The sequence below is a fragment of the Levilactobacillus tangyuanensis genome, from assembly GCF_003946545.1.
GTDB lineage: Bacteria > Bacillota > Bacilli > Lactobacillales > Lactobacillaceae > Levilactobacillus > Levilactobacillus tangyuanensis.
Window position 1 is genome coordinate 115344 of record NZ_RHOA01000002.1, and the last position, 115343, is coordinate 230686.

The window sequence follows — 115343 nt, forward strand, 5'->3', positions numbered from 1 at the left end:
CTCTTAACGATTAATTCCCGGCGCTTGGCGTCCAAGCCCAACAGGTCATCGATATCTTGCGGGTCGACCCCACGAGTTGCTAATTTTTCCTTAATGAAGTCTGGTTCCTGACGAATCAACTTTAAATCTAACATGGTTTATTCCCCTTTCGACTAGTCGGATGGATCCAAAAAAGGCCTCCGTCACATGGGACGAAGACCTTCGCGGTACCACCCAAGTTCGTGCCTGGTTCACCCAGTCACACCCTTGAACATGATAACGGTTTGCACCGTGCGGCATTACCCGCCCACGTTTATTCGTACTGGAATTTTCGACGTCGCGGTTCACAGCTCCCCCGCTTCTCTGTCCGTCTACTTGATTAGGTACGACTCGTGTTTATTAATTGTGCCTATCATACCGCAGTTAACAAATTGTGACAACCGTTAACTAAAGTGTGGCAATTTTTTCATCGATTAAGTGTAGCACTTCTTGACGAGCTACCGGATCCTCGACAAAGTCTAACTTGTCCCCATCGATTTGCATCTTTGGTGACTTATCATATTCGTCATACCACTTAACGTAGCGTTGATCCAACTTTTGGTAGTATTCATACAAACTTGGATCATGGTCGATTTGTTCGTAGGACCGGCCACGTTTCTTAATCCGTTCCAACATGGTATCAAAGGAAATGTTGATGTGAATTAAGAGGTCCGGGTTCTTCTTATGAACGGCATCCGGAAGTTCTTGCATCATGTTGGCCAGGAGAGAGTCGTAGATGTCAACTTCGGTCGAGGTTGCCCGGCCAAGGTCGGCGTTCAAGTGGAAGAGTAAGGAGTCTTCGAAGATTGAACGGTCGAGGACACTTTCGTTATCCGCGTTTGCGGCCTTGATATTGTCCAGTCGTTTGTTCAAAAAGTAGATCTGCAATAAGAAAGCATACTTTTGCGGATTTTTGTAGAAGAGCGGCAGGATTTTGTTATCATCCACCGATTCATAAAAGGCTGGTTTGTGTAAATGGTCGGCCAACAAGTTCGTAAGACTTGTTTTGCCAGCACCAATGGTTCCGGATAGTACAAGCATGCAATCTCTCCTTTATTTACTGAAGCACCGAGATCTTCCCGGTCAAAATTTCAACACCACATATTGTACCAACCTGGCCAGTAAAAGACAATATGTCGTGGGGGATTTCTCCTCAGCAGTTTGTGGCTTCTGGCCATTGCTCGACATAACAAACGGCGACCGGTCAAGTTTCCTCGACTGGTCGCCGCATTATTATTTATTTAAAATCGCCCACACAATTTTAATTTAATCGTTTGACGCATGTTCCTTTAAAGTTCCGTCCTTGTGAACCGGCGAAACATCGACTTCATCTAGAGGAATTAACTTGGTATGCTTCTTGATCTTGTAACCAAAGTAGAGCACCAGAACTAATGGCACACTAATGTAGGTCACCAAGACTTGTTCCCATTGACCGGTGAAGAATGACTGTGGGTCTTGCCCAACAATCACGGCGATACAGAGAACTAAGGCCAAGATTGGGCCAATTGGGAACCACTTTGCGTGATAAGCCAATTCGGATAACTTGTGGCCTTGCTTGATGAATGCCCGACGGAAACGGAAGTGTGACAAAGCAATCCCGAACCATGCAATGAAACCAGTTAAACCACTGGCGGCCACTAACCACATGTAAATCTTAGGACCGGCAATACTGCTGACGAAGGTCAAGGCAGCCACAATGGTCGTTGCAAACAAAGCTGGGTAAGGAATCCCGTTATGGCCCGTCCGTTCGAAGAACTTAGGTGCATAACCTTCCTTAGACAAGGAGTAAAGCATCCGGGTGGAAGCATACATCCCTGAGTTGGCAGCCGAGATAACGGATGTCAGGATAACGGCGTTCATGACACTTGCAGCAGCAGCTAATCCTGCCCGTCTGAAGACCAACGTGAATGGACTGATGGCCACGTCACTGGCAGAGGAACCCAATAAGTCAGGACTGGTATAAGGCAGTACGGCGGCAATCACAAAGATAGCTAAAATGTAGAATAAAATAATCCGCCAGAAGACCTGATTAATAGCCTTGGGAACACTGTGTTGTGGGTCTTTTGACTCACCAGCAGTAATCCCAACCAATTCAGTCCCTTGGAATGAGAACCCAGCAACCACGAAGACACTCAGGATGGCAGGAAATCCGCCAACGAATGGGGCCTTCTTGTAGGTAAAGTTTTCTAACCCAGTGGCATGACCACCCATGATACCCAGAATCGTCATGAGTCCAACCGCCAAGAAGACGAAGATGGTGACAACCTTGATCAGTGACATCCAGAACTCGGTTTCCCCAAAGGCTTGAACGGAGAGCGCGTTAATCGTGAAGACCACGACCAAGGCAATTAAACTCCAAATCCAACCAGGAACGCCGGGTAACCAGAACTTCATGACCAGTGCAGCGGTTGAAATATCAACAGCCACCGTAATGGCCCAGTTAAACCAATAGTTCCATCCCATCGCAAACCCTAAAGCCGGGTCAACGTACTTGGCAGAGTATGCGGCGAAAGAACCTGAAATCGGCATGTTTGTGGCCATTTCACCCAGACTAGTCATCAGGAAGTAGACCATCAGCCCCATGCCGATGTAAGCAACGAGTGCCCCACCAGGCCCGGCGCTTGAAATAGCCGATCCACTAGCAACGAATAATCCAGTCCCGATACAACCACCTAACGCAATCATCGATACGTGTCGCGTCTTGAGTCCCCGCTTAACCTGATCTGAGGCCTCGCTGGTTGTTGCGTTTGACATGCTTTGTTCCATAAAATGTTTCCTCCTTCATATTTAGAAGGACCTTCTCGAAACGACCCAAAGAACTAAAAAATCTCCTCCACAAATTGCTTTGCGAAAGAGATTGGAAAATTCATTATTCCAAGTCAATATCGTTGAAAGCGCCCCGCAACCGTATTTGGCTGCGACAGTCCCTGATTTGTTGAACCAGGGCCCAACCTGGAAGCGAGGTAGTCACTTCCAGGTTTCGGCGGTCGCCCCTTTAACTTTCCCGCTTCGGTGTTACCCACCTTGGGAAAGCGACTGATGTTGACCGCACCTCTTCTATTCGATACCTAGTAGTATACCATCCACCCGAAACATTGCAACATTAAATTGCGATTAGAGTTAATTTTTTTGCTGTTTAGCCAGGTCTAGGCGCAGCAAAGCCTGTTGCACTAGTCCTGAGCTCTCCTCGTTCATCGGCAACAGGTGCTCGTTGACCGTTTTGAAAGCCAATTTTTCTAATACTCGCCGGGATCGATCGTTATCGATTCGACAGGTTGCCCAAAAAGTCGTTGTGCTTTGCTCACCATCATCCGCAATTCGTTGCAGGCTGCCAGCAATCGCCTCCGGCATCAACCCTTGTCCCCAATAGGCCGGGTCCAGCAAGAATCCCAGGTCATACGACGAGACATCGATGGCCTCTGGGTCAAAGTGTTCATAAAAGATTAACGTGCCAATCAGTTGATTGGTCTGTTTAGCCACCAAACCAAAGGCAAACCGATTTTCACGATCCGCCTTGAACCAGTCGGCCGTTCGATCGGCAGACGCCCGCAAGGGTAATCCTGCCGGGACGGCAACCGCCGGGTCCGCCACCAATCGTTGATAGTCGGCCAAGTCTCCCACCGTTAACGGGCGTAGGACCAATCGCTGTGTTTCAATGACAATGTTCATGCCTCATCATCCCTTTCCCACCACAGTCTCATCTGCGGTACAATACCTTATAGGTTCATCATGACTTATTTTGGGAGGTTTCGCAATTGGAAATAATCACAAAGCGTTTAGCCGATGACTCATCAGCCTACCTCAAGGGTTATCTGCGGGCCAACGATAGCGGCAAGGACTACCCGGCCATCATTATTGTCCCCGGGGGGTCATACACGCACATCCCCGAACAACAGGCGGAAGATCTGGCCATGGCCTGGTTTGCCAAGGGCTATCAGGCCTTCTATCTACGCTATAGTTTTGTCGGTGAGACCACCCCACTGCTGCCGACCCCGATCGTTGAGTTGGCCCAAAGTATGGCGTTACTCAAGGCTAACGCTGCCGCTTGGCAACTCGCCGATGACAAGATTGCCGTTGCCGGTTTCTCGGTGGGTGGCCACATCGTCGCCCTGTTCAATGACCTATGGGCCCAACCGGCCTTCAATCGTCGGGCCGGAACCACGCCGGACCAGATTAAACCGCAAGCCGTCATCCTAGGCTACCCGGTCATAACGCCCGCGGCTGGCTTCCCAACAGACAACCAGGTTTTGGCTAGCTGGACAACCGATCCCGCGTCCATCGCCGCCGATAAGTTAGTCACGCCCGACAATGTTCCCACGTTCATTTGGGCCACCAGTTCCGACCCACTGGTCCCCGTTCAAAACGCCTTATCCTATGCTCAAGCCTCGCTTGACCAACATGTCGATACAGACCTCCATTTATTCCATCATGGCCCACACGGCCTAGCATTGGCAAATGACGTCACTGCCTGGAAACCAGGAACTGCCTTGCCACACGTGGCGCACTGGTTGGACCTGGCCCATGAATGGCTGACAGAACTGTCAGATTAAACTTTCAAAATAAAAAACGCCTGACCGCGACTATCGTGGTCAGGCGTTTTGCGTTAAATTTCAGAATGCTTGAGGAGTGGCCAATGTTGCATGGCCGGCGCTAACCGGATATACAGGCCCTCAGCAATTTGTAACCAAAGGTAACCCAGCATCACGGCCCCCAACGTATCGGTTGGGAAGTGGGCATTCAGGTAAACCCGTGAAATCATGACCAGTGCCATCCAGATTAATAGAATAATCCGGAGTAGCCAAGCCTGCCAGGTATGCATCAGCATCGGTACCAGGATGAGCCAGATCATAGCCACCAACAGGAACGTCCCGAAGACGTGGCCACTAGGAAAGCTGTAGCCGTTGTCGATCGCCAGATGGCTGGATGGGCGCGCCCGCTTCACCAGGTGCTTCACCAGGGTGGCAATAACATCCCCACCACCTAAGGTTGCTAGGCACCACAGTGCCGGAATCTTAAACTTAAAGCCCCACAACAGAAAGCCGAGCACTAATGCCCAAATAATGGCCAGCTTAGGCTCCGCTAAGATCGTCACGCCACGATAGAGTAAGGTCTTCCACCCTGGCTGGTTCTTTTGAATCACATCCACAATCGAGGAGTCAATAAACCCCACGAACGCATTCGATGATTTTATGTAAAAAGCGACGATCAAGAAGAGTATGGTCGTCAGACCAAACTTCCACGGTCGGTCCCGATCCCGATTAAATAACATCATTATCTTTTATTTTCCTTTCGTCATACCCGATTCTGGGAAACCCCTAGAAATGAGTATACCATCCTGCCAAAATATTTCTAGAATCCCTGGCAGTATTAATAATTTCATAACCGCTAACCGCGTTGTTGCCAAAACCGTTGTTGGACCCGATTAACCAATTCGGATAATAAAAAGCCAAAGGCAATGGATCCGGAAATCATAATCACCTGAATCAGGTAGCTAAAGGCCACCGTATTTTGCCCCAGGGCAAAGTTCTTAATCATTTGGTAAGCCTGTCCCCCAGGCACCAAGGGCACCAGGGCCGGAATGTTAAACAGAATCATCGGCATCCGTTTCATGCGGGCAAACTGAAGCGAGGCGACACCAATCGCCATGGCCCCCAATAGATTGCCAACTACATAGCCACCGCCGCCTAGCACGGTGAAACGATAGATTAGATAGCCTAGCAAGCCAATCAGTCCACCCGTATTGAGTGCCTTACGGGGAATGTTCACCAAGATCCCAAAGGCAACGGTCGCCGTATAAGTCCCGATCGACTCAATTAAAAATTGCGTAATCGTCATTGTTAGTCCCCTCTCACAAGAATTGCAGGACCATGGCGATCCCGAAACCGATGGCAGCCGCACTTACTAACGCTTCGATCGCCCGCGCAGGACCACTCACCAGATTGCCGGCCAACACATCGCGAACAGAGTTGGTCAGTGGCACCCCGGGAACCAGCGGCATGACCCCACCAATGATGATGTCATCGACACTATTACCCAGGCCATAATGCACCCCAACCAACGCCAGAATGCCAATCGTTGCGGAGGCCGCAAATTCGGATAAGAACCGAATTTGAATAAATTTATTCAAGACATAGTAGACCCACCAGCCAAGCATCCCCACCACACAGGTAATCCAAAAGTCTGGTAGATTATGCCGAAAAACGACCTCTAACGGCCCACTGACTAATGCGGCCGCGAATAATTGGAGCCAGAATGGAAAGTATTTGGTCTCGCTATCAAGGTGATCCAACCGGTTGGAAAACTGTTGTAAGGTAATCTTCTTGACCGCAAATTGCCGGGACAAATCGTTCACAACAGAGACCTTCTCCAGGTCAAAGATTCGCTTCTTGATGGGCTCGATCTGAGCCCCCAGCTCGCCATTAAGGGCCATTAAAATCCCAGTGATGGTGACAAACACCTGGCTACCTTCGACGCCAGCATTCGTGGCAATTCGAATCATGGTATCCTCCACCCGTTCGATTTCGGACCCGTTCTCTAGCATGATCCGGCCAGCCGTTAACGCGGTGTGTAAGATTAGTTGATCATGTTGTTCTCGATTCATCCCGTTATCCCTCGATCTTTCAAAAATTAACCACGACGATCAACGGTCGTGGTACCAAATGGCTATTTAACAAAGATGTAGTGTGCCGCCTTGTAGCTGACAATCAGCTCGGCATCGTCCGTTAAATTCTTAACGGTCACGGGGCCCTCAAACGGGTCGTGCTTTAGGACCTTCAATTGGTCGCCGATGTCTAGCTTCAAGTCGCCCAGGTAGGTGAGCAGGTCATGGTTATCGATGAACCGGTCGACGGTCACCACCGTGCCATCCTTGGCCTCATTCAGAACCGTGTGACTGTCCTCATGATAGTGACCCAGTCGGTCCGGAATCACGCCACCATGGGGACAATGCGTCGGATTCCCCAGCATATCATCCAGAGAGTCAATGAGTCGTGGACTCGTAACGTGCTCCAAGACCTCGGCCTCATCATGGACGTCTGGCAAATCATAGCCAAGCTTTTCCACTAAGAAGTCTTCCCAGATTCGGTGTTTACGCACCAAATCCTCTGCTAGTCGAATGCCCTTGTTGGTTAACGAAATCCCGGCATAGGGCGTGTGTTCCACGAGTCCCTCTGTCGCCATCTTGTTCACCATTTCGGTCACGGAACCCGCGGCGATATTCAAGCTGATAGCAATCTGTTTATTAGAAACTTTTTTCTGCTTGCCACCTAGCTCAAAAATAATTTTTAAATAGTCCTCCTTCATCGGAGTCATGACGCATTCACCTCATTATAAATTCACTGGTCCAATGATACGACCAAAATGTTCTAGTGCCAATCGTTTTGTTGATAAAATAAATCCTCGTCTTCACCACGATGATACTCCGCCTGAATGGTGACGTGGCAAACCCCATATTTTTCGCTCAGGACCTGTTCAATCTCACGGTAAATCGGCTCGATTTCACTCAGCCGTCGATCGTCCATGTTGACATGGACCGAGAAGACCAGATTATGTTCGTCGATTAACCAAGCGTGTAAGTGATGAACCCCATCCACGCCGGGAATCTGGCAAAGATCCTGGACAATTCCCTCATAGTCGAGCTTGGGTGCCGCCTCCATCAAGATGGAGAACGTCTGCCGAACGATGGGTAACGACTCATAACTGATATAGATCGCCACGAGAATGGTAATCACCGGGTCAACCCAGCTAATCTGCCAGACCGTGATTAACACAGCCCCCAGAATAACCCCTAGCGAGGCTAAGGCATCACTCATTAAATGCAGATAAGTTGCCCGAATATTTAAATTATGCTGAGCACCGTGATTCAACAACAGGGTTGAGACCAGGTTGGCCGCGAAACTCACAATGGCGACCACCAACATGATGTCCCCCTTGATGGGTTCCGGATGCAATAGGCGCCAGATAGCCTCAACGACCAGGGCCAGTGAAATCACAATTAACACGCCCGCATTCAATAGGGCCGTGAGAATTTCAATCCGCCGATAGCCATAGGTCTTCGACGCCGTTTGCTGCCGACAACCAATTCGATTGGCCACAAAGCTCAGCACGACCGAACAGGCATCCCCTAAATTATGAAAGGCATCCGAGAGTAGCGACAGACTACCTGAAAGGAGTCCCCCAACCAATTCGAATACCGTAATGACCACGTTCAAAATCGTTACTAAGAAAAAGCGACTGCCCGTTAAACGATCTTGCACCGTCTACGCCCCCTATCAATTCAAGTTCATTATGGCAGAGTTTAGGGAGAATGAAAAGTGTGTTTTAGGCATGGTTAGAAGTTTCGTTAGTCACTTATGGTAACCGTGATGGGGACAACTCACCGTTACACAAAAAAATCGGCTCCCATTGGGAACCGATCGCATGAGTTTAAATGTCGCTGGTTAAATTTATTGGGCAGCCTCAGTCTGCGTCAAATGTTCTGGTTTGATGTTGGCCGTGAGCTTTTCATAAGCAAAGTTCTTAACGCCGTAGACATCAGCCCGCTTCAAAGTGACCTTGCCAGTAGCGGTGAACCCATTCTTCGTAATAATGTGTTGCATAGCCGTATTCTTTTCATTGGTATCGATCCGAATACTTTCGATCGTTGGCATGGTATCTACCCGGTCGAAAATTTCTTGGAAGAGTTTGCTGGTCAAGCCCTTGCCACGATGTGCTCTAGATACGGAAACCCGGTGTACGGCCACATAGGTCGCGTCCTTAGTCAACCATTGTCCATCAATTTCTGCATACGTTGCGTCAGGTCCTGGAATAACTGCACACGTTCCCAGCAGTTCCCCTGTCTCTTCGTCAACATTAATGACTGTCCAACCATTCTTGATATCTTTGATCAGGTCATCTTGATGAGGATAAGTCTTCTGCCACTGATCGATTCCTTGAGCCGCTAAATGATCACGACCATCAGCAATCAATGATTCAATGTGTGGTAAGTCTTCCATAGTAGCTTTACGTAACCGCATATCTAACACCATCCTTTATAGCTAGTAAATCACTCGCTTTTTTTCATCTTAACGTTTTTACAACAAAAAAACAATACTGTTGTGCCTCCTCAAAATTGGAAGGGTTAACCTTCCTTAGGAGCCATGCAGTATTGTCGTCTTTTAAAAACTATTGGTTTGCCTCATTTAGTGACTTGATCACCCTTTAAGGCCCAACTATTTCTTCTATTGAATAGCTTCGGTCTGAACCTTATGTTCAGCTTTGGTGTTGGCCGTCAACCGTTCGTAGGCAAAGTCCTTTACATTGTCGAGGTCCATCCCCAACAGCTTAACCATGCCAGTTTCGGTAAAACCATTCTTCTTGATAATGTGTTGCATCGCCTTGTTGTCCGGATGGGTGTCGATCCGAATGGCCTCGATATCCTTGGCGTGGTCAATCTGCTCGAAGACCCGCTGGAAAAGTTCGCCGGCTAAGCCGCGACCGTGATGGTGGCTAGACACTGCCACACGATGAATGGCCAAGTATGGCGCGTCCTTCGTCAACCACTGACCCTCGATTTGCTGGTAACTAACGTCTTCGCCCGGAATCACCGCAGCGGTCCCCAAGATTTCGTTGTCTTCTTCCAAGACAACCGTGAATCCTTGATGAATATCATCAACGAGGACCGAAGTACCAGGGTAACTCCCCTGCCATTGGTCAATGTTCTGGTCGGCCAATAATTGCCGACCGTCCCGGATAATAGATTCAATTTGTGGCAAATCTGCCATAGTAGCTTGTCGTAACAGCATGTCTAACACCATCCTTTATATTTTCGTTTTAAAACAATTTAGATATCATATCATTTATATTTTAAAAAGCAACAGTTTTTATTCAGCTATTTAAACCAGCGACTCAATCTATTGAACCGTCTCGCCCTGAACCTTATGTTCGGCCTTGGTGTTGGCCGTCAACCGTTCGTAGGCGAAGTCCTTCACATTGTCGAGGTCCATCCCTAACAACTTAACCATGCCGGTTTCGGTGAAACCGTTCTTCTTGATGATGTGTTGCATGGCCTTGTTGTCCGGATGGGTGTCGATCCGAATGGCTTCGATATCTTTTGCGTGGTCAATCTGATCGAAGACCCGTTGGAAAAGTTCACCGGCTAAGCCGCGACCGTGATGGTGGCTAGACACTGCCACACGATGAATGGCCAAATAAGGCGCATCCTTCGTCAACCACTGGCCTTCGATTTGTCTATAGCTAACGTCTTCCCCCGGAATAACTGCAGCGGTCCCCAAGATTTCGTTGTCTTCTTCCAAAACAACCGTGAACCCTTGATGAATATCATCAACGAGGACCGATGTGCCTGGGTACGTCCCTTGCCATTGATCAATGTTCTGATCGGCTAATAGTTGCCGACCGTCCCGGATAATAGATTCAATTTGTGGCAAATCTGCCATAGTAGCTTGTCGTAACAGCATGTCTAACACCATCCTTTATATTTTTAATTTGATGCAATTTAGCAATATTAACACGTCCGCTTCAAAAAGCAACGGATTATGTTCTGAATTTGATTGCTTTTTTGAAAAAAGTTGCGAAAGCCTTGGCGCACATGGGATTCAACGATCACCATTTCTCATCAAACGCTCATAACCGATCCCTTTTTTCATAAAAATATCCGAGTTCATTCCGGGATTTCATGAAAAAAGCGTATAAAAAAAGCACCCACTCAAGAACTTTCTAAACTTGAGTGAGCGCCACGGGAGTAGCCTTGGGCGAGCGAAAAATCAAAAAACTTTAATTTTCCAAAAACACGTCGTTTTAGTTTCACGATCGCTTACGCTGACATTCATCAACGTAGTCCATGCGCAAGAATAAACGCGCTATTACTAATGGTTATTCGCCTGGTTTCACAACACGTCAACAACATGATTGACCACCAATCCAGCCAGAAGATCGATTGGTATCGAAAGTTTTTTCTGCCCAACACACAAAATCTCCCGTGCCTTCAGACTACCATTGTTAAGCCTGATAAACAATGAACTCGGCCTAATTTGTGGCCTCGCCGAGTCGAAATTCCCAGTGTTCGCCGACCTTATTCGCAAATAGGTGTTGATCCGGCGTTGGGTTGAATGGCCCAAGGTCAATCTCGGCCGTATCCTCTTCTATGGTCAACTCTTCAAAGCGGTCCTCAAAGAAAGACCTCAGTGTCTCCAGGTAATTATGACGCCGTTGGGCCAACTTAACGGCACCGACCAACGTATAGCCATCATCTAGGTAGGCTTTAATCTGTTGAACCGTCAGCAATGTCTCATAGCTAAACTTCCGATTGTGGCCATCTGCCAGAGCCTGACTGTGGATATAGCCCTTACGTTCCCAATACCGGATTTGACTCTGTGAAACACCCGTTGCCTCTGCAACGTCCCCGATGCCAAAAATTAAGGTTTCCATCGGAATCTTCTTTAATAGTGTCTTTAAATCTTCATTCATGGTCGCTGTTCCACCATCCTTTTTCCTCCGCCCTTAATCCATCCCCGTCCGGTATCATCATAATGAAAGCGTTGTGATTTTTACCAGATTATTTTAGATCAATGCTCGCTTTTCTCTAATCAGTATAGATAATTTAAAACTCTTGTCAAGGTTGTTGACAAAGTTAGTGAATCTGAGTATAGTTATTCCCAGAAATAATTTTAATGATAAAAGAGGGAAAAATTTTGGGAAATGCAACTGATACCAACGGAAAACCCTACAATCGGAGTTTACTGGTTATTCTTCTATTGATTGGGACTTTCTGTACTGTTTTGAATCAAACCATCTTAAGTACCGCCTATCCAACATTAATGAAGGCTTTTGACGTTTCGACGTCAACGGTTCAATGGTTAACCACCGGTTTCTTACTGGTTAACGGGATCATGATCCCGATTAGTGCCTGGTTACTGACGACGGTCAGCACCAAGTGGCTCTACATTGCCGCAATGTCGACCTTCCTATTAGGAACGGTTCTTTGCTGGACAGCCATTAGCTTCCCAATGTTGCTCATTGGTCGGTTAGTCCAAGCAGTCGGTGTTGGGGTTTCCATGCCCTTACTACAAACGATGATGCTAACGATCTTCCCTGCTAACCAGCGGGGGACCGCCATGGGGCTTGCCGGGATTGTTATCGGACTTGCCCCTGCCATTGGGCCAACCTTATCTGGTTGGGTCATCGACAACTGGACCTGGCGTGACTTATTCGGCATGATCGTGCCAATCGTGGCCATCGTCGTGATTGCAAGCTTCTGGATCATGCGCAGTGTCCTGGAAACACACAAGGAACCTTTGGACTTCATCTCTGTTATCCTGTCCACGATTGGGTTTGGGAGCATGCTCTACGGCTTCTCATCCGTTGGGGACGACGGCTGGGGCAGTGCCATCGTGCTTTCAACCTTAGCCATTGGGGCCGTCTTCGTTGGCCTATTCATCTGGCGTCAATTAGTCATGGACGAACCATTCCTGAACTTCCGGGTTTACAAGTCTCGTGAATTCACGGTTTCAGCCATCTTAAGCTCCGTCGTTAACATGGCCATGGTCGGGGTCGAAATGGTTATTCCCTTATACCTACAAATGGTCAAAGGAATGTCAGCCTTTCACTCTGGCTTAACGCTGTTAGCCGGGGCCTTAATGATGGGGATTATGAGTCCAATCACCGGTCGGGCCTTTGACCGCTTCGGGGCTAAGCGCTTAGCCGTCATGGGGATGTTCCTCTTGACTCTTGGGACCTTACCATTCGTTTGGATTACCAAGGATACCGCAACTATCTACATTGTCTTACTCTACGCCATCCGGATGTTCGGGATTGCCATGGTCATGATGCCAGCCACTACCGCTGGGATGAACGCCTTGCCACTGAACATGATCAGCCATGGGACCGCCGTTAACAACACCCAACGGCAAGTCGCTAGTTCCGTTGGGACGGCCATCTTGATCAGTGTCTTGACTAACGTCACTAAGGGTAGCATGCCAGCCAAGCACGTCTTAACGACGAACCCGCTGAGCTATGCTAACAGTGCCATTAATGCCACTCTTTCCGGTTACCATGCGGCATTCTGGATTGCCATCGGCTTTAGCTTCATCGCTTTGATTATCGCCTTCTTCTTGAAGGGCAAGAACCGCTCCGAGCACCTTGCCGATGAGGACTCTACTCAGGGAGGTGCCGCCTAATGATTATCTTTGCGATTATTATCCTGGTTGTTCTTTCATTTATCTTCTTTGTTTACATTGAAAATAAAGCTGTCAGCAACGCTTTAACAGGATTATCAATTATTGCCCTACTACTCAGCATCTTCTTCATGATGCAAAATGACCGTGAACACCTCGGCATGCACAACGTGACCGAAACGAGCACGCAAAACATTTACTCTGCTTCCCCTTCTAAGCAGATGCCCATGATGATTTACCAATCTGTTGGGACGGCCGACAAGCACCGGGTCTACGTTTACAAGACCAGTGCCAACGCCAAGAAAACCAGTCACACGGCCGCTAAGATTACCACCAAGAACGTGGTTAAGCGGACGACCGGTACGAACCGGATCGTGACGAAGAAGGTTTACCGTGAATACAAGAACAATACCAGCAAGTTCTGGTTTGGGTTGGCCGGTAACGGTCACAAGTATGTCAAGGAAACCAACACCATCTACCTCAACAAGAACTGGACGGTCTTGAGCACGAGTCAGGCCAAGCAACTCCAGAAGATGGCCAGTTCCAAGAGCTTCCAGGCCAAGCAAAAGGCTGCCGCCACTGCCTACGTTAAGCAACAAATGATGGCTGCTATGCAGAAGAATCCATCAATGACGGCTGCTCAACAGAAGCAAGTGACCAAGCAAGCCGCTGCGGCCTTCCAGGCTCAAGCCATGCAAAAACTGATTCAACAAATTAAGAAGTAATTACCCAAAAAGGACGTGCCATTCTACTATCTGTTAGTGGAATGACACGTCCTTTTTAATTGACGGCAAATAAAAACGCCCAGTGCTAATCACTGAGCGTCTGTCATTTAAAATTTACGATTTCGTTACCAACACTAGTTGGCTTGAGTCAGCTGGGATTGCCCACGGCGACACCGTGGCAGCAGCCCTGAGAGGTCAGCTAAAGATGTCCCGTTATCCTGGAAACATTGAATCATGTCAATCCAGTATAAGTCTGAATCGTCGAATTCGGTGGTTGAGTGTTCCTCTCCCAGCAACCCATTGTTCACGTATTCTTCTACGCGATTAGCATCAACATGTGCAACCGCAGATAATTCAGTCAAGTTCATCTTCATCACTGTACCCTCGCTTTCTTTATTGTCAATGAGAGTATCATACAACCCCCTTTAGACAAATGCAACCTTTTTTCTTGCGATTTTTTTCGGGTCAAATTTTGGGTTTACGGAACGCCGCCAGAGGGCTAAACTAAAGATTAAAATCTTCTCATTTTACAAGAAAGGAAACCTGTCTATGAGTCCTTCTTTAACCTTTAGATCCGGGGTGCAAGACGTCTTGCCAACGGTCTTTGGCTATATTGGTGTGGGACTGGCCTTTGGGATTGTTGCCCACACTAGTCACCTGAGTTTACTGGTCGTGGCGGGGCTATCCTTCCTGGTTTATGCCGGATCGGCTCAGTTTATTATCACCAGTATGCTCCTGCTCCATGATCCACTATCCGGAATCTTTCTCTCCACCTTCTTAGTGAACTCCCGGATGATCCTCATGAGTACCAGTCTGGCTCAATACTTCCGCCATGAAAGTTTGGGTAAGAATCTATTTATCGGATCACTCCTAACGGATGAGACCTTTGCCCTTGCCATGAGCAAGCAGAACCTCACTCATGGCCGCCTGAGCTTCGCCTGGCAGACGGCCGCCAACCTGGTCGCCTACCTGGTCTGGGGACTGGCAACGTTGGCTGGTGCGCTACTAGGCGGCCTGATTGCGAACCCCACCCGTTTCGGCTTCGACTTTGCCCTCACGGCCATGTTTATCGGGCTGGTTTACCTCCAACTGATCGGTGACCGCAAATTGGGGATTCCCCTACAATTACAGGTGATGGCCTTTGTCGCCTTGGCCTACTACCTCCTCTTGAGTGTCGTGAGTCAAAACTTTGCCTTATTAATCGCAACTGTTGCCGGTTGCCTATTCGGAATGGAGCTGAGAAAATGGCAATCACGTTAACCGAACTCTGGGCGATTCTTGGTTGTGGTGCCGTGACCCTGTTGTCACGGTCACTGCCCTTCGCCTTCGTGAAACAGATGCGAATGCCAAGCTGGCTCCTCGACTTCTTGACCTTCGTTCCCATTACCATCATGACGGCCCTGACCTGTGAGAGTCTCTTCGTTGGCCACACGGGTCACCTGGCGACTCTGAACGTCGCCAACTTTTTGGCCGCGATTCCTGCGACCATCGCTGGGGTTCTCACCAAGAGTCTCCTGATGGTGGTGGTCGTTGGCATCATGGCCATGGCCATCATTCGCTACTTTACCCTTGGAAGCTAAAAGAGCAGCACCGCTAACCACGGTGACTGCTCTTTTTTAATTTACGCCTTTTTCTCGTAGGGCAAGACCAGGTTCAGAATGATCCCCAGGACAGCGGCCACGGCCAGGCCGGAAAACTCATACTGACCCACCTTCAGGTAGGCGTTCCCAATCCCAATCACTAGAATGGCGGACGCAATCATCAGATTACGTTTCTGATTAAAGTCCACGTGCTTCTCAATGAGGATTCGTAGGCCACTGGAGGCGATCACCCCAAACAATAGGAAGCTAATCCCCCCGATAACCGGATTGGGGATGCTGTCGATTAGGGCGCTGAGTTTACCCACAAAGCTAAAAATAATGGCAAACGTGGCCGCTCCGATTAAGACATACACACTGTGTACCCGGGTAATCGCCAACACGCCCACGTTTTCACCGTATGAGGTCACTGGCGGTCCGCCAACAAAGCTGGCCATGATCGAGGCCAAGCCATCCCCCGCCAGCGTATGGTTAAGCCCCGGGTCCTTGAAGAAGTCCCGATGCGTAATGTCATTCAGGACCGTGATGTGCCCAATGTGTTCGGTCATGGTGACAAAGGCAATTGGTGCCAGACTAATCACCGCTCCCCAATAAAAGTGTAAGGGATAGCTGATTCCAGGAAACTCAAACTTAGGTAACTGGAACCACGCTGCCTCTAAAACGGGTTTGAAATTAACCAACCCCGCGACCACGGCAATCAGGTACCCCCCAACAATTCCCAGCAGGATTGGAATCAACCCAAGAAAGCCCTTTAGATAAAGGTTAAACCCAATGGTCAGCAGTAAGGTCAGCATCGCGACCAGGAAGAACTGCCAATGGTACGTGCCATTGCTGTCAACGGTGGCCTTCTGTGCCGCGCTGCTGGCCAACGACAGACCAATCACCATCACCATTGGGCCAACCACAACCGGTGGTAGAGCCTTGTTAATCCAATCGGACCCGAATTGAGCAACAATCAGGGCAACGATCAGATATACCAGGCCAACGGCCATCGTCCCCTGAGCAATCCCGGGATACCCAGTGGTCTTCATTAAGGCCACCATCGGGACAATGAATGAGAAACTAGACCCCATGTACGCGGGAATCTTACCACGCGTAATTAATATGTACATCAGCGTGCCAACCCCTGAACTGAAGAGAGCAATCCCGGGATTCAGGCCGACCAGGATGGGAACCAGGACCGTGGAACCGAACATCGAGAATAAATGCTGTAGCGATAGGCCAAACCATTGGCCCCAACTGGGACGCTCCCAAATATCGATGAGGGCATCCGGATTGCGATAACGTGACGGTGATTTCATAGTGGTAACCTCCAAGGTAGTTTTGGGACCAAAAAAAAGACGCGTCCGTCCCGTAAGGTAACGTCGCGCCCACTCAGCGTTCACATTTAGCCCAGCATTAGCCAGAGAGTGCACCCTTCATTGCCTCACGGGACAATGTTAAAGGAAACTATTTCTACGAATTATACGGAGTCCCGAAACGACTGTCAAGACTTTCAGACCGACAATCATCTCGACGCCGTTAGCCGTTGATACCACACATTGATTAACCATAAACCAATTAACAAACACCCGCCAATGATAATCAGCGTCCGGTTGGCTAGCCAATCCGTGACAAACCCAAAGATAAAGCTTCCGACCGGTTGAAAAGCATCGATAGCCAGGAAGAGAATCCCAAACATGCGCCCGAGAAACTCCGGCGCCGTGAGATTTTGGGTAATGGTAATTGCCCGAATCTCAAAACAGGAATAGCAGAAACCAAAGACCGCACTGACACCAAATAAAATCCAGTAGTTCGGCCACAGTCCCGCCAGGGCCAAAGCCCCACCGGCGAGAGCCAGATCCAGATAATTATCACGGCGCTGCGGGTCTCTGTGGTCCAGGGTCAAGCGCAGTCCCCCTAGAATCCCACCAACCGCCAACATCACCAACAGATAGCTATAGCGACTCGAATCACCAGCGTATAGGTGCTGAACGTCATACGGCAAAACGAGTCTGACCGCCGCGAACAGGACATTGATCAGGCCGCCCAAAGCGATGGTCTCCACTAACCCCGGCCGCCGCCAGACATATTGCCATCCCGTCACCAGGCTATCCCGGACCCCTAATTGCGATGACTTGCCGGATGGCGCCTGATAACGAATGCTCAGATAGAGGATGAATGACAACACAAAGGACCCGGCATTTAGCAACAAGAACCCCCGCAAGTCTAACCAATGAAGCGTCAACAACAGTCCACCCAGCAATGGGGCACAGATATCTGCCAAATCAATTAGTGTGTTGCTAACCGCATTAAACCGTTGCCGGCCACTCAGCGTAATCAACTCCGGAATCATCGCCTTGGCCGCTGGCAGACTGAACGCGAGGCCAATGTCTAAGAGGATGGTCAGGGTGATTAACGGCGCGGCCGTGATCCGCTGAGGATTGAGCCAAAAGGCACACCCTAGGCAGCCCAAGATGCTCAACAACTCGGCACTCACCACAATCCATTTGCGATTCAAGTTATCAACGACGACCCCGCATAGGAGGTCACCAAAAAACAAAACCACCCCACCGGTGGCCTGAATGATGCCTAGCAAGGACGCATTGTCCGTGGCCTTGACCACGAACCAATTCAACCCGAACAGGTAGAGCGCATCCCCTAATCGAGAAATGAATGGCGCTAATAAAAGTGGATAATTAAAGGACTTGGGGGTCGACTTGACCGTTTGCATAGACCCCACCTCTTTCGTGATTACCGAAATTAATCGACCATCCGCCAGGCCCCTTCATCGGCCTTCGAAATATCATTCAAAAACTTCAGGACCCGTTTGGCCCGGTTTGGCTGTTGCTCGTTAAGCAGATTCAGCCCCGCGCCGGTGACCATTGGTTGGCTCAGCCGGAAGTTACCGTCATCCGTTTCCCCGGTCGCGAAGGCCATCACAGTCTCACCGGACTCAATCTGCGTGGTCAGGAAGAACATGGTGAAGTCATCATCGTCCATCATGTAAGCGGGCATTGCCCAGATACTTGGGGCAATCTCTTGCATTTCACCGGTGCTGGTACCATCGAGAAACTTAAACTCCTTATGGTTGGCCTGGGTAACGGGTTCCTTCAATACCAGCATCATTTGAGCAAACTCGTCGTCGCCCATCTGTAGGTTATCTTTCATCTTAAATTGCCTCCTTGAATAGATTCATGCTAATCATTATACCAGCGTTGTTTGTAAAATTAAATCACGCTGTGCATCGCTGCCCAACTGAAAGACATGATCGCCAATCTGTTGAAAGCCCATCCGTTCGTAAAACTTCCGAGCTGGCTGATTATGTTCCCACACGCCCAACCAGATCGCCGTCTTGTGTAACCGTCGTGCCTGGTCCACCGCGTGCTGATACAACGCCTTGCCCAGGCCCTGCCGTTTGTATGCCGGAAGAATATAGATCCGCTCTATTTCTAGTGACTGCGCCCCGCGATGCTCCGATTGCGATGCGTCCCAATTCAACTTCAGATACCCGGCAACCCGACCCTCGACCAGAATGAAGTCAAACGTCGTGGTTGGCTGAGTCAGCTCCTGCGTCAACTGTTTTGTGCTATAGGCCGTCGCCAAGTAAGCGGCTAAGTCTTCAGGCGTGTTCGCATCCCCAAACGTATCCGTAAATGTCTGTCGACTCACCTGTTGTAAGGCTGCCAGGTCGTCAAGCGTACATGGCACGATCTTCTTTGTCATCATTAATAAACTCCTTAATATTGTCTGGTCTGTCCCTGCTTCACGTGTTCCCAGTCCTCAGCGACGTTGCCCGCCACCTTCTCCAGTAGGGAGGCCAGTGTGGTTGCCTCCTCGGCCGTCAGCCCCTTTAAGGCCATGTCATTCGAATACGCATTCTCGCGTTGGACCAACGGATAAACAACGGCTCCCGCTTGGGTCACATAGAGTCGCCGAATCTTTCGGTTGCTCTCATCCGGCCGCTTCTCAATCAACCCCTGCTGTTCGAGCTTCTTAACCGACCGGGCGACCGTCGTCCGGTCAACCTTCACCATGGCCGCCAAATGGTCCTGAATGATGCCGGGATGCTCGGCAATTCTGGCTAGATAGAGGTATTGGCCCTTGGCCAACTTAGCCTGCTGGAACTCACGGTTGGCAATGGCATCTAGGGCCCGGTAGATCGATCCAATTGGTCGTAAAATTTCCGTCATGCGTGCCGCCTCCCTTGAATAGTCTCTAGTTTATCGCGATTATGTTGTATTTGCAACATAATAAACTGAATAAAAAAAGACCTCCCGTAATCAGGAGGTCCCTTCATTAGTCATTAATTAGCGATGCTGATTGGTTTCCCAATCTCCAGTTGCATGTGGTAGTAATCGTGATCGCCAACCACTTGGGTTCCAACAACTTCATAGCCCATCCGTTCATACAAACGCATAGCGCCAGGATTCTCGAAGTCTACGATCAGTCCAATTACTGACTGTCGGTCACGCCGGGCATAGACGGGTAAGGCCCGCAACAATTGGCGGCCAATTCCCTTTCCCTGCTGAGCAGGGTCTACTGCTAGCGAATCCAAATACCATTCCCCAGCTGCCGTTTCCGGTTCAGATTCCAGCGGTTCATCGAACGCTTCACTCTGAGCCGTAAGGCGTGTAATGACGTCATCCACGATGTCTTGTCGTTCGCCAGGATAACCAAAGGCTACCCCAACAACTTGGCCATCGGCCTCGGCCACCACCGTGGTTGCCGCACCGGACAAGTATGTCCGAGTACGGTACGCCGCCGTGATGACCTTCAATAAATCGGGGCCTGGAACGTCTTCCAGGTCAGTTAACTCCATCTCGTCATAGATCAAGTTCATCAGCGGTGCTATCTGAGGCGCATCCGCTGGTCGAGCTTCACGAATTATCACAAAAAATCCTCCATTTCTAGTTCTCTCACTAGATTACCGGAGGATGTCGTTCTTGTCAATGAATATGATTACCGTGATGCGTGGATTGCAACCCGTTGCCCAAAGTGTAAGCCAACGAGAAACAGGACACTAGCTGTGATCCATGTTCTCATGGTGAGACTCCCTTCGTTTCGTCGAATCGCCGTCGGTGGCCGCTGCCGCCTCCCGTAATTCCACTAATTCTTGTCGAATTTCACCTAAAATTTCTAACTGAAACCGTTCAATTTCCATTGTGTGCGGGACCTGATTCTGAGCCAAGTGATCAACCTTGGCATGGAGCAACCGTAATTCATGCTCCGATTTCAGATTAACATGATAGTCATTTTCAGCCATCATGCGGTCCCGATCCGCGGAGCGGTTCTGGCTCATCATGATGATGGGGGCCTGAATCGCCGCAACACAGCTTAACACTAAGTTTAAGAGAATAAAAGGATAGTTGTCAAAATTAACGCCAAACATATGTAGTCCGTTGACGATCATCCAACTAATCAAAACAAACATGAAGATAAAGATGAATCCCCAAGAGCCCCCAAAACGGGCAACATCATCGGAAACCTTCTGGCCAAATGTCAGGCTCTCGGTCAAGCTCTCGTTGACATCAATGATGTCGTAATCGTCACTCTGTAAGGCCTTGGTTAGCTTATGATTAATCTTACGCGTCTGTTTGAGGTCGGCATTGATCATGGCGTCCACGTGTTCCAAGCGATACTTCAACAGGTGATGCCCACAAATATAATCGGTGGTCCGACTCTGGGGAAACTCGCGCTTGATGCGGTTACGCAAACCGACCTCCAGTTCTGATAACTGTAAACTGGATTCCAATGAGACAGGTTGCCCATCAACGAGACAGGTCAATGATTCTTTTTCAGCCATCTAATATTGCCCCCTAATTGGCTTGAAGTGTTGTCAATAACCGCGAGAGGTCCGCCGGTAATGGACTGACAAATTCACGGGCGGTCTGATCGAACGGATCGGTAAACGTGAGCTTCTGGGCATGTAGGGCCTGTCGAGTCAGCCCGCCCAACTCAGGACCACCGTAAAGCGCATCCCCGATCAACGGATGATCCAACGCGGCAAAATGGGCCCTAATCTGATGCGTTCGCCCGGTATGAAGCTGAACGCGAACAACGGTCGCCGTGGCAAAACGCGCCGTTACCCAATACTCGGTGATGGCCCGCCGACCGTCCGGCGAGACCATTTGATTATAGCCACCGGGGTCACTAGCGAGTGGTAAATCGATGACATCATGGTCCTTATCTAAGGAACCGGCAGCCACGGCCAGGTATGACTTGTGCACCAGATGGTCGGCCTGAAGTTGACTGGCTAAACTGTTGGCCAGTCGATGCCGAGCCACCCACACCACACCACTGGTAAAACGATCCAAGCGCGTCACAATGTGTGGCCGCAGGTCCGTGCTTCCGGCGGCAACCCAGTGGCCTTTAATCCGGTTCACCAGCGTGTCCTCACGATTGGCCGGCCCAGGAACCACATTTAATCCGGCCGGCTTGTCGATAATCAGCCAGTCGCGATTCTCAAACAGCACTTGAATCGGGCCATCGCTAGCGGCAACCGTGGGATCGCTCTCTTCAGCCGGGAGGCCAATGGTCACCTGGTCCCCCACCTGGAGGTCCACCGCGGCTGTCGCTGACTGACCGTTGACGCTGATGGTTCCCGCCGTCTTTAAGTCACTGAATACCCGATGACTAATCCCTTGTTGTGTTAAGAATCGCTTTAAACTTGATACGGGTTTGGTGACCGGCCAAGTTAATTCCATTACCCAATCTCTCCTTTAATCAACGACCAGATCAACCATCCAATCGAGTTGATCATTGTGTTGGTTTAAATATTCCGGATGGGCCGTTAACTCAGGGTTAATAGCCGCGATCTTTCCGGCAAACGGAAAGCGCAGGGTCAAGGACTCCTGCTCACCGGTAATAATCATCAATGGGTCTCCGAGTAAGACACGACCGGCGGGTTTCAACCATTCAATCTTCTTGACTGGTCCCACCATTTCCCGGCCGTCATCGGCAAAGCCGATCCGGACCACATCTTCTGCGTGCGGTGTTAACCAAAGTGCATCTGCACTGGCTTCCAAACGATCAATCATCCTTGTCACCCCTTCAATTAAGTTCTGTTTATCAATCAATGACCATTTTACCATAGGCTCCGAACTCTCGGGATTTATTTTCCCCGCTCACTAACCAAAACCGTTATAATGAGACTATTAAAAGGGGGAGATTGCCATGATGAAACAAGGTTATTTAAACGGGGGACTCATACTCATCGCCGGCATTGCACTGCTAATCTTTTTAGTTGTCAAACTAATCCCAAACGTGACTCACGATAAGGATACCACGACACTACTGGTGATCTTTGCCGTGGTGGCATTGGGGATCATCGGCATGGGTAGCTGGATTTGCTGGAGCTAAACAAATTAAAACGACTCAAGTCGGACGTTTGCCTGGCTTGAGTCGTTTCGATCATATGACTTTGAACAACGGCGGGTGACCATGGTCCCCCGCTTTTTAATTAGTCCGCCTTGTTTGCCCGAATCACGGCCATAAAGGCGGCGCCATACTTGGTAAGCTTACTTAGCCCAACCCCTTTAACCGTCAGGAAGGCGTCGTCATCCGTTGGCATGATTTCACACATTGCCTTCAACGATTGATCGGAGAAAATCACAAACGGTGGCACGTGTTGTTCCTCCGCCAAATCATGCCGCACTGCCCGAAGCTCTTGGAAGAGGCCGTCATCAACCGGTGCCAAGCGTTGCACGCGCTGGGCCATCTTGCGATAGACCGTCACTTCACCCTTCAACACTTGAGCTCCCATTGCCGACACATGGAGCGTGGGATACTGACCCCCGATTGCCTGGAGATACCCCCCAGCCGTTAAGAAATCAATCAGTGTGGTCAGGGTCTTCTGACTGGTCCCCCGCATGATGCCATAGGTGGACAGCTCACTCAGGTGATTATCGCGAATTCGTTGATTGTTCGCCCCAGCCAAGACCTGGGCCACGATGCCCTTGCCAAACCGTGACCGTAACCGCACCACGCACGACAAGATCTTCTGGGCCTCTTCGGTAATGTCCTGGGCCTGTCGATGGTCTTGGCAATTGCTGCAACGACCACATGGTTCGGAGTCCTCCCCAAAGTATTTTAAAATAAATTGTTGCAGACAGTCCTGGGTATTGGCATATTGACTCATCATCTGCAGCTTCATGTACGCCTGTTGCCGGTGTTCATCATCCATTTCCGATTGATCAATGAAGAAGTGTTGTATCTGAAGGTCGGCCGCGTGGAACAGCAAAATCGCCTCGCTGGGTAAGCCATCTCGACCGGCCCGGCCAGCCTCCTGGTAGTAGGCCTCTAACGTTCCAGGCACCTGGGCGTGAATCACGAAGCGCACGTTGCTCTTATCGATTCCCATCCCAAAGGCATTGGTGGCCACCATGACCTGGATTCGATCGTACAGGAAGTCTTCCTGATTCTGTTGGCGAACCTCATCGTCGAGCCCCGCATGATAGGCCGCCGCCTTAATATGGTGACTGGTTAACAGCTTGGTCAGCCGCGTGACCTCTTTACGGGTACTGGCATAAATGATGCCGGTCTCCCCCTGATTGACCTCGAGGTAGTCGAGAATATAGCGGTCCGTGTCCTGATCCTTAACGACCGTCAAGTCGAGGTTATCCCGGGCAAAACCGGTGTTGACCTCATTTTGCGGATCGATTTGGAGTTGCTGGCAGATGTCTCGTGCCACCTGCTCCGTGGCGGTCGCGGTGAGCGCCAGCACCTGTGGATGGGTGGGGAGTTGTTCGATAGCGGTGCTCAGTGCTAGGTAGCTTGGCCGAAAGTCGTGGCCCCACTGTGAAATACAGTGTGCCTCATCGACGGCCAGCAGATCGATCGGCAACTGAGCCAGGGCCTGAATAAAACCGGCCGAGTCCAGTCGTTCCGGAGCCACGTACAACAGACGATAGTCGCCGCGGCGCAGCGCACTCAGGCGTTCTCGAATGTCCGGCCACTCAAGGGAACTGTTGATAAAGGTTGCGGGAATACCGCTATCATTCAGCGCATCCACCTGGTCCTTCATCAAGGATATCAAGGGGGACACCACCACCGTGATCCCCTCGAATAGCATAGCGGGGATCTGGTAACACAGGGATTTTCCGCCCCCGGTCGGCATGATGGCCAAACTATTGTCACCCGCCAAAACGTGTTCCAAGACGGATCGTTGCCCTGGTCGAAAATCATCAAAACCAAAATTTTTCTTCAATACTTGTTGGGCCGCCGTTAGATCCATTTTGTTTACTCCTTAATAGTCAGTGTATCCATTCTAATAGGAAAAGGTGTTCGTGACAACCGAACAGCGCCGACCACCTGCCACAAATCATTGCGGGGGATCAATGATTCCTACCGTATTAGTTCATCCTCATCGTTCTTTAATGCTATAATATTAATCAACAAAAGGAGTGATTGTATTCATGAAAAAAGCTATCAAAGGTTCATGTACCACTATCCTCGTTGGTAAGAAAGCTTCCCTCGACGGATCAACCATTATTTCCCGGAATGATGACGGTCATGAAGCCCTCGACCCAGAACAATTTGTCGTCATTAACCCCGACGATCAACCCCGCGACTATACGGCGGTTATCAGTGGCGTTAATGTTAAATTACCCGATAATCCCATGCGTTACACGTCAATTCCTAACTCTGTCTTAACCAATGGTATCTGGCCCGCCGCCGGTATCAACAGTGCCAACGTGGCCATGTCTGCCACTGAAACGATCACCACGAACCCTCGTGTCTTGGGTATCGACCCATACGTTGTCGGCGGGATTGGTGAAGAAGACCTGGTGACCCTGGTCCTCCCTTACATCCACACCGCTCGTGAAGGGGTTGAACGGATGGGGAGTCTGCTCGAAGAATTCGGGACTTACGAACCTAACGGCATTGGTTTCTCCGACAACGACGAAGTTTGGTGGTTAGAAACCATTGGTGGCCATCACTGGGCCGCCAAGCGGATTCCTGACGACGCCTACGTGGTTGCGCCTAACCGCATGAACATTGACGACTTTGACTTCAACGCCGACGACACCTTAGCTTCCGCCGACTTGGAAGACATGATTGCCAACTATCACTTGAACCCCGACTTCGACCGGGTAAATCTTCGGCACATCTTCGGGAGTGCTTCCGTTAAGGACACGGTCTACAACAACCCCCGTGCCTGGTTCGGTCAAAAGTACTTCAATCCTGAAATCGACCAAGATCCTCAAGGTCAAGACCTACCATTTATTTGCCACGCCAACCGTAAGATCTCCATTGAAGACGTTAAGTTCGTGCTGAGTTCTCACTATGAAAACACCAAGTACGACCCATACGGCCATGGCTCCGAAGACGACAAGAAACTCTTCCGGCCAATTGGGATCAACCGAAATCACGACGTGCACATCCTACAAATCCGGAACGATGTTCCCCAAGCCATCGCCGGGATTCACTGGTTGGCCTTCGGTGCCAACACCTTCAACACGGTCGTTCCTTTCTACGCCAACGTTGATGACACCCCAGCCGTTTACAAGAACGCCACGAGTACCTTCGACCTGAACAACATGTACTGGTTGAGCTGCACCACAGCCCTCTTGGGTGACACGGACTATGACCTCTATGAAGACTTCCGTAACACCTACGAACTGGAAGCCATGAGCGCCTATCGTAAGATTCAAAACGATACCGATGCCGCTATCGTCGCCGGCAAGGATGCCAATTTGGCCCAAGCCAACGAAGACCTAGCTCACGAAGCCTTCACGCGTCAAACCAAGTTACTCGGTGACATGGTCACCTTTGGTTCCGAACACATGAAACTGCGTTACAACCTGAACGACTAATTTTCCATTTAAAAAGCGCTGCGAATTTATTTTCGCAGCGCTTTTTTGGCCTAAAAATGGACGCGACCGTACCGGCCACGTCCATTCATTTTTAAATCAAATTAGTTGACCGCCTTGGCAACCGCAGCATTCACCGCTGATGCTTCTGCCTCGATCAAGGCAACTCGGGTGGCCACAACCTTCGTGTCCATTTGAATTTCCCGCGTCAAGCCGGGGGTATTGATCTTCGGTTCAAAGAAGGCCTTAAATTCGGCCAACCGCGTTGCCGTTCGGAAGACACCGGACGTCACCGTGATGTACGTGGAGAATTCCATATCACCACCAACGGTATCTTCGAGCCATTGCCAGTCGTTACGCAACCAATCCCAAGCCGCTTGTTCGCCGGCATCGTTAGCCAGAACCCCGCGGTACCAAGCCCGTAAGTCTTGTGGCTTGATGGTATCGGCGTCTTCGAACTTCTCGATCAACCGAGCAATCAATGATGGGTCGGTCGTGCTGGTTAAGGCCACCGACAAGTCGGCCTTGTAGCTGGCATCGGCGGACGTCCGGTACGCGTCCAGCAGGTGGTCAAACAGGTCGGCACTCCCGAAGTTTTGGACCTCATTACGGAGCACCAGAACCCGCGTGGCTGCCGGTAAGGCCACCAGATTGTCACGGTTAGCCGTGAACAAGTCATGAGCGGCCTGAATAGCAGCCGCATTCTTGGCGTACAGGGCAGCGTTCAACACCGTTGGCCGAGCCAACTCATCATCATTGGATTCGTCAGCCTTGGCGGTCCAGCCTAATCGGCTAACCGCGGCGGCACTCACCTTGTCGAAGAAGGCCTTCAAAGACTTTTCGTCGGCGGAGTCCGGCGTCACAAACTTCTTCAAGTTACCGGCCACGCTGTACAGTGCCGTATTCACAACGGCTGACTTGCTGTCGGAGAACCGGTCCAGTAATGGCACGATGTCGGCATAGGAAACCTGACGACCATCGGCGAGCAACCGCAGATCTTGGAGCAACTGTAATTTGGTAATTGGATCCAGGTCGTCGGCGTGATCCAAGATATCTGCTAGCAAGGTGTCATCATACTTGACGATAAAATGCGAGCTGTTCCCTTGGTTCAACCGGAAAGGTTCGCCATTGGCTTGCCGTAGGTCGGCATAGTTCCCCACCGTCAGGCTCCAGTCTTTCAACAGGGTTGGCACAGCCTCATAGTTGCTTTCCAATGGTACCTGCCATTGACGGCCAACCTGCTGACCATCCCCGATGAAGAATTGTTCTTGGGTCAACGTCAGGTTACCATCGACAACGGCTGCCGACACAACCGGATAACCGGGTTGTTCCAACCAGTCGTGCATGATGGCCCCAATGTCCATCCCGGAGGCGTCACCCAGGGCGGACCAGAGGTCGGCCCCGGTGGCATTACCATAACGGTGCGCCGTGAAGTAGGCCTTCAGGCCCTTCCGCAAGGCGTCGTCGCCGATAAGGGCCCGAACCATGACCAGCATGCGGGCACCCTTGGCGTAGACGATGGCGCTGTCGAAGACGGAGTCAATTTCTGCCGGCGTTTCCACCTGAACGTGAACGGACTGAACCCCATCCGTGGCATCCCGTTGCAGGGCCATTGGGGCCTCACCGGTCTGGAAGGCTTCCCAGATGTGCCAGTCGGGTTCTAAGGCGTCGACGGCCACGTATTCCATCATGTTGGCAAAGCTTTCATTTAACCAGAGATCATCCCACCATTTCATGGTGACAAGGTCCCCAAACCATTGGTGGGCCAGCTCATGGGTGATGACCGTGGCTACCCGCCCCTTGATATCAAAGGCGGTATTGTCTGGGTCAATCAGCAGGTAAGCTTCCCGGTAAGTGACCAGGCCCCAGTTTTCCATGGCCCCAGCGGAGAAGTCTGGCAAGGCTAACTGCCAAGAGTGTGGCAGTGGATATGGCGTCTGGTAGAAGTCTTCGTAAAATTCAATGGCCCGCTTAGCAATGTCTAGCGCGAAGTCGAGTTCGTTGGCCTTGTGCGCCTTCGTCGCGAACACCCCAACCTTGACCCCACTCTTTGTCGTGGTGATCTTGCTTTGCATGTCCCCAAAGGCTAGGGCGATAAGGTAAGTTGACATCCGCACCGTGGTATCGAAGACGTGCACGCCGTTATCGTTACGAATTTCGGGCATGTTACTGATGATGGTTTCACCCGGCTTCTCATCGAACTTGATGGCCAGGTCAAAGGTGGCCTTGGCCTCTGGTTCGTCGATACATGGGAAGGCCTGTCGAGCGGCCGTCGTTTCAAACTGCGTCCCGATCAGTTCCTTCTTCACCCCATTGACCTCATAGTAGGATGGGTAAATGCCCATCATGGAATCGGTCAGTGGCGCCGTGAAATCGATCTTCAGCGTGGTCACACCCGTCTTAGGCAACGTGATGTGAATGCCTTCGCTCTCGTCGTCAAAGGTAAACGGGACCGCTTGGTCATCGGCCGTAACGGCACTAATGGTCATGAATTTTTGGTGTACGGCAATCGCCGTCTGCTTGGCATCCCCAGTGATGGTGGACGTCCCGGAGATCAGCTTGGCTTGCCGGTTAATATCGAGGTAAACGTTGTAATGCGTTGGTTGAAATAACTCGTAAAAGTGTGTGGATTCTGCCATGATTTTCTCCTTAAATTGTTAGAATAGTTTAATTATACGACAATTAAATACCGGACGCCACGAATCCTATCGGAAGAATCTAAACAGGCCCATCAGTCGATACATCATCGACTGATGGGCCTGTTTGATGAGACTCGTTTAAAATGGTCCAGAGATGGCTTACTTAGCGCGAGTCATGAAAAGGTCTCCGCCATTTTGCCAGCCATAGTTCAGCTTCTTGCCGTGACGACTCAAGAAGTTCCAATGCGTAAAGAGCGTATGACCCGTCAACTGAGTCATGCCATGACTACTCTTGATGGACTTAATAGTATGCACCTTGTGATCGTAGCCAGATGGATCGGTGGTCAAATACCCCTGCATCTGCCACTTAACAGACTTCTTGTAAACTCTGACCTTGAACTTAGGCATCCACATAGTCTTCTTGCTGTGGTGCTTGCTGTTGTACTGTGGTTTAGACACCCAGGTTCCCCGTAGGTTCTTGGGAATGGTCTTCGAGCTCGCACTGGCTGATACCGTGAATAATGGGAGAATCAAGCCCAACACCATGAGTGACAATAAAATCTTTCTGAATTTCATAATCCCACGCTCCAAATATGTATTTTAATACATCCTCAGGATAGCACCCTCACAAAAAAACAGCCAACCTTTAATATGGTTGACTGTCAGAACATTCAATAATTTTTCCACTGCTGCAGGGTAAGGTTTACCACACACACCTAAATAGGCCATTAAGGTGTTTTGTATCGCCATGCTGACAGCCTACTTCACGTGAACGGACTTAACCGCGGTTACTCGTGAAAAATGACCATGTGAATAATAACCAACGCTGGCACTGACTTTCTTGGCCTTAGGCGCGTAAATCTTTTGACTGAAGCTATGTGACCCCTTCAGCTTGGCATAACGGGTGCCCTTGTAGGTCTTGATCTGAGCATAGTTGGCCTTTTTCCCTAACTTTACAGTCCCGCTAACTTTAATGACCTTCTTGGAAGACGTCCTTTTAGCGGTTAACTTGGTCATCGTGCTCTTAACTTTTGGCATCCCAGTGATCTTGGTTGGCCGCAGATCAATCTCAAAATATTGAATAAAGTAGTCGGAAATGTCACTAATACTGTCCGGGTCAACATTATTTTCACTAATCTGTTGATCGGCCGAATCAATTTCGTCATTAACGACGCCTTGGTAATCTGGTTCTAAGCGACCTTTGAACTGATCGTAAACCGCCAGCATTGCCTGATAATCCTGCGTAAATGCCGGTGTTACTTGGCCCTTACGACTTAATTCACTGACCGCGTGTGATGCCAAAATTTCCATAACCTGTGAAAAATAAGCTGAAATGGCATAGCCATACGCATTGACGGGATTTTTCTCCATGCGCTTAAAAAAGGCGGCGTTGAGTTGCATCTTGGCCTTAGGACTGGCCGTTTTAACCGCCTGTTTAACGCCATTTTCGTCATCCTTAAACATTTGATAACTAATTGGGGCATTCTCATTGCTGTCGGCTTGTGCTTGGGTCGTTAACATAGGAACGGTGGTGGTCACGACGCCCCCGATTAAAACACTGCTAAGTAAAATGGTTGTTGCTTTGTTTATCCAGTTAAATTTCATGGTTGGTTCCTCCTAATACGATTGCTGACATCACGTAATGACTTACCACTTGGTCGTCTTATAGTAATAAGGCTTGTGGGCAAAAGACTTGGTCGTCGAAAGCTTTAAACGGTTATGACTGAACGTCTTGATGTAATAGTGAACATGTTTGCCATGCTGGGTAACAGCCTTGATTTCATAAAGGTTCGAACTAAGCTTACGAGAAGGCACCTTCGCCATCAACAGAATGGTCAGTTTACCAGCCCGGTCTTTTGGGGTTTTGGTGTTTCGGTATTCATTAGAAACGAAATTTTTGCCAATGCCGAGTAGATTAAAATGTTTTTTAACCACTTTCGTGACATACATATTCCGAACCTTCTTGGGGGTCCCACTTTGCCACTTGTTCGCAGCCGATGCGGTCACAGGCGACCCAAGCAGGCTAACCCCGACAACGACCAAGGCAATGGCCATAACGATTGCATAAACTCTTTTTTTCATAATTTTCGTCTCCTAAAAATAATTAATCTTTAGTGTCTGAATCACCAACAAATGTCCCATCTTCGCGATAGTTAAATGAGTAATTTTCTGGCTTAAACGTCGCCAAGTACCGGCCCACGCCGATGATGGTGAAAAACAGTGCAAACACCCATAAAATCATGTGTCCAAAGGCCTTAAACATCATCTTCATGCCGGCCGCGTCGCTCTTGATGCCACTTTTGGTTTCGCCAAACGAATGCTCACGACTTTGGAAGTTGGAGTTGACCAATCGGACGGCCCGATACTGAGCCTTTCTATAATCAGCCGCCTGCATCTCAGCATAATTATCAAAGATCCCCTTAGCCTGACGACCGTGCTCCCACTCGTAAAACACTAAAAAACCGTTCGCAATCGGATAAAATATGCCGGCCTGAATACCGATGAAAATGTAATAAATGGGCATCTGTCCACCCATGAAGGCCTGCTTCCCCAAGTAAATCCATGCGATGGCCGTCACGATTGAAATCGCGTAACGCGTCACCCAGAACCGCGCGTTCAATCCGAAAAATAACTGCTTAATAATATCCCATATCTTTTGAATCATGAAACTCCTCCTCATCGATAACTGTCCACTTACTTAAATATAAGCGAAGTCATAGATTAATATACAACAAATAATCATTATTTTCCTTATTATCAGCAAAAAGAAGTCTTTTTTTCCTTGTTAAGGATATAAATACTCTATTATGATTAGTTTTTTTACCCCATGAAGGCAGATAAACCACCCCTGTAAAACGCCATTATTCAATTCCTAAGCCGGAAACAACGAGCATTCGCTTTTACCATTGAAAGCTTTGCCGAACGACCTGGCAATGCCGTTAAGCGCGAAGGCCTTCAAACTATAGGTTGTAGGCGATGGCTTCGGCTCTAAACCTAACTCTAAGCGATGACTTCACAGAAGAATCGCTAACCGGCATCCATCCCCTAGAAATAATTTCCTATTCCAAGTCCCTACCAGAGACGCAACGGGAAGAAGTCTCGGAAAGTGTCTTAAAAATTTTAAAACTAAAGATGATACTTTTGAACGATTAGATTGGCCATTTCTGCCAGCGTGTACTCACCCTCATAGGTCTGATACTCGGACACCAAATCAATCACGCCCGTCGTCAGCCGGATTTCAAAAATACGAAACCGTCTGTAATCAATGCGGTGGTCCGAACCCCGATCAATCAAAAACTTCAAATCTTGCAATAATTGCAAATTGTTCAACAGTGGATCTGCAACCTTTTCCATGCAACTTTCACCCCTAAAAAAATAAGCTAGCCTCAACCAAATTGGTTAAAGCTAGCTTAACGCGCCAAAAAAATAAAAAACAGACTTGTAAAAGTCTGAAAATTAATTGTTTAGGTACAGCTCTTAAATTTATTTATTAAATTAATTTTAACATACGTGTCAAGTCTCGGGTAAATAATTAAAAAGGACAGCCATCAGCGGATTTTTCCGTTTGTGGCTGTCCCTTTTAGGTTCCTTATCAACGGACGTTGATAATAGAGGAACGGTTTCAATTCATTTCTTTTTACGTTATTAAGCATTAAAAATGACCTTTTTATTTACAAGGTCGATCAACGCCGGCTTGGCGAGAACTTATGACCAGCCCTTATGCGGCTTGACCGTCTTCAATTGTTTAGTCGTTGCCTTATTCGTGTTGGCCTTTTTCAATGCGCTACTGCGGACCCAGCCAGTGAACCCAGCTCCGTTTTTAAACTTGTAGTACACGACTTTTTTTCCGTTTTGAGTGACATGTGACGCGTAGGTAACCCACACATACCCACCTTTGTCCTCGTAAGCACCCATCATAAAGATGGTCTTGTGCGTGATCTTACCGTTGGAATAGATATAGGATTTATTGGTCAAGACTTTATATGTATGGTCCTTGATGTTCGTGTAATACCGAAACTTGGTGTTAGCCGAAGCCGTAACGGGATTGGTCGTGGTAATAATGCCGCCAGCGACACCCAGCGTCGCAACAGTCAGGGCGATAAATTTTGTGATTTTTGACATGATAATCTCCTCCTATGAAATTAAGTACCAATTGATGGTGACCACAATCCCTCTCCCGGTTAAATGTTTAGCGAGTTGTTTATTATAGTTACCGAATATATTGTATCACAAGGAAACATTATTATACCTATATTCTTATATAAAAGGTTTTTTAATCCCTAAAACAGTTGGATGACTGTCATAAGTGATTATTAACGCCAAACTAGAATGCCAACAATATAAAAACGGATAGGCAAGAAGCGACGAACATTAGATTGACCACTTGAAAAATTACCGATAAGCATAAAAAAGACAGACGCTAGCTAATAAGTATGCTAGCATCTGTCTTTTGAAGCCCTATCCAAAATCTCTGGGTAGGAAACAATTGATTTTCAACCAAATTCGAGTCGATCTACTTGCTCTAAATGCCGTTTTATCAGCGTTCACAACTCAATTTGTCTTTGGGAATTATTCCCATTCAATTGTCGAAGGCGGCTTGCTCGTAACATCATATAAGATGCGGTTAACGTGCTTGACCTCGTTAACGATTCGCACCGAAATGTCTTGGAGCACATCCCATGGAATGTGGGCGAAGTCCGCCGTCATCCCATCAATGGACGTCACGGCCCGGATACCCACGGCATAGTCGTAGGTCCGGCCATCCCCCATAACCCCAACACTCTTGATGTTTGGTAACACGGTAAAGTATTGCCAAATATCACGGTCGAGACCAGCCTTCTTGATTTCCTCACGGAGAATCAAGTCACTGTCACGGACGATTTGTAACTTCTCGGGGGTAATTTCGCCGAGCACCCGAATCCCTAAGCCGGGACCTGGGAACGGTTGCCGCCAAACGAGATCGCTTGGCATCCCCAGCTTTTCACCCAACTCACGGGCTTCATCCTTGAAGAGTGAGCGGAGCGGTTCGATTAATTGGAAGTGCATGTCTTCTGGTAAGCCACCCACGTTATGATGCGACTTGATCGTCTGCGCGGTGTCGGTCCCACTTTCGATAACGTCCGTATACAGCGTTCCTTGCGCCAGGAAGTCGATGCCATCGAGCTTTTGGGCCTCGTCATTGAAGACTTGGATAAACTCATTCCCGATGATCTTCCGCTTCTTTTCGGGTTCGGTCACCCCGGCAAGCTTGCTCAGGAACCGGTCCTGTGCATCGACCTTCACAATGTTCAGGCCAAACTTACCTTCCAGGCTATCCATAACCTGTTTGGCTTCACCCTTCCGCAACAGGCCATGATCAACGAAGATACTGGTCAGTTGTGAGCCGATGGCCTTGTGTAACAGGACACCAACGACCGAGGAGTCAACCCCACCGGAAAGTCCGAGGAGGACACGCTTGTCGCCAACCGTCTCCCGGATTTGTTCGATTTGCAGGTCGATGAAGTCATCCATCGACCAGTTCGACTTTGCCTGACAAACGTCAAAGGCAAAGTGCTTGAGGATGTCGTTCCCGTAAACCGTGTTCCGCACCTCGGCATGGAATTGAATGCCATAGAACTTGCGGTCAACGTTTTGCATCGCAGAGATTGGGCAATTCTCACTGGTGGCGACCCGTTCGAAACCATCAGGAACGGCGGTGACCAAGTCACCATGACTCATCCAGACCGTTTGCTCCTTAGGGGTGCCCTGAAAAAGGGTTGCGTCATCACTTAAAACGGTGATATCGGCGCGGCCATACTCCCGGTTATCGGCGGATTCCACCTTACCACCAGGAAGGTAATGAGCCATCAATTGCATCCCGTAACAGATTCCGAGAATTGGGATCCCGAGTTCAAAAATTTCTGGATCCACATTAAAAGCGCTGCTGTCGTAGACACTGTTAGGACCGCCGGAGAAAATAATCCCCTTAGGACCCCATGCCTTGATTTCAGCGGCACTCATGGTGTGTGCCTTGAGTTCTGAGTAGACACCCAGGTCGCGAATGCGCCGGGTAATCAACTGGTTGTACTGACTACCAAAGTCTAAGACGATGATCTTGTCAAATTTTGACATATCAACGTTTGCCAAGCCCTTCACCCTTTCTTCATTTTAACGTTGGGTCTATCATACCGATTTCTGAAAGGCCGGTCAATCTAAATTCAACCGACCCACTTAATTTGTCACCCTAAACGATAGCGCAAATGGAGCGTCAATTGCCGGTCCAGCCGTCGTTCGTGATGAACGACAAACCCAAATTGGGCGGCCAAATTCGCCAGGTGCGTCCCGGGCCGAACATCCATCCCCATGACAGGCTGACCACTCAGCCGGGCCTGATGAATCGCATCCCCTAACAACCACTCGTCGAACCACCATTGTTGATAGGTTTTTCCGGCCGACCGGGAACGAACCGTCAACAGGTCGAGATACCATTCGTCTGGCAGCGATCGGGGCGTCACCACCGGCTGTTGCGGTGGGGTAAGCTGTAATCGTTCAAACAAGTCCGTCCACTGATTGTCCAACTCGGCTTCACGGGCGGCCGGATAGCCATACGCCACCCCCACCGCGACCCCTTGGTTCTGATAAACCCGGGCCTGTGGGTAGCCGTAGCGAAAGTCGGGCTGCCGAAATCCCACGAATAGCAACTGGGACAATTGTTCCTTACTGACGCGGCGGAGACGGCGTAATTGGCGTCGTTCCAGCTCGTGCAGGACCAACATGGCAACGGCATCCGCATCAACCAACGTGGCATCTCGCAGCATGGCCTCGCCCCCTAATACTTCCGCAAGAGTAACCGATCGATCCGATGACCAATCGTCTTGTGAATAATCATATCCGCCCGGTTACGCGTTGGCAGGATGTATTCCTCCAGGTTCTTCAGGTCAATATCTTCCCAGACCTTCTTCCCCTTGGCCATCGCCTCATCGCGATCACCGATGGCATAAGGATAGTAATAGTTCTCGGGGTCCTGAAAGGCCGTTTCCAACAGTAACTCAAACCGTTCGAGGAACCAGTCTTCGATCAGATTGGCCTCAGCATCGACATATATCGAAAAATCAGTGAAGTCGCTAACATAAATTTGTTCATTAGTCGGCAATTGTAGGGTATTAATCCCCTCGACAATCAGGATGTCCGGCGCCGTAATGGTTTCAAACTCATCGGGCACAATATCGTAAATCTTATGCGAGTACAACGGGGCCTTGATCGATGGCACGCCCGCCTTCACGTCGTTCAGAAATTGAATCAGGGCCGCCATGTCGTAACTTTCTGGGAAGCCCTTGCGACTCATTAGCTGACGTCGCTTCAGTTCATCGTTGGGATAGAGGAAACCATCGGTCGTAATCAATTGAATGTTCGAATTTTTAAAGTAGTGATTTAATAAGACTTCCAGCAGTCTAGCCGCCGTACTCTTGCCCACGGCCACACTCCCAGCGATCCCAATGATGAAGGGAACCCGGTGGGCCGGTTGTTGTAAGAAGGCTGCCTTGTCCTGTTGAAGCAAGCGATAATGATTGAATTGTAGCCGCAACAGATGGACCAATGGAATATAAATATCCTGGACATCTTGTAACGAGATGCGGTCATTAAACGCCTTAATTTGACGCAGACTCTCCTGGGTCAAGGGCAGCTTGGCATCATCGGAAAATGCCCGCCATTCGGCCCGTGTGAATGCATTGTAGTTAATGGGATCGCTCATGAAGACACCTCAACTTTAATAAAATAATTAAGTCCCATTATACCGCAAACCACCCATTGGCCGGGAAAAAAAGGTCGTTCCTCGATCATTGACCATGCAAAAAGGCAGCGACCGTAGCCGCTGCCTTCATAATTAATATCTTTTACTCGTTAATCGTGTATTCTGCTTCGGGGACGTCACTCAAGAGTGGTGATAATTCACCAACCCCAACGATACTCAGGCGATGCATGGCCCGCGAGCAAATCGTGTAGAGCAATTGACGTTCGTCTTCCGCCGCATAACGGCTGGCAGACGCCTGCCAAACGATGACGGCATCGAATTCCAATCCCTTCGCCAGGAAGGATGGCACCACGATAACGCCGGGTGCTAACCGTTGGTTCTCGGATTGAATCAGGGTCACCGCAACCCCGGCAGCCTTCAGCTCCTCGGTTAAGGCCCGACAATCTGCCAGGTCCTTGCCGATGATGGCGGTCGTCTCATCTTCCGCGTTATTCTGCTTCAGTTGGGCAATCACCCGTTCGCGAGCGGTGGCCTCGTCTGGCGCGACCGTAATCGTTGGCAATTCCCCTTCACGGGCGAACGCCGTTACGGCCTCCCCGTTCTTTAAGATATGCTTGGTAAAGTCCGTCACCTGTTGCGTGGACCGGTAGGACTGGGTCAACTGAACGACCCGCGTCTTGTCGGGGTCAAACATGGTGCTCAACTCCTGCAAGAGGGTCCGACTGTTTTCCTTAGTGAAGATCGCTTGGTTCAGGTCCCCCAACATGGTAAACCGAGCCCGCGGGAAGCTGTACTTCAGAAAGGCCAATTGAAAGGCGTTATAATCTTGGATTTCATCCATGAAGACGTAGCGCATGTCGCGTTCACCGGTCTTCCCGGTCATCTTGTCGTACAGATAGAGATACGGCGTGGTGTCCACCAACTGCATCCGGTGGTCCTTCAACTTCTCAATGCTTTCGTCGACGCTGGCATTCCAGTCGGCCGCCGAAACGTGGCTGTCCTTTAATTCCAAGCGGTTCGGCATGTCGCGCAGCATGTGAACGTATTGATTGTTAATACTCAAGAACCGAGCCCGCACAATGGCCTTACGGATCGGGTCAAAGGCCTTCATGACAATCTTACGCGCCAAGAACTGGAACTCCTTATCGGAGGACTCGAATTCTCTTGGATCGTCGCCATACAGGCTATCCAGTTCCTGTTTGCTCAGGTCCTGAATGGCTTGTTCGACCCATTTGGCCTTCATTTCACTGGAAATCCGGCGGTTCAAAATCCGAATCAGGGATTCCTTCGTGGCCTGAAGTCGATTGGCCAAGTGATAGTTACGGTTGAAGCTATAGTAGATCGACTCAATCTTTTCCTTAGGGATAAAGACATCGCCCTGGAACTTGATGTTGCGGAAAACCATGTCGCTGGCTTCCAAATGGTCGGCATAGGCCGTCACAGCATCGAAGAAGGCCAGACTTCCCTTCAAACGGTTAATCTGCTTTTGTGCCGGCGTGTTGGTTTCCCCAAAACGTTGGGCCAACGTTTCGACCTCGATCTTAGGTAACCGACGCCCAGCGTATTGATAATACGTCATTTGGACCATGTTGTGTTCCCCTAATTCGGGCAGCACTTGGTCAATATAATCATTAAATAATTGGTTAGGTGAGAACAGCATAACCTGTCCCGCGTTTAAATGGCCCCGGTAGCGATACAGGAGGTAAGCTACCCGTTGTAGAATAGCGGCCGTCTTCCCTGACCCAGCCGCCCCTTGAACGAACAGCAGATCAGACTTCGTGTCACGGATGATTTGGTTTTGTTCCTTTTGAATGGTCGTCACGATACTCTTCATCTTGGTATCGGAGTGTTCACTCAATGCCGACAGGAGCATCTGGTCGGTCACGGTCTGATCCGTATCGTAGAGCGTCACGATGGTGCCGTCCTCGATCTGGAATTGCCGTTTCAACTGAACGTCAACCGTCTGTTCGCCATCCGGCGTTTGGTAGCTCACGTTCCCCAATTCGCCATCATAGTAAATGCTGGAAATTGGTGCCCGCCAGTCATAAATCAGGAAGTGATCGGGGGTATCCGAGAATGATCCCAGCCCGATGTAGATCGTTTCTGGCTTCGACTTAGGACCCTCTTGAAAGTCAATCCGGGCAAAGTAAGCCTTCTTCTCCAGCCGTTGCAACGTACTCAGTTCGGTCGTGGCATGTTGCCAACTGTTCTGACGTTCAGCCAGCATTTGTTGTTGTTGGCGAACGGATAAGGCCGTTTCCAATAACCCCTCATAACTATCTGTTTTAATTCGCAGATCGTTAACAAAGTTCTTACGAATTCCAGCCTCATCGTCTTCAGCTGAATCAATTCGCTGCTTGGCCTCCGTCTGTGCCGTCCTAATCTTAGCAACCACAGCATCTAAATGTTCTTGTTCTTGAGCTCTAATTGAATCTGGCAAGCCAATCCCTCCTCGATTAACCGGTCAACATCCCGCTTAATGCTTGATAATTCGACTTTCAACTATACACTTACTTCCCTTATAAGGAAAGCATTCTGTTTACGTTTAACCCGGTTAGTAAGCCCCATCTTTGTTATAATAGTGATGATTTCTGAAGGGGTGACATTATGGATCAAACGTCCTTATTAATTGTCTTAACGGCCGCACTTATCACGCCACTGGCCATGGCCCGTTTCAAACTAACCGTCCTACCTACCGCCGTCGTGGAAATTCTCGTCGGGATTCTCTTGGGCCCTAGCCTGCTGAACATCGTTCACACCAACAGCACGCTATCGTTACTGTCCAATACCGGGGTTATCTTCCTGTTGTTCCTGAGTGGGATGGAAATCGACTTTAGCCTATTCAACCGTCGCAAGTGACCCCAAACACCGCTTGCCGCCAAGGTTGCTGGCCAAGCCTCGAAATATTCACCCGTCTTCCTGGCGGTATCCAGCTACGCGGCAATCATCGTCAGTTCACTGATCCTAGGCTTCCTATGTCAGTGGACCGGGAGCTTCAAGGACCCCTGGCTGGCGGCCATCATCTTCATGACCATTTCCCTAGGTATCGTCATTGCGACCCTGAAGGAAAAGGAACTGCTGAGTAAGCCCTTTGGTCAGACGGTCCTCTTGATCGCGGCATTGGGAGAAATCATCCCCCTGTTTGCCCTGACCATCTACGCCTCGGTCTTTGGTAGCGATAGCCAGTCCCTATGGTTAATCCTACTGGTCTTCGCCGCAGCGGCGGTCTTGTTCCGCCGGTTCAAGCCGTTCTTTAACTTCTTCGATCGGATCAACAAGTCCACCACGCAACTCGACATTCGCCTGGCCTTCTTCCTGATATTTAGCCTCGTCGTCATCGCCGAATCCGTGGGGGCCGAAGGGATTCTGGGGGCCTTCGTTGCCGGGATTGTGATGAAGCTTCTCCAACCCCACGAAGACACCAAGGTTCGTCTCGATGCCATCGGCTACGGCTTCTTCATCCCCATCTTCTTCATGATGAGTGGGATCGAACTGAACCTAAAGACACTGCTCGCCGATCCGGCCACACTCCTCCTGATTCCCATCTTCTTTGGCGCCTATCTAGTCTCAAAGCTAGCCGTCTTCCCAATCCTGAAGCTACGATTCAAGATCAAGAATGCCATGGCCGGGACCGCCATCTCAGCCACGACCATCACCATGGTTCTGGCCGTGTTGCAGGTTGCGAAGACCATGAAGGCCGTCACGAGTCAACAATCCGGAGCCTTTCTGTTGGCCGCCATCCTGACCTGTGTCCTCGGTCCGCTGTTGTTCAATACCAGCTACTCGGCCGAGGCGGAAGATCTCAAACGAACGACCGTCCACTTCATCGGGACCAACCTCTTCACGGTCCCCGTCGCCCAACAGTTGGCAAAGGAATGGTACGACGTCAAGATGTACACGGATAAACCCGAAAACTACAAAACCTACAATTCCGAAATTAATGTTGAACTCTTAGATTCACTAGAGGTCAGTGCCGCCGAAAAGGTCTCGGCCTTCGATGCCGATATCGTAGTCCTCGGTCACTTTAATGCCGACAAGAACTATGAATTGGCCAAGGCGGCCAAGGCCTACGGTGTTCGTCGGGTCATCGCCCGGTTCGAAGACCGTAACGTCCTAAACGAACGCGAGGACGAGTTGACCGACCTGGGAATTGAAGTCTACAACACGCCCAACGTCAATATTGCCATGTTGCGAAGCCTGGTTGAGGCCCCAACGACGCTGAGACTGCTCACTTCATCGACGTCCGTCGTGTACGAAGTGGCCCTGCGCAACCGCCGATATACCGACCAGGAGATTCGCAGTTTACCCTTCATTGCCGATATTACGATCAGTCAAATATTCCGCGCCGGGAAATTTATTCGGCCAACTGGTACCACAGTCTTAAAGATGAATGACCGCATCATTTTCACCAGCAGTCCCGAAACGGCTCGCGAAATCCGGCAGAATCTTGGCATCCTGAATTAAGACTGTTAGACTAGATCCAAATGATTCTAAAGGAGCGACTTACATGGCAACCGTCACACTTTACCTGGTCCGTCACGGCCAAACCTATTTAAACAAGTATCACCGCATCCAAGGGTGGTCCGATTCACCCCTGACCACCAAGGGTGAGGCTGACGCCGCACGGGCCGGCCAACGGCTCGCAGACATCCATTTTGCCGCGGCTTATGCCAGTGACACGGCTCGGGCCCAGAACACGGCTAAGGCCATCTTAGCGGCCAATACCACGCCCGTTACCTTGACGACCGAACCGGCCTTTCGTGAAGTTAACTTCGGTTACTTCGAGGGGTTGGACGCCGGCTTCACGTGGCATACTTTAGGCAGTCCGCTGGGTTATGATGACTTCAACACAATGATTGCCAATATGACCATCGAGAAAACCAAGGACCTGTTCCACGCACAGGACCCCTGGGGTGACGCGGAAGACAACGCCACCTTCTGGGCGCGAGTGCAACCGGGCCTCGACCATGCTGTGGCTACCGCCAAAGACGGCGACAACCTCTTGATCGCGACCCATAGCACAACCATTCGAAGCATTGTCTCCAAGTATTCCGATGTCGACGTGTCGATTCCGGTTAAGAATGGTAGCATCACCCAGTTGGTTGTCACGGACGGTCACTACAGCGTTAGCGATTACAACAACAGCGAGGGTCCCCTCGCCTAGATGAAATGACGAAAAGGCGAGTCGTTAGAAATAACGGCTCGCCTTTTTTGACGCCAATATTGGATAGATAATTTTCTTTGATTGAAGGTCAGCAACCCTAGAACCATGCAGTCATCCACCGCCTAGGCCTCCATGAGAGATATCCCTGCCCAATGAACGATACCATACGGATGATCGATACCATCGTGATTAAACTACCAACCATAGCCGGAGACCGGTAGGAAGGGGCCGGCTATGACGGCACTGTTGGTCGGTGGTCTACCGACTTACTGTGCCGGGCGAGCTTGGAGACCTGCGGGGTTGGCAGGGCTGCAAGTCGAGGTGTAAGCCCGTTCTTTGGCTGGAACCGACCCCATAGCAGGCGCCCTTCCTGGCGGCCGGAGGCGGCCAACATCAATAGAAGAGCAAACAAAAACCCGCCAGGCTCCTCACAGTGAGCTAAGCGGGTTTCGTATTTAGTCTTTGATCAATGACGCTTCATGAGCACGCTTGGTGTACATGTCGATTTCATCATCGGCCGCACGAACCCAGTGCCGTGGTGAGATTTCCACCATGTGACGGGTCTTGCCATCATTTTCTTGGCTACCGTCGTAGGCGATCTCTTGACGAGTCCGTTCGAACTCGGGATCGGGTACTGGCACTGCAGACAACAGACTCTTGGTGTAGTCATGCAGTGGATGTGCATAGATTTCATCGGAATCGGCAATTTCCAACATCCGGCCATAGTGCATAACACCAATCCGGTCAGAGATGTATTTCACCATCGAAAGGTCATGGGCGATGAACAGGTACGTTAAGCCCTGTTCTCGTTGCAGCTTCTTCATCAGGTTAACCACTTGGGCTTGAATCGACACGTCCAATGCGGAGATTGGTTCGTCAGCAATGACGAACTTAGGATCCACAGCTAACGCCCGGGCAATCCCAATCCGTTGCCGTTGTCCACCAGAGAATTCGTGGGGGTACCGACTGGAATGGTCCTTGTTCAACCCAACGGTTTCCAGCAAGTCTTCAACCTTCTTAGAACGATCGGCATCGTCCTTAGCCAAATGGTTGATATCAATGCCTTCAGCCACAATATCCTTAACCTTCATCCGTGGATTCAAGGAAGCATAGGGGTCTTGAAAGATCATTTGCATGTCTTGCCGGAATTCACGGTGATCGGCGGCACTGGTGAAAGTGTCAACATTCTTCCCATTGAATAAGATCTCACCTGCCGTTGGTTCGTAGAGGTGAATGATTGCCCGACCAGTCGTGGTCTTCCCGGAACCAGATTCACCAACCAGCCCAAACGTCTCGCCCCGGTAGATATCAAAGGAAATATCATCGACAGCCCGAACTTCATCGGGTTTGCCCACGTTGAAGTATTGCTTGAGGTGCTTTACTTCGAGGATTTTCTCGGCATTTTCATAGTCCATTATTGCTTTTCCTCCTCTTCTTCAACCGGACCCTGAGTCCGTTGCTGTGCTAACAGTTCCTTGTGCATCGTGGCGTATTGCTTTTGCCGTTCAACGATTTGTTCTGGTGGCGTCACCTTAGGTGCATCCGGATGGAGCAACCAGGTCGCGGCGTAATGCGTATCGGAAACCTTGAAGAATGGCGGCTCTTTCTCCGTATCAATCTTCAACGCATAGGCGTTCCGAGCAGCAAAGGCATCACCCTTTGGTGGGTCCAATAAGTCCGGTGGCGTCCCTGGAATCGATGGCAATTCGTCGCCACCAGTATCCAAGGTTGGCATCGAACTCAGCAAGCCCCACGTGTAGGGATGCTTAGGATTGTAGAAGATCTCGTCGACGGTCCCGTATTCCACGATTTTACCCGCGTACATAACGGCCACCCGGTCGGCCATCCCAGCAACCACCCCTAAGTCATGGGTGATGAAGATGATGGACGTCGAAATCTTATCTTGCAGTTCCTTCATCAGATTCAAGATTTGTGCTTGAATCGTCACATCCAACGCCGTCGTTGGTTCGTCGGCAATCAGAATTTCTGGGTAGTTAATCAGGGCAATGGCGATAACGATCCGTTGCCGCATCCCACCTGAGAACTGGTGAGGATAGTCGTTAATCCGATTTTCGGCATCGGTGATCCCGACCAGCTTCATCATTTCCAAGGCTTGGGCTAACGCCTTTTCCTTCTTCATCCCCTTGTGAATCATGAGGGGTTCGGCAATTTGCCGACCAATCTTCATGGTTGGGTCCAAGGAGGTCATCGGGTCTTGGAAGATTTCGGCAATATCTTGGCCCCGAATCTTTTCCATGTCGGCCTCACTCTTCTTGAGCAAGTCCTCCCCTTTATACTTAATGGTTCCACTAGCAATGTCCGCGTTATTGGCGTTTAAGCCCATGATTGTCCGTGTCGTCACTGACTTACCGGAACCAGACTCCCCAACAATGGCAAGGGTTTCACCCTTACGTAAGTCGAAGCTGACGTTCCGAATAGCCTTAACGTCACCGGCATAAGTCTTAAAGTCAACTTGTAAGTCGCGAACTTCCAAAATGTTCTTGTCGTTATCCATGACGTTTCTTCACCTACTCTTTCGTCCGGGGGTCAAATGCATCCCGCAAGCCATCACCTAACAGGTTAAAGGCTAACATGATAATAGAGAGAACCAGTGCTGGCCACCACATTTGGTAAGGCAGGAACTGGAAGTTCTTTTGCCCATCGTTCAACAACGTCCCTAGTGATGCTTGGGGCGAAGAAATCCCAATCCCGATGTAGGACAAGGTTGCTTCGAAGAAGATCGCGTTAGGAATCGTGAACATGGTGTTAATGATGATGACACTGGAAAGGTTTGGCAATAAATGTTTGAAGGCGATCTTTAATGGGCGTTCACCCAAGGTTCTCGCGGCCAAGATAAATTCTTGTTCCTTTAATTCCAGTGTCTGCGCTCTGACTAGCCGAGCCATGTTGGTCCAGGAGGTCAAGGCAATCGCGATGATAATGGAAAGCATCCCGGGTTTCAGAATCAAAATCAACAGGACAATCACCACTAAGTTAGGGATAGACAGGATGATTTCAATGACCCGTTGCATGAACGTGTCAATTCGACCACCCTTCCAGCCGGAGAACATCCCGTATGCAACCCCAATTGTCAGGTCAAATAACGTGGCAACTAAGGCAATGATGAGGGAAACTCGGGTCCCGTAAAGTACCCGGGAGAAGAGGTCCCGACCTAAGTAGTCGGTCCCCATGATGTAATGGACGTTTGAAGCGCCCGCTTGTTTGTAAGCGTCAATCCGTTGGCCCGCTTGAACCAACGTCCCGTTGAACCCATTGATGTTAATTCCAGGAATCTTTGAAGGTAGGTTCGCATATGAAGGATTAACCGCATTGGGATTGTGGGGAGAAACGAAGATGGACCCAAAGGCCATCAAAAAGATAATTGCCAGAATGATCAGAGATGCCCAGGCACCCTTGTTCTTCTTCAACCGGCGCCATGCATCTTGCGCGAAGGTTAACGAAGGTGCCGCAATCTTTTCACTGTCCAGCGCTGCCCGGTCATCGGCTGAAATTGGCTTAAAGCTATCTTCAGGGAGTTTTACTGTATCTGCCATTTATTTACCTCCTAGTTAGCCTTTCCTGTAAGCCGAATCCGTGGGTCAACGATTCCGTAAAGGATATCGGTGAACAACAGAACGACACATAACATGAATGAGTAAACGATCGTCAATCCCATGATGGTTGGGTAGTCGTTAGTCAAGACTGACTTAACGAATTGTTCCCCAATCCCAGGGATGGAGAAGATGTTTTCAACAACCATGGAACCCGTCATGATGTTAACCGCTAACGGCCCAACGATCGTGATTAGAGGAATCAAACTGTTCCGCAACGCGTGATGGAAGATCACACCAGTCTTGCTCAGCCCTTTGGCCTTCGCTAACTCAATGTAATCCGAACTCAACACGTCGACCATTTCGGTTCGGACGAACCGCGCCGATTCAGCCAGCGGTTGCGCCCCCAGCGCCAATGTTGGCAACACCGTGTAGATGAAGCCACCCCATTCAGCGATTGGGAACCATCCCGCCTTTAACCCCAAGTAGTATTGGAGCAAGACGGCTAAGACGAAGGAAGGAATTGAAATCCCTAAGATTGAAACAACCGTCGTGGTTGAGTCAACCCAGGTATTTTGTTTCATCGCACCGAAGGCCCCGATGATAATCCCAATGATGACACCGACGACCATAGCTTGCAGCCCAATCTGTAAGGAAGGCCCGATCCGACTTGAAATCAAGTAAGAAACAGGTTGATCGCTGAATTGGAATGAGGTCCCGAAGTTCCCCTTAACCGCACCGGCGAGGTACAGAAGGTATTGCTGCCATACGGGTTTGTTCAGGCCATATTGTTCGTAAATTAACGCAATTTGACTCTTGGACAACTTCGCTTGGTTGGTCAGTGGCGTCCCGGGTAACAACTTCATCAGGAAAAACGTCACGGTAATAACAATGAATAAGGTCAGGATCAGATAGAAGATCCGCTTTGCTAGGTACTTTGCCATTTGTTTACCTCTCAATCAGTAGACTTATTCGTTACCGTTAAGTTGTTAAACTTAACAAAAACTCCACGAAAACAACAAGATGATGAATGATTGCAATAATATCGAAAAGTAAGGACCAACTCGCGTCAATCCTTACTCCCCGATAAAGCTTATTATGTCGGCGAACCGACGAGTAATAACAGAATTAATCGTGGCTTACTTAGAAATGTAAGCTTTGCTGAAGTCCCAGTTGGCGCCGGTTGGGAAGTAAATCAATCCCTTAACATTGGACTTAACCAATTGTGCCTTACCTTGTTGGTAAACAGGGATGATCCCTTGGTCGCTTAAGATGGTCTTTTGAGCATTGACCATGTCGTTCCAACGAGCATCGGCATTGTTGGCATCCTTACCGCTTGCGGCCTTAACGTACTTGTCGTAAGCAGATGAGGACCATTTCCCGTTGTTGTAAGAGTTACCTGAGGTGAACAAGGATAAGAAGGAGATTGGGTCAGGGAAGTCGGCACCCCATGCGGAGATAACGGCATCGAATTGACCATTTTGTGAACGACTCAAACGGGTCTTGAATGGTAAGTTACTGTTCGTGACCTTGATGTTGCCTAACTTAGCCCATTGACTTTGAACAAACTCAGCGGAGTTCTTACCAGCTGGCGTGTCGTCAGCAAGCAGGGTCAATGAGTAGCTTGAACGACCAGTTTCCTTCAAGGCTTCTTTCCAAAGCTTCTTGGCCTTGGTTAAGTCTTGCGTGGTTGCTGATGGTACAGCGGCATCATCGTTGAAGTCCTTACCATTCTTAGATGCTAAGCCGGTTGAAACTAAGCCATCGGCAGCAGTTGAGCCGTCTTGTAAGACCTTGTTTACGAATTGCTTCCGGTTGATAGCCAATGATAAGGCTTGACGAGCCTTCTTGTTCTTCATCATTGAATCTTTCTTTTCGTTCATTTCAATGTAGAAGGTCGAAGCACTCTTCCGTTCAACGTATTGTTTGGAGTTCTTGTAGTTCTTAGGTTGTTGACCACTCAGGTACGTTGCATCCAACTTGCCACTCTGGTATTGACTCAAAGCCGTTTGTGGATCCTTAATCGTCTTGACGTTGATCTTCTTAAGTTTAACATTCTTAGCGTTCCAGTAGGAAGGGTTTTTACTCATGGTCCAGTTGTCTGACGTCCCGGTCCAGTAAGTTAGCTTGAATGGGCCGTTGTAGACGTTGTCTTGAGCGTTGGTAGCATACTTCTTACCGTACTTTTCAACAACTGATTGACTTTGTGGGAAGAACATTGGACTAGCAACTAAGGCTGGGAAGTAGCTCGTTGCTTGGGTCAAGGTCACAACCACTTTGTAGTTGCCTTCTGCCTTAATCCCTAAGCTAGAAACAGGCTTCTTCTTGGCGATGATGGCGTTGGCATTCTTAACCTGCGCATACATGTAAGCATATTGAGAAGCGGTCTTAGGATTAACGGTGCGTTGCCAGGCAAAGACGAAATCTTTAGCAGTAACTGGCTTCCCGTTACTCCATTTGGATTTACGAAGATTGAAGGTATAAGTTTTCCCGTCTTTGGACTTGGAATAGCTCTTAGCAACACCAGGAAGCGTCTTGCTGTTCTTACCGAATCGGAGTAAACCTTCGCCAGTGTTGTTCGTGGTTTCCCCTGAAACCACGTCGGTGGCGGTTGATGTATCCATAGAAGGTAATGCTGAGTTTTCCATCCAATTTAACGTCTGTTTGCTTGAATCTGAACTAGATGACGAAGACCCACACGCCGCCAGGAAAACTGCGGAGAACAGAGCCACCGTCCCTAATTTGACTGCCGAATTAATTTTCATTAATATCCAACCCCTCTTAGTTGTTTGAGCAATGAATTGACAACCTCAAATTTGATGTTTCCAATTGTATATTAGAAAACAATTAAAATCAATAACAAAAACTAATTTATTTTAACTTTTCATAAACAAATGCTGCAGTTACAACGTTTCTGCCCAAAAATTAAAATTTGATTTCACATTTTGAATACGTTTATTCGTTACTTTTTGTATAGCATATACAGATTTATGAGAATTTTTTCGTTCAAAACTTTTAATTATTCAACTTTGTTCGAAAATGAGAACGACTAAATGACCACTAGCTGGCAGCTGGCCCACCTTTCACTCCCAATAAAACGGCCTAACAAAAGAGCCTGGGTTTTGGCCCCAGGCTCTTGTGATCTATCTTATTTAGCGATGTAGGCCCGACTGTAATCCCAGTTGGCACCAACTGGGAAGTAGACGACACCCTTGACCTTAGACTTCATTAATTGTGGAATCCCCGTTTGGTAAACCGGAATGATCCCTTGGTCTTTGAGCAGAACCTTCTGCGCATCGACCAGGTTTTGCCACCGAGCAGCGGGCTTGTTGGCATTTGTTACCGAAGCATCCTTCATCAACTTGTCGTAAGACTTGTTAGACCACCGACCGTTGTTGTAACTGGTCCCGGTCGTGAAGAGCGACAGGTCGGTTGATGGATCTGGGTAGTCGGCACTCCAACCACTAACAACGGCTTGGAATTGACCATTTTGTGACCGTGACAACCGTGTCTTGTAAGGAATGTTGGAATTCGTTACCTTGAAGTTTGACAACTTTGTCCACTGACTTTGAATGTATTCCGTGGCACTCTTGCCGGCTGGCGTATCGTCGGCCAACAACGTCAGGGAGTAACTCTTACGCCCTGTTTCCTTCAAGGCCTGCTTCCAGAGTGATTGGGCCTTCTTCAAATTGTAAGACGTTGCGGATGGCACTGTGGCTTCTGACGCGAAGTCCTTGCCGTTGCGAATGGCTAGGCCCTTGGAAACAATCCCCGTTGCGGCCATAGACCCATCTTGCATGACCTTGTTCACGTATTGCTTCCGGTTGATAACCATGGACAAGGCTTGACGCGCCTTCTTGTTCTTAAGCATCGTGTCCTTCCGTTGGTTCAATTCAACGTAAGTAATCCGTGAGCTGGTCCGGGAATGGAAGTCTTTGTTATTTTTGTAATTCTTTGGTTGTTGACCACTCAGTGTGATCGCATCCAGCTTGCCACTCTGGTATTGGCTAAGGGCGGTCTGTGGATCCTTAACGGCACTGTACTTCACGTGTTGGAGCTTAACCACCTTCGCGTTCCAGTACTTCTTGTTCTTGGTTAAGGTCCAGTTATCTGAGGTCCCAGACCATGACGTCAACTTGAAGGGACCATTGTAGACGTTGGTCTTGGCATTGCTAGCGTAATTCTTACCGTACTTGTCAACGGCACCCTTGTTAACCGGGTAGAAACATTGTTGCGCGACTAATGTTGGGAAGTAACTAACTGGGTGTGCCAGTGTGACGACTAACTTGTAGTCCCCCACCTTCTTCACGCCCAGGGTCGATGTAGCCTTCTTCCCGGCCATGACGGCGTTAGCATTCTTAATGTCGCCATACAAGTAGGCGTATTCTGACCCGGTCTTAGGATCGACCGTCCGACGCCATGAGTAGACGAAGTCTTGCGCCGTCAGCTTATCGCCGTTGCTCCAGACCGACTTCCGCAGGTTAAAGGTATAGGTCAACCCGTCCTTGGACTTAGAATAACTCTTCGCCAACCCGGGCAAGGTCTTGCTGTTCTTACCAAACCGTAGCAAACCTTCACCGGTGTTGTTCAACGTTTCCCCGGAAATAATATCCGTGGCTTTCGCATTATCCATTGAGGCTAATGCTGATGTTTCCATCAGGTTCAAGGTCTGATCCTTGGCCTGACTGCTACTGGACGAGTTCCCACACGCGGCAAGAATCACTGCTGCAAACGTGGCAACCGTCCCAAGCTTAATGGCTGATGTACCTTTCATAAACTTCCGACCCCTCTATATGTAATGCTTGCTAACTTGACGTTGAAAACAATACTAAATTAAAAATAGATTAGAATCAATAGTAAATTTTAATTCGATTGGTTTTTCCACCGTTCTAACCCCTATGTAACGGCTTTCTAGCCGATTATAATTTATTTTATATGAGAACACGATGATAAGGAAAGTCTAAGCTTCAATTGCCCCGATCAAAAAAAGAGCGGCTCGCTGGCCGCTCCCCTTGCTTGTCATTCATCATCACATTACTTAGCCATATAAGCATGGCTAAAGTCCCAGTTAGCGCCGACTGGGAAGTAAACAACGCCCTTGACGTTACTCTTAACCAATTGTGGCTTGCCTTGTTGATAGAATGGAATAATCCCTTGATCCTTCAATAAGACCCGTTGGGCCTTAATCAGATCTTGCCAACGCTTGCCAGTCTTATTGGCATCGGCACCGGTAGCGGCATCGATCAGCTTGTCATAGGTCTTGTTCGACCACTTGCCTTCGTTATAAGAGTTCCCGGTGGTGAAGAGTTGTAGGAACGTGATTGGGTCGGCAAAGTCGGCCCCCCAGGCCGTCACAATACTGTCGAAGTCCCCACTGGCACACCGTGCGAGCACCGTCTTGTACGGCACGTTAGCATCGGTGACCTTCAATCCGGGTAACTTGGCCCATTGGCTTTGAATATATTCGGTTGAGCTCTTACCGGCAGCCGTATCATCCGCGGTCAACGTCATCGAGTAACTCTTACGACCGGTTTCCTTTAGGGCTTCCTTCCACAACTTCTTGGCCTTGGTCAGGTCTTGGCTCGTAGCCGATGGCACCTTAGCCGAAGCGGCGAAGTCCTTGCCCTTGTATGAGGCGAGTCCATCTGTCACTAACCCCGTTGGCGCCACGGATCCATCGTCCATAATCTTATTGGTGAATTGTTGCCGGTTGATGGCGAGTGAAAGTGCTTGCCGAGCCTTCTTGTTCTTCATCATGGTGTCCTTACGTTGGTTAACTTCAACGTAGGATGCCCGTGAACTGGTACGAGCAACGTATTCCTTACTGTTCTTGTAGTTCTTAGGTTGTTGGCCACTCAGGTAAATCGCATCCAGCTTGCCACTTTGATATTGGCTCAAAGCCGTTTGGGGGTCCTTGACCGTGTTAAATGCCACCTTGTTGAGCTTAACGTTCTTGGCATTCCAGTAACTGGCGTTCTTCGAAATCGTCCAGTTATCTGAAGTCCCCGACCAGGAGGTTAACTTGAAGGGACCGTTATAGACATTATCCGCAGCGTTGCTGGCATACTTCTTCCCGTAATGGTCCACGACCTTTTGATTCTGGGGGAAGAAGGTCGTTCCAGCAACCAGGTCTGGGAAATAGGAAACCGGGTGTGTCAGCGTGACGACCAGCTTATAGTTGCCTTCCGCCTTGATGCCGAGACTAGAAACCGCCTTCTTGTGCTTCATGATGGCATTGGCATTCTGAACATCGCCGAATAGATAGGCATATTCCGAAGCGGTCTTAGGGTTCACCGTGCGTTGCCAGGAATAGACAAAGTCCTTGGCCGTTACGGCATCCCCATTACTCCACTTAGACTTACGAAGATTAAACGTGTAAGTTTTCCCATCCTTCGATTTGCTGTAGCTCTTGGCTACCCCGGGATGCAGGCTGGTCTTTTTTCCAACCCGCAGTAAGCCTTCACCCGTATTGTTCAACGTTTCCGCAGAAACCGCATCGACGGATTTTGAAATATCCATCGTTGGCAATGCCGAGTTCTCCATCCAGGTTAAGGTTTGATCCTTCGCCTGGGCCTGACTGTTACTGGTACTTGATGTGGTCCCACAGGCAGCTAAAACACCCGCTGCTAAGGTTGCCACAGTTCCTAACTTAACCACTGAACTAATCTTCATCTAAGGTCCGACCCCTCTAAGTTTATAAACTGAATCTCTCTAAAACCGAGGATTATTCTAGATGATAAAACAATTAAAATCAACCTCATTTTTTAATAAACCAGGTAGACCAATCGTCAAAATCATTGCAAGTTGCCGGCCATGTTATACTAGTAACAATAACTTTAAAGGAGGGTGATTCTTTGGAAGAAACCCCACGAACACCAGTCATTACGATTGGTTTAAACTCTGGTCAGGCGACGTTTGACTACGCCATGACTGAACTGAAAAACCTAGTGGAGGCCAACAACATGACGGTCGTTGAAGAGATTCAACAGGCCCTCACCAAGCCCAATCCTGGGACCTACTTCGGTACTGGGAAGGTTGAAGAATTGGCCGCCATTGTGATCGATGACGGTGTCGATACCATCGTCGTCAACGATGAGCTGTCACCCAGTCAGATTCGTAACCTGGAAAAGGTCACCAAGGCCCGGATCATGGACCGCACCGGCCTCATCCTGGAAATCTTTGCTAACCGGGCCCAGTCTCGCGAAGCCAAACTTCAGGTGCAGTTGGCCATGCTGCAATACCAACTACCCCGGCTCCACACCAGTGCTTCGCAACGGTTGGACCAACAAACCGGTAGCGGTGGCGGCGGTGGCTTCACCAACCGTGGTGCCGGTGAATCACAAACGGAAATGAGTCGGCGGACCATTCAACGGTCCATCAACCACGTTAACCATGAATTGAAGGAAATTAATCAAGCGGCAGCGACCCAACGACAACAGCGGGAGCGGAATCAATTACCTTCCGTTGCCCTAGTCGGCTATACCAATGCCGGAAAATCGACTTTAATGAATGCCCTCGTTCGGCAATTTGGGATGAATGAGGAGAAGCAGGTCTTCGTTAAGAACATGCTCTTCGCCACCCTCGACACCAGCGTTCGGCAACTCACCTTCCCCGACCAGAAGAAGATGCTCCTGAGCGATACGGTTGGGTTCGTCAGTCAGTTACCAACGCAATTGGTGAAGGCCTTCCGCTCCACGTTGGCCGAGGCGGCCAATGCGGACCTGTTGATTCAGGTCGTTGACTACGCTGATCCCAACAAGGAAGCCATGATGAACACCACGGAACAAACCTTACGCGATATCGGCGTAACCGATGTCCCAATGATTACGGTCTTCAACAAGGCCGACTTGACCGAAACCAACTTCCCAAGTCGTGCCGGCGACGCGTTAATTCTCTCCGCCAAGGATGCGGACTCCATCGACTTGTTGACGCAGACGATTAAGGAAAAGGTCTTTCACAACTACGTCACGGCCACCTTTCTCGTCCCCTTCGCCAACGGGGAGGTTGTCGCCTACCTGAACGACAATGCCAATGTCCTGAGCACGGCGTATGAAGAGACGGGCACGGCCCTGAAGGTTGAACTTCAGCAGGCCGACTTCGCTCGCTTCAAGCAATACGTGGTGACGCCATCAACCAATGACTAAGCTTTAAATGACAAGACAAAGGTCTCACGGATAATAAATTCCGTGGGACCTTTTTGCTCGTCTCAAGTTCTCGCCTGCCGCCGTTCCAACCAGTGGGCCAGTATCGACAACAGGAAGCAGACCGCGAAGTACAGAGCGGCCACCGCCACAAACATGGGGACGATGTAGTTGCTGTCCTGACCATAAATGATTTGCGAGCGATACAGCATCTCGGGTAAGAGAATAATGGTTGCCAGTGACGTGTCCTTCACCAATGAGATGAATTGACTCACCAGAGCCGGAATCATCTTAACCATCGCCTGGGGTAACACAATGTGCCAGAGGGCCTGCCAATAGCTCAGGCCGTTGGCCCGGGCCCCTTCCATTTGCCCCTTGTCGATCGCCTGAATCCCGGAACGCACAATCTCCGCCAGCATGGCCGACTCGAAGATGGTCATTGCCAGGATTACCGCCACCAGAACCCCTGGCCGAATTCCCAGGTTTGGCAGGCCAAAATACGTAAAGAACAGGATTAGAATCAGTGGCAGATTCCGAATCACATCGATGATGCCACCAACAATCGCGGATAATCCCTTGATGCGGACGTACCTGACAATTCCCATGAACGATCCCAAGACAAAACTCGCTAGAATCGAGACTACGGAAACCAACAGTGTGAGGCCCAGGCCGCCGAAAAGGTAGCGGAGGTTTGCCGGCGTATAGGCCGCGATAAAGTCATGTAACATAGCGCTCCCCTCCTTAGGCCAACCGCTTTTCTAGATAACGCATGTAGGAACTAATAGGCAAGGTAATGGCCAAATACAACAGGCCAATCACGGCGTAGGTCGCCATCGTTGCCATGGAATCCGATGCGATGTTGTTCCCCTGATACATCAGGTCAAAGCCACCAACAAAGGCCAGCGTCGAAGAATTCTTAACCAAGTTCACGAATTGATTTCCCAGTGGCGGAATCACGTACCGAAACGCTTGTGGTAAGACGATGACGCGCATCGCCTGCCAGTAACTCAGGCCGTTCGCTCGGGCGCCTTCCATTTGACCAGGATCGACCGCCCGAATACCGGAACGAATCGTTTCGGCAATGAAAGCCGACGTGTACAGGGACAGCCCGATGGTTCCGGCGACAAAACCATTCAGCTTGATCACATACAGTGGCACTACCACATAGAAGAAGAGCGTGATCACCAACAAGGGAATATTGCGAAAGATTTCGATGTAGGTTCGGGCAATCCCCCGCAGCCAACGTTCTGGCGCCACTTCCAACAGTGCCACAACGGTTCCCAGTAATAGGCTGGCCGCTAACGCAATCAGGCTACAAATCAACGTTTGCCGGAGACCGACGAGCAACAGGCCCCCATAGTCATGGATAATCGCGATCATTGATGAGCCGCCTCCTCATAGTCGAACCCCTTAACATTGTGAAACCACTTATTAATGAGTCGTTGATACTCGCCATCCTGGCGCAGGGTCACCAGGGCCTGGTCTACGGCGCGTTTAAGTGGCTGTTGTTGCTTGGCCATGGCAATCCCGTATGGCTCGGCCACAAATGTTCCCCCCGTGACCACGTATCCGGGATTTTGCAATGACAAGCCATAGAGAATGCCATTATCGGTGGTCAGCGCCTGACCCTGACCGGACTTCAAGGCGGTCATGGCCTGCGCGTAATCCGTCAGCTGCAAGCCCTTCGCCTGCGGGGCAATTGCCAAGGCCTTTTCCACGGAGTTGGCACCGACCACCCCAAGGATGGTCCCGTGCTGGGCATTCAAATCATGAATATTTTTAATTGAACTCCCCTTTTTCACCAACAGCGACTGACCGGCATTGAAGTACGTGCTAGAGAAGGCCACCATCTTGGCTCGCTCAGGCGTCTTGGTGACGGTGGCCATGATGGCATCGACATCCCCATTCTCCAGCATCGGCATCCGGGTGGCACTCGTCACCTGAACAAACTTCGCCCGGCCTTTTGGTCCAAGAATCTGTTTCGTAATGGCCTTAGCCAGGTCGATTTCAAAGCCCTTGATTTGATTATCCCTGGTGTCTAGCAGGCCAAATAACCGAATGTCGGCCCGCACGCCCCAGGTCATGGTCTGAGACTTACGGTCGGCCTGCAAGACATCTTGGGCCGCCAGCGAGGGGTTCCCACATGCGCTGAGTCCGACCGTTAACCCCAATACCGCCAGCAAACTGGCTAGAAATCTTATCGTTCTTCGCATGGGTCTCCCCCCTCTAATGAGTCAAAATCTTACTGAGAAATTGGCGGGCCCGTTCATTAGTGGGTTGGCCGTCAAAGAACGTTTCCTTGGGATCGTCTTCCAGAATTTTCCCATCGGTCATGAAGACGACGCGGTTGGCCACCTCACGAGCAAAGCCCATCTCATGTGTCACCACTAACATGGTCATACTGGAATCGCGGGCAATCCCCTTCATGACCGTCAAAACATCATCAATCATTTCGGGATCGAGCGCACTCGTCGGTTCGTCAAAGAGCAAACACTTGGGATGCATGGCTAACGACCGGGCAATCGCTATGCGTTGTTTTTGGCCGCCCGAGAGTTGGGCTGGTCGTTTGCCCGCCTGATCGACTAAGCCAACCCGGTCGAGCATGGCCATCGCTGTCTTGTGATTATCGGTCTCATCGCGATGCAACACCAGTCGCGGTGCTAACATAATATTTTCGAGCACCGTCTTGTTGGCATACAGGTTGAAGTGTTGAAAGACCATCCCGACATTCTTACGAATCCGGTTAATGTCGGTGCGCTTCTCCGCCAGGTCTTGCCCGTTCACGATCAATTGGCCCTGTTGGATTGACTCCAGGCCATTGATCGTCCGAATCAAGGTCGACTTGCCCGAGCCGGACGGCCCAATCAGGACCACAGTCTCACCGGCCGCAATAGTGAGATTGATATCGGTCAGCGCGTGAAAGTTACCATAGTATTTCTCGACATGATGAAATTCAATCATCGACATCGTTATCCCTCCTCAGCTAAGTCATCACCAGTGATTGCGACGGCGGTCCCGTCACTTGGGGCTATCCTAGTTGCCTAGTCAGCAACGGTCAAAGTTGGTTGCCGCATATGGTTGGTGACCGAACTATTTAAGTTAGCGGTGCCGTCGCCGGGGTACAAAAAAAGAGTGGGACAAAAGACGGTTAGCCGGCGAGCATTAAGGCTGCTAACCGAATAATCCTGGTCTTGGATTGTTTGGTTAGCAGTTTTAAGCGGAACCGGCTGCCTTTTGTCGCACGTTTCAGCCATATAAATGGATAGACAAAAAAGAGTCTGGTTTTTTGTCCCAGACTCTTTCAGCTATTATCGTTAATGATTAATGGTGGTAACGAGAAGTCCGCGTCATCGGTTCGTCATCAGAAGATGACTCCCCAACGCTGGACAATTGATCGTAGCGGGCATGTCGCCCGGTCTCACGTGTCGTTGGCGTCGACTGGTCATCTGGATGTTTGTAGGCCAGTTGCACCGCCACTTCGAAGTCATTGGCTTGCTCAATCAATGAATTCCGCCCTAAGACCTTAAATGGTCCGCCAACCAAGGTAGCATTGGCCAGATACAATTCAAACTGATCACGGACATCGGCAACGGGTTGTAACCCAACCGTGCTGACGGCCCCAACTCGTTGTGCCTCGGCCTGATTAATCCCCGCATAGACCGCCAATTGGCCGCCCTCTTGCTTCATTTCAAAATAGGGAATTAAGACGCCAGGACCCGTGGCATACACGGGCTTCCCATTTTGCTGGGTCTGCGCCATGATCTCACGGTCGCCAAGTCCGGAATAGTCCAGGTCTAACAATTGATGTTGTTGCAGACGCGTGGCTAAATTCTGAATGGTTGCCAGTTCGGCATCGTTTGACTTGAGCTTACCGGGCAAGATCTTCTTTTCATCAAAGTAACCATTGGCCGGAATATTACGACCCCCGCGGGCAATCTGCTTGCCCTCTTCTTCGGCTTCCTTGGGCTTGATGTGTAGCAACTTTTCAATCTTCGGCGAGATATCGAAGGGCGCCTTCTTGTCCGTAAAGTAGTACACCACATTGAGGTAGACAAAGTACAGCAGCAACAAGGCTACCGCCAGGATCAGCAACCCCCAGAATGGGTGCCCATTCTTCAGATAACGAAAGGCGATGTAGAACAAGTAAATGTCCCCCAGGAATCCCAGGATGACGTAAATCCGATTCTTAATCTTAACGTTCACGTTGATATAACCTAAGTAATGGTTAACCATATCTAAGAAACTAAGCATGTGCGATCCCCCTTTCCTGCTTACTGATTAGTCGTTGTATCATTCGTGGTCGTCGTGTCATGACTGTACGTCTGGGCACTCTGCGTGTCATCACTCGTGGACCCCGTCTGATCATCGGTTGTACTGCTGGATTCCGTCGACGTTGCCGGCTTCTTTGACGTTGAATTACCAGTCGTCGACCCCGTGCTGCCGTTGCCATTGGTCTTATCAGCTTCGGAAGTGGAATTAGCAGAAGAACTCTGCGTGTCCGTTGACGAACTGCTTGCCGAAGAATCATCACTGCTACTATCCTTGCTGGAGTCAGAACTCTTCTTTTTACTATCGTCACTCTGTTTCTTGGAGTCATCCGATGAGCGATTGGAAATACTGGTGCTCGTCGTGGAGACCTTGGATGCCCCTTCGTTACTGTGGGTCACCGTGTTCGTCACCACGTTGGTTGCGCCCAGCGCCAATGCCATCGAAACGATTGCAAATGGCGTGATAAACGGCGGTGTTCGATACGCCATGTCACATTCCTCCTAACCTTTTTTCCCTAATTAGTCTTCATTATTACACGACAATCTGAAAGAATCCCCAAAATTCTCTTAATTTTTAACTAAGGATTCTGTGATGCCGGCGGCCTTACAGTCGGCACAAATGCCGTACAACTCAAAGCTGTGGCCGGTGATATCGTATCCGGGCAACTGCTCGGCAAAGAAATCCATCGGGCACATCTGTAACTCGGTGACCTTGCCACAATTTTGACAGATAAAATGATGATGGTGTTGATGATGGAAGTCACACTGATACTTGACCCGGGTCCGCTCTTGCTCGGTGTTCTGTTCAACAATCCCCACCTCTTCGAATTCCTTGAGGTTACGGTAAACCGTGTTGTGACTCATCCCTGGAAATTCTGTTCGCATGTAAGCGTCAACGGCCACGATGTCCGTGTAATGCCCCTGATTCGTCAACAAAAATTCCAATAGGGCGTGGCGTTGTTTCGTTATTTTAAGTTTGTTTTGTTTCAAAATATCTACGGCGGCGATTAATGTTTCTGCCATGGTCAGGATTGACCTCCTTTGCTCTGGTCCAAATTCCTAGTTAGTTTAGCACACTTACCGCAAAACACCACTATCAGCCGTCTCTCCCCGCTGGAGGCTCGTCATCAGGTCATCCAGCTTGAGTTGCGTTTGTTGCCAATGGTCATTGTTTAATTGAATGGCGCGTCCCCGTAAGGCGATGGGCATCGTCAGGTCACGACGGTATTCCGGGCTAGCGAAGCGCTTTTCCATCATATCCTCATCGTCGCCCCGCTTGGTCAACCGACTGGCCAATTGCTCGGTCTCGGAGACCGTCAGAAAGATGATGACCGCCTGATCGCCCAGCTCTTCGGCATAGGTGATGGCCCCCTTGGTATCTAAGACAATGGCGGCAAAGGGCGCTCGCTTGAACCCGGCCGCGATTCCCTCTCGCGAGGAACCATAATGATAACCTGAATAAACCACCGATTCAAGGTAGTGATTTTGCTTAAAGCTGTCGTCGTCTTCGAAATAATAGTCCTGGCCATCAACCTCGCCCTGCCGTGGTGGCCGGGTGGTATGGGTAATAATCTTCGTAACGGGATAATGGCTCACCAAATAATCTTGAACGGTGGTCTTACCGGTCCCCGTTGCCCCGGTGATAACTAAAACTTTAGGATTCATGTGGTGTCGCTCCCGTCAAATAGTGGTTCGCCTGGTCTAACAGGTCCTTTAGGTTATCGTATGTTAGCCGTTCACGAGCCGCCGCGTAATCAAACCAGCCAAACTGACTAATCTCAATCTGTTGCCGTTCAATCGTCACATTGGCCGGAACCTTCGCGGTGTAAAGCACCACGTGTTTGTGATGGCCATTCGCCATGTCATAGTCGACCGTTGCTTGGAAGCTTTCATCCACGGTCACGTTGAGTGCCGTCTCTTCCCGAATTTCCCGTACTGCTGTCTCGACATCGGTCTCGGTGCCTTCCACGTGTCCCTTGGGGAATCCCCAGAAGTCACTGGTGGCGCTCTTTAATAGTAAATACTCCGGCGTGTTCCCATTCAAACGATAAACCACTGCGCCGCTGGCATTCTCGGTAATCATGATTAATGGCCTCCTCTAATAAAACCTACTCGATCTATTTTAAAACGAAATGAGGAGTAAGGGCTAGTCTTTCGCAAACTTTTGGCAAAACACCCCCCAACTCTCATTGACTTTTAATTTAAGTCTAGGGTACACTATCCGAGATATGACCATTTATTAAGGAGGCTTTTTATGGGATTTGCGCGTATTTTCCGTCGCGAACAGTTAACCAATTATTTAAAAAGCGATCAGCACTTTGCAAAAACAATGACGGCCAAGGATCTCATGTCCTTGGGGATTGGCGCGGTCATTGGTACCGGGATCTTCATTCTGCCTGGCACCATTGCCGCCCAATATAGTGGGCCTGGCATTGTGCTCTCCTTTCTGATAGCCGCCATTGTCTGTTCCACGGCGGCCATGTGTTATGCCGAATTTGCTTCGGTCCTACCGATTGCCGGTTCCGCGTATTCTTACGGAAATCTGGTCTTCGGCGAAATTATCGGCTGGGTCCTTGGTTGGGCCCTCATCTTGGAATACGTTTTGGCCGTCGCCGCGGTCGCCAATGCCTTTGGGGCGTACTTCAAATCATTCTTAGCCGGGTTTCATCTCATCATTCCGGCCGCCATCGCGGGGCCCTATGACCCCGCTCACGGCACCTACGGCAACCTGGTCGCGATTGCTGTGGTCATCCTCATCAGCTGGCTTCTCAACCATGGGATGCGAGAATCGATGCGGATTAATAACGCGATTGTTATTGTTAAAATTGCCATTATTATATTATTCGTCGTGGTCGGTATCTTCTATGTCCGACCTAGCAATTGGCAGCCGTTCGCACCCTATGGGGCTCACGGTATTCTCCGCGGGGCTTCCACGGTTTTCTTCGCCTACCTGGGTTTCGACGTCGTGTCGGCCTCGGCAGCCGAGGTTAAGAACCCCCGGCGCAACATGCCCATCGGCATCATTGGCACCCTGATCGTGGCAACAATTCTCTACATGATGGTGGCCATCGTCCTGACCGGGATGGTGCATTACACGCGGTTAAACGTGTCGGACCCCGTTGCCTTTGCCCTCACCCTGGTCCATCAAAATTGGACGTCCGGTATCATTTCCCTTGGCGCCCTTGCCGGTATGTTTACCATGATGGTGACCATGATTTACAGTTCCTCTCGCCTCATCTATTCAATTGGCCGCGATGGCCTGCTCCCTAAATTTTTGGGCCGGATCGACGAAAGGACCCAGACGCCGCGTAACAGCCTGGCCGTGATTACCGTGGTCATCGCCTTACTCGGTGGCTTCGTACCCTTGGCCCAGCTGACCAACCTGGTTAACATCGGGACACTGGTCGCCTTTCTCTTCGTCTCGTTTGGGATTCTACGACTGCGCCACCTACCCGACATGCCCCACAACAGTGGCTTCAAGGTTCCCGGCTATCCCGTCCTCCCCATCATTTCCGGTCTACTCTGCTTCTACATGATGCTGCAGTTGCCTGCCGAAACCTGGATCGCTTCCAGCATCTGGTTTGCCATCGGTCTCGTCATCTACTTCAGCTATGGTCTACGCCACAGCCGGCTCAACGACCAAACCGATTAATTTTTCTGACTCTCAATAAGGAAGGCGTTAATTATGCGTAACCAGCAATTTGCCATCCGTCCCACCACGGCTCCCGAAGCCGTCACGGAACTCAAACGTATTCACTTCTTGGATAACAACAATGTCATCCTTACCAACCCTAACGAACTATTGTTAGACCTGTTCGACCGTAGTTGGCCGGAATACCCGGACCAGCCCGCCATCGAACACCACCTCAAGGCACTCATGGCCACCCCCGACCTTGATGGTTGGACCTACTTACACAGCCAGACCGAAGTCAGCATCGCTGCATTCTACAACCTGGCGCTCCAACGACTGGGATTCGCCGTCGACCTCGACTTCAAGCTCGCCGATCCGCTGGCCGCCATGCAGGCCCTGAACCTGCCGGTCTATCACGTGACAACCACCAACCTGTCCGCCAGTGATCTGACCCAGGCCTGGTACCTGCTACTCACGACACACACCCACGACGGGCAAACGTTCCTCGACCTGCTAACCACCCATGGTTACTTTGAACCCTTGATGGCGGATCCCACGACACCTAAGCCCCTCATCTTCAATGGCAAGGCGCAGGCGGTCTTCGATACCACCAAGTTGATCCGCGACGTGGTCTACGTTGAAAGTTCCTTGGATACGGACGAAGATGGCCAACGTGATCTCCTAAAGGCTGAAATTCTCCGGCCTGCTGAAACGGCCAGTGGCATGACCGTCCCCGTTCTGTACACCGCCAGCCCTTACAACCAAGGTACCAACGATGAGGCCGGCGAGGCCATGACGCACAACGTCAACGTGCCACTGGAAGCCAAGCAACCGCAAACACCCGATCTAGCCGACCTAACCCCGGCCGCGTTACCAACAGCCCCGGATCCTCGTCCGGTCAAGGCCACAACCACCGAGGCCACGGAGACCTTTGCCCGTGAGAGTTCCTACACCCTTAACGACTACTTCTTGGCTCGGGGCTTCGCTGTCCTTTACGCCGCCGGCATCGGCACCAAGGATTCGGATGGTGTCCGCACCTCCGGCGATCCCGCCGAAACGGCGTCCACCACGGCGATCATCGAATGGCTGACGGGCGACCGCGTGGCCTTCACCGACCGCACGGCCACCACCGCCATCACCGCTTACTGGAGTTCCAAGCTGGTAGCCATGACCGGTCGTTCTTACCTAGGGACCATGGCCACGGCGGCCGCCACCACCGGTGTCAAGGGCCTTAAGACCATCATCGGTGAGGCCGCCATCTCGAGTTGGTATGACTACTACCGTGACGGCGGCTTGGTCATCGCACCCGGCGGCTTCCCCGGCGAAGATGCCGACGTCTTGGCGGAGGAAACCTTCAGCCGGCAACTCCAGGCCGGTGACTACCACCGCGTCCAGGAAAAGTGGCAGGCCGACCTGGCCGCTATTACCCACGGTCAAGACCGCACCACCGGGAACTATAACGCCTTTTGGGCCGCCCGGAATTACCTGGTCAACGCCGACAAGATTAAGGCTGACCTCCTATTGGTCCATGGCCTCAACGACTGGAATGTTAAACCGCGCAACGTGAATAATCTTTGGAACGCTGTCCGGGATTTACCAATTACCAAGAAACTGGTCCTGCACCAGGGCCAACACATCTATATCAACGCCTTTCGCTCCATCGACTTCACGGACATGGTTAACCTGTGGCTGACCCACGAACTGTTGGGGATCGACAACGGCGCGGAAACCTTGATTCCCGACGTCACCATCCAGGACAATGCCGAACCAGAAACCTGGCGGGCCTACCCTGACTGGGACGCCCCAACGAATCAACGTCTCACCTATCAACTCCGCCACGACGAGCTCGTCTCGGCCAAAACGGCCGGCCCGGCCGAAGCCACCAGTTTCAATGACCAATTACCGGTCGCCCAATTTAACCATTACACGCAGGCCATCGATGACTGGCAACGCGACCTGCTTGGCGATAAACATAATGATATGTTCCGCCACCGGTTACTCTTCAAGTCGGCCGTTCTCACCGACCCCCTCATCATTGACGGCCGGGTCCAGGTCAAGCTTCGTGTCGCCGTCAACCAACCCGTCGGCATGTTGAGCTTCCAACTCGTTGATTACGGGACCGCTAAACGACTGAACGTCTCGCCAACCAACCTGCGGCAGCCACTAGACGAGGGCTTCCATTGGCGTGAAGACCAACTCCGTGAGTTCCAACTGGCCGATCAACCTTCCCCTTGGAAGATGATCACGAAGGGCCATCGCAACTTGCAAAACCGCCACAATAGCTATCAGGTCGATGAGCTCCTACCAAACGAATTCTACGACTTGACGGTCACTCTGCAACCGACGCATTACAGGCTGTTGGCCGGTCACCAATTAGGCCTAGCGATCTACGCAACCGACTTCGGGATGACGGTACGGGGAAATCAAGACCTACAATATTCCATCCAATTGGGGAACTCCTCAATCACCGTTCCCTGGGTCGTTGATCCCGCCTAGTTATTTTCGTATTTTAATAAACAGTGCTAAACTAATTCAGAAGACTAAATTACTTTAAGAGTGGAGGAATTCTTTATGAAACAAGGCACCACGATTATCACTTTAGACAATGGGTACCACCTCTGGACAAACACTCAAGGAACTGGCGACATTCACCTGCTCGCCCTACATGGTGGCCCTGGTGGCAACCACGAATACTGGGAAGATACTGCCAAGCAATTGGCTAACCAAGGCCTGAACGTCCAAGTTCACATGTACGACCAATTAGGCTCATGGTATTCAGACCAACCCGACTATAGCGACCCCGAAATTGCCAAGAAATACCTGACTTACGACTACTTCTTGGATGAAGTCGAAGAAGTTCGGCAAAAATTAGGCATCGACAAGTTCTACCTCATTGGCCAATCATGGGGCGGTGCCCTGGTTCAAATGTACGCTGCTAAATACGGTGACCATTTGAAGGGTGCGATCATTTCCTCTATGGTTGATAACATCGACGAATACGTTGAAAGCATCAACCATATTCGGGAAACCGTTCTCTCCGCTGACCAAGTTGCGTACATGAAGCAAGTTGAAGCCGACGGCAACTATGACGATCCTAAATACCAAAGCTACGTTGACATCTTAAACGATGGCTACGTGGACCGGAAGAAGCCCGCTGCGATCTCCCACCTGATCAGCACGATGGCAACCGACGTTTACGGTGCCTTCCAAGGCGATAACGAATTCGTTATCAAGGGTAAGCTGAAGGAATGGAACTTCCGTAGCCACCTCAAGGACATCAAGGTCCCAACGCTGTTAACCTTTGGGGAACACGAAACCATGCCCCTTGCCACTGGTAAGAAGATGGCCGAACTCATCCCCCACTCACGCTTCGTAACAACGCCAGAAGGTGGTCACCACCATATGATCGATAACGCTCCCGTCTACTACGATCACTTGGCAACCTTCATTCGCGACGTGGAAAGCGACAACTTTAACGCTTAATCACCGACATCAAAAAAGAGTCATGACAGCAATGTCATGGCTCTTTTTATCATGCTTCTATTTAACTGTCTAGCGGATAACGACCTTCATCCCATAAGGGACATTCTCGTAGACCCACTTGGCATCGGCAACGGAAAGCCGCACACATCCGTGGGATGCCGCGGTCTTCCCGAGTTCTTCGGCCTCACTCTTGATGTAGTGACCATCCTTATCCGTTGGCACACTGTGGAAGAGGTAGATCCCATGGTCCTTCCAAGAAACCCAGTAACGGGCCCCTTCACCAGACGATTGATTATAGAAGAACTTCCCCCGTTCACCCTGAATGGCAAAGGTGCCGTGCGGTGTCTTATTCTCCTTACCGGTACCGGTTGAACAGTACATCGTGTAGAGAATGGTCTGGCCGTCACGCACGTAGACCCGTTGCTTACTGGTATTCACGTCCAGCCAAGCGTTGGGGTGCGCCTTCAGGTCAGGATAAGCCTTGTCTTCAGACGGCTCCCGCCAATTAACCGTGGGGGCCTTTTTCTTCAAGCTTAACTGGCTCAACTTAAAATGCCCCGTCGAATTAACAACGGTCTTCTGATATAGCCGATTAATCCCAATCCCCGCAATCACCAGTAACACGATGACTACGAGTATTTTTCTGAAACGTCTCATGTGCTGCCACCCTTTATTCGTGTATTTTCACTCTCAGGGACAACTGTAACGGTTTTAAATGAAAAAGGGAACGCCTTTTACCAAAATGTAATCTCCCAGCAATGCTTCTTAATTATTCGCGGCCCGTAGACTGAGTTTTTCCACGTTCAGGATCTTATCGACCAATCCCGTGTAGAAGCTCGCCTCATGGCTCACGATGATCGCGTTCCCAGAGAAGTCATTGATGGCATTCTTCAAGGCCTGCTTGGTTTCGTCGTCCAAATGGTTCGTCGGTTCATCCATGATGAGGAAGTTAGCGGGTTCAAATTCCATCATCGCTAACTTGACCTTGGTCTGTTCCCCACCGGAGAGCTCACCGATGGGCTTCATCGCGTTGGCGGAATCCAAGCCACACTTAGACAACTTCGTCCGAATGGCCTTTTGCGGTAACTTTTCGTACTTAGCCTGAATGATTTCTAGCGGCGTCTGGGCATTGTTATCCCAGACCAGGTCTTGGCTAAAGTAGCTAATCTTAGCCGATGGGGAGAAGTGAGCCTCCCCACCCTTGGCCTTGATTAAGCCCAGGATGGACTTGATTAGCGTTGACTTACCAACCCCGTTGAACCCGGTCAACCCCACCTTCTGATTGGTGGTCACGGAGAAGGTCACGGGCTTCAGCAATGGCCGGTCATAACCGACGGACAATTCATCAACCACCAAGGCGTTCTGCGACCCCGTTTCCTGATAAGGAAAGTCGAAGTGTGCCTGAACATTGGTCGAAGGTGGATCGACCCGATCCAACCGATTCAGCATCTTTTCTCGAGACTTGGCCATCGTTGACTTAGAGCCGGCCTTATTCTTACGAATAAACCGTTCGGCCTTTTCGATCACAACCTGCTGCTTATCGAATTCGCGTTGTTGAGCCTTTTCCCGTTCGTCTCGTTGCCGCATGGCCTGCTTGAAGTTCCCCCGGTATTTGGTAATCTGACCGAAGGCAACGTTAATGATACAGTTGGTCACATTTTGCAAGAAATCATAGTCATGGGACACTACTAACACGGCACCCTCAAAGTTGTTGAGGTAGTCTTCCAACCAGGCGATGTGCGCCACGTCCAGGTAGTTGGTCGGTTCATCCAACAGAATCACATCGGGATTTTCCAGCAGCAGCTTGGCCAAAATAATCTTTGACCGTTGCCCACCAGACATCTTGGCAACCTCATGGTCACGCCCCATGTCATCCAGGCCTAACCCGGAGATCACTCGTTCGATCTGCGTCTCAACATCGTAGAAGTTACGGGCATCCAAGACCTCTTGAATTCGGCCGGCGCGCTCCAGTAACTTGTCTTCCATGGTCTCAGCGTATTCGGTATACAGCGCCGTCATCTGGTCATTCATTTCATACAGATCGGCGTAGGCCGTGTGTAAGAAATCAATCAGCGTCATACCTTCTGGGATATCCGCGTATTGGTCTAAGTAACCAATGTGCGTCTTCTTTTGCCATTTAACGGAACCCGTCAAAGGGAGCTCCTGGCTCGTAATAATCTTGATTAAGGTTGACTTACCGACCCCGTTTTGCCCGACGACACCCATGTGTTCGCCCTTTTCTAGCGTAAAACTGGCCCCTTCATAGAGCTTCTTATCGGCGAAGCTCATACTTAGGTCGTCAACTTCTAATAGTGGCACTTTGTTCCCTTCCCTTCTTCTCTCACGCAGAAAAAGCCCCGACGTCGTCAAGGCCTAATCCTAAACAATAATATAAGTAGTAACTTACCACGAAAAGCCGCCCTCCGTCAACTTCACCGCCTAGGGCCGACCGGGTAAACTATGCTATAATGATTGAAATTCACATCCGAAGGACTGACAATTCATGAATATTAGAAACATTGATCATCTAACCTTAACCGTTGCCGACATCGAGCGCTCCATTCGTTGGTACCACGAGGTCTTTGACCTCCCCATCATCGAATTTGGCGACGGTCGGCGCGGTGTCAAGCTCGGCAAACAAAAGATTAATTTCCAACAGAGTGACACGCCCCACCTGCCCGTTGCCAAACACCCAACGCTTGGGAGCGCGGACTTCGCCATCATCGCTACCGACCCCTTGGCCAATATCCTGTCCCATCTGACCAACTACGCGGTCGAAATCGTGGACGGTCCTCTCCCTAAAGAAGGCGCGCTCGGTCCCATGACCTCGGTTTACGTGCGCGATCCGGACGAGAACCTCATTGAAATTGGGAAGTATGACCGATAAAAAGGGGGTCTAAGGACGGCATGTCTAAATTTCTAACAAATGGTCAACGCATCATGGACTGGTTGGTTAAGTGTGCCCGCTGGGTCGGTTTTCTAATTTTCTACCTCTTCGATTCCTTCCTGTTGGGGCTCGCAACCGACATGGTCAAGCACGGTCAACCGGGTCAAGTCAATCAATTTATCGGGCTGACACTGATTGTCGCCGCGTTAGTTCTGGGGGTCATTACCTGGCGCTATCAACGCCAACTGGCGGCGAACAACCCCCGACATTTCGGCAAGCAACCACTGAATGCCAAACGCTTATGGCAACTGCTCGGCCTCTTCGCCCTGATGATGGCCGTCCAGTTCACGTGGAACTACCTCATCCACATCCACGTGCTCAGTAGCCCGGTGAACCAGGCTCTCATTGATAAACAGGTGGTGCAGTTACCTCTGTGGAACCTGGCGTACTCTATCCTGTTTGCCCCAGTCATCGAGGAGCTGATTTTCCGGGGAATCTTCTTGAACTACTTCTTCAAGAAGGATACCCGCCTGATGAATTTCTTGGGGGTCCTCATCTCCGGGACGATCTTCGGTGCGCTGCACGTTCCTAGCCTCTCCATGACCTGGCTCATGTATTCCACGCTGGGCTGGATTCTTGGCTTCACGTATCTCCACTTCAGGGATATCCGCTACAACATGGCCCTGCATTTTCTGAACAATGCCATGTCATTACTTTAAAATGAACAAGAGAGTGGGACAGAAGGCGGTTAGTCAATGAGCATTAACGTCGATAGACGAATAATCCCGGTTTTGGATTGTTTGTCTATCGGGGTTAAGCGGAGTTGACTGCCTTTTGTCGCACGTTTCTGCAATATACGTTCGGAACGCACGAAGGGTCTGAGACTTTTGTCCCAGGCCCTTTTGTGTTGCCATTGCTACTCGACCTCACTTTTTATTCCGCAAACAATTTCATTAATTGGTTCTGTTCCAGTTGGTCCTTCTCCGCACCGCGAACGTCCAACTTAATCTGGCCATCTTGAACCATGACCAGTCGATTGCCGTATTTCAGCGCATCACTCATCTTATGGGTAATCATCATCGTCGTTAATCGATGTGTGGTGACAATCTCTTGGGTCAGAGCCATCACCTGCGCACTCGTCTGTGGGTCTAGCGCGGCCGTATGTTCATCCAGCAACAACAGGTCCGGCTGACTCAGTGTGGCCATCAATAATGACAACGCCTGCCGCTGACCGCCGGACAGGTACTTCACCTGTGTGCTGAGCCGGTCTTCCAGTCCCATATGCAGCGTGGCCAACAGTTGGCGATAACTTGCCTCCTGCTGCGCATGCCGGTATAGCCCCAGACTCATGCTGCCCGTGTGCTGACTGGCTAGCGTCAGGTTCTCTGCCACGCTCAGCTCACCGGCCGTCCCCAACTTAGGGTCCTGGAAGACACGTGACAGCCACTGAGCTCGGTAGGCCACGGACTTTTTCGTCACGCGATGCCCGGCCAAGGTGAGTTCTCCGGCGTCCACCGGCAGCGTCCCCGCGATGGTATTCAACAGTGTAGACTTGCCGGCCCCATTATTACCGATAACGGAAATGAAGTCGCCCGGTTCAATCGTCAGGCTGACGTTTTTTAACACATGTCGTTCATTTGGGGTCCCGGGAAAGAAGACCTTCTGTAGATGCTGGACGCTTAAGACTGCTGATGGACTGGTTTTCATTTTGTTCGACTCCTATCTGTTTGAGGTAACGCTTCAACTGTTGCCGCGTCCGATACTTGTTCCGAATCAGTGGTAGGCAAATGACCACAACTAAGATGCCGGCGGATAAAATCTTCAAATCATCGACGGGGAAGCCTAAACCCATCGCCACCGTTAATAAGTAACGGTAGATGATGGCGCCCAGGACCATGGCCGAGAGCCGTAACCAAATCTGGCGCCCACGGAGGAAGATTTCCCCCACCAGAACGGAGGCAAGACCAATCACAATGGTCCCAATACCCATCCCAATGTCGGCATACCCATTGCTCTGCGCAATGAGGGCCCCAGACAAGGCAATACAACCGTTAGAAATCATGTAACCAATAATCACCATGCGATCCGTGTGAATCCCATTGGCGGAACTCATCGCGGAATTATTCCCGGTGGCCATCAAGGATAGCCCCAGCCGCGTCTTGAACAGCCAAATAAGGAGTGCCATGACCACGCCGGTCACGATGAGACCAATCCCGATGGTTTGTCCATCTAGCGTCCAACTCATGGGTAACCGATCCATTAAGACCTTCTGACTCAGGAGCGGCACGTTAGACTTGCCCATGATATGCATGTTCACGGAGTACAGACCAGTCATGGTCAGAATCCCTGCCAGTAGTGACGGCATGTGTAGCTTGGTATCCAGCATCCCGGTCACCCAACCGGCGAGGCAGCCGGCAATAAAACCGGCAATGGTGGCCGTCAGGGCCGACTGTCCTTGAATCATCGCGTGAACGGTAACCGCCGCTCCCAAGGGAAAACTGCCCTCGGTCGTCAAATCAGGAATATCTAAAATACGAAATGTAATAAACACACCGATCACTAACGGCGCCCACAGGAGGCCCTGACCAATACTGGTGATTAACATAGTTGTTACCCCTTTCTCTGCGCCTAAGGCTCTTTAATCTGACTCGTTTGCATCCCAATGGCCTTCGTGTTGGCCTTGTTAACATATAAGTGAAGCTTCTTGGATTGTTCAACCGGCATGCTCTGAGGCTTCTTGTGGTTAACCAAGACGTCATAAGCCATCTTCCCGGTCTGCTTACCCAAGTCGTAGTAGTTAATGCCGTAAGTTGCCGTCCCACCATCTTCGGCCATTTCAATTGAACCGGTTACCACGGGAAGCTTGGCAACCTTCGCCTTCTGACCAATGGTCTTCATCGCACTAGCCATCAAGTTATCGGTTGGCAGGTACAGACCCGAAATCTTACCGGTTAGGCCGGCCAAGACACTGGTCACGTCGTTGGTGCTCGTCGCGCTGACAACCTTCAGGTTCAGGTGGTGCTTCTTGGCATAGGCTTTAGCCAGGTTCACCTGTAGGACTGAATTTTCTTCGGATGAGTTGTACATAATCCCTAATGGCTTGTTGCCCTTGGACATGCTGGCTAATAGCTTTAATTGCAGGCCAACCGGCGTTAAATCACTGGTCCCACTGACGTTGGTTTGGGGCTTGGCATTTGACTTCACCAGTCCGGCGGCCTTCAAATCGGTCACTGCCGTGACCAGGGTAGGCGTGGTGGTGGTTTTCTTGGCCAAGGCCTGGGCAGCCGGTGTCGCAATCCCGACTAGCAGGTCGTTCTTTTGCCGAACCAATTGTTGGCTCATGGTATTGAGGTTAGCCTGGTCGCCCTGAGCGTTTAAGTAGTGATACGTGACCTTGGTGGTCTTGTGATGGGCCTTCAATTCTTGATTCAGGCCGGCCTTGAACCCCTGGCGGCCTTCATCCAATGACCCGTGTTGCACCACCTGTAAAATCCCAACGTTCAGGTTATCCTTGCCCGAGGCTGACTTGCTGGAACAACCGGCTAAAACCAATCCCAAACTCATTAACGCGAGACCACTCATAAGTAATTTTTTCATTCTCAATTCCTCCAAGGTTATGTTGTTGACCGTTGCCATGCGGTCCATTTTGTATCATTAAATGTCAAATGACCCAATGGTCAATTCAACCAATGTCAGCAATGACTGGCCGGTGTACGGGGTGTGAGTGATCGGCTCACCTCAGTGACTGGCCTGAAAAAACAAAAAAACACCAGATAGATTCAAAGTAGAATCTACCTGGTGTTTATCGGGCCCGATATTATTTCTCCAGATAGATTTTACCCGTATCTATCTGGCGCTAAGTCATGCTTAAAAACTTTAGCTAATCGATAGATACGAACGCATTTGTGCGGCGCGTTCGTATCCAACGGTGTGAATACAAACGCTATCTAAAGAAAAAGCTAAAGGCAAATTGGTTATTTAAATGATTAAGGCTATTCGATTTCATAATGGCAAAATCCCTTTCATTTATCAATTTACAAGTCTAAGTAAAACATTAAAAAATAACCATGTCAACCCCATAATCTCATTTATTTCTCATTATCCAAATTGAGGAACTGCCGGTAATCGGCATTCCAGGCCAGCCCCATGGCGCCATCCCCCACGTGAACCCCGAAGCTAGGCCCAATGGTGGCGGACTTCAAGGTCACGGCTGGTAGCTCCGCCTGGGCCCAAGCCAACCATTGCTGAGTCAGCTCTGGCTGGTCGGCATTCAGCACCGTCACGGTCAGCTGAGTGGCGGGGTGTCCCTTAAGGCTAGCCGTCAACCGATCGAACAGATCGTGCCAGCCACTCTTCATTCGCAACGAGCTCCCTGCCACACGAACCTTCCCCGACGCTTCAAAGACCAGCAAGGGCTTACCGGCCAGCAGTTGCGCATTAGCCGGGCCCCGACTGAGGTTCAGATCGCCGGTTCTCAGTAATGGCTTGATGGAATCCACCACAAAGCCTAGCTGACAAGTGGCCCGTAGCGCTGCCAGTCGTTCCAGAATCGTTGGCACATCGAATCCCTTGGCGACCAGAGCCGCCGCTAAGCGCGCCTGTTCACCCATTGGCGTTAACACACCGCGAGAATCCCACGGCCAAATTTTCACGCTGGTCACATTCTCTGTAAAGGCGCCTAAGGTATTCACAAAGCCGGAAATGCCCTGCGAGGGGCCAATGATGATCACGTCGGTCACGCCCTGTTTCGCCAAGTCGTCACAAGTTGCAGCAATCGTCTGCATGGAAATCTGCGGTGCCGTGGGAATCATTTTCTCTCCCTTACTCAATCGCACCAACCGATAGTAGTCCGCGGTACTCAGATCTTGGTACTCGTGGTACTGCCGATTGCCAAACATAATCGGTGCTGGTAGCAATGTGATCTGTCGTTCCGTGGCTTCATCGAAGTCAATTCCTGCCGAAGTATCTGTCAAAATTGCTATTTTCATGGAGCGACCTCCCTTAACCAATCACCGCGAGAACTTACCTCACAGTGATTGGTTTTTCAGTGTTTGTGAGCCAACTTGACACCGTTGTAACCCGTTATTTACCGTCCAGTATACCAAAAAAAGTCAAAAGATGGTTGACGACTTTTCGGCAATGCCTTACACTAAATTTATTCGATTCGGAAGGAAGGAAAGTTAGATGCAAATGTCTGCTTACAAACTTAATGGACGTTGGCAAAGCCGGTAATCAAGTCGTCATCGTGTAGATGCGACTTGAGCTCCCAGAGCGATTCTCGCATCTGCGCCGGCTAACTTTCTGATGCAATGGCCCGCACGGATGTTTATTATCCGGTTTGCGGGTCTTTTTCTTTGGGCGCCCAGCCGGTCTGGGCGCCCTTTTTGCCGCACCGACCATTCCAAATTAAGTGAGGTTGATTAGAAATGAAACGAATGTACAGTCTCATCGCGCTATTATTAATTTTTCTCGGATTCGCTTTTGTTAAGGAACAGCATCAAACCGCCGCTAAACAAGCGGTCCCAACGGTGGGTATCCTACAATTACTTTCCCACCCAGCCCTCGATGCCATCCATAAGGGCATCATCCATGGCCTCGCCGAGGAAGGCTATCACGTCGGCAAAAACGTCAAGATTGACTTTCAGAATGCTCAAAACGACCAAAGCAATCTGAAAACCATGAGCGCGCGGTTCGTCAACGAAGATGCCGATGCCATGATCGGTATTGCCACCCCGGCGGCTCAAGCGTTGGCCAACGCCAGTTCCAAGACCCCCGTTGTCCTGGGGGCCATCACGGACCCCGAGGGGGCTCACTTGGTTAAGAGCAATGAGCATCCCGGCAACAACGTCACGGGGGTTTCCGACCAGGCGCCCCTCAAGTCGCAGCTCCAGCTCATCCAAAAGATCATGCCACAAATGAGGACGCTGGGCATCATCTACACCTCATCAGACGATTCCGCAACAGCCCAATATCATCAGTTCGCCGCATTGTGTAAAAAGGAACACGTTCGCCTAAAGGCCTATTCCATCGCCAACACGAACGACCTGAATCAAGTAGCCCAAGAGATGGTGAGCCAAGTCGACGCCATATACGTTCCTACCGACAACACCGTCGCCAGTGCCATGCAAACCCTTGTCGCCACCGCAACGGCCAAGAAAGTTCCCGTCTTCCCAGCCGTCGACACAATGGTCAAGGCTGGCGGGCTGGCAACCCTCAGCATTAATCAATATAAGTTAGGGGTTGAGACGGGTAAGATGACGGCCGCCATTCTGAAGGGCAAGAAGCCGGCAGATACCCCAATCCACTTCGAGCGAACCGGTGAGATGACGGTTAACCTGTCACAAGCCAAAAAACTTGGCATTACCCTGCCAGAATCCGTCATTAAAGAAGCCAAAGAAAATGGGGAGGTCTTCAAATGAGTTTAGCAGTATCCGCAATCGGGCAAGGCCTACTCTGGGCCGTCTTAGGGGTTGGGCTATTCCTAACCTTCAGAATCTTAGATTTTGCCGACATGACCGTCGAAGGGACCTTTCCATTAGGCGCCGCAACGGCCGTCGCCGCCATCAGCAATGGCATGAATCCGCTGTTAGCCACCCTCTTAGCCTTCGTGATCGGTGCCATCGCTGGCCTCATCACTGGGTTACTCTACACTAAGGGTCACATCCCCATCCTCTTGGCCGGCATTCTGGTCATGACCGCCTGTTACTCCGTTAACCTACGGATCATGGGCCGGGCCAACGTTTCCTTATTAGGGAAGTCAACCCTGTTTAAGAATCACTTCCTGGCATCACTACCCCAATACTTCGACAGCGTCGTCCTGGGGATCTTGGTCATGGTGGTCATCACCGCCATCGTCATCTACTTTCTCCAGACCGAAGTTGGCCAAGGGTTCATCGCCACTGGCGATAACCAAACCATGGCCCGTTCCCTCGGAATTAATACCGACAACATGAAAATCATGGGCCTCATGGTCTCAAACGGCCTGATCGCCTTTGGTGGCGCCCTGGTTGCTCAAAACAACGGGTATGCCGACGTGAACATGGGCATAGGCATCATCGTCATTGCGCTGGCCTCAATCATCATTGGTGAAGTGGCCTTTGGCGACCTCACCCTTAACCAACGACTCGTGGCCGTTAGTCTCGGGAGTATCCTGTACCGTTTCGTCCTGTTATTAGTCTTGAAACTGGGCTTCAGTGCCAACGACCTCAACCTGATTTCCTCAATCATTCTGGCCATCTGCATGATGTTGCCGGTCTTCAAGAACATCCTGAACTTCAAACACATCTTGAAACGGGGGTTGGATACCAATGACTAAACCATTACTCGAATTAAAAAACGTGGTGTTAAAGGTTAATCGCAACACACCCGAAGAAATAACCATCCTGGATCATCTTAATTTAACGATTAATGATGGCGACTTCATCACCGTTCTAGGGTCTAACGGGGCCGGTAAATCGACCCTCTTCAATGCCATTGGGGGCGACCTCAGCATCGATAGCGGGCAGATTCTACTGAATGGCAAGGACATCTCCCACGAATCCGTTGAAAAACGAACGCGCTTCCTCGCGCGGGTCTTCCAAGATCCTAAGTTGGGCACGGCACCACGGATGACCGTTGCCGAAAACCTCTTGCTGGCCGAGCGGCGAGGCCAACACCGCAGTCTGGCTCCACGGCAACTGAATCGACAGCTTGACCGCTACAAGGAACTCACCACGACCATGCATGATGGCCTGGATCAGCGATTAACGACCGCCACTGGCAACTTATCAGGTGGACAACGTCAGGCACTTAGCTTCTTGATGGCCACCCTGAAGCGACCCGAGATTCTGCTTCTCGATGAACACACGGCGGCATTAGACCCCCAAACCAGCCAGGATCTGATGCACCTGACTAACGAACGCGTGCAGTCCGAGGCGCTGACCTGCCTCATGATCACTCACCATTTGGAGGATGCCTTGACCTATGGCAATCGGCTGATTGTGTTGCACCACGGCCAAGTTTCTTACGATGTTGCCGGCGCCGAAAAGGCCGCCCTGACTAGCGAAAAGCTCTACAGCTTCTTCGCCGAAATCGAGTAGTGGCCATGGAGATTGTGATTTCAAGTGCCCCGTTCAACCGGGCCGCCGCCTTGTCGTTGCGTCAGGCCATCTTCGTCACCGAACGAGGCATCCCCCGCGATATCGAGTTCGATGACCGCGATACGCCCGATCGGCTCTACGTGACGGCCTACCAGACACCCGACACGCCCATCGGCACCCTGCGGCTTGAACCCCTGGCCGACCACCAGATGCGCTTTGGCAGAATCTGCACCAGCCGGATCCTTCGTGGGCAGGGCGTGGGCACCCAGGTCTTAGGTGCCGCCGAGAAGTGGGCCCGCGAACATGGTTACCTGACCGGCATCGTTCATGGCGAGGTCACCGCCGGCCCGTTCCCTGAGGATGGCGCACCCGTGGTCGTCTTACAAAAAAGTCTCGATTAATTTAAAAGTCAGCTCTCCAAGCATTAGCTTAGGGGGCTGACTTTTTGTTTACTTTAAATGCTAATATCCTGACCATTTCGTCGATAAACTCATTTGTTCCACCACTCAGCATTACCGGCTTGATATCTCGATACCTAGTAAGTCTTAATCAATGCCTGGGTGCCATCGTCGCCTAAGTGGAAGTCATCGACCATGGTCTCATAGAGTTGCTTAGCCTGTTGCGTCGCCGGCAGCCTAAGGTCCATCCGGTCGGCCTCATCTAAGGCAATTCGCAGATCCTTGAGAAAGTGCTTGGCAAAGAAACCTGGCGTATAGTCTCCCCGCAAGATCCGGGGAACATAATTATCCATGCTCCAATTGTCGGCGCCCCCACTACTCAAGGTCGCCAGCACCTGGGGCAGGTCCAACTCGGCTGCCTTGGCATAAACTAACATTTCAGTCAGACCGGTCATGGTACCGGCAATCATAATCTGATTGGCCATCTTCGTGTGCTGGCCCTTCCCGGCCGCACCAAAATAATTCACCCGTTGGCCAATTTGTTGGAACACGGGAATCATTTGATCATAGGCGGAACGGTCACCGCCCACCATGACCGTTAGCGTGGCATTTTTAGCGCCAATGTCCCCGCCGGAAACCGGCGCATCTAGAGACTCCAACCCGCGATCGTGGGCTTCTTGCGTCAATTTAACGGCCAAGGCCGGGGTACTTGTCGTCATATCAACCACGATACTCCCAGGCTCCGCGCCGGCAAAGATGCCATCTGCTTGCGTATAAACCGCCTCGACGTCTTGAGGATAACCCACCATGGTCATGATAAGTGTTGCCTGGGCCGCCACCGCCTTAGGAGAATCGGCCCACGTTGCCCCGGCATCCAGGACCGTCTGGGCATGAGCGCGAGTCCGGTTATAAACGATGACCTCATGTCCAGACGCCAACAAGTTCATGACAATTCCGGTACCCATGACGCCCGTCCCAACAAACCCAATTTTCATACAGCATCCCTCCAATTGCTCACTTTAATTCATGGTACCACGGCAACAAAAAAAGATGGCCGCAGCCATCCCGGTTAATTATGATTCAGTTGATTTAGAAGGTTCATCCTGCTTAGCCCGTGTCCGTCGACGTTTGCGAATCACGTGAATAATTAACGTGATCACGATGGCCCCGACGACCACCACGCCAAACAACGCCGCCGGAATTTCAATATCGATTGCTGGAATTGAGATAAATAACTTAACGGCAATTAGCCCAATCAGGATGTAGGCCATCGGCTCCAGCTCAGGAATCCGTTGCATGAGCTTCATGATGACTTCGGCAACCCCCCGCATCGCGAGAATCCCAATTAGCCCACCAATTAAAACAATCACGGGGTTCGAAGAGATGGCCAGTGACGCCAGGACAGAGTCCACAGAGAAAATGATATCCATCATTTCGATTTGTAACACGACCGACCAAAACAGCGGCAAGAGCCGATGTTTCTTGTCACTCACTAGCTTCCGGGTATGCTTAACCCGCGTCCGCGTAAAGAACTGTAACACCAAGTAAGCCAGGTAAAGGGCACCAACCACTTTGATTTCCCAAAAATGAATGAGATACGTTCCCAATCCAATAATGATGAACCGAAAAATATAGGCACCCCAAATACCGTAAAACAATGACTCTTCGCGTTGCTTTTGTGTTGGTAATGATTGCGTTTGCGCGGCCAGGACCACCGCATTATCGACGGAAAGTAAACATTCAATCATGACCAAAGAAAAGATGATTAACCAGTCGTTGCCTGAGGTAATCACAGTTTCCCAATTATGAAGATCAAAGAATGGCCCATACATTTGGCCTAAGAAATGTAGCAATGCTTGGTTCAGCTCCTTAATAACTAAATTTATTTTTGACTAGTCTACCATATCTCCAGATAACTTGCGACTCATTAAGTCAATCAAGCCGCGATCCTTTTAGCCTGTTAGTAAGTTCACTTATCTCGTTTACAATTTAAATTATTCAATTTGTCACTGAAATGCCATCATCCTGTTACCCCTTCGCAACCAAAGCGCGTTAAGATGGGGCTACTTTATGGGGAATGGATGATGATTGTGAAAAAAATCTTGATGTTGGTTGGCACGGCCATGGCTGTCATGAGCCTCACACCAGCCATGACGGCTCACGCTCGCAGTTACTTGACGATTACGTCAAGTCAGAAAACAAGCTACAACGCTCGCTTCGTCAGTCAGGGGAGTCGGAACGATGGTATTTATTACTACGCGCCCTACTACACCCAACAGTCGGCGAAGACACGCGATGCCAGTGGTAAGAACTGGCAGCATCGTTTCGTTCGCGTAACCCAGACCGCCAAGCTTTCAAATGGCGCCACCTTTGTTAAATTCTCTTGGTACGGCAAGACGATTGGGTGGGTTGACCAGTCAGCGTTACAAAAGTACAGCCGCTCACAGAATGCGGCGGCCCTGATGAACAGCGCCCACTTCCAGGGTCGGGCGCTCCTCTTCAACAACTTCACCAAGGGCGCCAGCCACATCAGCTTGGGCTACGCCGATGCCACCACCAAAACCGCGACCAATAATGCCACGTTGTTTCCCATTGCCTCCTTACAGAAAGTCATGACGGGAGCCATCATTGAACAGCTCGCCGCTTCAAAGAAGCTGTCCCTAAACAACAAGTTGAGTAAGTATTATCCCGGCGTCAAGAATAGTAGTCGCATCACCCTTCGTCAACTACTTAATCACCGTTCTGGCATCAATATGGATGAAACGACGCCTGGAACACTCTTAACCTCTCAGGCTGCCGAGATCAACTATACCTTGGCTCAGATGAAGGTTGCGGGTAACGGCGCCTACAACTACACGAACGCCAACTATACCCTGCTGGCCGGCGTGGCTTCCAAGGTGACCGGCCAAACCTATGACCAGCTGGTTCAAAAGCGAATTATCAAACCACTTGGTCTCAAGAACACCTATTCCTGGAACAACCTACCTGCCAATAGTTCCGTTGCCAGTGGCTATAAATTTGCCAACGGGAAAAATTATCAAGCTAAGAACGTCTCACAGAAGCTCATGTCTTCCCTGTTGGGAGCTGGTAATTACTATTCCACGCCAGAGGACTACTACGCCATTCAAAAGGGCATTCGTAATGGGAAGATCCTGACTAAGAACCAGTACTACGACCTGGCGAACGACTACAAGCTGAACTACGCCGGGGGACTCTACCACTACAGTGGCGGAATCAAACGTGTCCGCGGATCCTTGAGTGGCGGGGGTTACAATAACCTCCTATACGGATCAGAGGGTAACAAGAAGGGCGTCATTCTCTTTGCTAACCAAAGTCCCACTCGAAACATCGATTCATTAGGAAAAACACTTTATGACCTCGCCCGTTATTACAACGAAAATTAACTAAAAATGACCAGAATGGCATTCCGCCGTCCTGGTCATTTTTTAGTTTTACGTGTCATACTCGTTAAGGTTATAGGTCGCAATCACGTTGGTTAACTTCTTCGCGTATCTCGGGTCCGTCGCGTAGCCATTGGCCTGCAACAACTTGGCCGCCTCCTGATAGTTCGTGACCGTCTGCTTAAAATAGCTTCGTTTTAACAAAGCATCATGATCTAGGATGGCCGCCGTCAACGATGGATAGTCACGGAAATTAGCATTCACCTGAATCTTCTTACCATTAACGTATTCGGTCGTTGGGAACGTCTTGGTCCGCCCTTCATAACTCCCCTTAACCCCAAATGGATTATTGGCTTGAACAAAGAGTTCTGAGGTCCCCCAACTCGATTCAAGAATGGCCTGGGCAATCACAATACTGGGCAATACCTGCCCGTTCTGCCGGTAAACCCGGACAGCCGGAGCGGCCATCTCCTTGATAAACTTGCGCTGGTTTTCCGACTCATTATCGGACGATGAACTACTGGTATTGGTCACCGTGGCCCGTTGAAATTCTGTTTTTATTTTTCCCCGCAACATAATTCCGCTCCCAAGGACCAAGAGGACCATCACAAAGATCCAGGTGGCGGTGGCAGGGTTATTTTGACGGCGTTGTTTTCGACGACGCTTTGGCACCCGGATCCCTCCAATTTCAGTTATAATAGATTCAATTATAGCCAGTTTCTAAACGCAATACCGATTATTCTGTAAAAGCTCAAGAAAAATTAATCTTTTCGAAAGGAGGAGCCCCGAATGTTCCTAAGTAGCACCATTATTCTTCTATGTATTGCTGCGCTGGCTAACTTCTGGCAACCACGCGGATTGGCCAGCCTGGTCACCACTGGTCTTTGTGGAGCCGGGATTACCCTGCTGGCCACCATCTCTCATCACCCCTGGGCCCATCTCATCGGTGCCATCGGCTGGACCGCCATGGGCCTCATTGCCCTGATAGGTGTCGGCATTTTAGCCCTGATTCTAATTGCCCCCCACCGGGTCGTTCGCAAGCATGAACGGCTGACCGTCGGGGTTCTTCTGATCGTCTGGGCGGCTGTCATTCTCAACATTGGCTGGGTCATCAGCCTCTTGACGGACCGCTTTGACTTTGAAATTTGGGAATGGCTTACCTTCGTTCCCGTGTTCACCTTATACATTGGCCTGATCTTTGGTGCCAGCCTACTTGGGGTGATGCGCGCTTGCATCATGCACAGTCGCCAAGCGGATACGATCGTCATCCTGGGCGCCGGTCTGCTCCGCGGTCATCATATCGGCCGGGTACTCGGTAACCGGCTACGGGCCGGCCTACGATTGGCCAACCAACAAAAAACGCCACCCGTCATCATCGTGACGGGTGGCCAAGGACCGGATGAAACGATGAGTGAGGCAGCGGCCATGGCCGGCTTCCTGAAGCGCCAGGGTTACGATGACCAGCGAATCATCTTGGAAGACCGGGCCACCAACACCCGCACCAATCTGATCAACAGTCAGCGGTTATGGCAACGCTTGCCGCATGGCGGTGGCCGGGTCGTCGTGGTAACCAGCAATTATCATCTGTTTCGCGCGGAGTACCTAGCCAATCGGCTAGGCCTCGTGGTCGGCGGCTACCCTGCCCCCACCCGACCAACCTATCTGCCGCTCGGTTGGTCACGCGAGTTTTTAGCCATTCTCATGCTCCATCCCCGGCTTCATCGGGGCGTCCTACTTGCCCTGATCACCGTCAACCTGCTCTGGATGCTCAGTTAAGGCTGGTCGCCTGCAACTCGTTTTCCAGTGGATAAAACCTGGCATCGGTCCAAGTCAGCATGTCCGGGGTTAACCGTAACTTCACCAGGTCGAGACGATTATAGGGTTGGAAGTAATAGGTTAGCGACTCACAGCAAGTAGCCGCCCGATAGACCGAATAAGTTGGCCGATACTGGCGACTCTTCGGCACGGTGACACTGTTTAATAGGTGCCAGGCGCTGACAATCCCAGCCGCCTCATCTGCTGGCAGTTCCGCGCGTTCCTTATAGTAGGCAGCTCGGACAAACCGGCCCCCCGGTGTAAATGAACTGCTGGGAACCGGCTTGCCAGAAAAGCTGCCGTTGCTGACACGCGGCGCATTCAATGGCAACGTGCCCGCTAAAAAGTCATCGGTGTAATTGACGTAGTCGCCCAGTCGTTCCAACTGGCGTTCAAAGTCTTTACTGTTCGTGACCACCCCCAACGGATTGTCACGAACCTTCATTGGAAAATGCGTAGGCTCGATCACAACGGTTCGCCCGGTGCGATCGGCGACGGCGAAATGCAGCTCTGCCTCACCAATATTATTCACGGCATACCGATTCGTCATGAGTTGAATCTCAGCGATATGGGCCTCGATGTCGTCAACCGAGGCAAACCGACCCAACAAATAAAATGAAAACTCGTACGGCGCTAAGTGAACCAAACCTGGCGCCGGTTTTTCGACTAACCGCGACCCATTAGCGAACGTGAGTTTCTGGACGCTAAGTCCCATCTCGTTCACACCATCGGACACGTCAATCTCATCGTCATGAGCACCACCGCCACCGATCATGGCGTAGCGGTTGGTGTACCGCCGATTATCATAAAGACTTGCCCACTGATATTGTCGGGGCACAAACAAGGGCTGGACCGCCAAGCGGTGCCAGTCCATGGTTCTAGCTAGGATGTGCTGGCCATCCTTCGTGATTTGTAAGATACTCGTACACATGACCCGTCCTCCTTGCCCTAGGCTGGGCTATTCTTTCGGATCAACCGCTGTCAACAGCTGTTCCACACTGGCAGACCGACTGGCCTTAGCCGCCGTTAACAACGCCTGAAAGCGCCGGTCAATCTCTGGCGCCGACTCCCGAATGGCCGAATCGGCCGAAACCGTTGCCGTAATCTGTAAGTAAGCGTACATAACTTGACTCTGATCGAGGCCGGATTCTTGGGACAGCTTGGTGGCCAATGCGTAACGATCCCCCGTCAACATGGCAGCAAACGGACTTTGATAAGCTTTCTTTGAACGCATGTGGATTCCACCTTCCTTTTTGTAAGTCACTTTGACTTTACTTTAACGGCTTAACCATTTAAGTCAACTAAAGAGTTTCTTAAACTTTCTTAAATCGGCGAGAATCAGTCCAGACATCCGGTCATTATGGTAAAATTAACATTGAACTGCACCCTGCTTGCACGGCGGGAATTTCATTACATAGAGAGGACTCAGATTACATATGCAAGAACGGATTAGAAAGCTCCATCATAACCGAATTTTTGCACTCGTATTCTGGTTAGTTGTGGTCTTTGCGGCCATCGTCACTTTACCAAATGTGAACACTATCATTCAGTATGACGGTCAACCACAATTAGCGAATACGAGTCAACCCGTGAAAGCGACCCAGATTCGCAATACCTGGGGTCGCAATCTTAACGGGACCTACACCGTCAATGCGGTCTTCAATAATCCCAGTGGCGCCCTAAATAACAAGCAATTGGCGTCCATTAACAAAACCGTTTCCGAACTACAGAAGCGTTCTAGTTATTATGGGATCAAGAAGATTACAACCATGACGAACACGCCTACCAGCCAACCTCAATTGTTCTCAAAGGACAAATCCACCGAGGTTGTCCAATTAGCCGTGAGTCATAATCAAGGCACGGTCCGTCAAATTTCCGGCCAATTGAAGTCTCAAATTTCAACAGTCGGCCTCAACACCTACGTCACCAGCCCCGAAATTGTCAGCGATGCTGCGAACCAGCACATCGCTTCCTTCACCTTGATTGTCATCATCATGACCCTAGTCTTAGCGTTGGTTGCTATGGGGATTCTCTTTGCATCAATCATTGCCCCAATTATTAGTTTCCTTGCTATTTTAATTAGTTATATCTCCACGCTAAGCCTGGCCACCAATTTAGCCTACCATTGGAACTTCGCGTATTCCGAATATACGCCAATCTTCCTGCTACTAGGCATTGGCCTGTTCACACTCCTCACGAATTTCTGGTTCTTCCGGGAACTTCGTGAACGCGTGGATGACGGTGCCGACAGTCAAGAAGCCACTTCAGCAGTCATCGCTAGCTTGGGTTACCGAGTGCTTATCAGCACCCTGACCTTAACGATCGCCTTTGGCGGCCTGATGCTATTCGACTTCTCCACCATTCGTGCCTTTGGCGTCTTGGGCATCGGTTTTGCTATCACCGGGATTGCATCGGTAACCTTGGTGCCCGTCTTTGCCGGTATGCTTGGTTCCAGCCTCTTCTGGCCTAAGAAGACTCGGCCACAACTCAAGGACCATAAGCTCTGGCATTCACTTGCCCGCTTCGGTCTCTGGCAACCTTGGATTGCCGTCTTGTTGGCCCTGTACCTGTTAGGACCCGTTGCCTTTGGATTCCATACCCGCTTAAACTACAATAACACCCAAGATATTCCCAATAACCAAGCCGTGCAGGGTGCGCGGGTCTTAAGTGCTCACTTTGGCCAAGGTAAATCGACGCCAGTGACGCTTTACATTCAGACCAATAAACGATTAAACAACCAAAATCAATTGTTTGAAATTGATAACTTGACCAAGAAATTAAAGGCACAACCAGGCGTGGCTTCGGTCACATCCGTTACCCAGCCCGGTGGTCAACCCATCACCCAATACTATGTCTCCAGTCAATTAAGTTCTCTCAACGAAAACTTGAATGGGGTCATTGGTCAACTAGGTACCCTACGCAAGGATCTCAAGTCCGACAAGTCCAACTTGAAGGAAAAGGACCTCCAGTCAGAGGTTAAGCGGCTTAGCAAATTGAGTGCGCAAACCAACAGTCTGGTCAGCGACAGCAGTACCCTCTCCGGCTCACTGCAATCAGCCCTCAGCCAATCCAGCGCTTCTGGTAGCAAGGCTTCCAAAAAGGTTGCCCGCTACATTAACCAGTTGAATGCGGTCAACGCCGAACTGAACAGTGCCGTGGGTACGATGTCGAGTTTATCTGGCGCGGCGACCACCACCAATACGGATGTTGGCACGGCCTCCACTAACCTCTCAAGTTACGCCTCCGGTATTAAGTCGGTTAACGATAGCTTGGGCACATCTCGTAAGCACGTGAAGGATATGCAGACCTCTTTGAACAGCATTTATGGTTACCTGGGTGGTCTCCAAACTTCCGAAGCTGCTAAGTCCCTATATCTTTCACCAACTCAGTTAGCCAGCGGTGATTTCCAACAATCCCTGGTCAACTTCACGGATGAAAAGACCAAGGCGACCTACCTAACAATTACCTTAAAGCAAGCGCCAAATGCTAAGGACACCACCAAGACTCTGACACACCTGCAAGACTTAACCAAGAGCCAACTTCGTGGGACCTCCCTGAAGGATGCTAAGTTAACCTACACGGGTCAACCGGTCGTGGCCAGCACCATTCAGCAACAATACCAACACGACTTACCACGAGTCATTGCCCTGGTATTCGGCGTCACCTTGTTACTCTTGATCGTCTTCAGTCGGTCAATCTTACAACCACTCTACTGGTTCCTAACCTTTGCTGCTTCGGCCTTAGGGAGTTTCCAGCTGACACAAGTCTTAATGCGGTGGTTAACCGGTAACAACGAGTTTAACTGGCAAGTCCCATTACTGGCATTCATTCCACTAACGGTTCTGGCCGTTGTTGAATTGACTCAGTTGGCCTTAAGCTTCCGACTGAACGACGCGCCATTACTCGACTGGCTCCTACCTGGCATCAACGAATGTGGGCAAACGATGCGGCATTCCATGTTCCTCGTTATTGCCAGCGTCCTCGGCCTGTTGGCGGCGGAATCACAGGTCTTAACGGCTGTTGCCCTGATTACCATCTTCACGGCAGTTATCTTCAACCTGTTATTACCACTCATGGCCGCCTCCTTCGGGAAGTTGTCCGTGATCATTCCTAACCAAAAGCCTTACCAGTTCCACCTTGGTAACGGTAAAGGTGCTCACCGTCGTGGTGCTCACGCGAGTCATGACGATTCTGAAGACTAACTTCAAGCAATAGAAAATGCGGTACCGCCTCTGTTGGCGATGCCGCATTTTTTTATGGCCTAAATTTTTAACGAACTCGCCGCCGATACAGGCGCCATCCAGTCACGCCCGTGGCCAACAAACAAATAACCAGAGCGACGATGAAGGACACCCGCATGCCAGCGATGAAGATCTCTGGGTGCGCCGGCAGGTACGCCGTCACCTTGTGACCGGCGTAATGAGTCATTGATGAGAACAGAACGGTCGTCGCTACCGAGATTCCGATGACCATCCCCAGTTCCCTGGCTAAGGCATTCACACCCCCGGCAATTCCCAGATCCTTGACGGGTACGGCGCTCATGACGATAGAATTATTGGGCGCCATGAAGATCCCGTTACCTAAGCCGACCAGGCCGATAAAGAACATGAAGATCCAAAGTGGCGTCGTCAATCCGGCAAACATATAGCCCACCTGACTAATGGAAATCAAGACGAGCCCCACAAAGGTCAATAGTTCCGGTCCAATCTTATCCGACACGGCACCCGCAACCGGGGCCACCACCACCTGAACGATGGGAAAGGTCATCAGGGCATAACCAGCATAGTTGGCGGCCAGCCCCCGGGCATTCTCTAGGTAAAATGGCGCAATCACGTTAAAGAAGAAGTTCGCGATGAAAATGAGAAACGCACAGAGAATACTGATTGAAAACTGCCAATTATGAAACAAGCTCAGTGCCAAGATGGGATCGGTCGCCCGTTGTTCCCACCAAATAAAACCGGTCAGGGTCAGGGCCGCAATGGCGAACAGGCCCAGGATGGCCGGCTGGGTAAAGCCCACCTCTTGGCCAATGAATACCCCGGCAAAGAGGCTCACCATCAGGAGCGCAAACAGGCCCGCTCCCCTCCGGTCGATGGGTTGCCGGGTAACGACCAGGTCATGAGGCAAGATGACTTGGCCAATCACGAGGGCGACAATGCCCACCGGCACATTGATCCAGAAGATATACCCCCAGCTCAGGTGAGCCAGTAGGATACCACCGATACCGGGTCCGGCAATGCTGCCCAGGGCCACGAAAGACCCAATCATGCCCAAGGCTCGCCCACGTTCACTGAAGGGGAAAACCTCGGTAATAATGCCACTATTGGTGGCCATGGTCATCGCCGCCCCAACGGCCTGAACCACTCGAGCAATCAATAGAAATGGCAGCCCGGCGCTGAAGCCACACAGGAGAGACCCGACTGTAAACAGCACCGACCCCAGCTTGAAGATGCGAATCTTCCCCCGACTATCCCCCAGCTTGCCAAAGAGTAGCAACAGGGAACAGATCACAATCAAGTAGATCGACACCACCCACTCGGCCTGATTCATCGGAATCTTAAGGTCCCGACTCATCACTGGCAAGGCAATGTTGACGATACTGCCGTCTAGCGTGGACATAAAGGTAAATAGGCAAATGGCAACCAGGATCCACCACCGATGACGCTGAATGATGGGGTTGTCAGTAAAGCTGGATTGTTTCACGTTCGTTACTCCTTATCGTTAACTCATTTTTTGGCATCAAAAAAGACCCACAAGTTCGGCCTGCGGGCCCGGTTAAATGTCTAATTAGGGGTGGCCGCCATCAGGTGCCGGACCTCGGCATTGGGGAGCAACCGATAGTGAACGCCACCCTCGTCCGGCAAAATCGCCAACAGCGTTTGCTCGGCATCGAAGGCCCCCAGGTTGAGTGCCATCTCGCCATCAATTTGTAACAAACCCTGTAAGCCTCGGGTGATGAAGCGATGAATCTGTTGCGCTCGCGTCTGCCGGTCGCCGGCCCGTTTGGCCGCCGCGGCCAGCGTTAAGCCTTCGTCCAAGAAATACTTAATCATAGAGACCTGGATAAACGTCTTGAACGTATAGACCCGGGCCTGCTTCTCGTCCGGCCGTTCCTGGGATTGAATGAGTCCCTTTTGTTCCCAGTACCGTAGTTGACGGGCCGAGACGCCAGTCATCGAGGCAATCTCACCAATTCGAAACACAAGGCGTTTGACATCAAAAACCTGTCGTAACTCATCTGAAAATTCCGCCATGACCGTCATCCCCTTCCGTGATCTTTTCATTATTTTACCAATATTTGCCAAGAAAAACCAATGGCTGTCATAAAAGTAACGTTTTGTTTAAGACATTTAATGGCATTGCAACTGGTCTGTTACACAACTGTCACATTACATTGGTATTCTTGAACTTGTAAAAATCATGAGGGGTGTTTATTAGAATGAAGAAAGTTATTAAAACAATTGCATCAATTGCACTAGTTTTTGTCGGGTTCGTCGCTTTTAACACCAGTAACACAACGACTGCTTCCGCCGCTAGCGACACGACTTACAAGTCCGTTTACAAAGTTGCTAAGGCTCACATGGGTGCCCGCTACTCTTGGGGCGCTACTGGTCCTTCTTCCTTTGACTGTTCAGGTTTTACCAGTTACGTTTACAAGAAGGGCGCTAAGATTAAGTTAGCCCGGACTGCCCAAGCGCAATACAACTCACTGAAGCACGTGACCTACAAGAACATCCAAAAGGGTGACTTGGTCTTCTTCGGTGGTAGCAAATGGTCCATTTCCCACGTTGGCTTATACGTCGGCGGTGGCAAGATGATCGATGCTCAAAACCGTGGTGTTGTTCGCGAAGCTGTCCACGCTCCTTGGTGGCATGCTGTTGGTTACGCCCGCGTCGCTGACGCTAACTAATTATTCATTGAACCTCATGATTTCAATTGAACGATTTAAATAAGTTAAACCGCTGTTCGCAAGTAATCGACTTGGAACGGCGGTTTTTTTGATCAAAAAGAGGCCAATCGCTGTTGGCCCCATTAACCCGAATGATTATTTTATTACCGATGACTGGCGGCATACTCGGCCGTCTGGTGTTCAATACCAGCCTCCATGAACGTCTCACCCACCGGGACGAACCCCAGTTGACGGTAGAAGTCCAATGCGGTGACTTGCGCATCCAATTCGATATGGGCCACACCAGAAGCCTCGGCATCGTGAATGATTTGTTGGATTAAGGTTCCCGCATACCCTTTTTTCCGGGCATCAGCCACCGTAGCAACCCGTTGAATCTTTAGGCGGTTGCCGGCCAACATGTCTAGCCGAGCCGTTGTAACCGGTTCGTCCGCCACATACCCGACGTAGTGCATCTTATCCTCATCGGTTCCATCTAGCTCCAGTTTGGGGTCAATCCCCTGTTCATTAATAAATACCGCCTTACGAATCGCTAAGGCATCGTCATAACAGGGATTCAATTTCCCCCACGCACGTCGACATTCCATTGAGTCGGCCTCCCTTAATCCTTTTGATTGTAACTTAATACCTGAACATCATCTGGCGTCAGTAATAGGGTCGTCACGCTGCCATTGGCTGGCCGGACGCTCAGGTCATACTTGCCTTGACCATATCGTTCCATCAGGCTCAACAGGGTATTTCCATGACTAATCAAGAGGACATTGTCACCATCCTTCAGCTTGGGTGACCGGCGAATCAGGTCAAACCCTTGGTCAACCCGATTCCAGTATTCTTGATTATCCTCCGCTTGATGGAAGGGATCGGCGGCCTTTAAAAAATCCTTCGCCTTGCCAATCGAGTACTTTTCCTCGATGGCCTTAAAGGTCGGGACTCCATGGGGCGCACCGGCAACATACCAGGCCTGTGCCATGTCGGTTCCCTCATAGTAGCCATAGAATTCCTCACGGAAGAATGGCGCCGACGTCAGCTCGGCAGCCGGGACACTGTGATTGGCTGCCAGAATCGTCTTAGCGGTCTGTTCCGCTCTGGTGGTGTCGCTGCAGTAGGCCGCGGCGAAATCGACGTCTTGGAGCCGTTTACCGGCATCTCTGGCGTCGGCCATCCCCGCCTCGGTCAGGGGTGAATTGCTCCACCCTTGTAACTTGTTATAAATGTTGAAATAGGTCTGTCCGTGACGCACGACATACAGGGTTATCTGCTTGTCCATCTCGTATTCCACACCTTTCCCATAAACTTATCTCCAGTTTACCAATTTTTCAGTCTGGTTGCCCCTATTTTCCCGTCCGGCGTTAAAGTTTTCCTAAACTTCGACTGAACATCGGTCCAACCACAAGGAGTTTGCTAACATGGAGAAGACCTGAAACACCGGTTCCCGTAGCTTACGGGAGGAACTATGGTAAAATGAATCTACTTATCCGTAAATGAAGGAGCATAATATCTTGGAACGTTTCAAAAGAATCTGGGCCAGAACCGGCACCCGTATGGGCTTTGTTACCCTGCTGGTCGTTCTCTTCTGGCTTAAGACCCTGCTCGCCTATTTTGTCGACTTTCGACTTAACCTAAGCGACCCCTTTCAGTTTCTCATTGTCCTTTTGAACCCGATTGCCACGACCCTATTACTCTTCGGTCTGGCCCTGTTCTTCAAGCGGGCCCGCTTCTTCTACCCGTTTCTCTTCTTAATTGATATTCTCAATACACTGCTCTTATACATTAACGTCATCTACTTCCGTGAATTCACGGACTTCATGACCGTCAGTACGATGCTGGGTTACTCCAAGGTCGATCAAGGACTTTCGGGCAGTTCCCTGGCGCTGACCTCACCCCACGACATCCTCTACTGGCTCGACCTGGTCCTGGTCCTGGTGTTATTAGCCACCCGGCGAATCTATATTGACCCACGACCGTTGAACAAGCGTGTCGGCTTCGCCGTTATGTCCGCCGCCTTTCTCGCCTTTGCGGTGAACCTGACATTGGGTGAAATGGATCGGCCCCAACTGCTAACTCGGACCTTCGACCGGACGTATGTCGTCAAATACCTCGGCCTCGATGCCTTCACCGTGTACGATGGCATCAAGTCACAGCACACAAGTGAGCTGCGGTCGCACGCGAAAAAGTCCGAACTGAGCGGGATCCTAAAGTACCTCCACAAGAACTACGCCGCCCCAGACAAGCAGCTTTATGGCGTGGCCAAACAGAAAAACGTGATTGTCATTCACCTGGAAAGCTTCCAACAATTTCTGATCAACAAGAAGGTGAATGGCCAAGAGGTTACCCCATTTCTGAACAAGCTCTACAAGAGTAAGTCCACCTATAGCTTCGATAACTTCTTCCATGAAGTTGGTCAGGGGAAGACCTCCGATGCCGAAACGATGCTAGAAACCGGCACGTACGGTCTGCCACAAGGATCATTATTCACCCAACTCGGCAATGACAACACCTTCCAGGCCGCCCCTGCCATTTTTGATCAGCAGGGCTACTCATCTGCCGTCTTCCATGGGAACGTGGCTAGCTTCTGGAATCGGAGTAACACGTACAAGAACCTGGGTTACCAGAACTTCTTTGACGCCAGCTACTACGATACGTCTGGTGACAAGTCCTTGGGCTATGGCCTCAAGGATAAGTTGTTATTCAAGGATTCCGTAAAGTATCTCCAGCACCTGCAACAACCTTTCTACGTGAAGTACCTGACGGTTACCAACCATTTCCCATTCACCTTGGATAAGGAAGACTCGACGTTTAAGACGCCGGACACTGGGGATAAGACGGTGGATAACTACTTCAAGACCGCCCACTACCTCGACCAATCCATCAAGGAATTCTACGCCTACCTGAACAAATCGGGTCTGGCCAAGAACTCGATGGTCATGATCTATGGGGACCACTACGGTATTTCCAATTCCTCTAACAAGAGCTTAGCCAAGCTCATGGGCGTCAACCCCGATGACTGGAATGACTACGACAACGCCCAACTCCAACGGGTTCCACTAATGTTTAACATGCCTGGCTACAAGAAGGGCAAAGTGGAACACACCTATGGTGGTGAAATCGACGTCTTGCCAACCCTGCTGCATTTGATGGGCATTAGCTCAAAGAAGTACCTGCAGTTTGGGACCGACCTCTTCTCAAAGGATCACAATCCGATTGTTGCCTTCAGAAATCGCGATTGGGAATCCCCCGACTACACGTCCGTTGATGGGACCATCTACAGCAACAAGACTCAGCAGGAAATTCACCCAACTGGAAAGCTCAAAGAAAAGATTGACAAGATTCAGAAACACGTCAATCAGGGACTCAACTATTCCGACTCTTTGAACCAGAAGAACCTGTTGCGGTTCTATCATCCGAAGGGCTTCAAGGCCGTCGATCCACAGGACTACAACTACGCCGATGGGCTCTCCAAGGCAGAGAAACTAGAAAAGAAGCTGGGACTGAAGTCGACCAGCCTCTTCTCTCGCAACAGCGACCGGTCAACGGAAAAGCTCTACGTGACCGATGCCCCAGAGGCCACCCACAAGTCGACGGATTCTAACCGGATTAAGATTACGAACCAAGACGACACGAGTGGTAAGTAACCCAATCCATTAAAAAAGAAGCTGGCCGTTCGATCTCCGGATCGAGCGGCCAGCTTCTTTTCATTTTCGGTTTAAGATGGTTATTCTGGAAGTGTCATCGAGGTACTGTGAACGGGACTGCGCCGGGTAGGAAAGTATTTAGCCATGATGGCCTGAACCGCCACCGGAGCCTCGCCATAACCGACCGCAATCAGCGGTTGCTTTCCTGGATACATGACCCCATCACCGATGGCGTAGATGCCGGGAACGCTAGTCGCCATCTGCCGATCAACCGCGATAAGTTGTTGGTCGGTTGCCAGGTCGACATCCCAAGCGGCCAGGGCCGAATGGTCAGCCGTAAAGCCGTAACTAACCACCAGATCATCCACTCGTTGCTGACGCAACTCATCCGTAACGCCAACCGGTTTCAGGGTAACCAAAACCTTCCCCGCCGCTTCGCTCACCTCACGAATCAGATAGGGCGTCTTCACCTGCACACTGGACGCCGCAAGCAAGTCCACCATGTGCGGCAAGCCACGAAACTGGCTGCGGCGGTGAAGTAACGTGACCGACTTGGCCACCGTTGCTAACATCAGTGCCTGGTCAATGGCCGCATCCCCGCCTCCGGCAATCATCACGTCATGCCCCTTAAAAGCAGCTAGATTGGGAATACTGTAGAATAGCTTTTTCCCCGTTAGGGCCTCTGCCCCTGGAACGGCTAGTTTCCGCGGAGCAAAGGCACCGTTTCCCACAGCCACAATCACCGCACGGGTCTGGGTCGTTTCCTGATTGGTTTGTACCAAGAAGCCTGCGGCATTCGCCGTAACGTTGGTGACTGCCGCTCCCGTCTTGATTGCCAACGGGAACTGGTTCAGCTGCGCTTGTTGTTGCTGAATCAGATTGCGGCCAGAGATGGCGGGAAAACCGGCAATATCCAAAATTTGCTTCTCCGGATACAGAGCGGCTACCTGGCCACCCAGGTTGGGCAGGCTTTCCACAATCTGAGCCTTGGCGTTGTGCATGCCTGCATAAACGCCGGCAAAGATTCCGGCGGGACCCCCGCCAATAATTGTTAGGTCATAGTTTTCCATATTATTGCTCCATTTCATTACTTGTTTACTATCGGAGGCGTTCACCATGAAGCATCGTCGCGGTCTCATCATCACACTAACCTTAGTCATCATCCTGGGCGCCCTTGGCGGTTGGTGGCACTCCCGATGGCGGGTGCTCAGACAAACTCGGGTTCCCACCACGCGAACGGCCACGCTTTTCCTACCGGGGACCCAGGGTGCATGGCTTTCCCTGCGGAGCATGGTTGTCAGCCTGAATCGTCCCCACATGGGGCACTTCACCCTGACAGCCAAAGTTGGGTTCAATGGGGCTGTCACCTGGGATTCCCACGGCCCATTCGACCCACGGAACCCGCTGATTCCCGTCATCTTCAAGGACAATACTCATCCGCGCCGGCAGGCCGACCAATTACGAACCGTGTTAACCGTTCTGCACCGTACCTACGGCATTGACCGCGTTAACTTCGTCGGCCACTCATCCGGGGGCACCATTGCCTACGATTACCTCAATCAAGCCGAACACGCGCCGGTCACGGTCGACCGGCTGGTCTGCATTGGTGCCGACTTTCCAGAACGCACACCGCTACGTTATCATTACCCACACCTTCATGTTCTAAACATGGCCGGTAGCATCGGCCGTTTCGGCAACGACAGTGAGGTGCCCGTTGACACGGCCACGCCGATGAAGGCCTTGGTGCAAGGTCGCGTGGCCAGCTATCGCTTCCAACAAGTCACCGGCCCCATTTGGGACACCCAGCACTCGCTGCTGCACGAAAATCCTGAGGTCGATCGACAGATGATCCGATTTCTTTATCCGCCGAGCTGACTATGTTTTAAGATTCGCTGGCCCTGCAATGTTCGGGCCTCCCGCAGACCGGCATTCGTCAACACGAAGATAGCCAGCCACCCAATGCTAATCAATACCCATTGCTGCAAGTAGAGAATATCCAGCAGCGCAAACGGGGCATTCCAATCCCATATCGCATGCAGGCCAATCGCCAGCAGATAGAATCGTAGAAACTTTGGGGCAACCATATTGCTACCGGTCACCGGTTCATGGCGTTCCTTGGCCAGGATAATCGCCGCCCCCATGATGGCCGACCAGATCGTGTGCGTGCCAATGGCCTGCCAGCTACGCATCAGCAAGGTTACCAGGCCATATTGCCCGGTATACCCCGCCGTTTCGAACACAGCAAACCCGGCCCCAATTGCCGCCCCAACCAACAAGCCGTTAAAAATATAATTCAAACGGAAGCGATTGATAAAGTAGGCAATGACTAACATCTTGGCCGTTTCCTCGATGAACCCAACGATTAAAGCGGACTCCCATGACGTCCCATTCCCCGATGGAATCAAGGAATAAAGAATCATCGTCGCAATCAGTGAGAGAATCCCCCCCACGAGAAAGACGGTCATCAATTGGTAAACCGAGATATTGCGAAAGACATTAATTTCAAAAAACATGATTAATAGTGAAAACGGTACCGTCAGTGAGCCGATGAAGATCATCCCGGGCACGGCGTTATTGCTCCGAAAGACCAGGAACAGTAGCGCCAACAACACAAAGCTAGACCCTAGTAGGGCAAATACCCGTGAAAACAGCCAGGGCTTCACAGGAGCCGCTGAGACGGCTTCTAACGATGGTGTGGTCTCCTTGGTCCCAACGATGAAGAGCGCCTCCGCATCGTCCAAATTATGAGGTTTAAAGACGGAAGAGAACATCGACAACAGGTGAATCTCAACGACCTTGTTTTCTCCAGTCCACTCATTCATTTCCTTCGTCGCATCATCCAAGAGATGATGTTGGTAGTTAAAATGACGTTTGGTTAATTTTGTTTTTTCCTTATCTGCCATCCGGCCAGCGCTCCCCTTTTTATTTCTCCGTTTTGTTTAGATTCATCTTACCCTGATGCGACATATCCAGCAACTTGGTGATCGGGTGAGCTTGCTAAATGTAACCAGTTACATTATAGTTGGAGTAGGCTATTTGGCCAATTACAGATCGAAGGGGAGACATTATATCATGGCAAAACGTAAAATGATTTTAGACTTAGATACTGGGATTGATGATTCCTTAGCAATTGCTTACGCATTAGGTGCTCCTGATGTGGACTTAATCGGAATTATCGGTTCCTACGGGAACGTGTTGGTCGAACCAGGTGGCCAAAACTCCTTAAAGATCTTGGAATTACTCGGTCACACCGATATTCCCGTTTATCTAGGTGAAAGTCATTCTTCAACCAGTGACCACTTTGACCGGATGCAAGTTAGTGCTGACATCCACGGTGAAAATGGGATTGGTCAAGTTGAATTACCTGACCCAAAGCGTTCTATCGAAAAAGAATCCGGTGTGGACTTCTTAATTGACGCCGTTCACAAGTACGGTAAAGATTTGACGTTGGTCCCAACTGGTCCAATGACAAACTTGGCAGCTGCTATCAAGAAGGCCCCAGAAATTGCGACTGAAATTGGTAACGTCACCTTCATGGGTGGTGCCTTAACCGTTCCTGGTAACGTGACGGCCTATGCCGAAGCCAACATCAACCAAGATGCTGAAGCCGCTAACGCCGTCTTGACGAGCCCACTTCACTCAACCATGGTTGGGTTGGACGTCACCTTGCGGACCCTCTTAACTAAGAAGGAAACCCAACAATGGCGTGACTTAGGCACTGTTGCCGGCGAAAAATTTGCCGACATCGTCGACTACTACATCCAAGCCTACGTGGATGTTAATGACAACCTGGGTGGTTGTGCCTTGCATGACCCATTGGCTGTTGGGGTAGCCCTTGACCCTAGCTTCGTCACCACGATTGACCTAAACATGGTCGTTAACTACAACAAGGAAACTTACGGCCGGACTATCGGTGATGACAATCGTCTGAACGAGCCAACTAACGTTAAGGTTTCCGTTGCGGTTGACAAGGATCGTTACTTGAAGACCTTCATGGAATACTTGACGGCCCTCTTCAAGGAAAACTAATTTTACCTTTACTCAGGCGTTCGGCACTTCGGTGTCGAGCGCCTTTTTTGTTATTTTTCCTAATCACCTCATACCAGCCTAAGGCCATAAAAAAAGCCTGTGACAATCGTCACGGGCCTTTACTGAATCCTATTAGTATTTGTAGTTAAAGTTCTTAACCATCGTGTTGGATAAGGTGGTTGCGTAAGAAGTCGCAATTTGCTTAACTTGGGCATCCGTCAAACCAATGCCTTCGTACTTCTTGGTTTGTTGCTTGATCATTGCTGGCTTAACGTACTTCTTGGAATAGCTAGCCGCTGGGCTGGCCTTAACCTTGGAATAAGTGTAAGTCTTACCGGAGGTTGCTAAACGCCGGTTCGTCTTGTTACCACTCAGCTTCGTGCTAAACTTGGAAGCTGACTTCTTGGTTAATTTAAAGGTGTAATTGGTCTTACCAAGTGACGTGGTAGTCTTGCCATTTGTCGTCTTGAATTGCATCAGCTTGTACTTGGTGGTCAACGTGCGACCGTTCTTGCTGATCTTCATTGATGAAGGCACACCGTACTTCACGTTGGCACTGGTTCCGTTGAAATCACCGAGGATTAAAATGGTTCCAGTCTTCTTACCAGACTTAACGGTTTTGAAATAAAAAGCGGATTTGGATTTAGCACTCTTGTAATACCGCTTCAGGTCCGTTTTCGTAAAAGTTGGTTTACTCTTCGCACTGGCAACAGTTGGTGAAAGTACCCCACCGAATGTTCCTAAAGCCAATCCGACTAACCCCAGTTTTACCACTAATCGTTTCATGACCATAATCCTCCTTAAAATTCATCCTGTACACATTTTATAGTGCCACTTTATATCTTAATTTGCAAGTTCTCCGCCCTTAGGACAGGAGTTCAGAAAATGCCTGTTGCAAGTAACCCGCTACCCCGGCATGATTATTATCCTCGGTCGTAATGTGCGTTGCCACGGCCTTAACCCCTGGTTGGGCATTAAGCATCGCGACACCATCTCCGGCCGCCTTAATCATTCCGAGGTCATTCTCGGCATCACCAAAGGCCATCAGGTCTTCGAAGTCCCAGCCAAAATGCGTCAACAATTGGGCTAAGCCCACGGACTTATCCATGTCGGCCGCTAGGAATTCTAAGATTTGCGGTTGCGAACGGACCACGTGATAACGATCCTTAAGGTCCGGGGTCAATGCCATAACGGCCTGGTCTAAGATGCTGGCCTTAGTGGCCATGACAGCCTTACTAAAGAGGTGGTCTGGCAAATTACCAAAGGCCTTGGGCGTGAAGTCCATGGGTGCTCGCAACATATCATGATAAATTGAAGGAACTAAATCCGTGACAGGATAGACCTGCTCGAAATCCAACACGTCTAAAGGGTAGCCCTGAGCCTTGGCGAAATCAAACAGGGGTTCAAAGTCATGCCGACTCAAGCCACTCTGTGCCAAAGGTTCCTTTGTGTTGTTTTGAATAACTAAGGCGCCGTTAAAGGTAATGGTGAAGTCGTCAGCAGTCGTCAGGCCTAACTGCTCCAGGTATCCCCAGATCGCATTGATCGGCCGGCCAGTACACAAGACCACCTTAATTCCAGCGGCGTGAAGCTGGCGTAACGTTGCCACGTTGGTTTCACTAATTGTTTTATCTGTATTAAGCAGCGTCTCGTCTAAATCGAGCGCAATCATCTTTGTCATTATTCGTCTTTAGCCTCCATTTTCTTCTAGTTTACACGACTCATGCCGTAAAATAAACGGGTATCACGATAAAAGGTCCTGTTGAATCAGTTCCGCAATCTGTTGGTTCTCCGGTAAATCCGCGTGATTGGCGTCTGCACCGGTAATCGTCATCTGCGTGAAGCCCTTGACTCGGCCCTGAAAAATATACTTACCGCGGTTCACGCTGTCGAAGGGTACAATGCCATCGCCCGTGAAGGTCTTGCTCCCGGCAATCGAGTAGACGATGAGTTGCCGCGGCAATCGGTCACGATCGGCCGTCAACTCTTTAAAGAGTTGGGTATCCTTATCAGGATCACTGACCTCCAGGTTAAATGGCGTGCCAATCGTCATCAACCGGTCCGCCTTGGCCCCGGTTTTCGCTAGATCATGCTCCATGAATAGCGTTAAGACCAAGCCCCCATTGGAATGCCCCATCCCGGAAAAATGATTGAACTTATAGGTGGCCTGTAACGCCTTGAAGGCTATCGTAAACCACTTGGCCTGCTTTAATATATTAGCATACCCATCACGGTGATTCTGAAATCCGACCACAATGTACGGCCGCTGGTCGCCGTGCCGGAGTTGCCCGCTGTATTTGAGATGCCCGTTTTCCATGACCTCAACCCGCAACAGGCTATGTTTATTCTTGGATGATTGATTCAACTGGTTTACCAAATCATTGAAGCGATTCTGAGTGGCACTTGAACCGGGAACCAAGAAGACTGGCGCCATCGGGCTACGATAGTCCTCACGAACGGCCGTAGCCTGATGGGGTTGCCAGATGAACCCCGGCAAACACGCCACGAGCAGTAGGATAACCACGTTCCAGAGACCGGGCCTATGCATGAGTTGCCGCATGATCCACCGCCTCCTCCATCAATTGTCGCTGAGCCAACTGCGTCCACTTCACGAATGGCCAATAGATCAGGGTGCAGAGGGCCAGATCAATCAGGGCCAGCCATAGTGCCGACCAGTGACCGCCCGTCCCCAAGTAGCCGATTAAGGGACCCGGTGTTCCGGTGGCCAACGGATAGGCCGCCGCCGGTACCCACTGCAATCTGATGCAGAGCCAACTCAGACTAATGCTGGCCAGCGGCGCCAGAATGAATGGAATGCCCAGGATCGGACTCAACATGACTGGCAGCCCGACCATGAGCGGTACGCCATAATTTCCCAACGTCGGCAGGAGGCATAGGCTACCCAACCGGCGTTGCGCCCGGTTGGGCCGGCAGAGGAACCAGGCCAACAATAAGGCCAGCAACATGCCGCTGCCCCCCATATTGGCATACACGCCGATGACGGTGTGGACGGTCAGGGGATGGGGAATGACGCTCCCCGGGTGATCCATGACGGCCGCCAGGTTTTGGGCCGTTTGAACCGTCTCGCCTTTAATCGTAGCCAACGGACCCAGGACCCCAATCCACTGTAAAAGGCCACTAAGCGAGCTATAGCCAAACAGGCCCAACACGAAATGGGACAAATGAAATGGCCAATGCACCAGCGTCAAGAAGGCACTGCTAAGACTGGCCTTTTGCGTGCTCGTCCATAGCAAGCCTCCCGTTGCCAACAAGACCAGCCAGACGCTGGTAATGGTGACCGTTTGGCTCAAACTTTCTCGAACAATCTGTTCCCGCTGAAGGGCCCAACGGTAACCGTTACCGACGAGCAACCCCACCAGAATGCCAATCAGAATCCCCTGCGTGCCCAAATTAGTGGACACCCAGTGGACGGTATGAAGTGAAAGCACCGATGCTCGACTAACATTTAAAAATTTTAGTCCCACCACGGCGGTCATCCCGGCCAGCAACCGGTCGGCAGTCGCTCGGGTGATGGGCGCAACCAAATAAAAACTGACCGCAAAGGCCATAATAATTGCGGTAAATCCCAGGGTCCCCGCGCTAATCAGGCGAAGATACTGGCGCAACAGCTTCAGCTGAAATAACCAGTGGCTAACATTTAACGTTTGATAATAATACCCGCTCGTCTGTAGCCAGGCCTGGTCGATGAAGTCGGCAATACTGCCAATGAGCACCAACGGTAATGTTAACCGTAGGGCCCGATAGACGGCATTGAATTGTCGATTATGATGCAGCTTCACATCTAAGTTGATTAGCCATTGGCCACAGCGCCCTACCTTCATTTCCAGCATGCGCTCACCTCCGTTATCTACCTGCGATTGTATCGCGCCAAGGGACCGAACGAGCCAGCTGGAGATTCAGTTAGTGTGGCCGTCACGCAAACTACTGACCGGCCTCATCAATCCAATGTTGCATTTGTTTCAAGACCACGCCATCATCATGATTTCCTAGGTGACGGGGAATCTGTGCCAGTAGCTCGGAAGCCCCGTTGCCGACCACGAAACCCTGTCCGACCAGTTGTAACATGGCCAAGTCATTGCCGGAATCGCCAAATGCCGCCATGGCCTTTGCTGGAATTCCCCATTTTTGGCCAAGTAGATTCAACGCACTCGCCTTGCTAACGCCGGGCAGACTCACATTCATTCCCCCAAGACCGCTACTCGTTGCCCACAGGTCCCCCGCGAACTGATGATTAAATGCCACAACTTGTTCATGAATATCTGAGCGTTTCCAGGTGATATCTAGCTTCAGAATCGCTTCATTCACCGCCGTCAATCGCGGCACACTGGTTAATTGTGGATAGAAGACTCGCGAGGCGTGGAAACGTTCACTATCGGCGGGGAGTTCGGTATACGCCCGTTCCCGACCACAAGCGATGAGATAATTTTGGGCCATCATGGGCGACTCTTGTAGCCAGGCAACCGCCTCTCGCCATTGTGACTGAGGGATGGCGGTCTCCGACAGAACCGCCCCATTTCCGGCCACGATTAGCGCCCCATCCTCAACCACGAAGGTTAATTGTTGACGGTTCGTCAGGCTGCCAAATAAATCCAACACATGGCCATAGGGATCTCCCGTCGCGATGACTACGCGAATCTTCAGGTCACGACAGCGGCCTAGTAGCTGGTCAAAAGCCCGCCTGGGGTATTGTCCTGCATGGTCTAAGAAGGTTCCGTCTAAATCGGTTGCGATTACCTGAAGTTGCATGCGTCCTGATGCCTCCGTTCCAAGTGCTCTAGTAAAATCAATCATACCGGAAGATCCCCAATGACGGCAAGCTGACGTGCTTACAATTATTGTTATACCAACGATTGCCACAAAAAAGCCGACCAGAATTGGACAACTCTGGTCGGCTGAATTCATTTATTCACTTTACTTGCGACAGCCTAGTTATTCATGCTGCTGTAACTGTAGGCCTTGTTCATCAATGATTGGGTTTCCGTAAACTCGTTTTCATCGTGAAGAACCACCGTGATTACCCGGTGCTTGCCGGACTTCTGGCCAGTTCCCACGAAACAGTAACCGGCTAACGGCGTGTACCCTGTCTTCAGGCCATCAACGTTGAGCGATGACTTGTAATACTTACGACCGGCCAACATATTGTTGTAGTTGTACGCCGTTTGGCCGTCAACGGTCTTGGACCCAATGGACCCATCGGTCAAGACGCGTGGATAATCCTGAATCAGGTGCCGGGCAATCAAGGCGACGTCCTTGGCCGAAACCATGTTGGCATTAGCGCTGCCGTAATTGTAGCCAAAGACCTTCAGATCACTGTTTTCGAGGCCTGATGCTGACACAAAGCTGGCCTTATCCAGGTTCCAGGCCTTGGCCTGGGCATTCATTTGCTTAATAAACTTGGCGTTACTACCGGCAACCCATTGCCCCAGGGCAATCGCCGCGTTGTTAGAAGAATCTAGCAGCGCTGCATAGTACAGGTCTTGAACCGTGTACTTGTGGCCCGACTTAAAGACGAAGCCCCCACACCCGGCATCCTTGCTCATCGCAACTAGGCCGGCATCACTGGTCTTCACCACGTCACTCCACTTACCAGAACCACTGTTCACCTTTTGCAAAGTTAAGTAGAGCGTCATAATCTTGGAGACCGAGGCGATTGGCCGGGCCGTGTTCGCACTCTTTGACCAAACCGCCTCGCCAGTGGTGTAATCCATGGCAACCGCATTCTTGGCATACTTCAAGCCAAATGGGGCCGTCCCCTTAACCAGATAACCATGCCAGGTCCAGCCCTTGACGGACCCCGCCTTGTTTTGAACATAGTAATAGATACCCTTGGTGTTGCCGTGTTTCAAGGTCGCGTGCTTGGTCACGTACCAGGTGGTATTCGGATACCCCTTCATTGTGGCCAGCTTCTTGCTGTGAGCCTTGTTATAGATGGCCCCAGCCGTACTCTTCTTGTGGTAGGCGGCCTTGGTCACATTCGTCGTTGAGACCGTGCTATAGGCCGCCGCATGGGCCGTAGCCGCGGTGCCCATCGTGCCACCCAGTGCCACCGTAAATAACAGAGCTAGAACGGCGCGCTTTGCTTGCATGATTTTCATTATGTACTCCTCGCTTCCCAAACGTTAAATCCTTCTTGCTCACCCTACCACGATCGCGAAACCCGACACAAGGTTCTCCGTCATTTTGTAATCTGGTTGTAGAAGACGACATCATCTCGTAATCCACCTTTTTGGCGCTTAACTAATCAGCACCTAACCAATAAAGACGACCAAAAAACGACACCGCAAATTAACGGTGTCGCTTGCCTAACCAATTGTCTTAGTTAGCCATACTCTTGAAGCTGTATGCGTGATCCATCAAGGATCGGGTTTCGGTAAATTCGTTGGCATCGTGCAAAACCACGGTAATAACGCGGTGCTTGCCGGACTTTTGACCAGTCCCGACGAAACAGTAGCCGGCTAACGGCGTGTACCCCGTCTTTAAGCCATCAACCTTGAGCGAGGCCCGGTAATACTTCCGTCCCTTCAGCAAGTTGTTGTAATTGTAGCAAAGTTGCCCATTAACTCGCTTGGACCCAACCTGACCATCCTGCAAGACCCGTGGATAATCGCGCATCAAATGACGCGCGATTAACGCCACATCCTTGGCGGAAACCTTGTTGGCATTAGCGGAGCCATAACCATAGCCGTAACGGCGTAGGTCACTGTTTTCCAAGCCAGATGCCGAAACAAAGTGGGCCTTGTCAAGCTTCCAGGCCTTGGCCTGGGCGTTCATCTTCTTAATAAACTTGGCATTGCTACCGGCGACCCATTGGCCCAGCGCGATGGCCGAGTTGTTGGAGGAGTCTAGGAAGGCGGCATCGTATAACTGCTTGACCGTATACTTATGACCATAGGTAAAGTGGAAGCCCCCATAGGCAGCACTGCGACTCATGGAAACCAACCCATGACTTTTAATCTTGATCTTCTTATTCCAGTTGCTGGACTTGCCATCAACCTTCTTCAACGTCAGGTAAAGCGTCATGATCTTGGTAACCGACGCGATTGGCCGGGCCGAATTGCCATTCTTTGACCAGACCACCTTACCGGTGGATTCGTCCATAGCAACGGCTGCCTTGGCCTTACTCAACGTAAATGGTGCCTTCCCCTTCTTCAGGTAGCCATGCCAGATCCAGCCCTTAATGTTGCCCTTACCGTTCTTGACATAGAAATAAATGCCTTTGGTCTTGCCATGCTTCAATGTGGCCCGTTGGGTCGCATACCACGTGGTGTTGGGGTGTGACTTAAGGTTAACCACCTTACGCGTGTGCTTCTTGTTGAAGATGGCCCCCTTGCGACTCTTCTTGTGGTAAGCCGTCTTCTTAACTGACTGCGTTGAGACGGTATGATACGTGGCCGCTTGTGCCGGCACTTGTTGACTGGCAATGCCACCCATGGTCCCGATAACGAGGACCGCCAGTAGGCGCGACTTGATATGTAAGTTTGCCATGATAAAATCCTTTCCCTTCAACTATTATTAATATAACTAACTATTAGACTAGCACGAATGTCAGAGCCTCGACAGCGTTCAAAGGCCATTGTAACGCGCTTGTGTTGCCCGTAATATTTTCGTAAAAAACAATTGCTCCTCTGAACCGCTAAGCGGATCAATCTAATGATTGGTCGGCCCAGTTGCAATCCGGGAACAAATTGGGTACGCTGGAGACAATTCAATTGAACTGGGGTGCCGCATCGGCTGAGATTAAACCCATTGAACCTGCTCTGGTTAGTACCAGCGAAGGGAACGCGAACTTTCTGCGATCAATGACCCCCACTAACTTGGTTAGTGGGCTTTTTTATTCGACGGTGACCCAGTCAATACCACATAGGAGGCATCATCTGATGAAAGCTTGGCATTTACGCGATATTATTCTGGTAACGATTTTAGCAATCTTTATGGGTGTGATTTTCTTTGTTATCGGCCCGGTCTATACAATTCTCTCGGCAGCACTAGCACCGGCAGGGCTGCAACCCCTGGCGAATGAAATTCTCTTAGGCATTTGGGTCATGGCGGGACCCCTCGCCGGCTTCATCATTCGGATTCCCGGTGCGGCTACGCTGGGTGAACTCTTAGGTGCCGTCGTCGAAATGTTCTTGGGTGGTGTCTGGGGTGCGTCTACGTTAATCTCCGGTGTCGTTCAAGGCTTTGGGTCAGAACTTGGGTTCATCCTGACTGGGTACAAGCGCTATAACTGGCTAACCTTGGTCATTAGCGCCTTAACAACGACCATCGTGACCTTCACCTGGAGTCTGTTCAAGGAAGGTTACGCATCGTATCATCTGGGCTTCCTGGCCATGTTGTTCACGGTCCGCTTCATCTCCGTCTTCCTGTTTGGTGGTGTCCTAACCAAGCTCATCACGAACTTGTTGTCCCGGGCCCACGTCGTCAAGAATGTCCGTTAATTCTGCTGTCTGTTTGGAGGGTTGCTTGTGGCAGTCGTAAACGTTACTCATCTCACTTATCATTATGCCCATCAGTCTAAACCGGTCTTAAACGACCTCAATGTGACCTTTCCCACCGGTAAATTCTCGCTATTAACCGGCGCTTCCGGTGGTGGAAAGTCCACCTTGCTCAAATTAATGGCGGGACTGATGCCGCTCAGCGATACCGGGACCATCACCTATGACGGCCGCCCCTGGTCCAGCATTCCTGCCGGCCAGCGTTCACAAACCGTGGCCATGTTGTTTCAGGAGCCCAGTCTGCAATTCACCATGGACACCGTGGAAAATGAATGTCGCTTTGTTTTAGAAAACCTCCAGGTTGACCCGGCGACCATGCCCGACCGGATCGCCGCATCGTTAGCCTTCATTGGCATTACCGCCCTCCGTCATCGAAACCTGATGACCCTTTCTGGAGGGGAACAGCAAAAGGTCGCGCTGGCCATCATTGTCGCCATGGATAGCGACGTCATTCTTCTCGATGAACCCTTTGCCAGCATCGATCCCATCGCTCGCCAAGTCCTGTTGGACAAGCTCGTCGCCCTATGCACCGACCACGGCAAAACCATTGTCCTCGCCGACCATGATTTGAGTGGCTACGCCGAATGGGTCGACCATCTGGCGGTTCTCGAGCATGGCCAGGTCAACCTGTTGTCACCCAGCGAGACCCAGGCCCGTTTTGCCAATTTTACGCCGGCAAAGCTGGCAATCCATCCGGCCATGCCACGCCCCACCAATCCAATTGTTCTGCAGGGATCCCAGATCCGCTTGTATCAAGGCGACCGCGACCTAATCAAGCCCCAGAACCTGGCGTTTTACGAGCATAAGACCACGTTGATCACCGGTCCAAATGGGAGCGGTAAATCCACGCTTTTTCGCGCACTGGTTCGTCTCGGCCACTATCAGGGAACCTTTAACTATCATGAAACCAACATTCAAAAAATTCGGCAACGGCGCTATGCCCGTCAAGTTTCCCTCATGTTTCAAACCGCCGCGGCTCAATTTCTAAACGTGACGGTGGCGGAAGAGTTGGCACTGTCCTTAAAGTATGGGCGTACTAAGGACTTTCCGAGCGAACGAATTGACCAACTGTTAGAACGGCTCGACTTAAGTGGTCGTCACGACCAAGTCCTCTATTCACTCAGCAGCGGGCAACAAAAGAAACTCCAATTACTATGTATGCTGATTATGGCCCCACCGGTTCTCTTGCTGGATGAGCCCTTCAAGGGCCTCGACCTGGCCTCTGTCACCACGGTCGTGGCCATTCTCAGAGAAATTCAAGCCGAATTCAAGCTGACGCTTATCTTGGTCAGCCATCAACTAAGTGGCCTGGATGATCTGGTCGACTACCATTTACAACTCGATCATCAACACTTACAGTACGTGGGGGTGTTCCATGAATCCTAGTCTAAAACTCGCATGGGTGGTTCTCTTGGCACTGGAGCTCTCATTTACCCAGGTCTGGACCGTCAATGTCGTGCTCATCGTCATTTGCCTAGCATTGATGATTTGGCGCCGAGTGGCTATTAAACGACTCCTATGGCTCACGGGTGTCCCGTTATTCTTTGCGAGTGCCCTAGTCTGGTCGTTAACGCTGCAAGGATCCGCCTCCCACCACTTTCTCATCGTCATTTTTACCCGGATGTTTGTTTACGTCTATCTCGGTGGCCTCTTTACTCAGACCACCGATCCCTTAACTCTTACCCGTTCACTGGAACAAAATGCCCACCTACCCGCTAAGTTTGCCTATGGCTTTCTGGCAGCCTTTAACCTGATGCCCAAGATCAAGGCCGAGGTGGCCAGCATTAAGGCGGCCGCACTCATGCGTGGTCAGGTGCTCCACGTCTGGTCACCGCAACTCTATTTCAAGGCCATCTTGACGGCCATGCACTGGTCCGATCAACTTAGCCTGGCCATGGTGTCCCATGGCTTTGTCGAAGGCGCCCCGCGAACCCACGCAGCGGTCATCCCCCTGCGGCATCGCGACTGGTGGCTGACCGGTGGCAGTCTTGTGCTAATTCAAGTGGGCTTGTTCATTGGCCTACCCTAATCAACTGTAAAGGAGCCTGACCATGTTTACCGATACTGCCCATGAGGCCACCCGATCCCTATGGCTGGCCTCCAAGCATCATCCATTCATTCAACAGCTCCAGGCCGGAACACTGCCAATGGCAACCTTTCGGGACTATCTTATTCAGGACCACCATTATCTATTAGAATTCGGTCGGCTCTATGATTTAGCAGCGACGCAATGTTCACGACCCGACCAGGCCGCCCAACTGCACGCCAACGCCGAGGATCTCCGCCATGGAGAAATTGCGACCCGTGAGACCTTTTTCGAAAAGCTTGGCATTACTCCGGCGATGATTGCCAACACTCCCGTCGCCCCAACCAACTACGCCTACACGAGTCACCTCTACCGGTCGCTGGCAACCGCCGGCGTTCCCGGAGCCATAGCCGGACTCCTGCCCTGTTACTGGCTCTATGCCGAGATTGGCGAAGGCCTGGCCACTAAGGACTCGCCGATCCCCATTTATCAGGCTTGGATCGACACCTATACCGCTAGTGATTATACCGACGCCATGAGCGATCAACTGGCCCTAGCCAACGCCGTCGCCACGCCGGATAATCAGGCGGAGCTCTGCCAAATTTTCATTCGCAGCAGCTGGTATGAGCTGAACTTCTGGCAAATGGCCCTCGATCACGAACAATGGTGCGTTCCAGAACCCAGCTAAGCAACGAACGTACTGATGATGACCGATTCGCGGTATAATGAGTTATCGAATTAAAGAAAGCAGGTGTTGGCCATGAGAGTCTCCCATCGCTTGACGTTTCTAGAATTTTTCGGTTATCTCGCCCTATTTTTGGGAATTGGGATTCAATTGTATGCCCTCATCAGCCACCCCGGTAGCCGGGTCAGTGGCGATGACATGTTCGGGGGCGCCGTTGTGTTATGCCTGGCAATTGCCTTCATTCACAGTGGCCACCTTCTCCTGAATCTCATTTTGATTGGCCTTAGTGGCTTGGGATTTGGCTACTTTACCTTCATTCACACACAGAGTTGGTGGTGGACCGTGATCCTAGCGGTGGCTACCGTCAGCTTTCTCATCTACCTGTTGGACCTACGTGGTGACACGCGTCGCCGCCAAAGCAACTGGTTTCACTTCTAAATTAACGAACGCTCAAGGCTGGCTATGCCAGTCTTTTTTTATCCAAAAAGAAACAGGCCAGCCCGGAGGTTGACCTGTTTCCCTGCTTGGTAAACTACAAGTGACTGTAGTCTTGTAATCATTATGATTACCACGATTAAGAATGTAACAGTCGAGCAACTCGACTCCGGGGTGGAAGGATAACTTCCACATTGTAACCACGCCTGTAACTAACGGCGTGCCTGTTGCGGGCGAGTGATGACTGGATCGGAACTGGACTGGGTCACCGAATGTTTCCCCATGGTGTACCAGGCCACGCCGCTACCAACTGCCAATATAACAACCGCAATGACTAAACCAGCTATCACTCGTTTCAAATTCATCCTGTCACCTCATACTTCCCGCAATTCATCATTCACATTATCTATCAAGTGTACCCGATGAATGTCACAGGAATATGACAGGTTAAAAATAAAGTGATAACAATTTAAAAACAGTCTAATTGCCGTCACTCCGCCAATTATCGTATTGGGTATTAGTTTACGCAATTTTACACCGTTCATCAAGTAGAATCGAAAAAAAGTTGGCAAACCCAGGACTTATCGGCCCGTTTTAAGGAATTTTTAGTATAATAAAGGCAAGCAAGTCAATTGGATTATCATTTGGAGGGATTATTAATGAGTCAAGAATTAAATGATCTGGCTGAAGCAATCATTGCCTACCAAAAGAAATACGATAAGACAGATGGTGAAATGGCTTTTGGTTCTCGCGTCTCCGTCGAACGGTTTCACGGTATCAAGACCGGTGAACTTGAACCAACCGGTGATGAACAAACCGCTTTGAAGGCATTCATCGCCAGCAAGCCCCACTAGCCAAGCGACTGACGTCGGTGACCAACCATCATGGTCGCCCGCTTTAACCAAGGAACGATCGAATAAGGACCGGCATCGTTATCATCAACGATGCCGGTCCTTTTGGGTTTAATCGGCTAAATTTCCCCAAGCAGCTCGGTATGCCGCGGCCGTGGCCTCATCAAAGGCCACCAGTCGCACATGCTCCAGGCTGGAGGTGTGTTCCAAGAAAGTTTCAATCGTTTGCGTGGCAACGGCTGCGGCCTCGGCCAATGGATAGCCGTAGGCGCCGGTGCTAATCGATGGGAAATCCACCGTTCGGCAATCATGGTCGGCAGCCAAGCTTAGGCTATGACGATAGCAATCAGCGAGTAGCTTATCCTCGCCGTGCTCACCATCCTGCCAAACCGGTCCCACCGTGTGGATGACCCACTTGGCCGGCAGGTTAAACCCCGGCGTGATCTTGGCTTCACCCGTTGGACAACCATTCAGTGGCACACAGGCCTGAAATAATTCGGGTCCGGCCGCCCGATGAATCGCACCATCGACCCCACCACCACCTAGCAATGTGGTGTTAGCCGCATTGACAATGGCATCAACCTTACTTGTGGTGATATCACCACGAATGACCGTAAATTCTGCCATACTGATCACTCCTTTGACCAGGGCCACCAATGATGCCGCCGTGGCTTGGCCGCGTCGGCATCTTCTGCGTGCAGCCGCTTCATGCCTTCACGGTAAGGATTGGCGTACAGGGACCCTAGATTAAACTTCTTTGTCTCTGTCTTTGGCGCTCCAGTTGTTTCTCGCACCGCCTGGAGGTCAAACTGACAATGTGGACACAGCTCGTCCGTTGGCGCAACGGACGAGCCACACTGCGGACAAAACTTTAATGCCATCCCATTCTCACTCCTCTTTACTCACGATGTTGCTGTCTAGCCTGATTACGACTTCGATTGCGCTCGCTGACCTGAGCGGCCTCCTTCGCGGCCAAAGCCGCCCGTTTCTCACGGGCCTTAGCCCTAGCTCGTTTCTCCGCCGCCTGCTTAGCCTCTTCAGCCTTACGCTTGGCCTGACTGCGATAACTGAAATAGCTCCATAGGCTCACAGCCACCAACGCTAATAAGATCTGCAACGGCACCAGCCGCCAGTCAACGTGCTTAGCAAACATCGCATCATAAATAATCAGTAGTACGGACATTGCCCCGACTACCGCGATTGTATCCCGGAACCACCGGGGAAGTCGCCGCCATTTCATGTTAAAAAACTCCCTGCTTGAATGACCGGCCCTCGCTTAGAGGTCACCTTCCACTCGTAATTGATGTTCCACCAAATAGGCATCTAAGTAGCCAAAAGCGACTTCATCCACCGCCGAAAGTTGGTAGATTTGCCCAACCTGGTCCAATTGACTCTCAACGACCTGGTGGAAGATAAACTTGCCGCCACCAACGCGATCCGGATAACCTAACATCGTTGATCCATCGTGAAGGCGGATCCGAATGATCGTCCGGAAGGCCGCCGCCTGCGTTAACCGTGCTTGGAACTGGTCCACGGTCCGGTCAAATAACCGTTCATCATTTAAGACCGGCTGAAGCTGCTGTTGCCGCGCCTGATTGAGCATCGTAAAGACCCGCATCGTTTGCAAGTAGTCCGATGATAACACCACGGCATGGAGCTCCGACAACCGCATCAATGAATAGCCACCAAACTGCCCGGTCATGTCGACCAGGTTCAAGACCACAGCGTCCGCCGTCACCACATTCACGCGGCCCACGAAGAAGAGGTCCTCATCGTTCTTAGGAATCAAAGCCACCAATGGTGCCTGGCCTTCCAGGCGTTTCAGGGTCTCGATCATCTCATCGTGGTCATCAATCAGCGTTGACGCCACGTGCTTTAATTGCGTCAAGTGTGGTGTTGCCAGTCCCTGAAGACTGAGCTCTTGTCCTTGAAATTCAATGACATCGATATTGGCCGGGTCAATAACGAGGTCCGACTGATCGGTAAAATCAAATTTGTTAAATAATTTAATTGTGACCTGATCACTGGCAACCGCCGCAACCCGGCCCTCATAGAAGTGTTCATCGTCTTTTAAGACGAGCATGATCACCAAGTGGTCAACCCAGGCATGACTCAAGACCTGCTGTCGCAGATTTCGCTGGTTATCGAAGCGTAGCGTCAAGCCACCGGCCTGAACGAAGTCTTCATCGGCAGCCGTCTGAATTCGAAAAGCCATGTTGTCCAAGTCATCACTGGAAAATTCCACTTCATCAATAATAGGTACTGCCAGGAAAACCGCACCATCCGGCAGGCCATAGTCATCAAAAGTCGCCAAAATAAGGCCGGCATCACTAACTGCGGTCACATAGCCCGTGTAAACGACTTCTTGGTCGGTTTGATACACGTTGACCAATAAATGCTGGGCCAATGCCCGGTTTAAATCATTCACAATTGAATTCATTCGACGACCCCCTTTTTTAATTTATCTGAAAAGCTTATCACAATTGACCCAAAATAGCCCGCTAAAGCCCCGCCAGATCTACGAAACGGCGGTCCGCAAGAAGTCCTTGAGGTCATCGCCCGTTAAGCCGGCACTCAGGCCGACTAACAGCTTGATGCGGGCCTTTTGGCCATTTAGGCCTTGGCAGAGCATCAACCCCATCTTCCGGAGCTGAATCCCCCCACCATCGTAATCGTAAATATCCTCGGCGACGCCATTATAACACCGTGAAACCAGAACTAAAGGAATCTGCCGGTCCAGCAAGCGTTGAACGGCCGGCAAGGTTCGCGGCGGTAAGTTACCTGCCCCCAGGCCCTCAATCACAACACCCGCGGTGGTATCGTTGTCGAGAAAGTCAAACAGGCTACCATCCATCCCGGCATACGCCTTGATCAGGTAGACGTGATCAATGACCTGGTCAATCTGACAGGTGGCCTGGCGAATCAACTGCTGAAAGTAAACGGCGTGGTCCTTGGCCACAATCCCAATCGGCCCAAACGTTGGGGTCCGGAAGGTGGCCACGTTGGTCGTATGGGTCTTGGTCACGTAACGAGCGGAATGAATCTCATCGTTCATCACAACCATGACGCCATTGCCCTGTGAGGCATCGTCTGCGGCCACTTCGATGGCGGACTGGAAATTATACATTCCATCCGATCCAATCTCATTAGAGGAGCGCATGGCCCCTGTTACCACGACTGGAATCGTGTTAGGGAGCGTCAGGTCAAGGAAATAGGCGGTTTCTTCCAGTGTATCGGTACCGTGAGTAATCACGACGCCGTCAATGCCATCGGCCTCTGCCCGGAGGATTCGTTGCTGAATCTTCAGCATTTCTACCGGCGTCACGTGTGGCGACGGTAGATTAAACATTTCATCGGTGACGAGTTGCACCCGTCCCGCTAAAATAGTGGCTTCTTGAGCAATCGGGTTCTTCGCGTTCGGAACCACATCCCCCTGGGCGTTTTGGGACATCGAAATCGTCCCACCGGTATGGATGGCCAGAATCTTCTTCACAACATCAACCTCTTTCCAAAAAAATATTCGTACCCACATTGTACCCTATTTAGGGTAGAATTAATCTAGGTCGAGAGGAGGTTTTACAATGTCTCAGAAACAATCAAAGTATCCCCGGTTCGGCGACAACCTGCATCCCAAATCAAATAGTTGGTCCGGTGGTTTCATGGACTGGGGTCCGGTCATGGACTGGTTTGGAACGGCTTTCAAGCAACTTTGGCACAAGATTAAAAAATAATTTGCCGTTGTTTTTTAAAAATAGCCGTGGTAAAGTAAGTGACATTCCAATAAAAAATATAAGTGATTGCCTATATAATGCCAAGATAAGGTTGGCGAGTTTCTACCCAGAGCCGTAAACTCTGGACTATAAGCAAATTGAGGACGAAACTCTTTTTGCCGATGAAGAGGATTCGTCGGTCGAGTTTTTCTTAGCCCCCTTTTTGCAAAGGGAGCTTTTTTTGTTTTCAAAAATCAACCTTGGCGGCGTATGGGCCCACGAGAAGGAGGAACTTTCTTGCAGTCCACAAAATCCGCAACACCAGTATCGTCAACCGAATCTACCGCCGACGCGGCACTACCACTATGGCGAGCAGCCATTCTGGGGTTTCAGCATTTATTAGCCATGTATTCCGGTGACGTCCTGGTTCCCCTTTTGATTGGGGGCGCGTTACATTTCAATGCCATGCAAATGGCCTACTTAATCAGCGCGGATATCTTCATGTGTGGGGTTGCAACCCTGCTTCAACTCAAGCGCACACCGCTAACCGGGATTGGCCTGCCGGTCGTCCTTGGGTGTGCCGTTCAAGCCGTCACACCCCTGAGTGCGATCGGCACGCAATACGGCGTTGGCGCCATGTATGGCGCTATTATCAGTGCCGGAATCTTTGTCTTCCTGAGTGCCGGCTGGTTCTCGAAGATTAAGTCACTCTTTCCACCCGTTGTGACCGGTTCCCTGATTACCATCATCGGGTTCACCCTGATTCCCGTTGGTTTTCAGGATCTTGGTGGTGGGAGTGCCACGGCCAAGAACTTTGGCGATCCCAAGTTCTTACTGGTCGGCTTCCTGACCATGGGGATCATTCTCGGGTTGAACGCCTTTGCTAAGGGCTTCATGAAGTCACTGGCCATCCTGGCCGGTATCTTAATCGGCACGTTTATCGCGGCTGCCATGGGCATGGTTAACCTCAGCGCCGTTGATCAAGCCAATTGGTTCCATTTGCCCCAATTCTTCTACTTTGGCACGCCCAAATTCGAATGGTCTTCCATCCTAACCATGATCCTGGTATCCCTGACCACCATGGTTGAGTCCACCGGGGTCTTCTTCGCCCTGGCCGACATCACCGGGAAGAAGCTGAACGAACAAGACTTGAAGCGCGGCTACCGGGCCGAGGGCATCGCCGTGATTCTGGGCGGCCTGTTCAATACCTTCCCTTATTCCACCTTCTCCGAAAACGTTGGCGTCGTTCAGCTTTCCGGGGTCAAGACGCGCAAGCCCCTCTACTTTTCAGCACTCTTCTTAATTCTGTTGGGCCTGCTGCCAAAGATTGGCGCCCTGGCCACGGTCATCCCCGACCCCGTCCTGGGTGGTGCCATGATCGTCATGTTTGGGATGGTCGGTGTCCAAGGGATTCGGATGCTCCAACAGGTCGACTTCCAAAATAACAACAACCTCCTAGTCTCGGCTATTTCCATTGGTTTGGGCTTGGGCGTCACCGTCTACCCCCAGATTTTCCAGGCACTGCCCCAATCACTGCAAATCATCATGAACAATGGGGTGGTCATCGGCAGCTTCTCCGCCGTCATTCTGAATGTCATTTTCAACTTACGGTCCCAACGCACGCCTGCATCGGCGCAGGCCCAGATGAATACCGACGCACAACCTAAAACAAAAGCTTAAGCCTCACACCCGCCACGGTAAATACCATGGCGGGTGTTTTTAGATATTATGCTTCTTATACCAAATTCCCCCTCCCCCGTGACTTTCTTTGGCTTACCTTAACCGCAACAGGTATAATAGTCCTATCATTATCACCGAGGAGAATTGCCATGCTAAGTATTCAGCATATCAGCAAAAAATTTGCCACGGTTCAGGCGTTGGACGACGTCAGCTTTGACGTACCCGATGGCCAAATCTTAGGATTGATTGGGCAAAACGGGGCCGGCAAGTCGACCACCTTTCACAGCATCCTGAACTTTATTCAATTCGAAGGTCAAATCACCTGGCGCGATGCCCCGCTGTCGACTGACAGTTTCGATGACATTGGGTATCTGCCTGAGGAACGCAGCCTGTTACCCAAGCTAACCATCGAACAACAGATCGTGTATTTGGCCCGGCTCAAGGGACAATCGGCCAAGACAACCCGACCACAGATCGACGACTGGCTGGAACGGTTCAACGTCAAGGGAACCCGTCGCAGCAAGATCAAAGATCTTTCAAAAGGAAATCAACAAAAGGTGCAGTTAATTTGTACCCTCATTCATCATCCCAAGCTACTCATTCTCGATGAACCCTTCAGCGGCCTCGATCCCGTAAACGCCGACCTGTTAAAACAGGCAATTATCGCCGCAAAGAACGAAGGCGCCGCCATCATTTTCTCCAGCCACGACATGGAACACGTGACGGCCCTGTGTGACCGATTGGTCATGCTGCGCCACGGTAAAGTGGTCTTACACGGCACCCTGGATGATGTCCGTAACCAATTTGGCAAGACCCAACTGAGTGTCACCACCGACTGGTCGGCCGCCGACCTGGCCGCCCTCGACCACGTCACCCAGGTCATTCACGGTCATACGAACCACTACCTGCTCCATCTCGATGATCCGGCTGCCGGGCCAGCTATCTTCGATGCCCTGACGCACGGCCATTACATCGAAGAATTTAGCCAACAGCCGCCCACTCTGGACGAAATCTTCCGCTTGAAAGTAGGTGAGGAACATGACTAAGACCTGGGTTGTGATGTTTGAAACGTATCTACGGCAAATCAAGACCTGGAGCTTTCTGTTCATGATTCTCGGTCCCTTCCTGATGTTCGGCCTAACCGCCGGCCTCAGTTACCTGTCCGCCGACAGCGCCAAAAGCAGTCAACAGCTGGCCGTCATCAGTCAGTCGGCGCCCTTACGCCAGGCTTATATCAAGAGCCATGGGGATGGGCTGAACACCAAGATCACCACGACCAGCCAGGCAAAAAAGGCCGTGAAGGCCAACCATCTCGCTGGCTACCTTGTGCTCAGTGTCGATAAGCAACAGATTCGGGGCGACTTCCACGGCACCCAGGCCC

At 50.6% G+C, this 115343-nt stretch carries 116 protein-coding genes, 1 pseudogene and 3 riboswitches (2 of these 120 cut by a window edge); of the genes and pseudogenes, 36 read left to right on the forward strand and 81 right to left on the reverse strand.

Going from position 1 to position 115343, the window contains the following annotated elements:
- The 4 genes from serS to EKM96_RS02155 form a co-directional block, all read right to left on the reverse strand.
- On the reverse strand, nt 1-134 hold the 5' portion of the coding sequence (gene serS / locus EKM96_RS02140; protein ID WP_125639076.1) for a serine--tRNA ligase. 1138 nt of this gene lie to the left of the window's left edge; only the first 134 of its 1272 coding nucleotides appear in the window; it begins with the start codon at nt 132-134; its stop codon lies off the left edge, out of view.
- Nucleotides 135-426: 292 nt separating this feature from the next.
- Nucleotides 427-1059 carry a deoxynucleoside kinase gene (locus tag EKM96_RS02145; protein WP_125639079.1) on the reverse strand — a complete coding sequence of 211 codons (633 nt, stop codon included), beginning with the start codon at nt 1057-1059 and terminating at the stop codon, nt 427-429.
- Between the two features lie 225 nt (nt 1060-1284).
- Nucleotides 1285-2784, reverse strand: coding sequence for an amino acid permease (locus tag EKM96_RS02150; RefSeq protein ID WP_382336181.1), 1500 nt, complete (start codon nt 2782-2784; stop codon nt 1285-1287).
- 118 nt (nt 2785-2902) lie between these two features.
- Nucleotides 2903-3083, reverse strand: a riboswitch (Lysine riboswitch).
- A 55-nt stretch (nt 3084-3138) separates the two neighbouring features.
- Complete coding sequence (locus EKM96_RS02155) at nt 3139-3687, reverse strand: GNAT family N-acetyltransferase (protein ID WP_125639082.1); 549 nt, start codon at nt 3685-3687, stop codon at nt 3139-3141.
- An 86-nt stretch (nt 3688-3773) separates the two neighbouring features.
- Here EKM96_RS02155 and EKM96_RS02160 point away from each other — a divergent pair, with 86 nt between their 5' ends.
- Nucleotides 3774-4568, forward strand: a complete 795-nt coding sequence (locus EKM96_RS02160; RefSeq protein WP_125639086.1) for an alpha/beta hydrolase — start codon at nt 3774-3776, stop codon at nt 4566-4568.
- 53 nt (nt 4569-4621) lie between these two features.
- Here the strand turns inward: EKM96_RS02160 and EKM96_RS02165 are convergent, their stop codons facing one another.
- From EKM96_RS02165 to EKM96_RS02205, 9 genes are all read right to left on the reverse strand, one after another.
- Nucleotides 4622-5290 carry a phosphatase PAP2 family protein gene (locus EKM96_RS02165; protein ID WP_125639089.1) on the reverse strand — a complete coding sequence of 223 codons (669 nt, stop codon included), beginning with the start codon at nt 5288-5290 and terminating at the stop codon, nt 4622-4624.
- A gap of 113 nt (nt 5291-5403) precedes the next feature.
- Nucleotides 5404-5853, reverse strand: coding sequence for a threonine/serine exporter family protein (locus tag EKM96_RS02170; RefSeq protein ID WP_125639091.1), 450 nt, complete (start codon nt 5851-5853; stop codon nt 5404-5406).
- A gap of 13 nt (nt 5854-5866) precedes the next feature.
- Nucleotides 5867-6619 carry a threonine/serine exporter family protein gene (locus tag EKM96_RS02175; protein WP_125639094.1) on the reverse strand — a complete coding sequence of 251 codons (753 nt, stop codon included), beginning with the start codon at nt 6617-6619 and terminating at the stop codon, nt 5867-5869.
- A 62-nt stretch (nt 6620-6681) separates the two neighbouring features.
- Entirely contained in the window at nt 6682-7329 is a 648-nt protein-coding gene (locus tag EKM96_RS02180; protein WP_125639098.1) for a metal-dependent transcriptional regulator, read from the reverse strand.
- Nucleotides 7330-7382: 53 nt separating this feature from the next.
- On the reverse strand, nt 7383-8273 hold the full coding sequence (locus tag EKM96_RS02185) for a cation diffusion facilitator family transporter (protein WP_125639100.1): 891 nt from the start codon (nt 8271-8273) through the stop codon (nt 7383-7385).
- A 189-nt stretch (nt 8274-8462) separates the two neighbouring features.
- Nucleotides 8463-9032: a GNAT family N-acetyltransferase gene (locus EKM96_RS02190; RefSeq protein ID WP_125639104.1), complete on the reverse strand. Its 570-nt coding sequence runs from the start codon at nt 9030-9032 to the stop codon at nt 8463-8465.
- Nucleotides 9033-9236: 204 nt separating this feature from the next.
- Nucleotides 9237-9800 carry a GNAT family N-acetyltransferase gene (locus EKM96_RS02195; protein WP_125639107.1) on the reverse strand — a complete coding sequence of 188 codons (564 nt, stop codon included), beginning with the start codon at nt 9798-9800 and terminating at the stop codon, nt 9237-9239.
- Between the two features lie 108 nt (nt 9801-9908).
- A complete protein-coding gene (locus tag EKM96_RS02200; protein WP_125639110.1) occupies nt 9909-10472 on the reverse strand; it encodes a GNAT family N-acetyltransferase in 564 nt (187 codons plus the stop codon).
- A gap of 568 nt (nt 10473-11040) precedes the next feature.
- Entirely contained in the window at nt 11041-11481 is a 441-nt protein-coding gene (locus EKM96_RS02205; RefSeq protein WP_125639113.1) for a MerR family transcriptional regulator, read from the reverse strand.
- Nucleotides 11482-11705: 224 nt separating this feature from the next.
- Between EKM96_RS02205 and EKM96_RS02210 the strand changes: the two genes are divergently transcribed.
- The gene (locus EKM96_RS02210) at nt 11706-13190 is read left to right on the forward strand and encodes an MDR family MFS transporter (RefSeq protein ID WP_125639116.1); all 1485 of its coding nucleotides are present in this window, start codon (nt 11706-11708) and stop codon (nt 13188-13190) included.
- Nucleotides 13190-13912, forward strand: coding sequence for a DUF4811 domain-containing protein (locus EKM96_RS02215; protein WP_125639119.1), 723 nt, complete (start codon nt 13190-13192; stop codon nt 13910-13912). Before EKM96_RS02210 ends, EKM96_RS02215 begins: the two co-directional genes overlap by 1 nt.
- Nucleotides 13913-14046: 134 nt before the next feature.
- Here EKM96_RS02215 and EKM96_RS02220 read toward each other — a convergent pair whose 3' ends face one another.
- Nucleotides 14047-14286 carry a MerR family transcriptional regulator gene (locus tag EKM96_RS02220; RefSeq protein WP_125639122.1) on the reverse strand — a complete coding sequence of 80 codons (240 nt, stop codon included), beginning with the start codon at nt 14284-14286 and terminating at the stop codon, nt 14047-14049.
- Between the two features lie 175 nt (nt 14287-14461).
- On the opposite strand from EKM96_RS02220, the gene EKM96_RS02225 reads away from it, so the two are divergent.
- Both EKM96_RS02225 and EKM96_RS02230 read left to right on the forward strand, forming a co-directional pair.
- Complete coding sequence (locus tag EKM96_RS02225; RefSeq protein WP_125639123.1) at nt 14462-15172, forward strand: AzlC family ABC transporter permease; 711 nt, start codon at nt 14462-14464, stop codon at nt 15170-15172.
- Nucleotides 15157-15492: an AzlD domain-containing protein gene (locus EKM96_RS02230; protein ID WP_125639126.1), complete on the forward strand. Its 336-nt coding sequence runs from the start codon at nt 15157-15159 to the stop codon at nt 15490-15492. The genes EKM96_RS02225 and EKM96_RS02230 overlap by 16 nt, the downstream gene beginning before the upstream one ends.
- Before the next feature lie 41 nt (nt 15493-15533).
- Here the strand turns inward: EKM96_RS02230 and EKM96_RS02235 are convergent, their stop codons facing one another.
- The 9 genes from EKM96_RS02235 to EKM96_RS02275 form a co-directional block, all read right to left on the reverse strand.
- Nucleotides 15534-16811, reverse strand: coding sequence for a solute carrier family 23 protein (locus tag EKM96_RS02235; protein WP_125639127.1), 1278 nt, complete (start codon nt 16809-16811; stop codon nt 15534-15536).
- A gap of 206 nt (nt 16812-17017) precedes the next feature.
- Nucleotides 17018-18223: an MFS transporter gene (locus EKM96_RS02240; RefSeq protein ID WP_125639129.1), complete on the reverse strand. Its 1206-nt coding sequence runs from the start codon at nt 18221-18223 to the stop codon at nt 17018-17020.
- Nucleotides 18224-18252: 29 nt separating this feature from the next.
- The gene (locus EKM96_RS02245; protein WP_125639131.1) at nt 18253-18660 is read right to left on the reverse strand and encodes a hypothetical protein; all 408 of its coding nucleotides are present in this window, start codon (nt 18658-18660) and stop codon (nt 18253-18255) included.
- Nucleotides 18661-18696: 36 nt separating this feature from the next.
- Nucleotides 18697-19218 carry a GNAT family N-acetyltransferase gene (locus tag EKM96_RS02250; RefSeq protein ID WP_318531037.1) on the reverse strand — a complete coding sequence of 174 codons (522 nt, stop codon included), beginning with the start codon at nt 19216-19218 and terminating at the stop codon, nt 18697-18699.
- Between the two features lie 11 nt (nt 19219-19229).
- On the reverse strand, nt 19230-19682 hold the full coding sequence (locus EKM96_RS02255) for a MarR family winged helix-turn-helix transcriptional regulator (protein ID WP_125639133.1): 453 nt from the start codon (nt 19680-19682) through the stop codon (nt 19230-19232).
- 113 nt (nt 19683-19795) lie between these two features.
- Nucleotides 19796-20383, reverse strand: a complete 588-nt coding sequence (locus tag EKM96_RS02260; RefSeq protein WP_125639135.1) for a GNAT family N-acetyltransferase — start codon at nt 20381-20383, stop codon at nt 19796-19798.
- Nucleotides 20384-20512: 129 nt separating this feature from the next.
- Nucleotides 20513-21295 carry a DUF1003 domain-containing protein gene (locus EKM96_RS02265; RefSeq protein ID WP_125639137.1) on the reverse strand — a complete coding sequence of 261 codons (783 nt, stop codon included), beginning with the start codon at nt 21293-21295 and terminating at the stop codon, nt 20513-20515.
- A 13-nt stretch (nt 21296-21308) separates the two neighbouring features.
- A complete protein-coding gene (locus EKM96_RS02270) occupies nt 21309-22196 on the reverse strand; it encodes an RluA family pseudouridine synthase (RefSeq protein ID WP_125639139.1) in 888 nt (295 codons plus the stop codon).
- A 15-nt stretch (nt 22197-22211) separates the two neighbouring features.
- Nucleotides 22212-22529 (reverse strand): glycine cleavage system H protein (lipoate-binding), encoded by a 318-nt coding sequence (locus tag EKM96_RS02275; protein WP_125639141.1) that lies wholly within the window; start codon nt 22527-22529, stop codon nt 22212-22214.
- A gap of 136 nt (nt 22530-22665) precedes the next feature.
- On the opposite strand from EKM96_RS02275, the gene EKM96_RS02280 reads away from it, so the two are divergent.
- Nucleotides 22666-22851 (forward strand): hypothetical protein, encoded by a 186-nt coding sequence (locus tag EKM96_RS02280; protein WP_125639143.1) that lies wholly within the window; start codon nt 22666-22668, stop codon nt 22849-22851.
- Nucleotides 22852-22951: 100 nt separating this feature from the next.
- Here the strand turns inward: EKM96_RS02280 and recQ are convergent, their stop codons facing one another.
- The gene (gene recQ, locus EKM96_RS02285) at nt 22952-24724 is read right to left on the reverse strand and encodes a DNA helicase RecQ (RefSeq protein ID WP_125639144.1); all 1773 of its coding nucleotides are present in this window, start codon (nt 24722-24724) and stop codon (nt 22952-22954) included.
- Between the two features lie 181 nt (nt 24725-24905).
- Here recQ and EKM96_RS02290 point away from each other — a divergent pair, with 181 nt between their 5' ends.
- Nucleotides 24906-26306, forward strand: coding sequence for a C69 family dipeptidase (locus EKM96_RS02290; protein ID WP_125639146.1), 1401 nt, complete (start codon nt 24906-24908; stop codon nt 26304-26306).
- 101 nt (nt 26307-26407) lie between these two features.
- On the opposite strand, the gene EKM96_RS02295 is transcribed toward EKM96_RS02290, so the two are convergent.
- The 11 genes from EKM96_RS02295 to helD form a co-directional block, all read right to left on the reverse strand.
- Complete coding sequence (locus tag EKM96_RS02295; protein WP_125639148.1) at nt 26408-28942, reverse strand: M1 family metallopeptidase; 2535 nt, start codon at nt 28940-28942, stop codon at nt 26408-26410.
- A gap of 159 nt (nt 28943-29101) precedes the next feature.
- Nucleotides 29102-29518, reverse strand: coding sequence for a hypothetical protein (locus tag EKM96_RS02300; RefSeq protein ID WP_125639150.1), 417 nt, complete (start codon nt 29516-29518; stop codon nt 29102-29104).
- Nucleotides 29519-29701: 183 nt separating this feature from the next.
- Complete coding sequence (locus EKM96_RS02305) at nt 29702-30547, reverse strand: hypothetical protein (protein WP_125639152.1); 846 nt, start codon at nt 30545-30547, stop codon at nt 29702-29704.
- 42 nt (nt 30548-30589) lie between these two features.
- Complete coding sequence (locus EKM96_RS02310; protein ID WP_125639154.1) at nt 30590-31024, reverse strand: hypothetical protein; 435 nt, start codon at nt 31022-31024, stop codon at nt 30590-30592.
- Nucleotides 31025-31046: 22 nt separating this feature from the next.
- Nucleotides 31047-31607, reverse strand: coding sequence for a hypothetical protein (locus EKM96_RS02315; protein ID WP_125639155.1), 561 nt, complete (start codon nt 31605-31607; stop codon nt 31047-31049).
- Nucleotides 31608-32068: 461 nt separating this feature from the next.
- Nucleotides 32069-32296: a hypothetical protein gene (locus tag EKM96_RS02320; protein WP_125639157.1), complete on the reverse strand. Its 228-nt coding sequence runs from the start codon at nt 32294-32296 to the stop codon at nt 32069-32071.
- Nucleotides 32297-32647: 351 nt separating this feature from the next.
- Nucleotides 32648-33064 carry a hypothetical protein gene (locus tag EKM96_RS02325; protein ID WP_125639159.1) on the reverse strand — a complete coding sequence of 139 codons (417 nt, stop codon included), beginning with the start codon at nt 33062-33064 and terminating at the stop codon, nt 32648-32650.
- Nucleotides 33065-33511: 447 nt separating this feature from the next.
- Nucleotides 33512-35053 (reverse strand): glutamine-hydrolyzing GMP synthase, encoded by a 1542-nt coding sequence (guaA, locus tag EKM96_RS02330; protein WP_191987335.1) that lies wholly within the window; start codon nt 35051-35053, stop codon nt 33512-33514.
- 107 nt (nt 35054-35160) lie between these two features.
- A complete protein-coding gene (locus EKM96_RS02335) occupies nt 35161-35739 on the reverse strand; it encodes a hypothetical protein (RefSeq protein ID WP_125639163.1) in 579 nt (192 codons plus the stop codon).
- 11 nt (nt 35740-35750) lie between these two features.
- Nucleotides 35751-36674, reverse strand: coding sequence for a type I pantothenate kinase (gene coaA / locus EKM96_RS02340; protein WP_125639165.1), 924 nt, complete (start codon nt 36672-36674; stop codon nt 35751-35753).
- Between the two features lie 142 nt (nt 36675-36816).
- Complete coding sequence (helD, locus tag EKM96_RS02345) at nt 36817-39114, reverse strand: RNA polymerase recycling motor HelD (RefSeq protein WP_125639167.1); 2298 nt, start codon at nt 39112-39114, stop codon at nt 36817-36819.
- 167 nt (nt 39115-39281) lie between these two features.
- Here helD and EKM96_RS02350 point away from each other — a divergent pair.
- Both EKM96_RS02350 and EKM96_RS02355 read left to right on the forward strand, forming a co-directional pair.
- Nucleotides 39282-41138, forward strand: a pseudogene (locus EKM96_RS02350) (cation:proton antiporter domain-containing protein).
- Between the two features lie 43 nt (nt 41139-41181).
- Nucleotides 41182-41838, forward strand: a complete 657-nt coding sequence (locus EKM96_RS02355) for a histidine phosphatase family protein (RefSeq protein WP_125639169.1) — start codon at nt 41182-41184, stop codon at nt 41836-41838.
- Between the two features lie 455 nt (nt 41839-42293).
- Here EKM96_RS02355 and EKM96_RS02360 read toward each other — a convergent pair whose 3' ends face one another.
- From EKM96_RS02360 to EKM96_RS02390, 7 genes are all read right to left on the reverse strand, one after another.
- Complete coding sequence (locus EKM96_RS02360) at nt 42294-43253, reverse strand: ABC transporter ATP-binding protein (RefSeq protein ID WP_125639171.1); 960 nt, start codon at nt 43251-43253, stop codon at nt 42294-42296.
- Nucleotides 43253-44353, reverse strand: a complete 1101-nt coding sequence (locus EKM96_RS02365) for an ABC transporter ATP-binding protein (RefSeq protein WP_125639173.1) — start codon at nt 44351-44353, stop codon at nt 43253-43255. Before EKM96_RS02365 ends, EKM96_RS02360 begins: the two co-directional genes overlap by 1 nt.
- Nucleotides 44354-44366: 13 nt before the next feature.
- Nucleotides 44367-45392: an ABC transporter permease gene (locus EKM96_RS02370; protein WP_125639175.1), complete on the reverse strand. Its 1026-nt coding sequence runs from the start codon at nt 45390-45392 to the stop codon at nt 44367-44369.
- A gap of 11 nt (nt 45393-45403) precedes the next feature.
- Nucleotides 45404-46333 (reverse strand): oligopeptide ABC transporter permease, encoded by a 930-nt coding sequence (opp3b, locus tag EKM96_RS02375; protein ID WP_125639177.1) that lies wholly within the window; start codon nt 46331-46333, stop codon nt 45404-45406.
- A 195-nt stretch (nt 46334-46528) separates the two neighbouring features.
- On the reverse strand, nt 46529-48154 hold the full coding sequence (locus EKM96_RS02380) for a peptide ABC transporter substrate-binding protein (protein WP_125639179.1): 1626 nt from the start codon (nt 48152-48154) through the stop codon (nt 46529-46531).
- Between the two features lie 383 nt (nt 48155-48537).
- Nucleotides 48538-50163, reverse strand: a complete 1626-nt coding sequence (locus tag EKM96_RS02385) for a peptide ABC transporter substrate-binding protein (RefSeq protein WP_125639181.1) — start codon at nt 50161-50163, stop codon at nt 48538-48540.
- Nucleotides 50164-50423: 260 nt separating this feature from the next.
- A complete protein-coding gene (locus tag EKM96_RS02390) occupies nt 50424-52061 on the reverse strand; it encodes a peptide ABC transporter substrate-binding protein (protein ID WP_125639183.1) in 1638 nt (545 codons plus the stop codon).
- A 182-nt stretch (nt 52062-52243) separates the two neighbouring features.
- Here EKM96_RS02390 and hflX point away from each other — a divergent pair, with 182 nt between their 5' ends.
- Nucleotides 52244-53533 carry a GTPase HflX gene (gene hflX, locus EKM96_RS02395; RefSeq protein ID WP_125639186.1) on the forward strand — a complete coding sequence of 430 codons (1290 nt, stop codon included), beginning with the start codon at nt 52244-52246 and terminating at the stop codon, nt 53531-53533.
- 62 nt (nt 53534-53595) lie between these two features.
- Here the strand turns inward: hflX and EKM96_RS02400 are convergent, their stop codons facing one another.
- The 9 genes from EKM96_RS02400 to EKM96_RS02440 form a co-directional block, all read right to left on the reverse strand.
- Nucleotides 53596-54258: an amino acid ABC transporter permease gene (locus tag EKM96_RS02400; RefSeq protein WP_125639189.1), complete on the reverse strand. Its 663-nt coding sequence runs from the start codon at nt 54256-54258 to the stop codon at nt 53596-53598.
- A 13-nt stretch (nt 54259-54271) separates the two neighbouring features.
- Entirely contained in the window at nt 54272-54910 is a 639-nt protein-coding gene (locus EKM96_RS02405) for an amino acid ABC transporter permease (protein ID WP_125639192.1), read from the reverse strand.
- The gene (locus EKM96_RS02410) at nt 54907-55743 is read right to left on the reverse strand and encodes a transporter substrate-binding domain-containing protein (RefSeq protein WP_125639195.1); all 837 of its coding nucleotides are present in this window, start codon (nt 55741-55743) and stop codon (nt 54907-54909) included. The genes EKM96_RS02405 and EKM96_RS02410 overlap by 4 nt, the downstream gene beginning before the upstream one ends.
- A 13-nt stretch (nt 55744-55756) precedes the next feature.
- The gene (locus EKM96_RS02415; RefSeq protein ID WP_125639198.1) at nt 55757-56497 is read right to left on the reverse strand and encodes an amino acid ABC transporter ATP-binding protein; all 741 of its coding nucleotides are present in this window, start codon (nt 56495-56497) and stop codon (nt 55757-55759) included.
- Nucleotides 56498-56851: 354 nt separating this feature from the next.
- A complete protein-coding gene (locus EKM96_RS02420; RefSeq protein WP_125639203.1) occupies nt 56852-57781 on the reverse strand; it encodes a DUF6681 family protein in 930 nt (309 codons plus the stop codon).
- Nucleotides 57782-57801: 20 nt separating this feature from the next.
- Complete coding sequence (locus EKM96_RS02425; protein WP_125639206.1) at nt 57802-58287, reverse strand: hypothetical protein; 486 nt, start codon at nt 58285-58287, stop codon at nt 57802-57804.
- Between the two features lie 78 nt (nt 58288-58365).
- Entirely contained in the window at nt 58366-58821 is a 456-nt protein-coding gene (locus tag EKM96_RS02430; RefSeq protein ID WP_125639208.1) for a Fur family transcriptional regulator, read from the reverse strand.
- 54 nt (nt 58822-58875) lie between these two features.
- A complete protein-coding gene (locus tag EKM96_RS02435) occupies nt 58876-59463 on the reverse strand; it encodes a nucleoside/nucleotide kinase family protein (protein ID WP_125639212.1) in 588 nt (195 codons plus the stop codon).
- Nucleotides 59453-59881, reverse strand: coding sequence for a bis(5'-nucleosyl)-tetraphosphatase (locus tag EKM96_RS02440; RefSeq protein ID WP_125639215.1), 429 nt, complete (start codon nt 59879-59881; stop codon nt 59453-59455). Before EKM96_RS02440 ends, EKM96_RS02435 begins: the two co-directional genes overlap by 11 nt.
- 171 nt (nt 59882-60052) lie before the next feature.
- On the opposite strand from EKM96_RS02440, the gene EKM96_RS02445 reads away from it, so the two are divergent.
- The 3 genes from EKM96_RS02445 (at nt 60053) to EKM96_RS02455 (ending at nt 64912) form a co-directional block, all read left to right on the forward strand.
- Nucleotides 60053-61450 (forward strand): APC family permease, encoded by a 1398-nt coding sequence (locus tag EKM96_RS02445; RefSeq protein WP_125639218.1) that lies wholly within the window; start codon nt 60053-60055, stop codon nt 61448-61450.
- A gap of 33 nt (nt 61451-61483) precedes the next feature.
- Complete coding sequence (locus EKM96_RS02450; RefSeq protein ID WP_125639221.1) at nt 61484-63925, forward strand: Xaa-Pro dipeptidyl-peptidase; 2442 nt, start codon at nt 61484-61486, stop codon at nt 63923-63925.
- 75 nt (nt 63926-64000) lie between these two features.
- Nucleotides 64001-64912, forward strand: coding sequence for a proline-specific peptidase family protein (locus EKM96_RS02455; RefSeq protein WP_125639224.1), 912 nt, complete (start codon nt 64001-64003; stop codon nt 64910-64912).
- Nucleotides 64913-64981: 69 nt separating this feature from the next.
- Here the strand turns inward: EKM96_RS02455 and EKM96_RS02460 are convergent, their stop codons facing one another.
- On the reverse strand, nt 64982-65569 hold the full coding sequence (locus EKM96_RS02460) for a L,D-transpeptidase (RefSeq protein WP_125639227.1): 588 nt from the start codon (nt 65567-65569) through the stop codon (nt 64982-64984).
- Between the two features lie 108 nt (nt 65570-65677).
- The gene (locus EKM96_RS02465; RefSeq protein ID WP_164510966.1) at nt 65678-67201 is read right to left on the reverse strand and encodes an ABC-F family ATP-binding cassette domain-containing protein; all 1524 of its coding nucleotides are present in this window, start codon (nt 67199-67201) and stop codon (nt 65678-65680) included.
- Nucleotides 67202-67415: 214 nt separating this feature from the next.
- Here EKM96_RS02465 and EKM96_RS02470 point away from each other — a divergent pair, with 214 nt between their 5' ends.
- On the forward strand, nt 67416-67799 hold the full coding sequence (locus tag EKM96_RS02470) for a VOC family protein (protein WP_125639234.1): 384 nt from the start codon (nt 67416-67418) through the stop codon (nt 67797-67799).
- 20 nt (nt 67800-67819) lie between these two features.
- Nucleotides 67820-68518 carry a CPBP family intramembrane glutamic endopeptidase gene (locus EKM96_RS02475; RefSeq protein ID WP_125639237.1) on the forward strand — a complete coding sequence of 233 codons (699 nt, stop codon included), beginning with the start codon at nt 67820-67822 and terminating at the stop codon, nt 68516-68518.
- 214 nt (nt 68519-68732) lie between these two features.
- On the opposite strand, the gene EKM96_RS02480 is transcribed toward EKM96_RS02475, so the two are convergent.
- The 4 genes from EKM96_RS02480 to EKM96_RS02495 all read right to left on the reverse strand — a co-directional run bounded on the left by EKM96_RS02480 (nt 68733) and on the right by EKM96_RS02495 (nt 72787).
- Complete coding sequence (locus tag EKM96_RS02480) at nt 68733-69506, reverse strand: ABC transporter ATP-binding protein (RefSeq protein WP_125639240.1); 774 nt, start codon at nt 69504-69506, stop codon at nt 68733-68735.
- A complete protein-coding gene (locus EKM96_RS02485; RefSeq protein WP_125639243.1) occupies nt 69433-70404 on the reverse strand; it encodes an ABC transporter permease subunit in 972 nt (323 codons plus the stop codon). Before EKM96_RS02485 ends, EKM96_RS02480 begins: the two co-directional genes overlap by 74 nt.
- 23 nt (nt 70405-70427) lie before the next feature.
- Entirely contained in the window at nt 70428-71396 is a 969-nt protein-coding gene (locus EKM96_RS02490; RefSeq protein WP_125639246.1) for an ABC transporter substrate-binding protein, read from the reverse strand.
- A 491-nt stretch (nt 71397-71887) separates the two neighbouring features.
- Nucleotides 71888-72787, reverse strand: a complete 900-nt coding sequence (locus tag EKM96_RS02495) for a DegV family protein (protein WP_125639249.1) — start codon at nt 72785-72787, stop codon at nt 71888-71890.
- 438 nt (nt 72788-73225) lie between these two features.
- On the opposite strand from EKM96_RS02495, the gene trpX reads away from it, so the two are divergent.
- The 4 genes from trpX to EKM96_RS02515 are packed head-to-tail and all read left to right on the forward strand — an operon-like array spanning nt 73226 to nt 76278.
- Nucleotides 73226-74218, forward strand: a complete 993-nt coding sequence (gene trpX / locus EKM96_RS02500) for a tryptophan ABC transporter substrate-binding protein (RefSeq protein ID WP_125639252.1) — start codon at nt 73226-73228, stop codon at nt 74216-74218.
- Nucleotides 74215-75114, forward strand: a complete 900-nt coding sequence (locus tag EKM96_RS02505) for an ABC transporter permease (RefSeq protein WP_125639255.1) — start codon at nt 74215-74217, stop codon at nt 75112-75114. The genes trpX and EKM96_RS02505 overlap by 4 nt, the downstream gene beginning before the upstream one ends.
- Nucleotides 75107-75877 carry an ABC transporter ATP-binding protein gene (locus tag EKM96_RS02510; protein WP_125639258.1) on the forward strand — a complete coding sequence of 257 codons (771 nt, stop codon included), beginning with the start codon at nt 75107-75109 and terminating at the stop codon, nt 75875-75877. The genes EKM96_RS02505 and EKM96_RS02510 overlap by 8 nt, the downstream gene beginning before the upstream one ends.
- 5 nt (nt 75878-75882) lie before the next feature.
- Nucleotides 75883-76278, forward strand: coding sequence for a GNAT family N-acetyltransferase (locus tag EKM96_RS02515; RefSeq protein ID WP_125639262.1), 396 nt, complete (start codon nt 75883-75885; stop codon nt 76276-76278).
- A 134-nt stretch (nt 76279-76412) separates the two neighbouring features.
- On the opposite strand, the gene EKM96_RS02520 is transcribed toward EKM96_RS02515, so the two are convergent.
- Both EKM96_RS02520 and EKM96_RS02525 read right to left on the reverse strand, forming a co-directional pair.
- A complete protein-coding gene (locus EKM96_RS02520; protein ID WP_125639265.1) occupies nt 76413-77270 on the reverse strand; it encodes an NAD(P)-dependent oxidoreductase in 858 nt (285 codons plus the stop codon).
- A 78-nt stretch (nt 77271-77348) separates the two neighbouring features.
- Complete coding sequence (locus tag EKM96_RS02525) at nt 77349-78128, reverse strand: TerC family protein (RefSeq protein ID WP_125639268.1); 780 nt, start codon at nt 78126-78128, stop codon at nt 77349-77351.
- A gap of 231 nt (nt 78129-78359) precedes the next feature.
- Here EKM96_RS02525 and EKM96_RS02530 point away from each other — a divergent pair, with 231 nt between their 5' ends.
- Nucleotides 78360-79679 (forward strand): class A beta-lactamase-related serine hydrolase, encoded by a 1320-nt coding sequence (locus EKM96_RS02530; RefSeq protein WP_225417554.1) that lies wholly within the window; start codon nt 78360-78362, stop codon nt 79677-79679.
- Between the two features lie 48 nt (nt 79680-79727).
- On the opposite strand, the gene EKM96_RS02535 is transcribed toward EKM96_RS02530, so the two are convergent.
- Complete coding sequence (locus EKM96_RS02535; RefSeq protein WP_125639271.1) at nt 79728-80348, reverse strand: glycoside hydrolase family 73 protein; 621 nt, start codon at nt 80346-80348, stop codon at nt 79728-79730.
- Nucleotides 80349-80465: 117 nt separating this feature from the next.
- Between EKM96_RS02535 and EKM96_RS02540 the strand changes: the two genes are divergently transcribed.
- Nucleotides 80466-81452, forward strand: coding sequence for a YdcF family protein (locus tag EKM96_RS02540; protein ID WP_125639274.1), 987 nt, complete (start codon nt 80466-80468; stop codon nt 81450-81452).
- Here the strand turns inward: EKM96_RS02540 and EKM96_RS02545 are convergent.
- On the reverse strand, nt 81445-82422 hold the full coding sequence (locus EKM96_RS02545; RefSeq protein ID WP_125639277.1) for a choloylglycine hydrolase family protein: 978 nt from the start codon (nt 82420-82422) through the stop codon (nt 81445-81447). The two genes, EKM96_RS02540 and EKM96_RS02545, sit on opposite strands and share 8 nt — an antisense overlap.
- Before the next feature lie 27 nt (nt 82423-82449).
- Nucleotides 82450-82725 (reverse strand): hypothetical protein, encoded by a 276-nt coding sequence (locus EKM96_RS02550; protein ID WP_125639280.1) that lies wholly within the window; start codon nt 82723-82725, stop codon nt 82450-82452.
- A gap of 202 nt (nt 82726-82927) precedes the next feature.
- On the opposite strand from EKM96_RS02550, the gene EKM96_RS02555 reads away from it, so the two are divergent.
- On the forward strand, nt 82928-85693 hold the full coding sequence (locus tag EKM96_RS02555; protein ID WP_125639283.1) for an MMPL family transporter: 2766 nt from the start codon (nt 82928-82930) through the stop codon (nt 85691-85693).
- Nucleotides 85694-85760: 67 nt separating this feature from the next.
- Here EKM96_RS02555 and EKM96_RS02560 read toward each other — a convergent pair whose 3' ends face one another.
- Complete coding sequence (locus tag EKM96_RS02560; protein ID WP_125639286.1) at nt 85761-87194, reverse strand: MFS transporter; 1434 nt, start codon at nt 87192-87194, stop codon at nt 85761-85763.
- 80 nt (nt 87195-87274) lie between these two features.
- A complete protein-coding gene (locus EKM96_RS02565; RefSeq protein ID WP_125639653.1) occupies nt 87275-87745 on the reverse strand; it encodes a MerR family transcriptional regulator in 471 nt (156 codons plus the stop codon).
- 185 nt (nt 87746-87930) lie between these two features.
- Between EKM96_RS02565 and EKM96_RS02570 the strand changes: the two genes are divergently transcribed.
- Entirely contained in the window at nt 87931-88401 is a 471-nt protein-coding gene (locus EKM96_RS02570) for a C40 family peptidase (RefSeq protein WP_125639289.1), read from the forward strand.
- Between the two features lie 143 nt (nt 88402-88544).
- Here the strand turns inward: EKM96_RS02570 and EKM96_RS02575 are convergent, their stop codons facing one another.
- Together EKM96_RS02575 and EKM96_RS02580 are read right to left on the reverse strand one after the other, a co-directional pair.
- On the reverse strand, nt 88545-88985 hold the full coding sequence (locus tag EKM96_RS02575; RefSeq protein ID WP_125639292.1) for a GNAT family N-acetyltransferase: 441 nt from the start codon (nt 88983-88985) through the stop codon (nt 88545-88547).
- A 14-nt stretch (nt 88986-88999) separates the two neighbouring features.
- Entirely contained in the window at nt 89000-89665 is a 666-nt protein-coding gene (locus tag EKM96_RS02580; protein WP_125639295.1) for a histidine phosphatase family protein, read from the reverse strand.
- A gap of 214 nt (nt 89666-89879) precedes the next feature.
- Between EKM96_RS02580 and EKM96_RS02585 the strand changes: the two genes are divergently transcribed.
- Nucleotides 89880-92030: an LTA synthase family protein gene (locus EKM96_RS02585; protein WP_125639298.1), complete on the forward strand. Its 2151-nt coding sequence runs from the start codon at nt 89880-89882 to the stop codon at nt 92028-92030.
- 80 nt (nt 92031-92110) lie between these two features.
- On the opposite strand, the gene EKM96_RS02590 is transcribed toward EKM96_RS02585, so the two are convergent.
- Nucleotides 92111-93100 (reverse strand): NAD(P)/FAD-dependent oxidoreductase, encoded by a 990-nt coding sequence (locus tag EKM96_RS02590; protein ID WP_125639301.1) that lies wholly within the window; start codon nt 93098-93100, stop codon nt 92111-92113.
- 46 nt (nt 93101-93146) lie between these two features.
- Here EKM96_RS02590 and EKM96_RS02595 point away from each other — a divergent pair, with 46 nt between their 5' ends.
- Complete coding sequence (locus EKM96_RS02595; RefSeq protein WP_125639304.1) at nt 93147-93905, forward strand: alpha/beta fold hydrolase; 759 nt, start codon at nt 93147-93149, stop codon at nt 93903-93905.
- Here the strand turns inward: EKM96_RS02595 and EKM96_RS02600 are convergent.
- Nucleotides 93890-94933, reverse strand: coding sequence for a PrsW family intramembrane metalloprotease (locus EKM96_RS02600; RefSeq protein ID WP_125639306.1), 1044 nt, complete (start codon nt 94931-94933; stop codon nt 93890-93892). The genes EKM96_RS02595 and EKM96_RS02600 overlap by 16 nt on opposite strands.
- A 169-nt stretch (nt 94934-95102) precedes the next feature.
- Here EKM96_RS02600 and EKM96_RS02605 point away from each other — a divergent pair, with 169 nt between their 5' ends.
- Nucleotides 95103-96059, forward strand: coding sequence for a nucleoside hydrolase (locus tag EKM96_RS02605; protein ID WP_125639309.1), 957 nt, complete (start codon nt 95103-95105; stop codon nt 96057-96059).
- Nucleotides 96060-96191: 132 nt separating this feature from the next.
- Here the strand turns inward: EKM96_RS02605 and EKM96_RS02610 are convergent, their stop codons facing one another.
- The 7 genes from EKM96_RS02610 to EKM96_RS02640 form a co-directional block, all read right to left on the reverse strand.
- Nucleotides 96192-96845, reverse strand: coding sequence for a hypothetical protein (locus EKM96_RS02610; RefSeq protein ID WP_225417556.1), 654 nt, complete (start codon nt 96843-96845; stop codon nt 96192-96194).
- 79 nt (nt 96846-96924) lie between these two features.
- A complete protein-coding gene (locus tag EKM96_RS02615) occupies nt 96925-97740 on the reverse strand; it encodes a Cof-type HAD-IIB family hydrolase (protein WP_125639315.1) in 816 nt (271 codons plus the stop codon).
- Nucleotides 97741-97803: 63 nt separating this feature from the next.
- A complete protein-coding gene (locus tag EKM96_RS02620) occupies nt 97804-98619 on the reverse strand; it encodes an alpha/beta hydrolase (RefSeq protein WP_225417559.1) in 816 nt (271 codons plus the stop codon).
- Nucleotides 98600-99910 carry a PTS transporter subunit EIIC gene (locus tag EKM96_RS02625; RefSeq protein ID WP_225417562.1) on the reverse strand — a complete coding sequence of 437 codons (1311 nt, stop codon included), beginning with the start codon at nt 99908-99910 and terminating at the stop codon, nt 98600-98602. Before EKM96_RS02625 ends, EKM96_RS02620 begins: the two co-directional genes overlap by 20 nt.
- Nucleotides 99911-100001: 91 nt before the next feature.
- Nucleotides 100002-100826, reverse strand: coding sequence for an HAD-IIB family hydrolase (locus EKM96_RS02630; RefSeq protein ID WP_164510955.1), 825 nt, complete (start codon nt 100824-100826; stop codon nt 100002-100004).
- 179 nt (nt 100827-101005) lie between these two features.
- Nucleotides 101006-102175, reverse strand: a complete 1170-nt coding sequence (locus EKM96_RS02635; protein WP_125639322.1) for a serine hydrolase — start codon at nt 102173-102175, stop codon at nt 101006-101008.
- Nucleotides 102176-102395: 220 nt separating this feature from the next.
- Nucleotides 102396-103565: a D-alanyl-D-alanine carboxypeptidase family protein gene (locus EKM96_RS02640; protein ID WP_125639325.1), complete on the reverse strand. Its 1170-nt coding sequence runs from the start codon at nt 103563-103565 to the stop codon at nt 102396-102398.
- A 220-nt stretch (nt 103566-103785) separates the two neighbouring features.
- Nucleotides 103786-103876, forward strand: a riboswitch (TPP riboswitch).
- 81 nt (nt 103877-103957) lie between these two features.
- Here EKM96_RS02640 and EKM96_RS02645 point away from each other — a divergent pair.
- From EKM96_RS02645 to EKM96_RS02665, 5 genes are all read left to right on the forward strand, one after another.
- Nucleotides 103958-104518, forward strand: a complete 561-nt coding sequence (locus tag EKM96_RS02645; RefSeq protein ID WP_125639328.1) for an ECF transporter S component — start codon at nt 103958-103960, stop codon at nt 104516-104518.
- Nucleotides 104519-104545: 27 nt separating this feature from the next.
- Nucleotides 104546-105961 carry an ABC transporter ATP-binding protein gene (locus EKM96_RS02650; RefSeq protein ID WP_125639332.1) on the forward strand — a complete coding sequence of 472 codons (1416 nt, stop codon included), beginning with the start codon at nt 104546-104548 and terminating at the stop codon, nt 105959-105961.
- The gene (locus EKM96_RS02655) at nt 105951-106604 is read left to right on the forward strand and encodes an energy-coupling factor transporter transmembrane component T family protein (protein ID WP_125639335.1); all 654 of its coding nucleotides are present in this window, start codon (nt 105951-105953) and stop codon (nt 106602-106604) included. The genes EKM96_RS02650 and EKM96_RS02655 overlap by 11 nt, the downstream gene beginning before the upstream one ends.
- Nucleotides 106605-106626: 22 nt before the next feature.
- A complete protein-coding gene (gene tenA / locus EKM96_RS02660; protein ID WP_125639338.1) occupies nt 106627-107289 on the forward strand; it encodes a thiaminase II in 663 nt (220 codons plus the stop codon).
- 72 nt (nt 107290-107361) lie between these two features.
- Nucleotides 107362-107724, forward strand: coding sequence for a hypothetical protein (locus EKM96_RS02665; protein ID WP_125639340.1), 363 nt, complete (start codon nt 107362-107364; stop codon nt 107722-107724).
- A 209-nt stretch (nt 107725-107933) separates the two neighbouring features.
- Here EKM96_RS02665 and EKM96_RS10520 read toward each other — a convergent pair whose 3' ends face one another.
- Nucleotides 107934-108086 (reverse strand): hypothetical protein, encoded by a 153-nt coding sequence (locus EKM96_RS10520; RefSeq protein WP_164510956.1) that lies wholly within the window; start codon nt 108084-108086, stop codon nt 107934-107936.
- A gap of 294 nt (nt 108087-108380) precedes the next feature.
- On the opposite strand from EKM96_RS10520, the gene EKM96_RS02670 reads away from it, so the two are divergent.
- Nucleotides 108381-108575: an LBP_cg2779 family protein gene (locus EKM96_RS02670; RefSeq protein WP_125639342.1), complete on the forward strand. Its 195-nt coding sequence runs from the start codon at nt 108381-108383 to the stop codon at nt 108573-108575.
- 108 nt (nt 108576-108683) lie between these two features.
- Here EKM96_RS02670 and EKM96_RS02675 read toward each other — a convergent pair whose 3' ends face one another.
- From EKM96_RS02675 to EKM96_RS02695, 5 genes are all read right to left on the reverse strand, one after another.
- Complete coding sequence (locus tag EKM96_RS02675) at nt 108684-109199, reverse strand: O-acetyl-ADP-ribose deacetylase (RefSeq protein WP_125639345.1); 516 nt, start codon at nt 109197-109199, stop codon at nt 108684-108686.
- A gap of 5 nt (nt 109200-109204) precedes the next feature.
- Nucleotides 109205-109453: a zinc ribbon domain-containing protein gene (locus EKM96_RS02680; protein WP_125639348.1), complete on the reverse strand. Its 249-nt coding sequence runs from the start codon at nt 109451-109453 to the stop codon at nt 109205-109207.
- Nucleotides 109454-109470: 17 nt separating this feature from the next.
- On the reverse strand, nt 109471-109812 hold the full coding sequence (locus tag EKM96_RS02685) for a hypothetical protein (protein WP_125639351.1): 342 nt from the start codon (nt 109810-109812) through the stop codon (nt 109471-109473).
- A 36-nt stretch (nt 109813-109848) separates the two neighbouring features.
- Nucleotides 109849-111012 (reverse strand): hypothetical protein, encoded by a 1164-nt coding sequence (locus tag EKM96_RS02690; RefSeq protein ID WP_125639354.1) that lies wholly within the window; start codon nt 111010-111012, stop codon nt 109849-109851.
- Nucleotides 111013-111090: 78 nt separating this feature from the next.
- On the reverse strand, nt 111091-112104 hold the full coding sequence (locus EKM96_RS02695; protein WP_191987333.1) for an asparaginase: 1014 nt from the start codon (nt 112102-112104) through the stop codon (nt 111091-111093).
- Between the two features lie 49 nt (nt 112105-112153).
- Here EKM96_RS02695 and EKM96_RS10525 point away from each other — a divergent pair, with 49 nt between their 5' ends.
- The 4 genes from EKM96_RS10525 to EKM96_RS02710 form a co-directional block, all read left to right on the forward strand.
- Nucleotides 112154-112303: a hypothetical protein gene (locus tag EKM96_RS10525; RefSeq protein WP_164510957.1), complete on the forward strand. Its 150-nt coding sequence runs from the start codon at nt 112154-112156 to the stop codon at nt 112301-112303.
- A 50-nt stretch (nt 112304-112353) separates the two neighbouring features.
- Nucleotides 112354-112452: riboswitch (purine riboswitch) on the forward strand.
- 208 nt (nt 112453-112660) lie between these two features.
- The gene (locus EKM96_RS02700) at nt 112661-113962 is read left to right on the forward strand and encodes a nucleobase:cation symporter-2 family protein (protein ID WP_382336203.1); all 1302 of its coding nucleotides are present in this window, start codon (nt 112661-112663) and stop codon (nt 113960-113962) included.
- A gap of 149 nt (nt 113963-114111) precedes the next feature.
- On the forward strand, nt 114112-115008 hold the full coding sequence (locus EKM96_RS02705; protein WP_125639363.1) for an ABC transporter ATP-binding protein: 897 nt from the start codon (nt 114112-114114) through the stop codon (nt 115006-115008).
- Nucleotides 115001-115343, forward strand: the 5' portion of a protein-coding gene (locus EKM96_RS02710; RefSeq protein ID WP_125639366.1) for an ABC transporter permease. The gene runs 875 nt beyond the window's last position; only the first 343 of its 1218 coding nucleotides appear in the window; it begins with the start codon at nt 115001-115003; its stop codon lies off the right edge, out of view. The genes EKM96_RS02705 and EKM96_RS02710 overlap by 8 nt, the downstream gene beginning before the upstream one ends.

Bases quoted from the DNA above. Each gene is read 5' to 3' on its own strand.
- EKM96_RS02655 (WP_125639335.1), top strand. From the start codon at position 105,951: ATGAATCCTAGTCTAAAACTCGCATGGGTGGTTCTCTTGGCACTGGAG.
- EKM96_RS02505 (WP_125639255.1), top strand. From the start codon at position 74,215: ATGAGTTTAGCAGTATCCGCAATCGGGCAAGGCCTACTCTGGGCCGTC.
- EKM96_RS02315 (WP_125639155.1), bottom strand. From the start codon at position 31,607: ATGATTCAAAAGATATGGGATATTATTAAGCAGTTATTTTTCGGATTG.
- EKM96_RS02645 (WP_125639328.1), top strand. From the start codon at position 103,958: ATGAAAGCTTGGCATTTACGCGATATTATTCTGGTAACGATTTTAGCA.
- EKM96_RS02245 (WP_125639131.1), bottom strand. From the start codon at position 18,660: ATGAAAGATAACCTACAGATGGGCGACGACGAGTTTGCTCAAATGATG.
- EKM96_RS02440 (WP_125639215.1), bottom strand. From the start codon at position 59,881: ATGATTACCGAGAATGCCAGCGGCGCAGTGGTTTATCGTTTGAATGGG.
- EKM96_RS10520 (WP_164510956.1), bottom strand. From the start codon at position 108,086: ATGAATTTGAAACGAGTGATAGCTGGTTTAGTCATTGCGGTTGTTATA.
- EKM96_RS02225 (WP_125639123.1), top strand. From the start codon at position 14,462: ATGAGTCCTTCTTTAACCTTTAGATCCGGGGTGCAAGACGTCTTGCCA.
- EKM96_RS02205 (WP_125639113.1), bottom strand. From the start codon at position 11,481: ATGAATGAAGATTTAAAGACACTATTAAAGAAGATTCCGATGGAAACC.
- EKM96_RS02515 (WP_125639262.1), top strand. From the start codon at position 75,883: ATGGAGATTGTGATTTCAAGTGCCCCGTTCAACCGGGCCGCCGCCTTG.
- EKM96_RS02540 (WP_125639274.1), top strand. From the start codon at position 80,466: ATGTTCCTAAGTAGCACCATTATTCTTCTATGTATTGCTGCGCTGGCT.
- EKM96_RS02325 (WP_125639159.1), bottom strand. From the start codon at position 33,064: ATGTCAAAAATCACAAAATTTATCGCCCTGACTGTTGCGACGCTGGGT.
- EKM96_RS02670 (WP_125639342.1), top strand. From the start codon at position 108,381: ATGAGTCAAGAATTAAATGATCTGGCTGAAGCAATCATTGCCTACCAA.
- EKM96_RS02615 (WP_125639315.1), bottom strand. From the start codon at position 97,740: ATGACAAAGATGATTGCGCTCGATTTAGACGAGACGCTGCTTAATACA.
- EKM96_RS02520 (WP_125639265.1), bottom strand. From the start codon at position 77,270: ATGAAAATTGGGTTTGTTGGGACGGGCGTCATGGGTACCGGAATTGTC.
- EKM96_RS02335 (WP_125639163.1), bottom strand. From the start codon at position 35,739: ATGCTGCGAGATGCCACGTTGGTTGATGCGGATGCCGTTGCCATGTTG.
- EKM96_RS02290 (WP_125639146.1), top strand. From the start codon at position 24,906: ATGAAAAAAGCTATCAAAGGTTCATGTACCACTATCCTCGTTGGTAAG.
- EKM96_RS02550 (WP_125639280.1), bottom strand. From the start codon at position 82,725: ATGCGTTCAAAGAAAGCTTATCAAAGTCCGTTTGCTGCCATGTTGACG.
- EKM96_RS02435 (WP_125639212.1), bottom strand. From the start codon at position 59,463: ATGAATCCTAAAGTTTTAGTTATCACCGGGGCAACGGGGACCGGTAAG.
- EKM96_RS02220 (WP_125639122.1), bottom strand. From the start codon at position 14,286: ATGAAGATGAACTTGACTGAATTATCTGCGGTTGCACATGTTGATGCT.
- EKM96_RS02685 (WP_125639351.1), bottom strand. From the start codon at position 109,812: ATGAAATGGCGGCGACTTCCCCGGTGGTTCCGGGATACAATCGCGGTA.
- EKM96_RS02280 (WP_125639143.1), top strand. From the start codon at position 22,666: ATGATGAAACAAGGTTATTTAAACGGGGGACTCATACTCATCGCCGGC.
- EKM96_RS02620 (WP_225417559.1), bottom strand. From the start codon at position 98,619: ATGCGGCAACTCATGCATAGGCCCGGTCTCTGGAACGTGGTTATCCTA.
- EKM96_RS02390 (WP_125639183.1), bottom strand. From the start codon at position 52,061: ATGAAGATTAGTTCAGTGGTTAAGTTAGGAACTGTGGCAACCTTAGCA.
- EKM96_RS02300 (WP_125639150.1), bottom strand. From the start codon at position 29,518: ATGAAATTCAGAAAGATTTTATTGTCACTCATGGTGTTGGGCTTGATT.
- EKM96_RS02200 (WP_125639110.1), bottom strand. From the start codon at position 10,472: ATGCTGTTACGACAAGCTACTATGGCAGATTTGCCACAAATTGAATCT.
- EKM96_RS02420 (WP_125639203.1), bottom strand. From the start codon at position 57,781: ATGCTTAGTTTCTTAGATATGGTTAACCATTACTTAGGTTATATCAAC.
- EKM96_RS02545 (WP_125639277.1), bottom strand. From the start codon at position 82,422: ATGTGTACGAGTATCTTACAAATCACGAAGGATGGCCAGCACATCCTA.
- EKM96_RS02635 (WP_125639322.1), bottom strand. From the start codon at position 102,175: ATGAAAATCATGCAAGCAAAGCGCGCCGTTCTAGCTCTGTTATTTACG.
- EKM96_RS02360 (WP_125639171.1), bottom strand. From the start codon at position 43,253: ATGGACTATGAAAATGCCGAGAAAATCCTCGAAGTAAAGCACCTCAAG.
- EKM96_RS02490 (WP_125639246.1), bottom strand. From the start codon at position 71,396: ATGAAAAAATTACTTATGAGTGGTCTCGCGTTAATGAGTTTGGGATTG.
- EKM96_RS02355 (WP_125639169.1), top strand. From the start codon at position 41,182: ATGGCAACCGTCACACTTTACCTGGTCCGTCACGGCCAAACCTATTTA.
- EKM96_RS02230 (WP_125639126.1), top strand. From the start codon at position 15,157: ATGGCAATCACGTTAACCGAACTCTGGGCGATTCTTGGTTGTGGTGCC.
- EKM96_RS02385 (WP_125639181.1), bottom strand. From the start codon at position 50,163: ATGAAAGGTACATCAGCCATTAAGCTTGGGACGGTTGCCACGTTTGCA.
- EKM96_RS02250 (WP_318531037.1), bottom strand. From the start codon at position 19,218: ATGATGACAAAGAAGATCGTGCCATGTACGCTTGACGACCTGGCAGCC.
- EKM96_RS02605 (WP_125639309.1), top strand. From the start codon at position 95,103: ATGGCAAAACGTAAAATGATTTTAGACTTAGATACTGGGATTGATGAT.
- EKM96_RS02450 (WP_125639221.1), top strand. From the start codon at position 61,484: ATGCGTAACCAGCAATTTGCCATCCGTCCCACCACGGCTCCCGAAGCC.
- tenA (WP_125639338.1), top strand. From the start codon at position 106,627: ATGTTTACCGATACTGCCCATGAGGCCACCCGATCCCTATGGCTGGCC.
- EKM96_RS02255 (WP_125639133.1), bottom strand. From the start codon at position 19,682: ATGACGGAAATTTTACGACCAATTGGATCGATCTACCGGGCCCTAGAT.
- EKM96_RS02165 (WP_125639089.1), bottom strand. From the start codon at position 5,290: ATGATGTTATTTAATCGGGATCGGGACCGACCGTGGAAGTTTGGTCTG.
- EKM96_RS02295 (WP_125639148.1), bottom strand. From the start codon at position 28,942: ATGGCAGAATCCACACACTTTTACGAGTTATTTCAACCAACGCATTAC.
- EKM96_RS02155 (WP_125639082.1), bottom strand. From the start codon at position 3,687: ATGAACATTGTCATTGAAACACAGCGATTGGTCCTACGCCCGTTAACG.
- EKM96_RS02370 (WP_125639175.1), bottom strand. From the start codon at position 45,392: ATGGCAGATACAGTAAAACTCCCTGAAGATAGCTTTAAGCCAATTTCA.
- EKM96_RS02410 (WP_125639195.1), bottom strand. From the start codon at position 55,743: ATGCGAAGAACGATAAGATTTCTAGCCAGTTTGCTGGCGGTATTGGGG.
- guaA (WP_191987335.1), bottom strand. From the start codon at position 35,053: ATGTCAAAATTTGACAAGATCATCGTCTTAGACTTTGGTAGTCAGTAC.
- EKM96_RS02510 (WP_125639258.1), top strand. From the start codon at position 75,107: ATGACTAAACCATTACTCGAATTAAAAAACGTGGTGTTAAAGGTTAAT.
- EKM96_RS02380 (WP_125639179.1), bottom strand. From the start codon at position 48,154: ATGAAAATTAATTCGGCAGTCAAATTAGGGACGGTGGCTCTGTTCTCC.
- EKM96_RS02310 (WP_125639154.1), bottom strand. From the start codon at position 31,024: ATGAAAAAAAGAGTTTATGCAATCGTTATGGCCATTGCCTTGGTCGTT.
- EKM96_RS02640 (WP_125639325.1), bottom strand. From the start codon at position 103,565: ATGGCAAACTTACATATCAAGTCGCGCCTACTGGCGGTCCTCGTTATC.
- EKM96_RS02415 (WP_125639198.1), bottom strand. From the start codon at position 56,497: ATGTCGATGATTGAATTTCATCATGTCGAGAAATACTATGGTAACTTT.
- EKM96_RS02580 (WP_125639295.1), bottom strand. From the start codon at position 89,665: ATGGACAAGCAGATAACCCTGTATGTCGTGCGTCACGGACAGACCTAT.
- EKM96_RS02265 (WP_125639137.1), bottom strand. From the start codon at position 21,295: ATGGCTGAAAAAGAATCATTGACCTGTCTCGTTGATGGGCAACCTGTC.
- EKM96_RS02665 (WP_125639340.1), top strand. From the start codon at position 107,362: ATGAGAGTCTCCCATCGCTTGACGTTTCTAGAATTTTTCGGTTATCTC.
- EKM96_RS02275 (WP_125639141.1), bottom strand. From the start codon at position 22,529: ATGATTGATCGTTTGGAAGCCAGTGCAGATGCACTTTGGTTAACACCG.
- EKM96_RS02305 (WP_125639152.1), bottom strand. From the start codon at position 30,547: ATGAAATTTAACTGGATAAACAAAGCAACAACCATTTTACTTAGCAGT.
- EKM96_RS02445 (WP_125639218.1), top strand. From the start codon at position 60,053: ATGGGATTTGCGCGTATTTTCCGTCGCGAACAGTTAACCAATTATTTA.
- EKM96_RS02630 (WP_164510955.1), bottom strand. From the start codon at position 100,826: ATGCAACTTCAGGTAATCGCAACCGATTTAGACGGAACCTTCTTAGAC.
- EKM96_RS10525 (WP_164510957.1), top strand. From the start codon at position 112,154: ATGTCTCAGAAACAATCAAAGTATCCCCGGTTCGGCGACAACCTGCAT.
- EKM96_RS02405 (WP_125639192.1), bottom strand. From the start codon at position 54,910: ATGATCGCGATTATCCATGACTATGGGGGCCTGTTGCTCGTCGGTCTC.
- EKM96_RS02570 (WP_125639289.1), top strand. From the start codon at position 87,931: ATGAAGAAAGTTATTAAAACAATTGCATCAATTGCACTAGTTTTTGTC.
- EKM96_RS02215 (WP_125639119.1), top strand. From the start codon at position 13,190: ATGATTATCTTTGCGATTATTATCCTGGTTGTTCTTTCATTTATCTTC.
- EKM96_RS02555 (WP_125639283.1), top strand. From the start codon at position 82,928: ATGCAAGAACGGATTAGAAAGCTCCATCATAACCGAATTTTTGCACTC.
- EKM96_RS02400 (WP_125639189.1), bottom strand. From the start codon at position 54,258: ATGTTACATGACTTTATCGCGGCCTATACGCCGGCAAACCTCCGCTAC.
- EKM96_RS02465 (WP_164510966.1), bottom strand. From the start codon at position 67,201: ATGAGCTTCGCCGATAAGAAGCTCTATGAAGGGGCCAGTTTTACGCTA.
- EKM96_RS02565 (WP_125639653.1), bottom strand. From the start codon at position 87,745: ATGGCGGAATTTTCAGATGAGTTACGACAGGTTTTTGATGTCAAACGC.
- opp3b (WP_125639177.1), bottom strand. From the start codon at position 46,333: ATGGCAAAGTACCTAGCAAAGCGGATCTTCTATCTGATCCTGACCTTA.
- EKM96_RS02530 (WP_225417554.1), top strand. From the start codon at position 78,360: ATGATTGTGAAAAAAATCTTGATGTTGGTTGGCACGGCCATGGCTGTC.
- EKM96_RS02195 (WP_125639107.1), bottom strand. From the start codon at position 9,800: ATGCTGTTACGACAAGCTACTATGGCAGATTTGCCACAAATTGAATCT.
- EKM96_RS02365 (WP_125639173.1), bottom strand. From the start codon at position 44,353: ATGGATAACGACAAGAACATTTTGGAAGTTCGCGACTTACAAGTTGAC.
- EKM96_RS02425 (WP_125639206.1), bottom strand. From the start codon at position 58,287: ATGGCGTATCGAACACCGCCGTTTATCACGCCATTTGCAATCGTTTCG.
- EKM96_RS02475 (WP_125639237.1), top strand. From the start codon at position 67,820: ATGTCTAAATTTCTAACAAATGGTCAACGCATCATGGACTGGTTGGTT.
- EKM96_RS02575 (WP_125639292.1), bottom strand. From the start codon at position 88,985: ATGGAATGTCGACGTGCGTGGGGGAAATTGAATCCCTGTTATGACGAT.
- EKM96_RS02610 (WP_225417556.1), bottom strand. From the start codon at position 96,845: ATGAAACGATTAGTGGTAAAACTGGGGTTAGTCGGATTGGCTTTAGGA.
- EKM96_RS02145 (WP_125639079.1), bottom strand. From the start codon at position 1,059: ATGCTTGTACTATCCGGAACCATTGGTGCTGGCAAAACAAGTCTTACG.
- EKM96_RS02430 (WP_125639208.1), bottom strand. From the start codon at position 58,821: ATGGCAGAAACATTAATCGCCGCCGTAGATATTTTGAAACAAAACAAA.
- EKM96_RS02705 (WP_125639363.1), top strand. From the start codon at position 114,112: ATGCTAAGTATTCAGCATATCAGCAAAAAATTTGCCACGGTTCAGGCG.
- EKM96_RS02590 (WP_125639301.1), bottom strand. From the start codon at position 93,100: ATGGAAAACTATGACCTAACAATTATTGGCGGGGGTCCCGCCGGAATC.
- recQ (WP_125639144.1), bottom strand. From the start codon at position 24,724: ATGGATCTAACGGCGGCCCAACAAGTATTGAAGAAAAATTTTGGTTTT.
- EKM96_RS02240 (WP_125639129.1), bottom strand. From the start codon at position 18,223: ATGCAAACGGTCAAGTCGACCCCCAAGTCCTTTAATTATCCACTTTTA.
- EKM96_RS02150 (WP_382336181.1), bottom strand. From the start codon at position 2,784: ATGGAACAAAGCATGTCAAACGCAACAACCAGCGAGGCCTCAGATCAG.
- EKM96_RS02625 (WP_225417562.1), bottom strand. From the start codon at position 99,910: ATGCTGGAAATGAAGGTAGGGCGCTGTGGCCAATGGCTAATCAACTTA.
- EKM96_RS02455 (WP_125639224.1), top strand. From the start codon at position 64,001: ATGAAACAAGGCACCACGATTATCACTTTAGACAATGGGTACCACCTC.
- EKM96_RS02180 (WP_125639098.1), bottom strand. From the start codon at position 7,329: ATGACTCCGATGAAGGAGGACTATTTAAAAATTATTTTTGAGCTAGGT.
- EKM96_RS02235 (WP_125639127.1), bottom strand. From the start codon at position 16,811: ATGAAATCACCGTCACGTTATCGCAATCCGGATGCCCTCATCGATATT.
- EKM96_RS02190 (WP_125639104.1), bottom strand. From the start codon at position 9,032: ATGCGGTTACGTAAAGCTACTATGGAAGACTTACCACACATTGAATCA.
- EKM96_RS02175 (WP_125639094.1), bottom strand. From the start codon at position 6,619: ATGAATCGAGAACAACATGATCAACTAATCTTACACACCGCGTTAACG.
- EKM96_RS02690 (WP_125639354.1), bottom strand. From the start codon at position 111,012: ATGAATTCAATTGTGAATGATTTAAACCGGGCATTGGCCCAGCATTTA.
- EKM96_RS02600 (WP_125639306.1), bottom strand. From the start codon at position 94,933: ATGGCAGATAAGGAAAAAACAAAATTAACCAAACGTCATTTTAACTAC.
- EKM96_RS02485 (WP_125639243.1), bottom strand. From the start codon at position 70,404: ATGTTAATCACCAGTATTGGTCAGGGCCTCCTGTGGGCGCCGTTAGTG.
- EKM96_RS02480 (WP_125639240.1), bottom strand. From the start codon at position 69,506: ATGAAAACCAGTCCATCAGCAGTCTTAAGCGTCCAGCATCTACAGAAG.
- EKM96_RS02460 (WP_125639227.1), bottom strand. From the start codon at position 65,569: ATGAGACGTTTCAGAAAAATACTCGTAGTCATCGTGTTACTGGTGATT.
- EKM96_RS02680 (WP_125639348.1), bottom strand. From the start codon at position 109,453: ATGGCATTAAAGTTTTGTCCGCAGTGTGGCTCGTCCGTTGCGCCAACG.
- EKM96_RS02270 (WP_125639139.1), bottom strand. From the start codon at position 22,196: ATGGAATTAACTTGGCCGGTCACCAAACCCGTATCAAGTTTAAAGCGA.
- coaA (WP_125639165.1), bottom strand. From the start codon at position 36,674: ATGAGCGATCCCATTAACTACAATGCATTCACACGGGCCGAATGGCGG.
- EKM96_RS02595 (WP_125639304.1), top strand. From the start codon at position 93,147: ATGAAGCATCGTCGCGGTCTCATCATCACACTAACCTTAGTCATCATC.
- EKM96_RS02495 (WP_125639249.1), bottom strand. From the start codon at position 72,787: ATGAAAATAGCAATTTTGACAGATACTTCGGCAGGAATTGACTTCGAT.
- EKM96_RS02170 (WP_125639091.1), bottom strand. From the start codon at position 5,853: ATGACGATTACGCAATTTTTAATTGAGTCGATCGGGACTTATACGGCG.
- EKM96_RS02695 (WP_191987333.1), bottom strand. From the start codon at position 112,104: ATGTGGGTACGAATATTTTTTTGGAAAGAGGTTGATGTTGTGAAGAAG.
- EKM96_RS02675 (WP_125639345.1), bottom strand. From the start codon at position 109,199: ATGGCAGAATTTACGGTCATTCGTGGTGATATCACCACAAGTAAGGTT.
- EKM96_RS02320 (WP_125639157.1), bottom strand. From the start codon at position 32,296: ATGGAAAAGGTTGCAGATCCACTGTTGAACAATTTGCAATTATTGCAA.
- EKM96_RS02585 (WP_125639298.1), top strand. From the start codon at position 89,880: ATGAAGGAGCATAATATCTTGGAACGTTTCAAAAGAATCTGGGCCAGA.
- trpX (WP_125639252.1), top strand. From the start codon at position 73,226: ATGAAACGAATGTACAGTCTCATCGCGCTATTATTAATTTTTCTCGGA.
- EKM96_RS02470 (WP_125639234.1), top strand. From the start codon at position 67,416: ATGAATATTAGAAACATTGATCATCTAACCTTAACCGTTGCCGACATC.